Below are 115,343 nucleotides of genomic sequence, written 5' to 3'. Positions count from 1 at the left end.
GAATTTGGGCAGGTGGTGGTATCAATAGTAATAACGTCGCAATGACTGCTACTGAAACGATTACTACGAATGCTCGTATTTTGGGGATTGATCCATTAGTAAAAAGCGGAATTGGAGAGGCTGACATTCTGACAATTGTTTTACCTTATATTCATTCTGCTAAAGAAGGTGTAATTCGTTTAGGAGAATTATTAGAAAGATATGGAACATATGAGTCAAATGGTATTGCTTTTGCTGACAAAGATGAAATTTGGTATTTAGAAACAATTGGAGGACATCATTGGGCAGCAGTACGAATTCCAGATGACGCTTACGTTATTGCACCAAATCGTTTGAATATTGATCATTTTGACTTTGATTCTAAAGACACTCTATATTCAACCGATTTACCAGAACTTATTGAAAAATATCATTTAAATCCTGATTTTAATCAAGTAAATTTACGACATATTTTTGGTAGTGCTACAATTAAAGACACTCGATATAATAACCCTAGAGCTTGGTATATCCAAAAATACTTCAATCCAGAGATTGAGAAATCACCTTCAGACCATGACTTACCTTTTATTTGTCATGCGAACCGCAAAATTTCTGTAGAAGATATCAAGTGGACATTAAGTTCACATTTTCAAAACACTCAATTTGATCCTTATGGAAAAGGGAATGAAGCTGAAAAACACTTATTTCGTCCTATTGGAATCAATCGAAACCAAGGAACACATATTTTGCAAATTCGAAATGATGTGCCGGCAGAAATCGCAGGCGTTCATTGGCTAGCTTTTGGTCCTAATACGTTCAATGCTATGATTCCTTTTTATGCGAATGTTTCCACCACACCTGCTTGTTATCATAATACGACAGAAACTTTTGATCCTAATACGATCTATTGGTTAAGTAGAACAATTGCGCTTATCGGAGACGCTAATTATGACTTATACAGTGACCTTGAGGCTAGTTTTGAACAAAACACTGTTGCTGCTTGTCGTGCAATCCAGATAAGAACAGATCAAGAGGCTATCAATCGAAAAGATATCCTTACCTATTTAGAAGGCGCTAATGAACAAATGGCCGAGCTTTCTCTAAATAATACATTAAAGCTCTTAGGAAACATGGTAGGTTTAGGTTCTGCACAAATGAAATTGCGTTATTCATTAAATGACTAGAGAACAAAAGATATAACTAAAAGCCACAAGGAAAATTAATTACCTTGTGGCTTTCTATATTTTTATAGGGAAGATTGTACTAAAAAGTTTATTAATTTTTAGTAAAAAGGGGGTTTATCCGAAACACCCTTTTTAACTACTAAACTACTTAATTTCTTACATTATTACATTTTGATCGAAATAACGCTTGTGAAGTCGCCATAGATTTTCTTCGTTCCAACCATTTTGTAAGAACGGATTTTGTAGTAGTATGTTTTACCTTTACTTAATCCTTTGTTTGTATAATTCGTTGTTGTCACACTACCTAGGTGAGAGTATGTTCCTGTTTTTGAAGTTGCTCTTACAATTTCATACCCTGTTGCACCTGAAGCTTTTGACCATGTTAGTTTCACAGAGTCTTTTCCAGACTTCGTTAATTTCGCATTTGTTGGTTTAGCTGGAATAGCTATCCATTTAGCGTAAATTGTAGTGTTTGCTGTAACGTGATCCTTCGAAAAGTTCCAAGCTACTTTTCCTGTTGCATCTTTGTACCATCCAAGGAATACATATCCTTTTCTAGTCGGAGACTTTGGTTGGCTAATTGTTGCATTGTAAATTGCTGTTTTAGAAGCAACAGAACTTCCACCGTTACTGTTAAATTTAACAGTATACGTGCTAATGTTCCATTTTGCGTAAAGCGTAACGTTACCTGTTAGTGTAACAGAACTTCCTACTGCTGTTTTTAATGTAGCATCTTTATACCATCCAGCAAATGTATATCCTGTTTTTGTTGGTTTTGGTAAATTAATGACGCTATTGTAATTCGCTGTTTGAGCAGGAACTGTAGAACCTCCATTGCTTACAAAGCTTACTTTATACGAATTGATTTTCCACTTCGCATATAAAGTAGTGTTGTAAGTTACTCTATCTTTTGTAAAGTTCCAAGGTAGATCACCTGCAGCATCTTCGTACCATCCAACAAATGTGTAACCTGTTCTTGTCGTATTCGGTGCAGAGATAACAGTGTTATAATTTGCAGATTTGTCAGCTACTTGACTGCCACCATTGCTGTTAAAGTGAACCGTATAAGAGTTAACTTGCCACTTAGCGTATAGAACCATGTCATCAGTTACTTTGTCCGTTGCAAAGTTCCATGCTGTTTTTCCTTCTGCATCTTTATACCAACCAACAAATGTGTAACCAGTTCTTGTCGGTTTTGATTCATCTAGTAGTGACTTGTACTCAGCTTTCACAGAAACGACTAGTCCAGCATCTTGTGTGTCATAGATGACAGTATATTTTGCTGGTTTCCACTTTCCATAAATCGTTTTTGTAGAATAGATCGAATTTGTGAAATCCCAAGGGATTATACATGCTTCATCAGCAAACCAAGTTAGATCATATCCATGGGCTGCTGGTGCTGTGATTCTGCGAGCCACAATTTGATCTTTTGTTGCTTCCTTAACCTCCGCTGGAGCATCTTTTGAAACAACGAAATGTACATTATATCCATTTAATACTTTTTGTACTAAAGTCACATCAGCATACTCAGTAGCTTTTACAGTAATTATAAAATCTTTAGCTCTTGAGAAGAGACTCTTATCTAAAGTAATTGTACGATTTTCTTTATCAACAGTGTATTTCGATGCATCAATCGCAAGACCATTGATGTTAATGCCAGTAATTGCATTTGCCCATTCTTTGTCACTGTATTCCAATACAACATTGTTTCCTACTACATTATCAGTTGTATCTGCTGTCACAACTGAACCAGCTAATGCGTATTTTGCATAAAGTGTAGTTGGTTTTGTGACAATGTTATCAAAGTCATAAGCAGTTGTTAAATTTTGATCTGTATACCAACCATAGAACTTGTAGCCTACTTTAGTCGGATCAACTGGTTTAGTCGCATTTCTGTCAACGATTTGAGCAGGAACTGGATCTCCACCATTTGATTCAAACGTTACTGTATAACCGATAACTTGGTCAGTCACGACAACATCTTTATACCCTTCTGAAGCTATCGTCACATTTACTTTTTGACCAACTGTGTATAGAGCTGCTTTCAGGATAATGCTATTATTTGTGATCGTGTAATCATTGTTAAGCACTAAAGTTTTAGTACCAATGCTCACGGTTTTGATATTATTTTTCCATGTCCCATCATCCGTAAATGGTAGTGTGATGTCGCTTCCAACAATGTTTCCATTTACGTCTTTATTCACTGTTGGTGGAACTTTCATCCAACATAGATAGAAAGTAGAATTATCTGTTAGAACTTTAGGATTTGTTGTAATATCAGACTTCTTGTTACTTGAACCAGCTGCATCTAAATAAAGGTCTGTACTAATTGTTAAATTACCATTAATTACATGTGTTGAACCAGTAGACATATTTGGTGCAGTTGTTTTTCCATTTACCAATTGATCTGCGAAGAATAGGTCATTTGCAGTCTTTAACGTACCACCGTTTAAATCAATATGGCGTCTATAAGAAAGAAGGATACTTGGAATTGTAACCGTTTCTCCTGTTGTAGAAGTTATTGTTAACTTATATCCTTTAATCGCGCCAATATTCCCAAGAGTTGGCATTTCACTGAAGGCAAACTTTTCACCTAGTTTAGTTTGACCTGCTTGAACAGCTTGATCATGTGTAGCCGTTGTGAATGATAGAATTCCGTTACCTCCGTTAGACGATAAGTTATAAGTACTTGGGTCTAACGTATAGATTGTCGGGTCCGTATTTGTTGAGCCATCGCTCTTCATTCCATAGTATGTCGCTTCAATTTTTGCAATTTTATCTTTTCCTGTTAGCCAAGCAACATTTGTTAAATAATCTGGAATGTTAATTTTTAAATCGCCTTCACCAAGTACCCATCCAATTCCAGATACCCCCCCATTACTTCCATCGAATTTTAAGCCATTCGGATTCGATTTATCAACAGGAGAATAGTTTTGAGTCGTATTCATTTGCCATTTTGCGTACACTGTTTTGTCTGCTGTGAAAGGATTTGCTGTATCCCATATTGTTGTACCATCTGCCTCATACCAACCAAGGAACTTATAACCTTGTCTCGTTGGTGCAGGAGTCATATAACTTATCAAATCACTATTTGGACCATTCGATCTACTTGAGCCCGGTCTATATCCTAACGTCATTGGATTAATTGGCGTTCCTCCTTGGCTATCAAACGTAATCGAATATCCAACAGGTTGTTGGCCAGTGTAAACAGGATCATAACCAGCAATTACATCTGGATAAACAGTACCATCTGCACCTTGTGAACTGATCGTAAATCTGTAAAGTTGTGGCAGATATCTTGCTCCACCCGGATTTACAGTTGCTGTGCCATAAGTTAAACCATTTTTTTGATCAAGCGTAGAATCCGTCATAAATGTTTTCGCATTAAACGTAATTGTTCCAGGCTTACTAATGTCATAATACTTTTGATTCGTATCTGGATTAATCAAATTAGTGATATCCATACTCTTACCATTATTAGTTGACACAATCACTTTATTGATTCCATTTCTCCATTTCGCATCCTCTGTGAAGCTTAAAGTTAAATCTTTACCGATATGCGCCACTGTTGGATCAGTAATAATTGGAATCGATGGCGTTGGAATTGGCACCGTTGAGATTGTTAGAGATTTTGTTACATCCGGATATCCTGTCGCCTTCACTGTCATTGTGTAATTCGTTGCTGTTGGGAATAATGACCCAGGGAACGTAATTTTAGATGGCATTGTTGCCGTTTGGCCACTTGCATCCGTATACGTATATGCAGGATTGATCGTCACTAAATTTGTTACATCAGTTGAACCAAGCATAATTTTTGTAATTGCTTTTCTCCACACTACATCATCTACAAATACGGTATTTGTAGGAACAAGTGAAATCGATGCACCATTTTGTAAGTCTTGAAGCTTTGGTGTTGATTCGATTTTCATATCCGGAGCTGGGAAATTAAGTTTTTGTAGTACTTGCTGTAAAGTGTCACCAGCATTTAAAGTAATTGTTGGTAAGGCTCCTGCATAAGCAGTTTTAAAAGTCGTATCTTGATCTACCGTTAATTGCGCAGTTGGAACAGTTAATCCTGAATCAATCGCACTTTGATTTTTTACGCCAAAGTTTTTAAAGATGAAATAGAAGTCGTTATAATTAATCCCATAACCTGAACCGGTTGGTTTAACCCAGTAAATATCCGCATCACGGTTATCGTTTAAGAATGCTGTCTTTTTTGCAACTGTATTGTCTGGATTATCAACATAACCTAGATTTTTATATTGATAATAAACATCGATTTCCTTCAGCAAATCTTTCATATCGATGACGTTGTCACCATTTACATCTCCACCTAATAAGATTGGGAAAAGACCTGGAAGATCTTTTACAGTACCTGACTGATAACCGTATTTGTTTTGACCAATAACTGGTGTTTTTGCATATCCTTTAAAATGACCTGGTACACTTGCTTCGACAGAATATGGCTTGTCACTTACCCCCATTGTCACCGCATAATATGGGTTGATAAACGTATAAGCCATTGTATTATTAAATGATGTCGGTTGATCTGTTGTAAATTTTTGACCTTTATCATTTATAATCGTTACCTTCGCGCCTGAATCAACCGTGAATTGAGGGTAATTGTTGTTTACGTTATTTCTTGCAAAAGATTCTGCTGCTACACGTCCTCTAAGTACAGAAATGTTCTGTCTTACATAAGGAACATTCGTTGGGAACCATGCAACTTTAGTATCTTCACCAGACAAAGTTAAATTCGCTGATAGTAATTGATATGGGAATTGTCCTGTAATTGGATCAGGGCTATTATAGGTAACATCTGCTTCTAAGATCGGCATATCATGGTCTAATGCACCTGCTGCACCTATATTCGAAATTGTCACATCTGTTGTTTTACCAATTCCATAAATTGGATGTACATATGGTTGACCTATAGTAAGAACCTTCGTTGGATCAATTCCTTTACTGATCAGATAATTTTTATACTCGTCAGTTAAGCGAATATTACTGTATTCGTATACATTATTACTATTCAGTAAAAATTTACCGCCAGTCATTCCTTTTACATAATGTGTTGTGAAAGTCGCTTTGAATGGCTTATTCGCATCGACAACTACTTTATCTTCGTTACCTGGTCCCGCGTCTACTCCATTAGATGCAGTTAATGTAACATATGGATTTCCCTTTTTAATAAAATAATAGGTTTGTGAGTTTAAATCCATATCACTTTCACCAGAATAATCAACAGGGTCAATGATAAATTCACTACCCAACTTATTTGCAACGTCCTCAACCGTTACACCATAATGGAAACGACCTTTTGCATCGGTTTTGAAGTAAACTGTTGGGAACATGCTATCTTGATACCCTACAACACTGTTCAAGCCTTGATCAACAGGAACTGGTGTAACACCATCTTGAGGGCTTGGCACTGACGTTTCTCCATTATTTTTCATTACTTCTATGTTCGAGTCGTATACTTTACCAGAGAATCCTTTAATTTCTTGTCCAGGCAGATACCCTGTCGGATCAATTTCATAAATTCCACCTTTGGAATCTGAATCCATCGTCATTGTTGGTGGTGTACCATCAACATATACAGTATCTTCCGCTGTGTAACGTTTTCCATCTTTACCCGTTGCAATCATTTCAAGTGAGTAAGCACCTTCTTGTAGAACTTGTACTGCGCTTGAAATACCAGAAGCGTCATACGTTCCATCATAAGTCTTAGTAAATGGAAGATACCAACCATTAAAAAGTGTGATTCTAGGTCCATATTGGACACCTGGAATAATATTACTACCGTCTGACAACGTATTTGCAACACCTATATATTTTCCGTCTTTGTCTTTTACAAGAATATAGTAGTTTTCCATTGCATTATTTACAGATAAATAATAAGATGATAGATTTCCTACTGCCGCCGCTTTAATCCCGACTTGGAAAGTATTTATTCCTTTTTCAGCAACTGTGATTGTAAACGGAATTCGATAAGTCTCCGATGAGTCAGCTGAGTTTACTAGATTAATATAACCTTCGTAAGTGCCCTCAACTGAATTTGCCGGAACTGTAATTTTTGCCGTTGCTTTAACACTACTTCCTCCGCCAACGTTTAGTGATATAACACTCTTCCCATCGACAGAAAAATCAATTTTCACATCATTACCTGTGCCAGGACCTACTTTATTTGATCCAGCAAATTTCGTTGACATAAATTCAGTACTTACCTTAAATGTTTTACTGCTGTTTCCTTGGTTAGAAACGTTAAAATCTTTAGATGAAATGACATCATCTGATCCGTTTGTTGATCCTTCGCCTCTACCTTTAAAACCAAAGAACATGCTTCCTGTAAGATTATCTACTTCGTGAGCTGTTGATGAATCATTTGGATCATCAAGCGTAACAGCTTTATCTAATACTTGAATTTTCACATCTGTAGCAATAGCTCGAGCAGGATTAACACGTCCAGCACCTACCTGGTAGACACTATAATTCTTTGAATCTGTGTTAATACTTTTAGCTGTATTCATTAACACCGCTTTTACATCCGCAGGTGTATAATCCGGATGCGCAGCTTTAATTAAAGCTGAAATACCAGCAACGTGCGGAGTAGCCATTGATGTACCAGACATAATCTGATAAGCGTATTTATAGTCATGAGTTGTATTGTTTTGTGACTCCCAAATATCGTATGGAGCTGTTGAAGAAATATCAACACCAGGAGCTACAACATCAGGTTTAATCGTCCAATCTTTCACTGGACCTGTTGAACTAAAGCTTGCCAATTCATCTCCACTCTTACTAATTGAAGCATCTAGTGTAGAAGGGAAAGTTATGTTAGCAGACTTAGGGTCTTTTTTAATGGCATCAGAAAGAGCTTGTCCCTGTGCCTGAGTGAGTGATACTGAATAAACATTATCCATGCTGACACCTAAGAAAGTAGGTATAAAGCCTTGGCTATCTGTATCATCAGTATTATCCCAAATAACCATACCGGCAGCTCCAGCATTGTGAGCATTAGCCATTTTTGTTTGTAAGTAGTCAACGCCACGTTTTACTAGAACAAGTTTACCTTTCACATCAATTCCGCTATAATCAGCTACACTTCCTAATCCAACATCAACAATCGGAAGCGTCTGTCCTTTATATGCGTCGTCTGATTGCGAAAAGTTTTTACCAAATAAACGTGCTTTATAAGAAGATGTACCATTCTTGATGGTCATTGTTGCAATATCTTCAGGAATCGTACTTGCACCTACTGTGATTGCTAGTGGTGAAGCTCCCGGTGAACCTACCGTAGCTTGTCCAGGACCACTATTCCCTGCAGCAACATCACATACAACTCCAGCTAGAGTAGCATTGTTAATTGCAATACTTGTAGGATAAAGTGGGTCATTAATTGATGCACCTAAAGAAAGATTGATAACATCCATGTGATCCTTTACTGCTTGGTCAATACCATTTAGTACAGAATCCGACGTACCATGTCCTCCAGGTCCTAATACACGATAAGAATAAAGATCAACATCTGGCGCTACTCCATTTGCCGAATAAACGTCATTATTATTCGTTGTATTTGCCGCAATCGTCCCAGCAACATGAGTTCCATGCGATGTAATATACTGCTTATAATCTGATGGAGGAGGTCCCGCGATTGGATCAGGATTTCCCTTTGCAGCTACCCAATCATCATAAGTTGTTTCCATTGGATCATGGTCATCAACCCATTTTACGTTTCCATTAGCATCTAAACCTACGTTGTTAACAAAGTCATGTCCACCTTTATAAACAGCCTTTAAATCAGGATGGTTGTAGTCAATACCAGTATCTAGTACTCCAACCTTAACCTTTTGTCCCGCACGTGGACCTGATTTAATGATCCCTGTATTACCATCTGCTTGAAGTTTATCAATGCCTAAATAAGAAAGGGCTGATGTTGGCTTTCCAGCAGACTTACTAGCTGCCGAATTTGGAGAATCGCCTTCTTTAGGCACCGAGTATTCTTCTTGTGACCAAATAGCTGCAACATCTGGACTTTCTGCAAGTTTTTGAATTAAATTTGCAGGTAATGTTAAAGATACCCCATTAAATGCTTCTGTATATTCTCGTGTAATACTGATTTCCGTTTTAACAGTTTTCCCACCGACTATTTGTGTTTTAGGCTGTGTATTTAAAAAACTCTTAAAATTTGCATGTGAATTATTAACCTCTTTTATTGCACCTGAATATTCGCTATTAAATGCTTGAGCATTTGCAGTAGCTCCACCTTTAGCTAAAGATTGCTTAATAATTTGAATCTTAGCTGGGTCTTGTTTAAATTGAACAATCACATTAATCTTTTTGGAACCAGTTAAATCCTTTTTGTCCAAATGGATCTTTTCTGCATTATCTGCTCCAGTAAGCTTATTAATATTTGCTTTTTGTTCGGCAGTAAGACTATCAAGAATGCGGTTTACTTCTTTTGCATCAAAAGTATTACTCGATAAACCTTGTTCATTTAGTTTCGTTTCAGCTTTTACACTCGCGAAACTTTGAGGTATCACAACATTTAAAAACATTGTACTCAATGCAAAGATTGATAATATTTTTTTAGTTGGCCTCTTGTTTGATAATTTTTTCTTTTTCATGTTTTCCCCCCTATTTTCACAAACGAAATTTAGTAGTTTACGGAAAATTCAAATATATAAAATCTTCTCAATAATCAAACTAATTAAATTTTACTTGATGCAATACATGTCTTGTATTGGGGGAATTTAACGATTTTTGTTTGTTTATTTGTAGTAAAAGTGTCAAAAATTGTTATTTTTTTGTAAAAAATATATTTTTTAAATAGAAAACGCTTACAAAAACTTCAGATTTCAAAAAACAGAATCTTTTTGAAATTTTGGGGGAATTTGACATTTTATATAAAAAAAGGGTCCTAAAAAAATTTTTTTGGTTAAAAAATTCTTAATTTAGAAATGAACACTTTTAATAAAATAATGACGTATCATATTTTTTTACTGAAAAATAAGTAAGATGATGATAGGGACCTAGATTAACAGAAATAATATATTGCTTAACTATATTTAAATAAAATAGGAGTGGGAATACCCCTCCTATTTATCAATACCATTTCAGTCCAGATGAATACTAATATATTTTCAAATACCTCCGATAAAATATTTGAAGCATTTCTATACTACTATTATTAAGGAGGGATCTACATGATAGGGTTTACAGCAACACTGGATTTTGTTGAATTTTTACTAGTATATTTTTTTGTATTAATAATTTATTTTATAAATGTAATTATTAGAAAGAATTTTAATTTTATAAGATTATTTCATTTTTTTACTTGGTTGTTCTATTGGTTATCATTAATAAAAGTAGTTTTTTTCCCATTTTCCTATCGTTTTAAGCATAACCCTGAAATATTTAGAAAAGATTTATTGTATCAATTCGTACCTTTTCACACCGTTTTTAATTCAATCCAACATGGCTTATGGATTCAAATAATAGGTAACATTGTATTATTACTACCAATACCAATATTATTTGTAGTACTAAAGAGAAAAAAACTACCGTTTAATAAAAACTTTCTAATTGGACTTATCCTGACAATCTCAATCGAGTTGATTCAGCTATTAATCAACTACTCTACCAAATATCCTAATAAAGTTATGGATATCGATGATGTAATATTAAACATGATTGGTATTTTATTCGGTTGGATTATTTCGAAAGTATATTCGGAATGGTATCTAAACCATAAAGAAAACTCCTCTCAAAACTATTCCTTATAAACTAGAAAAGTATAATATAAAGTATTTGGATAATATTATTCTTTTATGTTTAAAGAAAATTTTAAAACACAATTTATTAAACTATAAAAATATAAACGGGGTTAAAATGACGTGGACATAAACTAACCCGAATAATAGACCCTTTTTTAAGAGACTATTATTCGGGTTACATTTCATGGATTCGACTTAAATCCTTTTTATTTAACTACTAACTTCTTACCTTCACTAAGTGAGTTAATTTGATCACAATCAAACTAAAAACAAAAAAAGCCACAAGGAAAGTTAATTACCTTGTGGTCTTCTATATTTTTTACGGGGAAGTTTGTAAAAAAAATCGTTTTTTAGTATAAAGGGTATTTATCCTAAACACCCTTTATACTTTTGAACTAACTGCTGTATTACTTAATTGAATTTCTTACTTTAATTACATTTTGATCGAAATAACGCTTGTGAAGTCGCCATAGATTTTCTTCGATCCAACGATCGTGTAAGAACGGATTTTGTAGTAGTAAGTTTTACCTTTACTTAATCCTTTGTTCGTGTAATTAGTTGTTGTTACGTTTGTTAGGTGAGAATATGTTCCTGTTTTAGATGTTGATTTAACAATCTCATATCCTGTTGCACCTGAGACTTTTGACCATGTTACTTTCACAGAGTCTTTTCCAGACTTCGTTAATTTCGCATTTGATGGTTTAGCCGGAATTGCTACCCATTTAGCGTAAATTGTAGTGTTTGCTGTAACGTGATCCTTTGCAAAGTTCCAAGCTACTTTACCAGAAGCATCTTTGTACCATCCCAGGAATACATAACCTTTTCTAGTTGGTGACGATGGTTGACTAATCGTTGTATTGTAATTCACTGTTTTAGCTGCAACTGTGCTTCCACCATTACTATTAAACTTAACAGTGTATTGATTAATGTTCCATTTTGCATACAGTGTGATATCGCCTTTTAAATTAATCGTTGTACCTGCAGCTGTTTTTAATGCTGCATCTGTATACCACCCAGCAAATGTGTAACCTGTTCTTGTTGGTTTTGGTAATGTAAGAACGCTATCGTAATTCGCTTTTTTGTCAGCAATTTGACTACCACCATTGCTAGTAAAGTGAACTGTATAAGTGTTTACGTTCCACTTAGCATATAGAACCATGTCATTAGAAACTTTGTCTGTTGCAAAGTTCCATGGTGTTTTTCCTTCTGCATCTTTATACCATCCAACAAATGTGTAACCTTGTCTTGTTGGAGCAGTAGGTGCTGTAATTGAATTATAATCTGTTGTAATAATAGAAACAGCAGATCCACCATTGCTATCAAATGTAACAGTGTAATTATTTGTTGTCCATACTGCATAAACCGTGATTGGCGCCGTTAACGCTGTCGTTTCCGTAAAATTCGCTACCGTTGCATTGCTCATCGTTGCCCAGCCAGCAAATGTATAGCCTGTTCTTGTTGGTGCTACTGGGAATTTTACTCCATAGCTACTACCTAATACGACATTATTATCACTTACATCCGAATCATTTTTGTCAAATGTCACAGAAATCGGTGACGCCCATACCGCATGAAGAATGGTATCTCCTGCAGCTCGATCAGTTGCAAAGTTCCATAGTGTTGGGTTCGTCGTGTCGACCGCCCATCCAGCAAGGACTTTATTTTGTTTCGTAAACGTTCCAGTTGGTGCAGGAATTAAGTTACCTGGTTTTACAGTAACAGTGAAACTTGATTGGTTTCCAGCTTTCGTATCAAAAATGATGTTGGATGCTAACGATTTTTGGCTCCATTTCGCATATAACGTAAGATCTCCACCCGTTACAACATCTTTTCTAAAATTCCAAGGAGTTGTCCCCTCTTTATCTTTATACCATCCAATAAACGTAAAACCTTTGCTTGTTGGATCATCAATCGGTTTTGCCAATATACTTCCGTCATTTACAACTATCGTTGTTGGTGCAGTATCTAACTGAGTATCATAAGTAACATTGCGATACTCAGGTCCATATATATCCGGGATTAATGGAACAAGTGGATCCATATCAAGAGAATTTTCGAACTCTACTAGTCCCATACCTGCGATATTAGGAATAATTTTTTGAGTAGGAATAGAATCATGATCACGATATAAGTAGCCTTCTTCAATGCAACGAACATCATATGCATTTATTTTGCCATCATTATTGACATCATATTTAGCAAGATCATTTCCATAATCATAATAATGCTCTACTAATAATTGAAGATCTAGGGCATCAATGATGTGATCACCATTAAGATCACCAGCATGGTTTGGATCAAATGATTCATAGAAAGTTCCGCCAATCACACTTCCAGCTACGTTTTTGCCAGCCTTCACTTTCACATTCACTGTTAAATGCTTTGGCATTGATAAATAAACAGTGTACTTTTCGAGTGAAGCTGGTAGATTATCGAATATTGCATATACAAAAGCAACACCAGTTGGAGAAACGTCTTTAAAAAATCTTCCAGTATAAGTTGTCTTTCCATCAGGTGATTCCGCCCAAGTCTTTGCGCCCATTGCAGCAAGATCAACTTTATTATCAATCAATCTTCCTGCTTTCATGAAAGCACTTGACTCCAACATTACCCATAAGTTAGATTTATTAGTCTCTATTTTGATATCATTTACACTAGTTGCTTTTGGTGGGAATTGATTATTAATAAGACCAGGTAATCCGTTCGCATCTGTCCACACTAGACTTGCAGAGTTTATCGGGAAATATTCAGCACCTGGACTTAAAGCTTCATCATTAATAACTTTAAAAGAGACATCATACATTGGAATATTGTTTATGTCATAAGTATTGCCGTTATAAGTAAAAGTACCACTAGCTGGAACTGCTACACTGAAAGTTGTAGGAGTAGAAGCATTATTATTAAAATCCTTAATACCAATTTTTAACGAACCACTACTTAAATTTACTTTATTCAATTTCGTACCTATTGTCGCAGTTGCACCTTTTGAATCAAGATACGCTTTAAATATAGGGTTGATTTGAATATCTTTGTACTCAAAATGCTTCGCATCATACCCTAAGGTCATCGTCATACCTTTAAAAGTTGACGTAAAGTTACCAGGACCAGGAATCTTATTATAGTTATTTGCGTTCATTGACACTGTAAGTGTATCGCCTAAAACCATTTGTTTTTTGTCATAGGTTAATGTAGTAATCGGTGCATCTGTCGTCATAAACTTGTAATTCATCACGGCATCACCGCAAGTTGCGTAATCGAGAGCAGCAAGATTTGCACTAAAAATGCCGCCTCTTAAATTTTGATCCGTCACCCACTTTTTGAAAATTGGGAATTTGAATTCACCATCTGGTGTAAGTTCTAAAAACCCTCCTTCATTAGGAGTACTAAAATAGGCAAAGTTATTTGCTTGTGTAGCCTCTGGATAGCCATATTTTTTTAGTTTATCGATAATTGGATCCGTCACCTTTCCATGAATCCAGATGGCAGGTTCAGACCCATCTTCCGACGTATATTCAGAATCAGATACTTGGTAGAAACCAGGTTTTCGATCCAACGTCACTTTTGGTGGTGTATTATCTACAAGCATTAATGTTTCTGCATCATACGTTTTACCATCAGCGTCTGTAGTAATTGCTACTAACTCATAGTCTCCCTCTGGAACATCTCTTTTAATATCAGCCCATGGGTGATAAGGATTACCAGTAAAGTAATGGACATTCCCCATAAAAAGTAATGGAAGATAATATTCGATATCCGTTAAGGCACCTTCAGCATCAAAACCATCAACATAACCAACATACTGACCAGTTTTAATATCTTTTAACATAACGTCAAGGTATTTTTGTGGAGATTGGAAACTAATGGAAGCATCCGCATAAGGAGATGCCATTGGATTTTCCCAATTCGTTGTGACTGCTAATGGATATGTTGCAAATTTACCGATTCCTTTTTCAGAGATTCGAATGGAAAAAGGAACTTGATAGTGCTCAGAAGGCTCTTGCTTATTCGTCATATTGATATAACCTTCAAATTGTCCAGGAGTGACTGCTCCAGGTATGTTAATAGTCGGCTTTATGTCAACTGTTTGTCCTGCACCCACGTTAACGGTTGTCGGAAGTGACATCGTCACGTTATTTAACGAAGCATCCAAGATACGCCCACCATTTGATGGGGTAAACTTCACACTCGTTGTAAACGTTTTGTTTTGACTTTGACTACGATTCTTGATTTGTACAGTTTCGCTTGCTGTAGTTGCTTCATCCGTTACATTGTGATTTTGAAACGATAATGATCCTGTTTGTTCATCAACCTGAACCAGTTTACCATCACTAACTTGGTCCGTCTTCGTTATAGCTCGGACCGAAACGTCAGCATGTACAGCATCATATACATCGACACGACCAGCACCTACTTCGTTAACTGAGTGAGTTTCTTTTAAATCTACTGCCGTATTCATTAAGGCTACTTTTACATCAAATGGTGTATAGTCCGGGTGAGCTTGTAAAATTAGAGCTGCAGCGCCCGCCACGTGTGGAGAAGCCATGGACGTTCCATCCATTCGACCATAGGCAAGGTCATAATTAGTACCATCACCTGGGTCGTTTACAAATTCTGGTAATGTAGAAAAAATACCAACTCCTGGCGCAACCACATCTGGTTTAATGTTAAAAGTTCCCTCAACAGGTCCTCTCGAACTAAAGTCAGCCAATTGATCCCCTTCCAGAACAACACTTCCCATTTTTCCAAACGTTAAAGAAGCTGTACCAAGAGCTTTTAAACGTTCACCATCTGCTTTGGTCATTGTGAAAGTTGGAATAAAGTTCGTTCCGTCACCAAAATTGTATGGGATCACGCCATCCACGTTATTGTAAAGAATAACAGCTTTTGCTCCTACTTTTTTGGCATTTTCAATCTTTTCATTCAATGTGATATCTCCACGTTGAATCAGTGCAATTTTCCCTGTCAAATCTTTACCAGTGAAGTTATCCGCTGAACCATTTCCACTATCTACTACAGGAAGTGTGAGATTTTTAAAATCTGCAAGATTGTCAGTGAAGTTTTTAGCTAACAATCTCATCCCTGTGAATTGGTCACTTCCTGCGTTACCATCAAAAGTTGTAATCGTTTGACTCACAGTACTTGCTCCCACTGTGATTGGCAATTCTGCTGCCCCAGGTGTTCCTAAAGTTTTCTCGTCTGGGCCTGCGTTACCAGCTGCAACAACTGTGACCACTCCAGATAACATTGCGTTGTTGACAGCAACCGCAACTGGGCTAAGTGGATCATTTACATCCATCCCTAAAGATAGATTGATGACATTCATCTTATCTGAAATCGCACGGTCAATTGCAGCAATAATATTGACATTGGACCCAGACCCACCTGGTCCCAATACTCGATATACATAAAGATCAGCTTCAGGTGCAACACCCTCTACGGCATAATCTACATTGTTTTTCTGACGAGCCAAAATCGAACCTGAAACATGCGTACCATGTTCAGTAATATAGCTCTCCCATGAAGGTGGTTTATTATTAGCGGGAGCTTTTTCCCAATCAGCAATTGTTGTTTCCATAGGATCATTATCATTATCGACAAAATCATATCCGCCTTTAAAAGCGTCTTTTAAGTCTGGGTGATTGTAATCTACACCTGTATCGATAACACCTACTTTAATGCCTTTACCCGTCACATGTTCATTGTGCAATTTATCCGCACCAATTTGCTTGATGTCATCGCCAGCCTTTGCCGCACTCCCTCCACTTGGAGCATCTTTCGGTTCGTTTGGAAGGTCAAGTTTCACAACCTCTGACTTAAAAATGCGTTCAACAACCCCTGTGTTGACTAAATTCTTCACTTGATTTGCCGGCAATCTCATGGACACACCATTCAGCGCATTTCGATATTCGCGTTTGATGGTCGCACCACTTAATTTTTTGGCTTTTTTCAGCTCAGCTACTTTATTTTTAAACGTTGAGTGATTCGCTTCCGCTTCTTTTGTTGCATCTAAGAGCGATAATTTTTTCCCTTTCACAGCCTGCTTAAGCACAGCAATTTTTGCTGGTGCTTGTTTAAACTGAACAATGACATCAATGAGTGCATTACTTTTCAGGTTAATACCCGGTGAAATCACGGGGAATTCCTGCAAATCCGACCCTTTTAAAGCGGCTCTTTGTTCAGGCGTTATGTTTTTTAGCAACTTGTTCAGTTCCGCATCATCCAACGTGACACCAGATTTAGTTGAAGTTGGAGTTGAACGAACTTGAGCTTTCGACACAATTGGACCTTGCATACTAAACAATAGTGAAGAAATGAGCATTGTGGATCCAGTCACCTTTATCAGGTGTTTACTTTTCTTTTTCCCCATCTTCCAAACCCCTTATAATAGTTTTTGATTTTTGAAATTAGCGTATTATCAAATAACACGTTTCAATTAAAGAAAGTAGATAGATTGAGTTTATAAAGTGGGATACGATTTTCAATATAGCTAACGTTGGTATCCTATCTTTAAATCTCCTATTTCCACCCTTTAATGATGTGGTACGCTATAAACTAACGATTATAATTTTGAAAGTTTATAATTTCCCCTATGTTTCTAGTAATTTACCCGAATGAATAAGAAAGGCGTTTTACCCAAACTAGAAAACAACCGTCTTACCCTAACCAGATCTTTACTTTCTTATGAGTACTGTGAACTCAATTGACGTTTCAGGTCTTACTTCAGACTTTATATTTGCTGGCGAACCTTTGGCCCATTAAATCTTAACCTCTCCTTCTTTTCTAGATGTTTAGTATATTTGTAAAAATGTGAAGATTTTGTTCTAATAACCAAAAATCACATTCAGTACACTGGTTTATTTTTCAAGATCGAGCAATTGAAAATATTTAACTAATCTAGCATCTGACTTGAAAGTTGATACAACAATTACTCTATTAAAAATCCATTTTCCACAATTTAGAATAAATAGTGTGGTAAAAAAATATAATTATTAATTTCAAATTAAGTATAAAGGCAGTTTGCAAAAAATCTCGGTTATAAATTTCTTGTCATTTTTTAATTTTTTTAATATTTTTAATATTTATTTAATTCAACTGTTGACGTCATAATATTTTGAATTTATATTTTTTATATCAAATAAGAAATTACTGGATATATCCTGACAATAATTAACGAGGTTCATATTAAGGACAAAAGAAAGAAGGCATAGAAAGTGAATACAACGTTATTAAATAGTCTCTTGCATCAGATACAAAAGAAAAATTGGAATAATTTAAAACTATCCCAAGTATCTGGTGTTTACAAAACTGATATAAGCAGAATTCTAAATAATAAAAAACCCATTTCTTTACTGAATTTAGATGCTTTTACCCGAGCTTTCGAATTGCCGGAAGACACTTTTTATTCTTATTACATTAAGGAATGTTTCCATGAGAATGGATATTTAAGCAAATCAAGAGGTAGGGACTTTTTGTATAAATGTGCTGAAAAAGAATATGAGGAGCCACTTCAGAAGCTTTTAAATACTTTATTACAAGAAAGATCGAAGCCAATTCTTACAAAAAATTTAAACTTTGTTTTTTCCGTTGCTGAATCACTTTTTTTTAATGGGAAAGAGAAACAATCATTGCCCCTATATGAAATCATCATTGAAAGTATGCCAAACCATTTTTCTGAACAAGTTGCCATTAGTTATTTTAGGAAGTTTTATTTGGTAAGAGGTACTGAAGAAGAACAACAAGCTATAGCACTTGTTTTAAAGCATATACCTTATATGCCAAACGAATTTCAACAATTGTCTTATGTATGGATCTCAGCAGTGTATCATCATCGTGAGCAATGGGACAAGTCATTGCATTATGCGAAAATTTTGGAGAAAACAGCAAAAGAAGGAACTTGGTATGCAGAGGCTCTAGTGCTCCAGGCGTTTGCATTAAGACGAGTGAATGGTACTTTAAATGAAGTATTAGAACTGATCGACCGTTCCGCTCAAGCTAGTGACTACCATGCGAAGCATGCCCTAGGTAACCGTTTAATCACCTATATGGAATTTGAACGCCTTGAGTATTTAGATCAATTCATCTCCTGGTATGAAGGGAGTCACTACATCTTTTTAGGTTTACCCTATATGCTAGAAGGATTATTAAAAACAGCTCGTATAGAGGATGCTCGTCATTTGTTAAATCGATTTCAACACATTATTAAAGAATTACCGAATAGCGATCAACCAAGTAGAATTAGAAGCTACTTGCATTTCCGCCATGCACATGCCTTATATCGTTGTGCTCGTAATGAATTGAATGAAGGACTACACGAACTATTAGATGTAGCAAATAAAGCTCTCGAATTAGGAAATTTAAGTAGATTTAAGAAGTGTCTCCAGAGTTACTGGAATTATAAAAATCATATTACTATTGAACATGAAAAAAAATTTACACAGTTACTAAGTTTATAATAAACAATGATTTTATCAGAACGATTTAATGAAAGCCTTTTTTCTACTTCAATGCTTTTTATTCAGCTAAAAATTTAGTTTATTCTGATAAATAAACCTGTTATCTTTAAAAATCTTTTAATTACACATAAAGACTACTTCAACTTCGATTATTGAAGTAGTCTTTATCTATGGGCGTTTTTATCTAAAACCATTCTGTTCAGCTTTTTGCAATGAATATTATTTATCACAAAAAATAGAATTCTATAAAAAAAGCCCAAACCTTATATACCTAGGTTTGAGCCTTCTCATCTTTATGATCCCAACTGGAAGCCAACAAGCGACCCCTACCCTGTCAAATACAGAGTACGAGTCTTATACAGTAATTATGAATATTTTAGTTCTATTAAGTCCAGTAAACCAAGCGGTCGCTGTAATTTTATTCATTGTAAGTCTTTTAATTCTATTGTTTCTAATTAGTCTGTACAATTTTTGTGCAATCGAAAAGTAACGCTATTATGAGGTAAGGTGAATTGCACAAATTTGAAATTGAAGAAGAAATCAAGAGTTTAACAATTACTTAAACGCTTTGATAACAAAATAAATAGATTAGTATATGGATAAATATTATTATCATTTAACATCTGCTTCGATTAAGCTAAGCGCTAGAAGATCTTAATAATTATAGAAGTTATGATCCTACATTTTAAAAATTGAAAAAACGTATTTCGATGAATGATATAAGCAAGTATAAATTTTTCAAACTACTTGTCATTCTTTTATCAAGGCTCTGCTAAAGTAAAATCTTGATATTTAATATTTGGAAAAGGACTGTCTAAATTTTGACAGTCCTTTCACAATTTTATTGAATTAATGCGTTATTCAATGTGGAATTTCAGTTTGTTAACTAAATGGTTAGCCTCTTTTTTTAAGTGCTATCAATAACATTATCATTGTTCTTATTTTGTTGTTATCATTGACATATGTTTTATATTACTAATTGGAGTTCAAAAATTGTGATAAGTAAACGCCAGGTGTTCATGCGTTTTTTTACATAGTACCCTTTACCATCTTATATTAAGCTTTTACTTTTGAAGAAAATTCATATAAATCTACCGCTTCATTTACTGTGAATCCTTTATGAACGATGGAATGTATCGCTTGGATCATTGCAAGAGGATGCTGAGATTGCCAAATATTTCTTCCCATATCTACCCCAGCTGCACCTTGCTCCATAGCATTATACGTAATTTCCAGTGCTTCACGAATTGTATTAAATTTTGGACCTCCTGCAATAACTATTGGAACCGGGCACTTACTCGTTACCTGTTCAAAGTCGTCGCAGTAATAAGTCTTTACAATATCGGTTCCCATTTCAGCAAGAACTCTTGAAGCTAATGCTAAAAACCTAGCATCCCGTTTTTCAAGCTCTTTTCCGACAGCAGTAATTCCAAGTACAGGTATACCGTAATCATGAGCATCAGTTACAACTTGAGCTAGATTTGTTACTGTTTGAGTTTCATAGTCAGATCCAATAAAAACCGAAACCCCTACACCAACAACATTATGGCGAATTGCTTCTTTTATTGAAGTAACGATCCTTTCATTCGCTAGATCCTTCCCTAACGTTGTAGGACCGCCCGAAACACGAAGAACCATTGGTTTTTCCGTATTTTTCGGAATACATGCTGCAAGTGTACCTCTTGTTAAATATAGCGAATCCGTGTATGGAAGTAAGTCTCTGACAGTTTCCTCAGGCTTTTCTAAGCCTCTTATTGGCCCTAAGAAGTAGCCATGATCGATTGCAAGCATTACTGCTCTCTTATTTGGTAATATTTTGTTTAATCGATTTTGAAATCCCCAGCTCACTATCTATTCACTCCTTAACTTGATTTCTGGATTCATTATATTCACAACATCTCTTTCTAAAATATGCGGAGATTTAATGAAGAGGGCTTTAAAGGTTTTGTCAGTTTGATTGATAAGGTAATGTGCATCGCCTGGGCGGCATTGAATCATATCTCCTGGTATTGTAGGAACCTTATTACCATTAATATAGAAATCTATCTGCCCTTCGAGGATATAGAAAATTTCTTCACAAACTGTATGATAATGGTTTTGAAAGTCTTGACCTGGTTTCAATACAACCACACCAATATCTACGTTCGGACCTTTTGTTAAATATTTCGGCCCATTGTCGCCAAACCGATAATCGAATTCATTTTCGTGAACTTTCTTCATCACTTCACCCCCTTTTCATATTATTCCAGACCAGGTGCCTTCCACATATGAGTCGTTAAACCACGATCAGCAAGTTGAAGCTGTTCTAGATATACAATTCTCCATTTTTCATAGATTTCTAGATATTGGTCATGGTTTTCAACGTTAGGTATATGTGTCCTCTCCCACTTTACAACTTGGTTAACTGCTTGATGGATATTCTTATAAATTCCTATGCCAATCCCCGCAAATAGTGAGGTACCTAATGCTGCTGCTTCTTTAACTACAGGTACTTTCACTGGCACTCCAAGAACATCTGCAAGGGTTTGACTCCAAAGTTTTCCTTTCGAAGCACCACCAGTAAAAATAACTTCACTTGGATAATAACCAGTTTCTTCTTCTATAATCTTTAAGTTTCCTAGTGTGATAAGCGCAGCATTTTCTTGAATCGATTTAAACATTTCTTTTTTACCAGTCTTTAGAGGATCTAGAGTGAGATTAATAAATGATGGAGATGCATGGCGCCAAGCGCTATAATTCATCGTATCTGAAAAGATAGGAATAATCCCATTTGCCCCGATTGGAACATTTTTTGACTTTTCTTCTAAAATTTCATACGGGTCTCTACCGGTCACTTTTGCTTCTATTTTTTCCAAATCACAAAATGCATCACGAAACCATCTCATTACAAGCCCAGGAAAAAAAGCAATGGTTTCTAGCTGCCATAATTCAGGCACTGCATGGCAGTTAACACGGATACGGCCACTTTTGTCAACTAAAGGCTGTCTCACATTGACTTCCTGCTGCCAAAATGATCCACCTGATACAACGGCTTGCCCCGCTTTTACCGCTCCGACGCCAACAGAAGCCATCTGAGCATCCCCGCCTCCACAAATAACCGGAGTTCCTGAATTCAAACCTGTATACGCTGCTACTTCATCCATCACGTAACCGATAACAGTACCAGCCTCATTTACATGCGGAAATAAATTATTTTTTAGTCCACACATTTTTACAACATCACTTTCCCAATTCCTCTTCTCAATATCAAATATCCCTGTAGTACACCCATTTGAAGGATCCACTTGTAGTTTCCCTGACAATTTATAAAGAATCCAATCATTAATCATAGTCATGTAAGTGGCTTTTTTATAAATCCCTGGTAAATGATTTTTTATCCACAAAAGTCTAGGTAGTGCCCCTAATGCAAACATTTGACCTGATAACCTATAAATCTTGTATTCTAATTCAGGATCTAATTCCTTTAATGCTTTGACCTCATCCGAAGCTCGAGCATCTACATTTGCACAAGCCCAAATCTCCTTACCCATTTCATCATAAAGGACAATTCCTTCCCTCATACTCGTAGCACTTATCGCTTTTATTTTTTTTGCGTCAACTCCTGTTTCTTCAATAACAGACTTTACACACTGAACGACTAACTTCCAGTTTGTTTCCCAATCGAAATCCATAGACCCTGGATACTTTTCATTTGATAAATGGTTCCATTCTATTTGTGAAAAACCAACTTGATTTCCTAATTGATCAAACAAAACAGCGCGAATACTACCTGTACCAGCATCAAATGCCAGAATGTACGCCATTAGTTTATTTCACCTCCAAATTGAGTAATGAAATAGCTGTAGCTTCATCTGTTATTAACGTCTTAATATAGTTACCTTTTAAAGCTCCGTAGATGGCATCAATTTTTTTCTCTCCACCGGCCTCGGCTATAAGTTGAAGCTAAAAATGGAGCAGGAATTACATGTATATCCTGGAGTTTTTCCAAACCGCCATCTTTTTGGGACGATAATGGAGATAGTAATGAATTATTACTAATGGTATGAATACAGTAGTTGGTTTGAAATTCTAAATGACTGATACAGATAGAAATTTTTCTCTTTAGTAAAGTCCTCTTTTTACTTTACTCTTATTGATATAATCATATTCTTGAAAATTAGCGAGAGACTCATTAGAGACAAAATATGTAGTTTTACCTTATCGTATAGTTGATACGAATAATTTAAATTACACTTTATAATGAATATGATGAAATAAGAAGGAATAAAGCAGTTTTTAAATCATTCATTAACAATTTGTTTGAACCAGATGAACGAAGGTTATCATTTATTTTTTGTGAAGAATAAAAAAAATCATAACCACCATTTTAACTGGTAGTTATGACTTAATAGAGTTATATCATTCAATTGTTCTGTTAGAAATTAGATATATTAGCTTATTTTACTTTCATCTAGTGCATGTTGCCAACTTGGGTAATAATGCAAAGCACTCCGCATTAAATCAGGGTAATGTTGTTTTACCTCTTTTTTACGTAGAGAATTCCCTTCGTTATGTAACTTTTTGATCTGAGTAATGACTTCCTTTGATGTTAATTTGACATCCATTCTTCATTCCTCCCTTTCAAAGTTATCAAGATTATTTTTCCCTTTGGCTCACAAAATGAAACTATTAACATAGGTGAAAATCATCACATCTATGTTTCCGAAAATTCTAACATATAGATTAGCTATTGTGAAGTAACTTACTCCTGTATGATATTAAATAAAACAAACTACCTATCTTAAACTCTTTATGATATTACTTCTGTCCTGTTAATTGACAAATAAACTCAGCATCATCGATATCTTCACAAATGAAACTGCGTTATTCATTAAATGACTAGATAAAGAAAACTCGCCGATTGGCGAGCCTTTAGGCGAAGACAGAGGGGTAGTTGCACTTATACTTATACCTAAAATTGGCATCTACGTCGACCGATCCTCACCGTTGCCAATTTATACTTTCTTAATGTGGAACAAAAGACCAATAGCGACATGCTATTGGTCTTTCTTTAATCAACATGACTTAAGTTTCTGCCCCAAACAACTGTTTCTTTATATATCTAGGACTGTTATAAAACAAAAAAACCTCTTGGTATACAAGAGGTTTAGGTATAATCCCAACTGGAAGCCAACCAGCGACCCCTACCCTGTCAAATACAGAGTACGAGTCTTATACAGTAATAATGAATATTTTCGGTCAATAGTGTCTACTAAATCAAGCGGTCGCTGCAATTTTATTCATTGTTATTCTTTTATTTCTTTGGCTTCTAAATAGTCTGTGCAATTAAAGTGATTTAAGTGTGGTAGGGTGTTTTATACTGTTTCAACTACTTGCATACGCGATTTCAATTATTCGCTCTTATACTGGACTATTTTCTTTAAATAAATATTGAGCCAACAGTGATTTTTGTTTATTTCACCTATTAACACGTCTATTAATTCAAAAGAAATGATGGGTATGATTGGTCCAAAAATCTCTACTTTCATTACAAGATTAACGAGCAAACAGTTGTGTCAAATTTTTTATTTTGTATCTTGAATTCTAGTAATTAATAGGAGCCTTAATCAAACAATATATTTCATTATTATTCTTCATCTCTCACTTAGGATCAGCAGAAAATTTGCAAGAATGGTTAAATTCTCAAGCTGATAAACAAATCAGTAAAGAGGAATTAATTGAAATTATGAAAGAAAGTTTAGAAAAGTAAAAATGGGATGTAATCTTGGGGGAATTTTACCACTCCCCTAATTGTATTAAACTGCCAAATAATGAAATAGAGGATGATCGATTAATGATCATCCTCTTTTAATTGTTTGCTATTGCTATTAAATTTATTTAACAAACGTATTTAACATGACGGAATCACAATGAAATTCATGCAAGTTTGTTGTTGTGAATTCAGCCAACTTCGCTTTAAATTATGAACGCGTTATTTTTTTATTATTTCTGTTTTTTCTTGTTTACTTTAGATAATCTTCCTAATGTAAAGGCACCGACCGCTAAGCCAATCATGGTGTTGTTTTTTTTATTAAAGACCTGTTTTGCTACAAGGTTTAAATTTTGTGGTCTTTCCGCAAGCCGACGCATAAAGTAACCGTACCAATCCTTTCCAAATGGCACATAAGTGCAGAAATTGCAGCCTTCACTTGCTAGTTTCAATTGAAGGTCTTTTCTGAAGCCGTACAGCATTTGGATTTCAAATTTATCGTTCGGAATATTATTTCTTTTTACAAAATCTTTAACATGTTGGATGATTTTGTGGTCATGTGTTGCAATAGAAGTGAATTTTCCATTTAACAAGTGCCATTCTATCAACTTAATAAAGTTTTTATCAATGTCTTTCTTGTCTTGGTACGCATATTCCTCAGGCTCTTTATATGCACCTTTTACAATACGAAGGCGAAAATCTTTATACTTTTCGAGATTTTCTTGTGACTGATAGAAATATGCCTGGATAACGGTTCCCACATTATCATACTCCAAAGAAAGCTCATCTAAAAGATCAAACGAAGGCTTTAAGTGTCCATAATCTTCCATATCAATATTAACAAAAATCCCATATTGATGTGCCTGGTGAACAATTTCCTTTAAATTACTCAAACAAAAAGAGTACTCAATGTCCAAGCCCAATTGAGTCGGTTTTAACGAGATATGTGCATCTACTTTATTCTTATGAATGGCTTCGATGACTTTCAGAATTTGTTCTCTAGCCTGGATTGCTTCTTCCTTTTTAAAGACAAATTCCCCTAAGTTATCGACCGTACATGAGATTTCATGTTTATTTAGCTCTTTAATGCTTTTAATTACTTCTTCAATATTTGTACCAGCTACAACACTTTGCGCCCCCATTTTTAAACCATACTTTTTAGCGGCACTGTTAAGAAATTGGTTTTGTGACAAGGCCATAAAAAAATCTTTCAATAACATATTGATTCCTCCCATATTTTCCTGCTACCTAAATCTAGTTAAAATATTTCTGATGTGTCCTCAAATCCTTTGTTGCTTTATTTAAATGCAATTTTTGTGCCAAATTAAAAAACTACTTTATACTTGATTTTTCGAAATTTGTGTAAACTATATGTATACAAAAGTGTAAACGAAGTGTAAAATATAAACACTTTTGTAAACCATTAAACAGTGATAAGGTGATTGGATATGTTAAAAGAAAAAGTTTCACTTCTGTCCATTTCCCTTCCTTTAGATGAAGAGATTCATACAGAAAAAATAAAACAATTCTCTGTCGACACCTTGCTTTCAGAGGTTGAAGAAATAGTTCTAGACCAAGATATTGTTCTTGTTGATGAAGCTGGAAGGCAAGTGCGCAGGGTCCCCTTCACTACATTAATAAATGCTATTTTTCAAGAGTGGCAAAAGCTTTCAGGTGTTTATCAGACCCTTCTGCGTGCCGTAGATAATGCCATTACAATAGTTGACAGTGATGGAAAAGTTGTTGCATGGAATCCTAAGGCAGAAGATTTGTACAAAACTTCTGCTGAAGAAATGATCGGCTCTAAAATTACGAATCGCTTTAAAGAGGATTCTGTAGTTTTAATGTCCACAATGAAGGAAGGAAAAGGGGTTATTCGGCATTATAGCCAGCCACAGGAAGATGTCCATGTATTAATTAACACCTTACCAATATTCATCAGGGATAAGGTGGTAGGGGGAATTTCCGTTGAAAGTGATATTACAGAAATTGTAAAACTAAATAATGAACTTACAACTACCACTGCGTATATTCAAGATTTGGAAAATCAGATTGGGAACAAGGATATTATCGATCCCTTCCACAAAATTAAAGGAAGAAGCCAGGCGATAAAAACTTCCATTTCTTTGTCCAAGAAGGTCGCCCATACAGATGCAACCGTCGTGATTACTGGTGAGAGCGGTGTTGGTAAAGAGTTGTTTGCACAGGCTATTCACAAAGCAAGTCCCCGTTCAAAAGGGCCATTTGTTGATCTTAACTGCGGGGCCATTCCCTCTGCGCTTTTTGAAAGTGAATTATTTGGTTATGAAAAAGGTGCATTTACAGGGGCAATAAAAGAAGGGAAGCTAGGAAAAATAGGGACAGCAAAGGGTGGAACATTATTTCTCGATGAAATTGGGGAAATGCCATTAGAGCTTCAAGTAAAATTGCTGCGTGTCTTGCAGGAGAAACAATACTATCGAGTTGGCGGAAACCAACCTATTCCTATAGATGTACGAATTCTTTCAGCAACTAACCGGGATTTGGAGAAAATGGTGGAAGAAGGATTATTTCGTGAAGATTTATATTATCGGTTAAATGTGGTTACGATCCCTATCCCACCCCTCAGAGACAGAAAGGAAGACCTTCCTGAACTTGTCCGATTATTTTTAAAAGAGTTTTCCATCAAATACCGGAAACCGGTTCCAGTCATTTCTCCGGAAGTGATGGTAACATTCATGCATTTTCCTTGGAACGGCAATATCAGGCAGCTAAGAAATATAATTGAGCGAGTAATGATATTTACAGATGATAATATAATCAAATCTGAACAATTGCCAAATGAATTTTTTAAAAGACACACAAAGTCTCAATCGCCTATTCTCGGAGAAGCAGAATTACTCGGAGGGGATGAAAAGTCACTAATAATACATGCCCTAAAAGTAACATATGGGAATAAATCAGCTGCTGCAAAAATGCTTGGTGTTTCCAGGGTGACACTTTATAACAAAATGAAGAAATATGGGCTTTTATAATGAGATGTAATTTTTAACCAAAAAAGTGATCGCCCAATAGAAATTTAGCGATCACTTTTTTCAAATAACATCTATTTATTTTGTAGGAAAGGTATTTAGCTCCTTAATTTTGGGAGTACCAGTGGTTGTCACCACCCGCATTAACATTCCTCTTCGGGATTTAGCTTGTAAATAAATTTTTTCAATACTTTAACAAAGATTTCCTAAGCGAGAGGAAAAAAACTGAGATTAAAGGGAAAATTCCAGTATCAAAATGGTTAAAGAAAATTTATGAAAATAGACATTATAATCGACTAAACAGCCGATCAAGTTGTTCAACTATTGCATGCGTTAGTTGCTTAAGTATTATGTATTAATTACTATCTGGATCATATTTTTCAAAATATCTTACCAAAATGAATGCACAAACTACTATTCCAATTATTACTCCTATAAATTCACTAATTCCCAATAATTTAGATATCAAACTAAATACTAAAATAGATAAACCATTAATTACAATTTTTAAAAGTATATATATTTTACGGTTCATTTTTATTCCTCTTGTTTTTATATTATTTATGAGAAAAGTTTGAAGGATAACCACCTGGTAATCTTCAACTAATGCATGCGTTAGTTGCATTAGTATGAGAAATTTATAAACTTATTGAATTGCTTTTCCTACTTGATCTACTTTCAAGCCAAGATGATTTCTAATTTCAAATGAAATATCTTCTACGCTTTTTTGATCCGCCACATAGTAATATACTCCATTAATTTTTTCATTTTCGCCATCGCACTTTAAAGGCTCAATATGAGTAGTAATATCTTTTGGTAAACTACTATATAAAGAAAGAGCATCTCTCATACCTATATTTGTACGAATATTTTTACTGAATTCTTTTGCATATGTATCAGTTTTTAAAATTGATTTCGGAGATTTGATTTCTTTTAAAATCGCAGTAAGAACCTGCCTTTGTCGCTCCTGACGTCCAAAGTCACCATTTTTTTTATCTCGTTTTCTCATACGAGAATATGCAAGTGCCTCTTGTCCATCAAAGTGTTGCTCCCCTTTAGTAAAATAGATTTTTTTCTTGGCTTAGTATACTGTTTCACTTATGATTAATTAATTTAATTGAAGAGGAAAAATGTACATTTTATTATCATGAATAAGCCATAACCCTAAATAGGTTATGGCTTTTATTTTTTTATAAAGGAGAGCTAAAAGATTGTTGAACAGATGCGCTTATTTATATAAGAAGTACAATCAGCAAAACGGATTAACATTGTTTCAATTAAACTAGTAAAGGAATCAAGCCTTCTTTACAAAGAAAGATTAGTAAAGTCACCAGAGGATGCTTATAAATTGCTGAAGTAGATCGTGAACATTTCCTAGTTGTGGTAATAGGATGGAGGCTCTTGAATGGGGATATTGAACGATATTCTTCGCAAATTTTCCCGTAAAACGTAGCCACTCCCTCACTGGTGGAATATTCACATGAAAAATTAAATTCTTCTGTTATGCCGTCTTTCATATCTAATCTTTCTGCTTCCTCTTCATAACTCATTAAATGGTTTTCTGGCAACATACTTGGTATGCAAACTATGATACATCAAATTTTAATTGATTGTTCTTCTTGATAGATAATTTCACCATCAATAATAGTTGTTTCTACTTTTAAATCTTTAATTTGGTTTGGGTTAACACTTAAAATGCTGTCATTTAATATAACTAAATCCGCCAACTTTCCGACCTCTATGCTCCCTTTTATCTCTTCTTCAAAACTCGCATATGCGCCATTCCAGGTGTATAGTTTAATAGCTTCCATTACTCTTATAGATTGATTAGCACCAAACTCCATTCCAGACTGGCTTTTTCTATTGACAGCAACATGAATCCCTAATAAAGGGTTATAGTCAGTAACTGGCGCGTCTGATCCACCTGCTGCTATTATGCCACGATCAATAAAATCACGAACAGCGTACATGTAATTAACACGATCACCATAGTGTTGGACATATATCTCTCCGAATTCATATGGAAATGGAGGATTTGGAATAGGAACCATCTCGAGTTTTTTCATTCTCTCTTGTAAATCTGGTGAAGAAATTCCCGCGTGCTCAATCCGGTGACGATGGTTTTTTCTTGGTGATTCCTCCAACGCCTTTTCTACACAATTTAAATACATTTCAATGGCTTTATCACCTTGTGCATGTACAGTGATTTGATAGCCTTTTTTATGTGCTTCACCTAAAACCTGGTAGATTTCTTCCTCACTATAATAAAGAATACCATAATTGTTAGAGTCACTGGAGTACGACTCACGGGTTGCAATTGTTGGTCCGGTGCTACTTCCATCTGTAAACAATTTAGCTGGTCCAACTTTGAATTTCTCATCTCCGGTACCAGTTACCACACCAGCTTCGAGCATTTTATAAACAAATTCATGGGAGTTATTTAACTGACATATCATTGCGTATATTCGGACACGAATATCCTTACTCTTCACAGCTTGTTGCAGTAAACGGTAACTCTCAGGGCCATTTCCACCTGCCTCATGTATACTTGTTATGCCCGCTGCAACGAAATGATCTGATGCAATTTTTACAGCCTTCATCAGTTCACTTTCTGTATAACTATTAACCTCGTTTATACCCATATTTGCTGCTTCAATTAATTTTCCTGTAAGCCTTCCTGCCTGATTCTTTTCAATAATTCCGCCATTAGGATCCGGTGTGTTCTCGTTAATTTGCGCAATTTCTAATGCTTTACTGTTCACCACACTTATGTGGCCGCAAGTACGGGATACAATAATGGGGTGTTCAATTGAAATTTCATCCAACTCATTGATTGTTGGATAACGCTTTTCCTTCACAGCGGTTTCATTGAAGCCCCAAGCACGTATCCATTCACCTTTAGGGGTTTCTATGGCTTTCTTTTTCAGGTCATCTAACAAGGCCTCGATAGAATCGATATGTTCAGCTTTACAACTTACCGCCAACTGATTCATCCCATAAGAAATGAGGTGAATATGAGAATCAATGAATCCAGGAAGAAGTGTTTTTCCTTGTAAGTCAATTACATCTGTTTTTTCTCCTATAAAACTCTTAACCTCCTGATTTGAACCAACAACTGCGATACGATTATCTTTTATTGCTACAGCTTCGACTACTGTATTCTTTTGGTCTACTGTAATAACTTCTCCATTTATCAATACAACATCAGCTTTCATAAACTCATCCCTTTCGAAATTACTCTTTTAGAGTTCAGTATCTAAAGCTATATCTCTCGATAGGCTATTCCACTTTTTAACGAGATTTATCAATAATTAGTTAAAGTTGAGATAAACATTTTTTTATTGTTTTAACAATGAAAGTAAAGTCTTCTTCTGTGATGCATAATGGAGGAGCAAGCTGCAAAATATTATTGTAACCTGCGACGGTGTCACCATTTTTACCAATAATTAAACCTTTTTCTTTACAAGCATTGATGACTTTGTTCACCTTTTCAATGGCAGCTGGTTCTTTTGTTTGCTTATCTTCCACTAGTTCAATACCTAAAAGAAGGCCTTTTCCGCGAACATCTCCTACGTTTGGATGCTCTTTTACATCCTCTAGTTCATATAACAGTCGTTTACCCAATTCTTTGGAGCGTTCAATGAGTTTCTCATTCTCTATAATTTCCAAATTCTTCAAAGCCAAGGCGCAAGCTGCAGGATTTCCTCCGAACGTATTCACATGGCGAAAGCGATCATAATCTTCACTGCCTATGTATGCCTCATAAACCTCTCGTCTGACTGCTGTTGCTGACAAAGGAAGATACGCACTTGTAATACCTTTTGCCATTGTAACGATATCTGGTTTGACTCCATAGTTCATAAATCCAAACGGCTTCCCTGTCCGGCCAAATCCACATATAACTTCATCACAAATTAGCAATGCACCGTGTTTCTCGCAAATTCCTTTTACTTTTGCCATATATCCATCAGGAGGCATTAAAATTCCTCCCCCGGTAATAATCGGCTCCATAATCACGCCAGCTACTGTTTGGCTTAACTCCCATGTCATGACACGATCGATTTCATCAGCACTTGCCAATGTATGAACATCGTCTGGATTGCGATACGTATCAGGCGGTGCTACATGCAGAAATCCTTGCCCCAAAGGTTCATATTTGTACTTTCGTTGTGCTTGACCTGTTGCTGCAAGAGCCCCCATAGAATTACCATGGTAAGCGCGATAGCGTGAAATAAACTTATAGCGTCCATGATCCCCTTTTTGCTGATGATATTGACGCGCAATTTTAAACGCTGTTTCATTCGCTTCCGATCCACTGTTAGAAAAGAAAATGACGTATTCGTCACCAAGCCATTCATTCAATTTTTCTGCTAATTTAATGGCAGGAACATGACTTTGTGTCAGAGGGAAGTACGGCATTTCTTCAAGCTGTTCAAAAGCCGCTCTTGCAAGCTCTTTTCTACCATAGCCAACATTCACGCACCAAAGACCGGACATACCGTCTAAATAACGGTTTCCATCAATATCTGTCACCCATGCCCCTTCTGCTTTTGTGATAATTAAATTCGTTGGATTAGGAGCTGCTCCTCTCATAGCATGCCAAAGATACTTTTCATCTACTTTTTGCAAAATGTGTGTTTGTTCCGTCGCTTGCACAATCACCAACCCCATTCTATCCTTTTATGATTTCATAACTCTTTTAATAACGAGCCGTAAGCATTTTCTTACGAGTATAGAATTCTACGCCATCTTTTCCATTTGCATGGAGATCGCCATAGAAGGATTTCTTATAACCTGAGAATGGGAAGAATGCCATTGGAGCAGGAACTCCAAGATTGACCCCAAGCATACCTGCATCAATTTCTTCACGAAACTCTCGAATGGCTTTAGCGCTATTGGTGTACAGGCATGCACCATTTGCGAATGGCGATGCATTAGCAACTTTAATCGCTTCCGACAAGTCTTTTACGCGTACAACAGAAAGAACCGGAGCGAAGATTTCATCCTGCCAGATTTTCATTTCCTGTGTCACATTGTCAAAAATCGTTGGGCCAACAAAATAACCTTCCCCGTTCGCTGCACCGTCTTCACGTCCGTCACGAATAAGTGTCGCTCCCTGCTCTACACCGGATTGAATGTAGCCGAGTGTCCGCTCTTTATGTCCTTCACGAATAACGGGACCAAGGAAAACACCTTCTTCCAAGCCATTGCCAATAGTAATAACATTAGCCTCTTGAAGCAGTCTATTAACGAGCTCATCTGCAACGTCTTCTTCCACGACAACAACAGCCGCCGCCATGCATCGTTCACCGGCTGAACCGAAGGCAGCATTTGTAATTTCTTTCGCTGTAGAACTAAGATCCGCATCTTTTAATACGATTGAATGATTTTTTGCCCCTGCAAGAGCTTGTACACGTTTGCCGTTAGCTGCTGCTGTTTTATATATATACTCAGCCACAGGTTGAGAACCAACGAAAGATACAGCCTTCACATCCTCATTATCAAGAATGCCATTAACAACGTCATGTGCACCATGCACAACATTTAATACTCCATGTGGAAGACCTGCTTCTTTAAACAGTTCAGCTAAGCGATTAGCCAGAAGCGGTGTTCTTTCAGATGGTTTTAATACAAACGTGTTTCCGCATGCAATCGCGAGTGGAAACATCCAGCATGGAACCATCATCGGAAAGTTGAATGGCGTTATTCCTGCAATTACTCCGATCGGGTAACGATACATCCCTGATTCAACACCAGTAGCAATATCGGGAAGTTGCTCTCCCATCATTAAAGTGGGTGCACCTGCGGCAAATTCAACACATTCAATCCCCCGCTGTACTTCACCGTAAGCTTCTTTATAACTTTTTCCGTTTTCCAGGGTAACTAGTTTAGCTAACTCTTCCCAGTTTTCAATCAATAGCTGTTGATAGCGAAATAGAATACGAGCACGCCGAGGCACAGCGACCCTTCTCCATGTTTTGAATGCTTCTTTAGCAGTTGTTACAGCTCTATCTAAATCTTCTTTAGTCGAAAGCGGCACACGAGCAATGATCTCCCCTGTTGCTGGATTTGGTACATCTGCAACCTGTTTACTTGTGGATTCAATCCATTTTCCGCCAATATAATTTTTCAAAGTTTGTTCATTTTTCGTTTCTACCATGGGGAAACCTCCTATTTTAAGATAACCGCCCTAAGTATTTATTACATCTGTAAAAGAAAGCACATTCATTAGACGGTATGTCAATTTATTCACTTAAATTTCAATACATTTCGCTTTACTATTCTGAATTTCTTATCCATTAAATACGCAGGAGCAGTCATCTGCTTAGCATTTGTCCACTTCACATTATTTCAGAATGATCTCATGGTTCATTTTATAATTTTTTTTCAAAAATACTGGACAATCCCATTCACAGACAAGATCCTTAGCCAAGTAAACGACCCAGTCCTTTGTAATATGATACTTTTCTCCATCAACAGTAATAAACACTTCACCATCTGTCACATAGAAAACTTCCTGTTCTTCTAGATGCCACGTTCCTTTAGCCGGTTCACCTACCCATGGTTCCCACGTGTCAACACCTAGTTGTTGCGCTTCTTCTGCTGTAAGTTTTTTCGCAAAAAACATGATGATCATCTCTCTTTCTTATAGGTAATTTTGAAGGAATATGTTCATTAAAGTACTGTCTTAACATTTGTATCTTTTAAACGTTTGAACTCTTTTTTCATAAAATATATGGCAATGAGAACGCCAGGAATTTCTGCAGCAGGACCTGCGTACCATATACCTTCTACACCCCAGAATTTCGGGAAAATAAATAGAAATGGGAACGAAAACAACAGTACTTTGCTAACACTAATAAAAGTAGCGGACCAGTTTCTCTCTTGCGATTCGAAATAACCGGAGACAAGCAAGCTGACTGCATTAAGCGTAAATAAAGAATTGAATACAACTGTCGTCCAAATGCCCAGTTTCTGCAATTCAGGATTACCACCGGAAAAAAATGATACAATTGGATCTGCAAAAATGATTAGTATAGCTGTCAAAATCACAAAGAAGGCAACCGTAAAAATGAGTCCCACCTTAATTGCTTGTTTAACACGAGCAAGGTTGCCCGCACCGTAGTTATAACTAATAATCGGTTGAAGTCCTGTCATCCCTCCGAGCGCTACTAAGGCGAGCAGATTTGTAATATAACCATTTTGAATCGTAAAAGCGGCAACATGCAGACCACCACCGTAGCTTTGCAGTAAGTTGTTGAAGAAAATAATTGCAATAAACATCATAAACTGACTCGAGAAAGATGCAAAACCCGTCCAAGCCACTTCGCCAATCGTCTTGAGATTAATCATCAAATCTTTCATTTTTGGCTTAAGTTTTGTTTTACCAAACCAGAAATAAAAGATTAGTAAAACAGGGATCGATTGCGAAATCGTATTGGCCCATGAGGAACCCATCATTCCCATGTCATACTTCGTTACCATAATCCATTCTGTAATCGCACCAACAGCTGCTGCGACTAACCAACTGTTCATTGATAATACAGGTTTTTCATCGATATTGGTTAAAATACTTAATACAACAGCCAATATCGTTAATGGCAATGAAATCCATAGCAGGCGGCTATATTGCACCGCATATGGAAGCACTTCATCACTTGCTCCGAATAAGATCATAATTTTATTTTCAAAGACTACTCCAAGTACAGCTAGTAAAATGGAGAAGAAAAGAGTAAAACATAAGGTTTGCCCCATAATACTTCTAGCTTCTTCGATTTTCCCTTTTCCAAGTCGAAGTGAAATGACCGCTCCCGCTCCAACACCCAAAAGAACGCCGAACATACGGGTAATAACCATGACCGTAAATCCAATTCCGATCCCTTCGATTTCCAGCTCCTGAAAGCCGCTAACGAAATAGCCATCGACAACCGCTACAACTCCTAGAATCGCGTTAGCCATGATTCCTGCTAAAGCAAACCGTAAATATAGTAACGGAATACTTTTGGTTCCCAGCACTGAGTCATACGCTGGCTTATTCATTTCTTCTAGTTGTTCTATCTTCGATGATAGACGGTTGGCTTCTATTTCCATGAGCATATCCCCCTAAAAATAATTTATGTAGCAAGTTAAGCCCAATTAATTCGCATACCAACCTACAGGCTTGGCACGCTGGTGGATATTGATTTGCTTCGTTTCCATAAAGTGCTCCAGCCCAACAGCCCCTAACGCTCTGCCGATTCCACTTTGCTTATACCCTCCCCAAGGACCTTCAACATAAGCAAGATGATAACTATTAATCCAAGTAATTCCCGCACGCAATTTACTAATAACACGTTTTGCTCGGTCCATATCTTCAGTAAATACAGCACCAGCTAATCCATAAATGGAATCATTCGCTTTTTTGATGGCATCTTCCTCATCTTTAAATTTCTGTACAACAAGGACTGGACCAAAAATCTCTTCCTTAACAATAGCCATATTCGCTTTTACATCAGCAAAGATTGTCGGCTCAATAAAAAATCCTCGATCAAGCCCACTTTCTGTTATGCGCTTACCACCACAAACTAATTTTGCACCTTCTTCGATTCCGCTCTTAATGTAATTTAAAACTTTATTCATATGAGACTCGTTTGTGAGAGCTCCCATTTCAACGTTCTCGCTTTCCCCGTTGCCAACTACAATTTTACTTGAACGCTCGGCTAATCTTTCAACAAACTTATCATAAATGGTCTCTTGTACAAGCAAACGAGATGCTGCTGAACAAACTTGCCCGGCATTGTGGAAAATACCAAACATCGCATTCTCGACTGCAGTTTCAAAATCTACATCGTCGAACACAATAAGTGGAGATTTACCACCCAGTTCAAGTGTGATTTTTTTCATATTGCCCGCAGCTGCGTGCATAATGCTTTGGCCTGTTTTTGTTCCACCAGTAAAAGCAATCTTGTCAACATCATTGCTCTCGGCAAGCTCATTCCCAACTTTTGATCCAGGTCCCAATACCAAGTTTGCTACTCCAGCCGGAAGTCCCACCTCTTCGATAACTTCAAACAATTTGAATGCGCTTACAGGAGTTTCCTCAGCAGGCTTAAGGACAACTGTATTCCCTGCGGCGAGTGCAGGAGCAATTTGCCAAACAGCTAACATAAGCGGGAAGTTCCAAGGTACAATAAGTCCGCAAACACCAATCGGTTCATGAATAATAATAGTTTCCGAAGAATCAGCACGAGTATAAGATTCCATTTTCATGCCTTTAATCAAGTCAGCATAATAGCGGAAGCATTGAATCGATACCGGAATATCTACATAGGTGGTTGCACGTATAACCTTACCGTTATTTGCAGTTTCCAAACTTGCAATTTCAGCTGCCTTCTCTTCAAGACGATCTGCAATCTTATAGAGATAGTCAGCTCTTTCATCAGCTGATAAATTCGACCAGACCCCGTTGTCAAACGCTTTACGAGCCGCCTTGATTGCTATCTTCGCATCATTTGCCGATCCATCAGCAGACGTTGCGATCACCTCTCCGGTCGCAGGATTAATAATGTTTCTTCTAACACCGGATAATGCTTCTACCCATTTCCCATCAATAAACATGTTAATATTCATAAACAACTCTCCTTTATGAAATAATATCGAAAAGTTTGAAACCGATATGTGCCAGATTTACCAGCATCGTTTTTTGATTATAGAACGGGAATGATTTGAGCCGTTCCTTTTCAAATCGATATCCACCTGCACTCCCCGTAACAATCCATTGTGCCAATAACTTACCGAACAATGTTGAGAGTGAAGCGCCATGGCCCGTATAACCCGTTGCGAAATATGCGCCTTCTTTAGATCTGCCGATAACCGGGAACGTATCGATTGTAACCCCGATGAATCCCCCCCACTGGAAATCAATCTTGCTTCCTGCCATTTTTGGCATTATTTTAACCATGGCATCGTAAACACTTTGATAAACGGCATCACCTAAGTTTGGACGAACATCACCACCGCCAAATACGATTCGATTATCTGGTGTACGTCTGAAATAGTAAAGGAAATTACTTGTATCAAAAACCATGCGATCTTTAGGAATAACAGTATTCACAAGTGATTCTGGAAGCTGCTCAGTAGCAATAATACGTGCCGAAAGTGGCAGTACGCCTTTGTTCAGTTCATTCATGATTTTTCCGGAGTAACCATCAGTAGCCACAATAATGTCTTTCCCAGTAACAACACCTTTTTCTGTTACAACTTTTACACTGTTTCGACCGTACTCAATAGATAGTGCTTTCGAATGCTCAAAGATTTTTGCACCGATCGATTTAGCTGCTTCTCCCAAACCAATTGCATAGTTCAGTGGCTGGAATGAGTAACTCGAGCTGTCGACTAAGCACCCATAATAAAGTGTGGAATCGATTTCTTGATGCAACTGACTTCGATCAAGCACGCTTGATTCGTATCCGAAATTTTTATTTAAGTATTCGCTTTCATGTTTCAATGCTTCAAAATGCTTGGCTTTGTAAGCCGCCACAATGTGACCTGTCTTTCTAAAGTCACAGTTGATTTGATGCTCGTCAATGATGTTTTTAACCAGTTCAACGCTAAGCAGGGAGAGATCATTGAGTTGTCTCGCCTCGTCGGCACCGTACTTTTTGGCAAGCTCCTGCATTGTTGGCTTATAGCCAGGCAATACCATCCCGCCATTACGACCGCTGGCACCATATCCGACCGTTTCTTGCTCAAGGACAATGACACTCTTCCCCAATTTTTGCAAATGATAAGCAGAAGAAAGACCTGTAAAACCTGCGCCAATAATGACCACATCCGCCTCTTCATTTCCTTCAAGAAAATTCCCTTTTTCATAGCTGTTTGCAGTCGCTGCCCACAGTGAGAGAGTATCCATTCGATCCATCTTATCCATAGCTTGTTCTTCTCCTTATGTGACATGTATGTTACAATACCGTCAAGATTATTCTGACTATTCGAACTTCGTGGGTCTATCATATAACTTGAAGCTTCCTCCAAGTCAATAGCCATTTGAGAGATTTTTGAATTCATTTTCGTAAAAAAGTGGAATAACTCCACTTTCTTCAATAGGAGGGCCTCTATGAAAATTGGTACATTTGCAAAGCTTTTTCATGTTACGACTGATACCGTTCGCTATTACATTGAACTGGGATTATTAATAGCAGACAAAAAAAACACCCAGTATCAAATGAACCAATTGTGTCTCGACGACATGGCTTTTATTACTGAGCTGAAAAAGTTTCATTTTTCACTGATAGAAATTCAACAAATTTTATCTTATCAACGTGTCACAAACTTCTTGGACCATGAGGATATCGACTACTACAACAATTTGCTCATGGATAAAAAGAACCAGCTGACCGAGAAAAAAGAAGACATATCAAAAGCTATCCAATTGATTGAAAAAGCAGTTCAAACTAGCTCACCTTCATTCAAAGAAGAGAATTATACAGGGGTCCCACTTTCCTTTGTAAATCTACTCTATTGTCCGAAGTGCCACATTCCACTTGAAATGGAAGACGTAACGATTAAAAAAATCTACATTCAAACGGGGAGTTTAACTTGTACCTGTGGATACGAGGCAGCTATCGAGGAAGGTATTATCATAACCTCGAACTTGTACGAGACGTCTCCTTATCCATCATATTTTTACGATAAAGAAACGATTAAAGAGATTAATCCCAAAATGATTAATTTATTTGAAAAAAGTAATTTTTGGTTTCAAAAAGTTCTGCAAAATATAGAATTGAAAAACAAATTAATTGTGGAAACAAATGTCGACGTTTTTGTGTCACTCCCCAAATATATCGATGTTCTCGAAACGAGTGCATCCTATGTATTCTGTGGTTATTCGCTTGCGATGCTCAAGAAGGTCAGAAAAAGAATTGAGCGTATAAATCCGAAGCTAAACGTCCTTTATATTCTTAATTCTGATTTAAATCTGCCATTGAAACCGCTTTGCATCGATGTTTTTGTAGATAGTTTTACAGTTGCTGATTTTTCACTGCTCAATCCGAAGTTCCCAATTCATGTTCTAAAAAACTGTTTCCATAGCAGTTCAACAATTGTTGGTGGGTACTCGTATTATGATAGCTCAGCTAAATCCTTGAAAAATATTTCAACTTTATATCCAAATTCCCACGATCGTATTTTGTATCCAAAATACTTGGAAGAAAATTTATCAGTCAACGAATTTCAAACCATGCATAGTGAAAATATCGGTTACTGTACAGATCCAGGTCCTTTTTTTGATTATCATAAAAAAGACGAAAAATTCCACATGTTAATGTATTTCGCTAGTAAAAAATAGAAAACAAAAAAGAGTCTGTATGAAAAATAGGCTAGTTCACTGATGAGACAGCTCCCCTTTTCTTGTCTAATCTAAAAAAATGGTAGCGCAGGATAAGCACCCGCGCTACCATTTTCAATTTAATCTATTTGCTATTACTTAAGTAAATTATAGGTAAGTGAAAACCACCGGCTTCTAACCCCACTTTCGATAACTATCCTGCTTGATAGACGATTTCACCATCAATGATCGTCATGTGCACGGAGAGATCGGCGATACTGACATGATCTGCTTACAGAATGCTTCATTCCATTTTTTGCCTTACAGTTTAATAGGTAGTTTTCTACTTCAATTTTTCTAGTAAATATGAAATTAAAACCATTGCAGAAGTGGATTCAGCAAAATAAAAAGCCAAAGTAATCAGAATTCATCACAGTGACCTTTCCCCATTTACGAAATACCTAATTTAAGCCTGTTATCTTGGTTGAGTCCCCACAATTCGATAATTGGAACCCCACTTTTTGAACGATTGTTCAACTCTTCCCCTTCAGCTCATAAATATGGATAAATTAATATACCTTTGTCTCCTGAAATAAGACTAACTTCTTCTTTCCAACTATTCCAGCGAAAACTCTCATAAAACCCCATTATATTTCCACTTAATGACCAGTTTATAAATTCTGCATAACCCATCCCTAAATCTTCCCATTCTAACGTGTCTGGAGCTAAATAAAAGATATTGCCTGTTTCACCATCAAATGCCCCACCATTTAGAGCAAAAAAACCGCCGACTGCATCATCAGCAACTAGTAGTGAATCTTTTAAATAAAACAAAAATTCATTTTTGTAAGACTATTATATCGTATATCATTAAAACATTGGTCTTTTTTACTATCAAATATAACTGTTTAAAAAGTGTAATATAAAAAAGACTAGTGGAATATCCTAGTCTTTTGCTCTTTAATCACGAATTCTTCAAACTACCTGTGTCCGGTGAGAAGCTAGAAAATCGTTCAAGAAATTTAAGTTGGAACAACTGGTACTTATAAATCTAGTAGATTAATATATAAGTTCGGTTTTATATCCAAACATATTTATTAAGGTTCGGTAGTTAAACCACAAAGGGATAATTTGCGCCACACTCATGCGACAATTTTAATGAGAATGGGAGAGAATCCTAAAATTGTGAGTGAAAGATTGGGACATTCAAGAGTTGAAACAACTCTTGGTATTTACTCTCATTCAAATGAAGAAATGCAGAAAATAACAGCTGATCGATTTGATGTGAAATTTTTAAATTAGTAAGTATGTGAAATGTCTGTGCAGTTTTGGTGCAATGAATAATATTCATTACAAAATTTGGAAGTAACTGAAAACAAAGAAAAAGTCCAAACCCTTGATACACCTAGGTTTGAGCCTTCTAATTCGTATGATCCCAACTGGACTTGAACCAGCGACCCCTACCCTGTCAAGGTAGTGCTCTCCCAGCTGAGCTATGGAATCGTAATATATAGTGAGATTAAATCACTATGTTAAACTCTATTATACTGTTTTACCTCGTTCACTTCAACCAATTTTTAACAATAAATTCTGAATATAAATGCTATTGAATAGATTTAATCAGCCATTCATCTATTCGATTTTGCTTCTAAGTTACTAATTGTGTGCATTAAATCTTTCCATCTCATATCGTGGTCACTTGGGATATTACTTAAGAGAATGCTACCAATTACAATTGTTAAGAATAATAGTAGGACACCAATTCCAAAGACAACTGTTTGCACATGATAGTTTTTAACGATTTTCATCATTCTGTTTTTCATAGGCCTCTCTCCTGTTAGTTAAATATTAATATTCCTTAGTGTTAGAATTAAACACTCTTTTACTATTAATATTTGCCAGTTTGCCTATTATGTAATCAAAATAATTTTGTAATCGTTAATTATTATCTATCTTAGTAGCTAATACAGTGATCATCTTCATTATTATAAAAACGTTTAATTCTTTTAATTTTAGAGTTTCCGTAGTACCTTTTTATTATCTCAAATCAATTCTATGTATCTAGAACTAACATTAACACGAACGCTTATTTTGTTAGCTCTTTTTCCTGAACACCGAGTAATCAGAAGTTGTATTTTTGTTTTCCTTTGATTCTGTTGGAGTTTCGGACATTTTTTTCTTACTATTTCTAGTTCTTTTAATATTCTTCTTACTTTCTAATGCCTGTTTTTCTTCCTCATTTTGTTCAGATTTCACTTTTAGTAACTCTTTTTGCTCAGAATAGACGGATATGATTGAACCGCCAGCTTGAATCCAGCTGCCGCTATACTTTAGTAGTAATGCTAGCTCTTCGTATTCCTTAACTAATGGATTTGTTTCAGTTTCTTCTTCATATTGTTGAAGTACATCAAAAATTACGCCATCTGCTAAATCACTGGGTACTTCCGGTTGACTTGAAATCGGTTCATCCGGTACTTCAATCGGTTCGTAATCTGGTATTCTACCAAAAAGCATTTCTATTTCACTTAAAATTTCTTCATTTGTTTTTACTATTGTTTTCTGATTATTATCAGCTTCTGATAATCTACCCTGATATTCTTGAACTTCATCAAATATAATTCCGTCGGAAAGTTCACTACCCTCGGGCTGGTGAGCACTTCCTGGATAATCATGAAGTACGTCAAATATGACTCCATCTGATAAATCGCTAGGTTCTTCTACTTGCCCAGTTTCTTCTAAATAGTCTTTTAAATCCTCTATTTCTAACTCTACTAATCCACCCAATACTTGTAATGTATTTCCGATTGCTTGTAAAAAGTTTCCCATGAAACCTGACACATCAAAATCTTCTTCACTTACTTCTTCTAGAGCTGCTATTAATCCACCAAATGCTTGTTGTGCATTCCCTGTTATATTTAATTTTATCGCTCGGTCTGGATTTTTTGCTTCTTCTTCTTTTTCTTCTTCTGCTTCTGCAGCTAATAAACTAAATAATACGGTGACATTACCTGAAGCTTGGATAATTTCCCCTGCATCTTCTAATACACTAGACTCACCTAAGAAAGCTTCTATGATATTTCCGATTGCTTGAAAGGTATTCCCACCAAAATCTAGATGAAAACTTATATCTTCCCATCTTTTTCGGTTTTCTCCTTTTAATCCTCTCATGGGTGTACTACTTATTGCTGAACTGATTGTTCCAATTGCATTCACCCATGAACCAATAACCTCCATCACTTGGCTCATTATAGAAACACCAATCCTTGATTAGTCATTTAGGATTAGTATATTCAGCTAAGGCGTTTAAACGTTCCAAATAGGTAAATATAATTAAGCCCGAAATGCATCTACCCAACTTTCTTCTTAAATAATTCAATTTTTGTCTTTTCTCCTACAATAAAAATTAAATCGCCAGTTTGAAAAACAACGTCACCGATTTGGGATACCATTGGCTCGCCATCACGGATGATTAGTACAACTGTTATACCATACTTCACAGAAAAGCTCATTTCTCTTAATGTTTTACCGACTAGTTTTTCTGGGATGACCGTTTCTACACCTGCAACATTTTTTGTAATTTCGATGTACTCAATGATTCCGCTCATCGCTTCCATTCGTGCTGCTTTATGCCCTGCTTCCTCTTCAGGATAAATGACTAAGTCCGCGCCAATGCTTTCTAAAATACCGCCAACTTCACGATTATTAGCTTTACAAATAATTCTTTTTACCTTCCTCTCTTTCAATCGTCTCGTGATTAAAATAGAGGCTAAGGAATCCGTTCCAATCGCAACAAATACTGCATCAAATTGACTTACACTTAAATCTTCTAGAATGGACTCCTCACGCAAGTCGCCGATTACTGCATATTCTGTATACTCCTCTAATTGATCTAATGTCTTTTTTTCTTTATCACATACCACAACTTCATGACCTAATCGATCTAATTCTTTTACAATCCCTCGACCAAATCGACCAGCACCAATTACTAAGTATTGCTTTGGCATTTAAACTCTCCTCCTTACCCAACTGCTAAATCTTTTTCAACATATCTTAACTTTTGGTTATCTACTCGAAGTACGAAATAAATCAGCGTGAAAATCCCAATTCTACCAATAAACATAAGTAGAATTAATATTATTTTCGATATGCTATGTATATTTGTTGTAATTCCTAATGATAGTCCGGTATTCGTAATTGCTGAAATTACTTCTAGTAAAATCAAATCTAATTGAAACGGTTCAAAAATAGAAATTATGATTGTTGCAACTGTGATCAAAATGATAAAACTCATCGCTATAACAAATGCACGGTCAACTACTTCTTTCTTTACACTTGTTCTAAATATAATCGTATCGTCTCGTGACTTAATGACCGCAAACATTTTTGCTGCTAACACCGAAACTGTTGTTAAGCGTATCCCTCCAGCTGCACTCGAGGAAGCTCCACCGATATACATAAGCACTAAAAGAATCAATATTGCAGGTAATGTCAATTCTGCAATATCAAGAGGTGCATACCCTCCATTACGACTTGTAACCGATAAAAACATTGAGTTTGTTAGTTGATCTAAAAAATTTAAATGTTTAAAAGCATGCCCTCTTTCTAAAAGCCAAAAAATAATCGTTCCTATAATCATAAACGAAAAATGTAGTCGCATATTGATTCTCGTAAATAAAGATTTTTTCTTATTATATTTATAGACGTATTCCATTATAGTTGGATAGCCTAATCCACCTATAAAAATTAGTGCCGCTGTTACAATTAAGACTAGATTATTTTTTTGAAATGAGATTAAACTATTGCCAAATAAATCAAAGCCCGTGTTTGTAAAGCTTGCAATTGAATGAAATGCTGTAACTAATAATGTTTCAAATACGGTGTCATATTTATCCCTAAATTGACTATAAAAAAATAAACCACCTATAAATTGAAAAATTAATGATGTAAATAAAACCGACAAACTTAATCGTCTAATTGACTTTATACTACTTTGATTTTGATCTTTTGATACGACTAATAAATTTGAAATTGTAATCCGAATACCAAGGATCATAAATCCATAGCTAATAAATACAACAATTCCGATCGCACCAATTTCCATTTGAATCATTAATAATATTTTGCCCCACACATTAAATGTCTCAACTAAGTTTACTGTTGTTAACCCAGTCACGCTAATCGCACTAGTTGAAACAAATAAACTGTCAATATAGCTAATTGTAGAAATTCTCGTAAATGGCAGATAGTATAAAAATGAAAATAAAAATGTAATTAATATATAGGAAATGAATATGTAATGGAGAGGATTTTTTGGTTTCTTCTTTTTTTTCATAAGTAGCTCTTTTTCTCCTTTAAGTTACGGGATAAAAGTTCATGGAATTTTTTACTAATTGTTATTATCTATTCTACCTATTTTTAGTAAAAAAACAAAAAAACTTTCAAATCAATAGAAAGATTTGAAAGTCATCTTAACGTTTTTATGCTGATGAAGAATTATCCGATTTCACTTGTATCGATGAAACTTCTTTTTGTTGTTGATATAAATACAGGAATACACTTACAATTACGATTGTGCCTCCGATTAACTGAAATGATGATAGCATTTCGTGAAGAAGAAATACAGCTAAAATAGATGCACCAACTGGTTCTCCAAGTATACTCATTGAGATCGTTGTAGCATTTACGTAATTTAATAAATAGTTATTAATAATATGAGCTAATGATGGAATAATGGCTGATGCAATAAAGATGATCCAATCTTTTGATTGGTAATCAAAGAAATTATCCATTGTTACAATATTATAAATTGTTAAAAATGCCGCTGAAAATGCGAATACCCAAAAACTATACACCCAATGCGACGTATTTTTTACGGTTGTTTGTCCAACCATTAAATAGAGCACTGCAGCAATTACACTTAAAAACGAAAGAATATCACCTTTAAAAGCTGACATACTTAAACCAATATCACCGAATCCTATTAGACATACACCAATAATCGCGATAATCATACATATTTTAGATTGCATGGAAGTTCGTTCTTTAAAGACAAAGTAACCAAGAATCATTGCTACAAGTGGCTGAAGAGCTAATATTATGGTTGAGCTTGCCACTGAGGTAAACACTAATGAACCGTACCATAAAATAAAATGAATCGCTAACATTAATCCACCTAAAGCGAATGACCTATAATGAGACTTTTTTAAGGCTTTTAACTCATTTTTTCGCTTCAGTACAAATGGTAGCATCCATATACATGTAAACCAGAGGCGATACATGCTTAAAACAGATGGCGAGGCATTCGTCCATTTAGCTAATATAGCTGAAGTTGAAATGGCAATAATGGACAATATTAATAATGGCATCATTGAATTAGGTTGTTTTTTACTCATGTTTCACCTCATTATGACTTAATTTGTAAGCGTTTAACACTTTTTACTTTTCTAATTTTTTTATATAAAGTAACATCTAATTATATCATCCTAGGGAAAAGAAGAGGAGACATTTATGATTCAAACAAATGGTACAAGAGAAGAACATACATTATATAGTGAACACATTCAAAAAGAAGTTACATTTACAATATACTATTCAAGCCAGTACACTCCGTTAATAAAACATCACTTATTAATTACACAAGATGGTCAAGATTATTTTAATCTAGGAAAAGTACATAGAGTTATCGAAAAATTAACGAAAGAAGGATCAATCCAACCTACAATTGTAGTTGGAATTCCATACTCTTCACCAGAAGAACGTTTTAAGCTATATCATCCATCTCAACCTGGCCAAAAAAATTATATACGCTTTTTAGCTGAAGAATTACTACCTTATTTAGATGATCACTTACCACTGCTTGGTTTAGCACATAGTAGAACGTTAATAGGCGATTCATTAGGTGCTACCGTTTCACTACAAGCAGCATTTACATATCCAAATACATTTGGACAAATTATTATGCAGTCTCCGTTTGTTAATGATGATGTAATCGAGTTTTTAAAGAATTCAAAATTAAACTCGATTCTTTCAATTATTCAAACTGTTGGACAACAAGAAGATAATGTTTTTACCCCAAGCAAGCAATGGGTTAATTTTGTCGAAGGTGGATTACAGTTAAAAGAATATTTAGCCAACTTCCAAGTGGAATTACATTATGCTGAATATGAAGGAGACCATACTTGGACTAATTGGGAAAAGCAGTTAGAAGAATTGTTAAAAATTAGTTTAGCGAAATAATGCGCGAAACTTATCGATTTTCAAAAAATTTGGTATAATTAAAATTAGTAGTTTTTAAAACCGTTAATTTTTTAAATTAAAATACAAAGTATCGAAAACAGGAGGTAATTTTTATGAAATGTGGCGTTGTTATTTTTCCATCTAATTTCGTTCAAGAAAAGGCAAATGAGTATAGAAAACGTTTTGATCCAGCTTATACGTTAATTTCTCCTCATGTTACCTTAAGAAGTGGATTTGAGATTAATGAAGATCAACTTCCAAATATTATTTCACAATTAAATGAAATTGCGACTCAAATTGAACCATTTGAATTGGAAATTAATAAAGTTAGTTCTTTTGCACCCGTTAATAATGTCATCTATTTAAAAGTTACACCTGTTGAAGCGTTAAAAGAGCTTCATGAAAAAATGTACACTGGTACGTTCCCTGAAACAAAAGAATATGCATTCGTACCGCATATTACAATTGGTCAGCAATTACAGGATGCTGAATTTGCAGATATTCTTGGCCAATTACGCATGATTCAATTTAGTTATAATGAAGTAGTAGATAGCTTTAAATTAGTTTACCAATTAGAAAACGGTGCTTGGGAAGTATATGAAACATTTAAATTAGGAGCAAATAAATGACAATCCGTACGATCGTTGCAGCAACAGAAAAGGAAATACAAGATGCCCTAAAGGTTCGAGTTGAAGTTTTTGTAGAAGAACAACAAATTTCAAAAGAACTAGAATTCGATGGACTAGACGCTGAATGTGTTCACTTCGTATCTTACGATGAAGAACAACCGATTGCTGCTGGTCGACTAAGATTAATCGAATCGACAGGAAAAGTGCAACGAATCTGTGTTCTAGAAAACTATCGAGGAAAAAAAATTGGAAATGAAATCATGTACTTAATCCATAAAACTGCAAAGGAAAAAGGCTTGAGCCAATTAGTTCTTCACGCACAAGAATCTGCAATTCCTTTTTATGAAAAATTAGGTTACGCGATCACTTCCGAAATATTTTTTGAAGCTGGTATTCCACACGTTGAAATGAATCTAAAATTATAAGCTGGTAAAAGATCGGAGTTCTTATAGAGCTTCGATCTTTTTTTTGGAAATAGCTGGAATAATGAACATTTATCGACATTAAAAGGATACGAAAAATAAGAAAAATAGTGGAAGGAAGTCTATTAATTTCTTTTCTTTGAACCTCTTCCCTACCTTCCATTAAGCCTGTCTTTCTGTTAACATATATGAGTCTGCATTAAATTTAAGGGGGAAAATAATGAAAATTGCAAACTATCAAAATCAAACAATCTATTTACCAGAATTCCCTCGTTCAAGATATGAGGAAATATATCAAGCCAGTATTCGCGGTGAAGTGAAATGTGCTAGTTGTCAGCAAAATTTAAGCTTCACATTAACTATTTATGATATTCCTCATTTTTATCATATAAGCAAAGAACAAAATCTAGCATGTAAAAACAAAACGATTGAATTAGAAGAAGCAATCATTGCTAGATTTGAAACAGCCGCTACAACTACTACTGAAAATTATCAAGATGGTACGATTAAATTACCTACTAATCGTTCAATCTCAAATACATCTACAATCGAAAAAACAGATGAAAATCAATTTATTAATCGACTACCCTTTTACCACATTCCTCCATATAAAAAAGTTGAGCAAAAAACGGATGACTATGTGATTAATCAAATTTCATTAGATGCACAACAATGGGATGCCGTTACACATACGGGTTCTCCATTACTTGTACTTGCCGGAGCAGGAAGTGGTAAAACCCGTGTAATAACAACTAGAGCAATGTACTTAATGAATAACGGTATACTCCCACACGAAATGATGCTAGTAACGTTTACATCAAAAGCATCAGCAGAAATGAAAGAACGCATGAAAAATCTTGGTTATTCTACGCAACAGATGGAAATTGGAACGTTTCATAGTATTTTCTATAAAATGCTTTTGCGCTTTGATCGTACAAAATGGGATTCTAGTCGATTAATTAAGTCAGATTTCCAAAAAGAAATTATGTTAAAGCAAATTGGACGACGACTTGAAATTGATGAAAAGTCATTTGCATATGACCAAGCTATTCAACAAATCGGCTTATGGAAAAACTCATGCGTTTATCCACATGAGATTAGATCAAAAGATACCTGGGAAAATCAGGTCGCTTCGCTTTATGAAGAATATGAATCATTAAAAAAGCTAAACGGACAATTTGATTTTGATGATATGTTACTTGGCTGCTTTGAAATGTTAAATGAAAATAATGAATTACTACTGCATTATCAGAATCGATTTAAATGTTTATTAGTCGATGAGTTTCAAGATATTAATAAGATTCAATTTAATATTCTAAAAGTTCTTTTTCAACATACAGAGAATATTACAGCAGTTGGAGACGATGACCAGTCGATCTATGCGTTTCGAGGAAGCGATCCTCGATTTATTTTAGACTTTAAGGAGCATTTTACAGGAGCTAAAATATATCATTTAAGTGAAAACTATCGTTCCACTCATGGTATTGTTTCTTTGGCTAACGAAGTTATTAAACCTAATAAAAATCGTTTTGTAAAATCAATGCATGCACAATATGACTACGATAATGTACCTTCTTTCTTCTTTCCGTATGATGAAGAAGAGGAAGCTACGATGATTATTAATGATATGAAAGAAAAAATTAATAATGGTGCAAATCCAGGACAGTTTGCAATCTTATATCGTACTAATACTGCCTCAAGGGCTGTTTTTGAGCGTTTAATTGGCACAAGTTTACCATTTACAATCGATCAAGACGGAGACTCGTTTTATGATCGACCGATTATTCGAAAAATGATCTCTTTCTTATTGTTAATTGAAGACGAGGATCATCAGTCCGCTTTAAAAGAAATATTGCCTGTCTTTTTTCTAAAACAGCAAGCATTTCAAGATGCAAAAATGAACAGTGTATTGCAAAATCTAACATTTTTAGAAGCATTTACGACGATAAAAAGTGCTGCACCATTTCAAATTAAAAAAATTGAAAACCTAATTAAAATATTGCGTTATTTAAAAATCGCTTCACCATTAGAAGCGATTGAACGAATTGAAGAAAGCCCTGCATTTACAGACTATATAAAAAAGCGCGGAAATGAATCTAATAAAATAGAACGCCCTTCAGATGATTTAAGAGATTTAAAAGTCGTCAGCAAAAACTTCAAATCAATTCGAGAGTTTGTAGAACACGCATTTCATATTTCAGCTAAGTTTAAAGAGTACAAGCAGAAAAAAAACCAGTCGTCACAAGGTAATATTTCGCTTTTAACGGCTCACCGCTCTAAAGGTTTAGAATATGATTATGTTTATATATTAGGAGTAGTAGACGGCGGCTTTCCACATGATTATGCTCTAGAGTCGTTAAAAAACGGAAACCTAGATCAATTAGAAGAAGAACGTCGACTTTTATATGTTGCTTGTACAAGAGCTAGAAAGCAATTATACTTATCGCTTCTTCAAAGAAGACGAGGAAAAAAAGCTAATCCTTCTCGACTGATTAAACGATTTATAAATAAAAAATAGGCATAACAAAAATAATAAAAAATTAAGGTGAGCAGACAATGCTCACCTTTTTGTATGGATTATCGTCTAGTCGTTCTACCACTACAGCCACAACCTGATTTTTTCACATAACCAGCTGGTACTCCTTGATAATACGGGTTATAGTTTTCTTGATTCGTTTGTTGTTGTTGCATTTGTTGTTGTTGCATTTGATACTGTTGCTGCTGTTGTAGTTGTTGCCATTGAAAAGGTGTCATTTGTCCTTGATTATACATAACTTCCCTCCTAAATAAGTCTATTCAATTTAGTATATGAAAGGAAATTTCAATCGTTCTACCTAAATTACGAATTCAATCTACTAACAATTGTTTCTATTACACCTGCTGCTCCAGCAATCGCTAATAAAATGATGATGAACTCTCCCACATGAGGAAAGAACATATATAATAATAGTAAAAACGCAGTACTCCAAATTCCACTACACCAAGTACAACTTAATAGTTCACCAAAAAAATATCGTAGTCCACTACCCTTGATCTTTGTATACGTAACCGGCATACCATTTTCCTCAAGCGTTATCTCATCAATAAAGGGTCTTCTTAAAAAAGACGTTATTTTATCATGAACAACTAAACGGGTTAATCGAAAACTTGCCAGAATTAATATGAACAATAGAAACCAGCTAATATCCATTAGTGATGCAGGGACATGGGATAAGGATACTAGGGAGACATAAAAACCACTCTTTTTTTCGCTTTTGCTTCCCTCCCCAGTATATTTTCTCTACCTATCCCTTCTACCCCGTCTCCTCCCTCTATTCATTTATACGCTACTGTCCTTACCATCCTTTAATTTCTCTACAATTCCCCTTGATTTATCCCCCTCGCCCATTTATCTAAAAAGCAACAATCTTCAGTAACCGTTTTTCGCCTGCTTAATATCATATTAATGTAATATCCATCATAAGTGATAAGGAGTGAAAAAGATGAGTTGCAAAGACAACCACGACAAAAAAAGAAACCACTGTGTTAGTGATGTTGTAAAATTCATAAATGATCTACAAGATTGCGCAACAAACACTTGCCCAACAGGTTGTGACGTTCCATTTTTAGGTGCTAACCCTAATGTACCACTTGCAAATACTCGCCCTTTCCTATTGTATTTAGCAAACGGTGAATTATTTAGAGTACCGGCATTTAATAATACTATGATGCCAATCATGGCTCAACAAGCTAATCAAGGCGGCGATCAAAACCAAAACCAAAACAAAAACGCACAAATCAACAATTGCCAAGATACAGTTGTTTTCCGTGTTGAAAGCGTTGATGAAGATAGCTGTGCAGTATTAAGAGCATTAGTTCCAGTTAACAACAATAACAACAATAACAAAAACAACAATAACAATAACAACAATAGTTTCTGTGATTTAGTAGAAGCTGATATGTTTGTAGCATCAAATACTTGTGTAACTGTTGACTTAGATTGCTTCTGTGCAATCCAATGCTTACGTGACGTACACGTTTCAAATCTGTAAGTTTAATGTAAACTAAAAAACTATGGGTGGTAGATCATGGATCTACCACCTTTTTAATAGGTCTAAATTCCAACCATTTGGATACTTAAGATGCTTGCAATATCCAGTTCAACATCGTTAATTTTTGATGAAACTTTAATTGAAACCTTCCCTTCGTTGTAACCCATAATATAACCAATAAATAAATCTTTTTCTGTTCTAATTCGGCATTCCACTTTTGGAATATAATGAGGCTTATTGATCATAAACAAAACCTTCTCTTCATTTGTCATCGCTTTGAATGGTTTTTTCATCCAAGCATTATCTACTTCAGATTGTTTTTCCAACTCAACTTCTTCTTCTTCTTCTTCTATAACAACTTCTTCTTCTAATTCCTCCACTTCTTCATATTTAGATTCTACATAATTTTCTTCCTTTGTTTTTTGATCCTGTTTATTTACTTTCACTACATAAGAGTGTTGTACATTTAACTTTGCTTCTTCAAAATCAGGCTGTGCAATATATAATAATGGCTTTACTCCCTCTTTAGACTCTTTACCTGCCATTGTTGTTCCTCCCTCGTAAGTGTGCCCCCATAAATTATATGAACGGACAATATGTATCATGTTAACTTTTTCTCAATTAATTAACCTAGAAAAGTACCTAAAATAGAAATAAATGCCTATCAACACTTGACCAATTTTGTACATAATCTTATAAATTGGACAAATATCCTAGTACAAACAATTGACAGGGCACATATAAATACATTGTAACCGCACAGAAAAAACAAGGAGCGATGAAAAAGTGAATAAAGAGTTATTCTCAGTATTCGTAGGTAAAGGAGTTAGAATTGGTCGAGGAGGTCATGAATCTAAAGAAGGTTTATTACTTGGTGCATTTGGAACACATATTGCTCTTTTTACAGAGACAGATGGTGTAATTTATTTCCCTTACTCTCATGTAAAAAGTTTAACTTCATTTGCAAAAGGTAAATTATCTTATGATGAAATGTTCAATACGATTGAATTATTACCTAACGAGAATTTTGTGGATTTATTAAATTCTCAATGCAGACAATGGGTAAAAATTAATCGTGGTGGCCACGACAAAATCGAAGGTATTCTTCTTGATGCAAATCATGAGTATGTAGAAATTTCTTTAAACGATGAACTAGTATATATTGCTACTTATCATATCAAAAGTGTAAGTTTCGGAGAAAAATTTGAAGTTTACGAAAGAAGTAATACGACAAGCCAAACATTAAGAAGAAGAAAATAATGTTTAGAAAGGTCGTTTTATTCAATAAAACGACCCTTTTTTTTTAAACGTTTACCTCGATGCCATTCTAATTATGTTTAAAACTAATAATGTAATTTGAAACTATACTTAATTTTGAGTGGTAATCAATAGATCATTGGAAGTATGTTTAATTAACTAATTCAACTATAAATTTTCAACCCTAATAATCTTTTTTCATTCATAATAGACAGGCACTAACAATCTTGCCATTCTTTTAATGAAATGATTGATTTTATTTAGACAAACTATCGTTCTAAGATATGCCCAATTAATCTAAAATGAAAATCCTTTTTCAGAAATGAACATGTCTGAATAATAATGATTTATCTTTTTAAGAAAGGAGAAAATCATGGCAAGTTTCAAAAATTTTCTCAACAAACAAGTTACAATTGAAATATCTGGTAACAGTAATGTTGATGGAATCTTAATTGAAGTTGGAAATGATTTATTAGTTGTTTTCAATGGTGAAAATTTTCTTTATATTCCACTTCTGCATATTCATAATCTTAGTGAAAGTTTAATCGAAGAATCCTACGGAGTTGTTCCTTCCTTACAGGAATTAGAACACGAAAAAGATGAGTTATCTTTACGTAAAGTATTAACTGCTGCTAAAGGAATTTTTGTTGAAATTAGTCTTTCAAACAATCATTCTTTTCATGGCTTTATTACAACAATCATGAATAATTACTTCGTTTTTTATTCCCCGATCTATAAAGTCATGTATATATCACTACAGCATTTAAAATGGTTAACCCCTTACCTCACTGATAAAACCCCTTATATGTTAAGTAATAATCTTTTACCTGTAAATCCTTCTAATATCCCTTTAGCACGTACTCTGGACGTTCAATTAAATAAGTTGATTGGTGAATTAGTCGTAATGAACAGTGGAGAACATTATGAATATATAGGTAAGTTGAGCTCGATTGACTCAAATTTCATAGAGTTAACGACATCAAGAGGAGAAAGCAAATTAGTAGGTCTTCGTCACTTAAAATCAATTTTTATTCCGTAAAAAACAATCGAGTGTTGCGGGTAACTAAAATTGGAAAGATTTTTGCTATTCCTAATCCCGCATTCCATTTTCTACCATAAAAAAATAGAAGCTCCTAGAGCTTCTATTTTTTTACTACCTTTATCCCATTATATGGTATCCTGAGTCAACGTGAATGTTTTCTCCAGTAATACCTCTTGCTAAGTCACTAAATAAGAATAGTGCAGAATCTCCGACTTCTTCTTGTGTTACATTTCTACGTAATGGAGCTTTTTCTTCAATCTCTTTTAAGATCGAATTAAAGTCACCTACTCCTTTTGCAGAAAGCGTACGGATTGGTCCTGCAGAAATTGAGTTTACACGAATGTTATATCGACCAAGGTCATTTGCTAAATAACGTACAGAAGCTTCTAAAGCTGCTTTAGAAACACCCATTAAGTTGTAGTTTTGCATTACGCGCTCTCCACCTAAGTAAGTTAACGTAACGATACTACCGCCTTCAGCCATTAATTCCTTAGCTTCACGAGCTACACCTACTAAAGAGTAAGCACTAATGTTTTGTGATAAAAGGTATCCGTCACGACTTGTATCTACGAAATCACCTTTTAAATCCTCTTTATTTGCAAATGCGATACAGTGTGCTACACCGTGAATTGCTCCAACTTTCTCTTTAATTGTAGCAAAGCTTTTTGCTAAATCTTCGTCGCTAGTTACATCACATTGAACAAGAATATTATTTGGATTTTCTAGTGACTCAGCTAGTTCACGTACCCCTTTTTCTAATCTTTCATTTGCGTATGTAAAAATTAAGTTTGCTCCAGCGCTATGTAATGATTGTGCAATTCCCCATGCGATACTACGGAAGTTTGCTACACCCATAACTACATATGTTTTACCTTTTAATGAAATCATATCAATAGTCTCCTTTATTATTAGTTATTAGTACTAGATACTAAAATAGTAGCACAAATACAATCAATTGAAAATAGTAAAGTTAAATATAGCTTTATCCACAAAAAACAGAAATATAATAGTTTATTAAAAAGAGTTTATCTTTTTTTAATTCCTTTAAAGACAAAAATAAATTATAATGATGAATGTCGTACATTTAAAATGCTTATTTCAAAGCATACTAATAAAATAATATATAGAGAGGTGAGGACATGAAGGAAGACCGTACATCTCCCTTTCAAATTGATTTTAAATTACTATTCATTCTATTTTGTATAGCAGTAGTAAGCTATCTTGCAATTACAAGTGCAATGCCAAGCCTTCCTGCAAATCTAAGAAACATCAATTTCGCTGCTCAACAAATTAAATGGTATATCATTGGATTAGTTGGTATTGCAGCTATTATGATAATTGATTTTGATCGATATAAAAATGTAATTTGGTATATGTATGGATTTGGTTTAATCCTACTTCTTGGATTAGAATTACATATCCCAGGTGCTCAAACGATTAAAGGTGCTACCGCATGGTACAAAATACCAGGTGTAGGTAACTTCCAACCATCTGAGTTAATGAAAATTTTTATGATCATCATTTTAGGAACAGTCATTTCAAGACATAATGAAACGTATGCAGTACGTGGAAAAAGAGAAGATATTTTACTTTTAGGTAAAATATTTGGTTTTGCTCTGCCACCATTACTTTTAATTGCTAAAGAGCCCGACTTAGGAAATACTATGGTTATGTGCGCAATTATAGCATCAATGATCTTAGTTTCTGGAATTCGTTGGCGCTATATCCTTGGACTAGTGGCTTTATCAGTCGGCCTTGGTGCTTTGTTGGTTTATCTATACTTTTACCATTTTGAGTTTTTCACATCTCACATACTAGAAGAATACCAGTTAAATCGTTTTTACGGCTGGTTAGCACCATATGAATACCCATCTCAAGGGTATCAGCTTACTCAAGCATTAATGGCAGCTGGTTCTGGTATGCTAACAGGAAAAGGTTTCCATAACGGTGAGGCATACTTCCCTGAGCCGCATACAGATTTTATCTTCACAGTAATTTGCGAACAATATGGTTTCATTGGAGCAAGTATAGTAATCTCATTATTCTTCTTATTAATTTATCGAATGATTCATATCGCGTTAGAAAGTAATGATAAATTTGGTAGTTATATTTGTGCTGGAGTAGTTGGTATGTTCACTTTCCAAGTATTCCAAAATATTGGTATGACGATTGGGTTACTACCAATTACAGGGATCACTCTACCATTCGTTAGCTATGGAGGAAGTTCACTAGCAACCAACCTGCTAGCAATAGGTTTCATCCTAAACGTAAGATCTCGAACAAATAAATACATGTTTGACTAAATATGGCTAAAGGAAAGCAGGGGCAAAGATTTTTTAAATCTTGCCCCTCTTTTTTATTTCTACCATTGAGAAACAATGGAAGACTTTTTAGAATTTTCTCTGCTACTACTAGGTTTTGAACGCCGCTATAACATTTAGATTTATTGTTTTTTCTATTATTTACTGTACATACTAATAGAAATTAATTGTTTCAATTTCCTAATAAGGATTGATAAGATGAAGTATGATGTAATAGGAGATATTCATGGTTGTTATGATGAGTTTGTGGCGTTAACTAAAAAGCTTGGCTATTTGTGGGAAAATAATATCCCTGTCCACCCTAATGATCGCCGGTTGGTTTTTGTTGGTGATTTAACGGATCGAGGACCAAATTCTTTAGCAGTTATAAAAGTAGTATATGAATTAGTGATGAAACATAAAAAAGCATATTATTCACCGGGCAATCATTGTAATAAGCTTTATCGTTATTTTCTTGGACGTAACGTGAAAATTCAACATGGTCTTGAAACAACTGTAGCTGAATTAGAAGCTCTAAACGGTAAAGAAAGAAGTCATTATGAAGAATCATTTAAAAAGCTTTATGAAGGCTCACCATTGTATCATGTTCTTGATCGTGGAAAGTTAGTTGTTAGTCACGCGGGTATACGTGAGGATATGATTGGTAAGCATTCCAATAATGTAAAAACATTCGTTTTATATGGTGATATTAATGGAGAGGTACTCCCTAATGGAATGCCTGTAAGAAAAGATTGGGCTAAAGATTATAAAGGTAAAGCCTTAATAATTTATGGTCATACTCCTATTAAGGAACCAAGGGAATTAAATAATACAATAAATATCGATACAGGTGCAGTTTTTGGAGGCAAACTTACTGCATTTTCATACCCGGAACGAAAAATTACACAGGTCCAGTCTTCAATGCCTTATATTGAGGAAAAATTTAGCTTTTATGAAGAGGTTAAAAGTATTTAAAAAATAATTAGATTACATATAAATTTTAGAGATAGAACAAAAAAAAAGTAGATTTCCAAGTGGAACCTACTTTTTTGCTGATTAAGCAGACGTCCACTTATCAGCGTTATATTTTAGTCTCTTCCATCCCCATGGTTGAAACACTACATAATTAAAAATAATCTATTATTCATATATTGTCAATAAATTCTACAAAATTTAGACAAATTTATCTCTTGACATTTTACGATTCCAAAAAGCCTATTAAATCAGGTGGTAAAGCGATTTCAAGATTTTTCCTAAAATGGTCAATTGGATGCATAAATGACAACTTATAGCTATGCAACGCCTGTCTCTTTAACGTATCATTTTTCCCTCCATATAAGTCATCCCCAATTAATGGATGTCCTAATGAAGACATATGAACACGAATTTGATGTGTTCGACCAGTTTCTAATTCTAGTTCTACGACTGAATATTTACGATTTGCCAACAGGACATTATAATGAGTAATTGCCTCTTGCCCGTTTTCAGAAACAACTCTTTTAATAATGCTATCAGATTTCCTAGCAATTTTTGCCCGTATAACCCCTATAGATTCATTCATATGCCCATGAACAATTGCTATATATTTTCTTTGAACACTTTTTAACTCATTTTTAGAAAATAAATAATGAATATAACGATTTTTAGCAACTAGCATTAATCCTGAAGTATCTTTGTCTAATCTAGTTACAATATGTATTGTAGATTGAAGTCCAATCGATTGATAATAATATAATATACCATTTGCTAGAGTACCCTTAGGATGCTCTCTAGAAGGTATACTCGGTATTCCAGAAGGTTTATTTATGACTAAAACTGCATCATCTTCATAAACAATCTCAAAAGGAATTTCTTCAGCTATTAGTTCTTCACTTGGCTTTTCGATTGGAAAATAGATTTGTACAAGATCTGATTCATTTAATATTGTACGGACAGTTTTTTCTTCATCATTTACTGTGATTTTTCCACCTTGAAATTTTATATCTGTTAACGCACGTTTAGAGAGCTCCTTTAATTTAAGAAACTCTCTAAGTAAAATGCCATTATGTTCTTTTTTTACTTCCCACTTTAAACTAAATTGCTTCATTTTCTTCACCATTATTCTTTAACAAAAGAATCCACAACACGCTTCCAAAATGGAAATGGTCTGAATCGTGCAAATCGTACTTTTTCATGAGCTACTCTACATTGAATCGATTTAACGTCTTGATGCACAATTGTTTTATGATCTAATGTAATTTGAAAGTTTGCGTTTCTTACTGGTTTAAGTAAACAAGTATGATGCTTAGGTAAAACAAGTGGTGAGCCAATCGTACGAAAAACTCTATTATTGATTGATGCCATCTCAGCAATTTGAATCGCCTCAATTGATGGATGAATAATCGCACCACCTAAAGCCTTATTATACGCAGTACTACCTGATGGAGTAGAAATGCAAAGCCCGTCACCTCTAAATGTTTCAAAATGCTGACCTTTTATTTCAACATCAATCACTAAAGTACCTTCAAGTCCTTTTATCGTACACTCATTTAAAGCTAGTGTTTGCATTTCTTTTCTTCCATCCTTGTAACGAATTATAACTTCCAATAAAGGATATTCAACTACTTGAAATGGAGTCTTCGCTATTGCAATAACAAGTTTTTCTACCTCGCTTGGTACCCAATCAGCGTAAAATCCCAAGTGTCCAGTATGAACCCCTACGAAAGATACTTTATCGAGAAGATGAGTGTAATGATGAAAAGCATGAAGTAAAGTCCCATCGCCACCTACTGAAATGACAATTTCAGGTTCTTCTTCATCAAATTTAAAATCAAAGCTCTCTAAATAATCTCTCATTCGTTTCATCAGCTCATTGGACTCTTGATCACCCTTAGACATAATTACAAAATTCATTTTCTTGTCCTTCCCTTATTGGTCGTTTTTTTTCGAAAATTCGGCTTGTGCTTCTTGAATCTCTCCTCTTATTAGAGACATTTCTTCATCAAGTAAAAACGCTGCTTCAGCTGCTCTTTGTAATCGTTCAAGAATGTTTTTAGGATATTGCCCTTTATATTTATAATTTAAAGAATGCTCTATTGTTGCCCAAAAATTCATCGCAAGTGTTCTAATTTGTATTTCCACAAGCACTTTACGTTCACCTTCAATAGTTTGCACTGGATATTCAACTACAACGTGGTATGAACGATAGCCGCTCTGCTTTTTATTCGTAATATAATCGCGCTCTTCTACAATTTTAAAATCCTTCCGTTTACGAAGAAGTTCCACGACATTTTTAATATCCTCAACAAATTGACACATCATTCTTAGACCAGCAATATCTTGTAGTTCAGTTTCCAAATTCGCTAATGGAATACCTTTTCTAATTGTCTTATTCACGATACTATGAATTGGTTTTACTCTCCCAGTAACGAATTCAATAGGGGAATGTTGGTGAGTTTCTTCAAACTGCTTTCTAATCCCTTTTAACTTAACTTTCAATTCATTTACTGCTTGCTCATATGGTGCTAAAAAACTTTCCCATTGACCATTCATATCCAATCACCCACTACCTTACTTCTCTTCTAAAAACACGCTTTGAATCTGCTTAACAAATTCTTCCCCATAGTTAAAATTACCTTCTACATTTTGAACTAAATAAGATAATTCATCATTCCAATTATTTAGTGCCAGGTTTTCTTCAGCGACTTTTAAAAATACATTTAAATTTTGATCACTTGCTTTTTTTAAATCCGACCAATATTCAAAAGGAACCGTAACATATACAAATTCTTCTTTTTCTTCTATTATATACAATAGTGAACTTTCATCTGAGTCTGCAATCATTGTCCCAACTTCACTACACTGTTCTAAATTCAATTTTGACTGATCAAGTAATAAAAATAAACCATCTTCATTTATAATTGTTCCATTTATTTCAAGCATTTTTCTCATCGTAAAACCTCAACCTTTTTAATGTATGTATTTTATTCTAATTTGACCATTTATATTGTAACATATCAAATAGAAAATAGACGACTAGCACAAACAATAACACAAATAATACAAAAAGAAGGAGCTCCTTATGGCTAAAGAAATTGAAATTGAATTTAAAAACTTACTAACTAAAGAAGAATTTGAAAACCTAAAAACCTTTTTTCAAATTAATGAATCTAGGTTCCAACCGCAAACTAATTTTTATTTTGAAACTCCCAATTTTTCAATTAAAGAACATGGTGGAGCTTTAAGAATTCGCAAAAAATCATCCACATCTTACACATTAACTTTAAAAATTAGACAAACTGTAGGTCATTTAGAAATTAATCAAAAAATTAGTGAATCTGAAGCATCAAACATGTTGGAAACATCCGTGTTACCAGATGGTGAAGTAAAAGAATATATCAACGAAGTAAAGTTAGACTTAAATGATTTAAAATTAATAGGTGAATTAACAACAAATCGAGTAGAATTCCCATATGAAGATGGACTCTTAGTCTTAGACCATAGTACATATTTAAATCATGAGGATTATGAACTAGAATTCGAAGTAACCGATGAAAACATTGGCAAACAGCAGTTCATCAACCTTCTAATGAATCATCAAATTCCAGAGCGTAAAACTCTTAATAAAATTAAACGCTTTTTTAATGTCAAAAATGAGCTTGATAAAAAGTGACATAATTGGTTTTATAAGCCTTTCAAAAGTCAGACTAACTGATGGATGAGAGGCTTTTTTTATAAGCTATACGAATGCAAGCTTTGTGCTTCTCCTAGTCAGCAGTGGGAAGAACATAGAGGGTATAATTCCAAGTTTTTTAATTCATAATCTATTTTAATGATTCTTCCAATCAAAATTTAACAGATTTTTATCATTTTTTTATATAATTAAAGTAATATTCCAAGTTAGGTATTTGGAAGTAACTGATTTCGGCCAATTTCAGGGAAAAATGCCCAAACGGGTATAGGTATTTCTTTTTCTTATTTGCGATTTTCAAAATTTATTTGCAGTATGTACTTTATTTACAACTCAGGCGAATTCTTTAAGATCGACTATACTTAGTTCACTACTTCCTTTCATCATACTCAACTTAATTAAAAAGATTTAATAGATTATGGAAAAAAAGTGCATCATATTTGAAATATTAACTCTCCGTTGCTACAATACGATTAGAGATGAAACGTGTTATATCTTACAAATTAATTTTCAAGTCTGTTATAGTACGGACATTTGAATTGCAATAAGGGTGAAATATATGAATGACAAACAATATAAAAAGGAATCAATCACGCTTCCCGAGAAGAACTGTACAAAAAAATCGATTGAATTGTATGTATTCATAGATCCACTATGTAGAAATTGTTGGGATTTTAGTACACTTTTAAAGAAGTTTCACTTAGAATATGGTCAATATTTTTCATCTACTTATATTCCAGTTAATCGATATTACACTACAAAAAAACTATTAGAAAAACGACCATCTCAGCTTTCTTTCGTTTGGGAAAAGACAGCTAGCAGGTCAGATATACTTTGTGATGATCACCTTTGGATTGATAATAAAGAGCTTTATCCTTATTACTCGGCAATTGCAATAAAAGCAGCTGAGCTTCAAGGTAGAGTAGCTGGCGTTAGTTATTTAAAAAAGCTACAAGAATATTATTTCTTAATGGACTTAGACATTACAGATCAAGAAGTTCTTATTCAATGTGCTAAAGATATAAATATTGATGTCAAAGAGTTTATGGAAGATTTACACAGTATCCACTCAATTAAAGCTTTACAATGCGATATTAAAGTTACAAAAGAAATGCATGTAACTGAAATACCGAGTGTTGTATTTTTTAATGAGAATATTGAAGAAGAAGGTTTGAAGGTATCTGGTTTTGAGAGCTATCAAACTTATGTAAAAATTTTAAAACTAATGACTAATACAGAGCTAGAAAAAAGAGAACTTCCTGATTTAGCCGAATTTATTAAATTTCAACCTTTTGTTACAATAAAAGAACTTTGTACGATCTATGAGAAATCTACTCAATGCATGGAGCTTGAATTAAAGAAACTAATTTTACGTAGAAAAGTTAAGAAAATTGTTCAAAAAGATAATACTTATTATCAATACGTTATTTAAACGACAAAAAAAGACCTAGCTTTCGCTAGGTCCTTTTTTTGATGTAAAATTACATCAAGGGGATGGGAGAAATTTTCACGTTCAACAAAGGGGTATTTGTGTTTGTGAAGTAATTCACACCCTTATAATACAATTTATTTTAGCGTTTGGCAACCACTTGAGAAATATTTCACATTTTAGACACAAATACAATTCTAGGATAATGCTTTATATTCAATCTAAGTAACCGGCAAATATACCGTAGGCTTAAAGATTCAATTGAGAGTATGAGCAAATGAGAGAATACAAAAAACCAAACACATATAAGATTTACTCTTACATATGTTTGGTTACTGAAAAATTTTAGTTAAATAGTAATTCTTCCATTTCGTTTAGCATTTCTTCAAAGACTTTTAATGCTTCTACGATTGGTTGTGAAGAAGTCATGTCTACTCCAGCTTTTTTCAATACTTCAATTGGATAATCAGAGCTTCCTGATTTTAAGAAGCCTAAATATCTCTCAACTGCTGGCTCGCCTTCTTCTAAAATTTGTTTAGAAAGAGCTGTAGCCGCACTGAATCCTGTTGCGTATTGGTACACATAGTAGTTGTAATAGAAATGCGGGATTCTGCTCCATTCTAACCCGATTAACTCATCAATTACGATATCCTCACCAAAATATTTTTGATTTAGTTCATAATATGTTTTTGTTAGTAAATCTGGCGTTAATGCTTCACCATTTTGAGCTAATTCATGAATCTTGTGCTCAAATTCTGCAAACATTGTTTGACGGAAAACAGTACCTCTAAACGTCTCTAAATAGTGATTTAATAAATATAATCTTTGTTTAGGGTCTTCTGTATTTTTTAGTAAATACTCATTTAATATCGCTTCATTACATGTAGAAGCAACTTCTGCTACGAAAATTGAATAGTCTCCGTAAACATATGGTTGATTTTTACGAGTATAATAACTATGCACTGAATGTCCAAATTCATGTGCTAAAGTAAATAAATTATTTACATTGTCTTGCCAGTTCATTAAGATATATGGATTCGTACCATATGCACCAGAAGAATATGCACCACTACGTTTTCCTTTGTTTTCTACAACGTCTACCCAGCGGTTTTCATATGCTTCTTTAAGAATTTCGATGTATTCCTCACCTAAAGGTTTTAATGCCTTTAATAATACTTCTTTTGCTTCATCATATTTAACTTCCATTTTTACTTCTTCAACTAAAGGAGTAAATAAGTCATACATGTGAATTTCGTCTAATTTTAATGCTTTCTTACGAATATCAATATAGCGATGTAATAAGCTTAAATGATCATTTACAGTAGAAACTAATTGATCATAAACAACTTCAGGAATAGCATTATTGCTTAATGCTGCATGGCGAGCGTTATCGTATTTTCTTACTTTAGCCTTGAAATTATCTTTCTTAACAGCTCCACTTAAAGTACTTGCAAAAGTGTTTTTATACGCATCATACGTATTGTAAACTGCTTCAAATGCATCTTTACGAACTCGACGATCTGCACTTTCTAAATAGTGAATATAACGACCGTGAGTAATTTCTACTTCTTCACCATTTTCATCTTCAATCGTTGGGAATTTTAAATCCGCATTATTTAACATTCCAAATGTATTACTAGAAGATGATAATACTTCAGATGCTTGAGCCATAATTTCTTCTTCAGCTGCTGAAAGAACATGCGGTTTTTGTTTTAAAACTTCTTCTAAAGAATGCTCGTACAATTTTAGGTCATTGTTTTCATCAATAAATTTTTCCAATGTATCATCTGAAATTGTTAGTAATTCAGGCACGAAATATGACATTGCACTTCCAGCCTTAGTATATAAGTTTTTAGCGCGATCATCTAACGCTTGATATGTTGAATTTGTTGTATCTTGATCGTAACGCATATGAGAATATGTATACAATTTACCTAATAAGAACGAAATCTCGTCCTGCTTTTTTAATGCATTTAAAAGCGTTTGAGAAGATTCGCCTAATTTGCCTTTAAATTCTGAAAATGATGGGATTAATTCAAGTACTTTCTTGTACTCTTCTTCCCATTTAGCATCAGTTGCATAAATATCTTCCAACTTCCAAGTTAATTCTTCTTGAACTTCATTTCTAGTCGGCAGTTTTTTTACAGCTTTTTGTTCTAGCATGTCTGATCCCCCTAAATTATTATTATTGTATTAATAACCTTCCAACGCCTGATATTAATAATCATTTGAATCGGTTTCTACGTTAAACAATAAATCAAATGCTGTATTAGCACTCAGACAGTCTTCATCCAATGCTTGTTCGAATGATGATGGAATAATAGCATTAGCTATCTTCATTATTTTACCATTTTTAATCCGTTTTACGATTCTAAATTTTACTAAAAAGTCAATATACTTTTCTACACATTTCTCCAAATTACCTATTTCGTTATCCTGAAACTGATTAATCCTCCAATGATTATTCTGTACTTCTAAATTTACATATTGCTTAATATTCTCGATATCAATCCGTTGTCCAATCTCCACATGATGAAAAAATTTAAAATATATTAGCCCTTGCCATAGGATACAATGTTCCTTAATAATACAGTTACTTTCTAATGGCACACCGATTAGAGCCGGAAAATAAACAATATTTGCTTTATACAAATATTGTTTTAAAATTTTAAGTTTACCTTTAGTATGCAGATGTTGATAAAGTCTATAATCTTTTTTTAAACGATTCCATCGATCAATGAATTCTTTTTTATCAATTTTATTTTGGGATAATAATTTCTTTAGATTAAAATGATTTATTGGATAAACTTGCTTTTGTCCAATATATTGGACTGGGGAGAATGCTATTAGTGAGGAAAGGACAATAAATGAATCCATCGTAGGATTATAATACAGAAGAGAATTTACGTTAACCTTAATAAGAGAATAAACGGAGAGTGAATTTAGAGAAAACGATGACCATCTTTTTTGTTTTAATAGCTTATCATTTAAGATCCACATTACTTTCATTCCACTATTCTTTAAGGAACTAGTTCTTTTTACCATTAGATCTAACGGTATAATAGAACATTGATACTCAATACATAATTGAAAACTTTTTAAACTAACATACAAATCTGGCCTTTGATTTAATTCTGGTAAAAATTTTTCAACTTCAACATTTAACGCTAATTTTTTAAAAAATTGATATAAAGCAAATTTTCCCTTTATGTGCTCAAGACTTTCTTTTCCTTCATTATCACATTCCGTCAAATCAATATGAGCAAAATGTGGAACATTCTTTAGACCAGCTTTGAGCCTCACCGGTTTTTTGCAATTAGGACAATAGTATGGCCCCACTTTTTTCAATCTGAGTAATTCCTCTGGAGTTTTCATTTCAAATAAATTAATAATATCTTTCTTCGAATTTAATGCAACGATCATGAAAAAAACTACCTCCTTTCCACACTACTTCACTATCCTCCTCAAAATATCCTTCAAAAAAATAAAAAACGATTTTTCAAATAAAGAAAACTCGCCGATTGGCGAGCCTTTAGGCGAAGACAGAGGGGTAGTTGCACTTATACTTATACCTAAAATTGGCATCTACGTCGACTGATCTTCACAGTTGCCAATTTATACTTTCTTAATGTGTAAAAAAGCCTACCAAAAATTGAATTTTCAATTCGGTAGGCTAATTTTGTCTATGCATTTATATAAAATTGTTCTTTATAATGAAGTTATTCATACAAATTTTCAATCTTTTCCAAGTAATTCTGCACTTAAAGTAGTGGTGCCATTAATCTTGATAATGATTCAAATATCCTTTTGTATATAGGTCTCTTTTTAAATTCATTAAATATAATTGCTTCTGATTCAAGGATATCATGTTTAAAATCATTAACTAAGTGATCAATACTTTCTTCTAAATATAAAAATGCAGTTACTTCAAAATTCAAACGAAAACTTCGCATGTCCATATTTGCTGTTCCGACAGAAGCGACTTCGCCATCTACAATTAATATTTTACTGTGTAAGAACCCTTGCTTATATTCATATATTTCTACTCCGGCCTCTAATAACTCTGGAAAATAAGAACGTGAGGCATAGAATACAATCTTTTTATCTGGACGATCTGGCATTAGAATTTTTACTTTTACCCCACCATTTGCTGCCACCTTAAGAGCAGTTAATATATCTTCATCCGGTACAAAATACGGTGAAGCAATATAAATACTTTCTCTTGCACTAGTAATCATGGCAAAAAATAACTCTTTAATGACTTCATGTTTCCGATCTGGTCCTCCAGAAACTAATTGAATTGCTCCTTTTGAGGAATAATCATTTGAATTAATATCAAAATATTCTTTTTCATCAATTAACTCATTCGTCATATAATACCAGTCTTGTAGAAATATGAATTGTAGTGTTCGCACACCTTCTCCATTAAGGTATAGATGTGTATCTCTCCATTTACCAAAATAAAGATCTTTGCCTAAATACTCGTCTCCAATGTTTAAACCGCCGACGAAACCGACATTTGAATCAATTACAATGATTTTACGATGATTCCGGTAATTGATGGTATCATTTAATACTGGAATTTTCACAGGGGAAAATGGTAGTATTTCTACTCCAGCTTTTCGTAAATCTTTTACAAAACTTCTTGATAACTTCCAGCTTCCTACAGCGTCATATAAAAATCGAACTTTTACTCCATTCATAGCCTTTTCAATTAGAATTTCTTTAAGCTGTTTACCAATTTCATCGTCTCTTACTATATAAAACTCAATATGAATATGATGTTTTGCTTTTTTTAATTCTTCAATGATTTTAGGAAATGTTTCACTTCCATTTGTTAAAACTTTCGTAAAAGTATTCATAGTGACTGGTGTATTACTCTGTTTTGCAGCGATATTAATTAAATATTCCAATCTTTTATTTTGATAAATAAAATCTTTCACTTCTTCGTCATCTGACCCATTGATTAACCCATTTGCATTCTGATCATTAATTGCTTTTTTTCGATAAACCATTTTCTTTTTGTAATTTTGTCCAAAAATTAAATAAAAAACAAAACCAAACAACGGAAATATGGCTAAGAGAATGATCCACGTTAAAGTTCTAGCAGGATTTCTATTTTCTAAGAAAATAATAATCGATACACCTATTGCCGTTATCGAAAACATAATACTTATTAATCTAAAAACAGTAGATTTCTCAAAAAAAGCAAAATTCATTAGCCAAATGAATTTAATAGTCGGAGAAGCAAAATATAAAATGCATACTACAATTGATAAAAATATTAAAATCTTTAATCGAAATTGCATCAATATTCTCCTTTATACAGAAAAGAAACCGATCCCTAAGGCATCGGCTATTACAGTAATGGAAAAATTGATTTAAAATGAGGTAATGCTGTTTTCTCATAAATCAATTTTCCGTATTCCTCTAAAACATGAATAGTTACCTTTGAACGATGGCCATATTCAAGTAACATTGATGATAGGTATTCAACTTGAACTTCATCAAGTAAATCTTCCTCAAATTTAACATAAAGATAGTAATAATCTTGGAAGGAATAAAGTGTACTTTCAAATGATTCTTGATTAACAGAATGAGATAAAGAAATGAGATCTTCAAGATTTTTAAAGGATAAAATAATTTCATTTTCCTCTTCATCCATCGATTCAAAAATGTCGTCATCATCATCTTCTTCTGAATCATCGTCATCATCTACAGAAATAAAAGGTATTTCTAAATTCTTTTCTCCTTCACCTAAGTTAACTTCTACTTTCTTACCATCTTTAGAAATTACAGCTTTTGTGACAACTACTTCTAAGCCTTTGTCTAGTGCCTGTACCTGAATCCATAGGGGGCCACCTGCAATGAATTCCTCAGTCAAATGCGCTTCATCAATTAATTCCCAGAAAAGCTCTTCACTTCTTTCTCGGTCTAACCATACTTCATCCTTCGAGAAACCTCTCTCTTCGATGTCTAAGTAGGATATGGAGAATTTAAACGTATTCTCATTAATTCTTTCTATTTCCATTGTTTTCCCCCTCCTTTAATGAACAACAAGTAATTGCGTTAGACGAAATAGAATAAATATAGTTAAAGAATTTTATATTAAATATAAAATTCTGAAATAGTAAATTAGAAAAATACTCTTAAAAATTTAGCTTTAATAAGTAAATTTTTATCTATCTTACCATGAAAAATTATTAAATGCGAATAGTAACTACACTTCTATTTTATGATACAAATTAAAATTTTGGAAATAAAATTCACCTATTTTTTAAAAATCATCATATACCTAGTATTATTAGGACAAACATAAAGCATTTGTAAGTGAGGTGAATTCATGATAGATCTTGAGTATATATGGTCCTTTTTAATGATTGTCATCATAGATATTGTTTTAGGTGGTGATAATGCTATTGTCATTGCATTAGCATGTAGAAAATTACCATATAAACAACGAAACATAGCGATCATATTCGGTAGTATAACCGCAATTGTTTTACGAATCATTTTAACAATTGGTGCAATTTATGTTTTAAAGGTTCCTTTTCTACATTTAATCGGCGGAATATTACTTTTGTACATAGCATGCAAACTAATTATCCAGGAAGAGGACAATCTTTCTTCCATAAAGGAAAACTATACCGTTTTCCATGCAATCCGTACAATTGTATTTGCTGACCTTGTAATGGGGATCGATAACGTATTAGCAATTGCAGGGGCATCGAATGGAAAGCCATCATTAGTAATTATAGGTCTTTCGATTTCGATTCCAATTATTATCTGGGGAAGTAAGGTCGTTTTATGGTTTTTAGAACGATATCCAATCCTTAGCTTTGTTGGTGCTTCCGTTCTTTCAATTACAGCAAGCAAAATGTTAATAGACGAACCAGCTATTAATGCGTATATTAACGGGAGAAACGATATGGAGTTAATTGTCAGTTCATCTTGTGTCATTTTCACGATTATTATAGGTTACTATTTTAATAATATTCGATATCGTAAGCGAACTTCTTAATTGTTAAAAAAAAGCTGTAAAAAGTATTCAATAAACTTTTTACAGCTTTTTATATATTATTCATAAGTATTTGTTCAATATGAATGAGAATGTTAATCAAGAATTGTAATATTTTTCACAATTCAAATCAAAAAATTACTCATTAACTAAACGTTGTGCTTCTCGTAATTGATATGTGCGAACTGAACGTGGTAAGAATCTTCTTATTTCATCTTCATTATAACCAACTTGTAAACGTTTCTCATCAATAATTATAGGTCTTCTTAATAAACCTGGATATTTTTGAATGATTTCGTATAAGTCTTGTAAAGGAAGACTTTCAAGGTCCACGTTTAATTCCTGGAATATTTTTGATCTTGTTGATATAATTTCATCAGTACCACTTTCAGTCATGCGTAATATTTGTTTAATCTCATTAATTGACAATGGTTCTGAAAAAATATTTCTTTCTTTATAAGGAATATTATTATCTTCTAGCCACATTTTTGCTTTTCTACAAGACGTACAACTTGGTGAATTATACAAAATTACCATTTTGCGCTCCCCCTAACTATTCTTTTAAAAAAAGTAATATAGTTATGTTTATTAATTTATAAGAATTGGTTAATTATAATAAGTTTAATCTACCACTATATGTTCACATTATACAGTATTGCTTAAGATAAATATAGACTAATTTGTAAAAAAATTTAAAAAAACCTATACAAAAGGTGTACAATTTTCAGTAAATTTAAAACCCAATAAATTCAAAATAATTATTTTGAAAATACCCAATTACGCTTTATATTTCACCACTTTTTTAATACAATAATAGTAACGCTTACATTCCTAGGAGGCTAATCTAATGGCAGCTTACATAACTGATTTATTGATTGTTGCAGTGTTAGTAATTGGAATTACTGCACTTAATGGTGTGTTTACAAACGCGATCGGCGAAAAAATATTCGGTAGAAGTAAAAAAAGTCAATTTGTTGAGATGTCTGACAGAATGTCTGCTAACTTCAAACAAGTTGGTGGCCAAGGCAAATTCCGTAAGAAAACTTATTAATAGTGCAGGTATTAGGTAGAACAAAGGTTTTAGGAAAAGGAAGGGCAAAAGCCCTTTCTTTTTTTTGCTTCAAAAAAGGTTGAGTCTTTAGGAGATGTTTAAGGTATAGTTGGTTCAGTATTCTAAGGAATATTAGATTCAGGGGCTTTGAAAATAAATTTATACCGCACCATTATACACTATTGTTCTTCCTTCTTCTCCACAGCTAGTCCACCCATTCTTCTACCTACCCTTGCCTGCATTGATAATTTTAGAACTTTCATCTTAATTTTCCCTTAATTTCATAATACCTTGTGATTCATTAGAGTTAGATTTTTTACTTTTTCTAATTGGTGAGCACCTTATGAGTTAAAAAATTAATGCTTCTTCAGTCTTTTTTAACTCATGGACCCTTTCTCACCTCTTTACCTTCCAACGATCTACTTCATGTATTAGAAAATTTCATTTAATTTTTATCTACACCTTAATTTAATTCCTCACGTCCTACTCCCTAACCCCAATAAAAAAATGCCTAGCGAATTATTCACTAGGCACTGTTTTTATTTATACATTTGTTGGTAATTTTTAAATTCTGCTTCAGAGCAAAGTACGAAATGTCCTGGACGAACTTCACGTAATTTTGGTTCTTCGTTAGAATAATCGTGTTGAGATGCATCATAAACGATACGTTTACGGTTGCGCTCATAAACTGGATCTGGAAGCGGGATTGCTGATAATAAAGATTTTGTATAAGGATGCATTGGATAATCATATAATTCATTACTATCTGCAAGCTCAACGATTTTACCGTGATACATTACACCGATACGGTCACTAATGTATTTAACCATTGATAAGTCATGGGCAATAAATAAATATGTTAAGCCTTTTTCCTTTTGAAGCTTTTTCATTAAGTTTACAACCTGAGCTTGAATCGATACGTCAAGAGCTGAAATTGGCTCATCGGCAATGATAAAGTCTGGTTGTACAGCAAGTGCTCTTGCAATACCGATACGTTGACGTTGTCCACCTGAGAATTCATGTGGGAAACGATTAGCATGCTCTTTATTTAAACCTACTGTGTCAAGTAAGTCATATACCATTTTTGTACGTTCTTGTCTGTTACGAGCTAAGCCGTGAATATCAATACCTTCAGCAATGATATCAGCAACTTTCATACGCGGGTTAAGTGAAGCGTATGGATCTTGGAATATCATTTGCATACGACGGTTAAATTTCTTTAATTCTTTACTGCTTTTCTTACCATGTACATCTTCACCATCGAAAATTACTTGTCCATCCGTTGCATTGTATAAACGAATGATTGCACGTCCAGTTGTAGATTTACCAGAACCTGATTCACCTACTAAACCGAATGTTTCTCCACGGAAGATGTCAAATGTAACATCATCAATTGCTTTAACAGTTGTTTTACCTGTATTAAAGTATTGTTTTAAATTTTTAACTTCAACTAATTTTTCTGCTGTTTTATTTGACATTTACTTCACCTTCCTTCATTCGTTGAATACGCTTCTTAACGGATTCAGGTGGTTCAACTTTAGGAGCATCCTCATGTAATAACCATGTTGCAGCGTAGTGTGTATCTGACACTTTGAACATAGGAGGTTCCATTTCATAGTCAATTTTTAAAGCATTTGGATTACGTGGTGCAAACGCATCACCTTTTGGAGGATTTAGTAAATCTGGCGGTGTACCAGGAATAGCTACTAATTCTGCTCCTTGTTCATTATCTAAGTCAGGCATTGAAGCTAAAAGTCCCCAAGTATAAGGATGTTTTGGATTGTAGAAAACATCGTCTACAGTTCCAATTTCAACTACTCGACCTGCATACATAACTGCTACTTTATCGGCAACATTCGCTACTACACCTAAATCATGTGTAATAAAGATAATTGCTGAATCAGTTTTTCTTTGAATATCTTTCATTAACTCAAGGATTTGAGCTTGAATTGTAACGTCAAGAGCTGTCGTTGGCTCATCGGCAATTAATAATTTTGGATTACAAGCAAGCGCCATTGCAATAACAACACGTTGTCTCATACCACCTGAAAATTGGTGCGGGTATTGTTTAAAACGATCTTCAGCCTGTGGAATACCAACAAGGTTGATTAATTCAATCGCAATTTTCTTTGCCTCAGTTTTGCTCATTTTTTGGTGCTTCATTAGACCTTCTGTAATTTGATATCCAATCGTTAATACTGGATTTAAAGAAGTCATAGGATCTTGGAAAATCATTGAAATATCTTTTCCACGAATAGCTTGCATTTCTTTTTCGCTTATTTTAGCTAAATCTTTTCCATCGAATAAAATTTCACCGCTTTTAATTTTTCCAGGAGGGTTTGGAATTAACCCCATTAATGCTTTAGATGTTACTGATTTACCTGAACCAGATTCACCTACAATTGCTAATGTCTCACCTTTTTTTAGGTCAAATGAAACTCCGCGTACTGCTTGAACTTCACCAGCATGAGTATAAAAGGAGACACACAGATCTTTTACTTCTAATAATTTACTCATTGTTCATTCTCCTTTCAAAATTACTTACTCGATTTTGGATCTAGAGCGTCGCGTAAGCCGTCAGCAATTAAGTTGAAACTTAAAATTAACAAACTGATTACAATCGCCGGAATAATCATCATATGAGGGAAAGTTTGTAATGACTTAAAGCCATCACTTACTAAAGAACCTAATGATGCTTTTGGTGGTGCAATACCTAAACCAATGAAACTTAAGAACGCTTCAGAGAAGATAGCACTTGGAATTGTAAACATCATCATTACGATAATTGGACCCATAATATTTGGAATTAAGTGTTTTGCAATTAATTGAGTATTAGTCGCACCTAATGTTCTTGAAGCTAAAACGAATTCTTGATTTTTTAATTTTAACATTTGACCACGTACGATACGTGACATACTTACCCAGCCTGTAATAACCATCGCTAAAGCGATTGAAAGAATACCTGGGTTTTTAAAGATCAGGATAAACAAGATTACTACGATTAAATATGGAATACCCATTAAAACTTCGGCGATACGCTGCATGATTGTATCCACTCGTCCACCAAAGAAGCCTGAGATACCACCAAATGTAACACCAATTATCATATCAATTACTGCTGCTAGTAAACCGATTAAGATTGATACACGAGCACCCGCCCATGTTCTTGTGAAAAGGTCACGTCCAAGATCGTCCGTACCAAACCAGTAATTTTCTTTGATTCCCTTTTCTTTATAAACGTCATTTCCATATTGATCATATCCATCAAATGGTAAGAATTTTACATTTGCTAATACACCAATTTTTGGTGGTAATTTTGATCTTTTTAAATCTTGATCTTTGTAAGAATGGCCACTAATCATTGGACCAAATAAAGTGAAGATTAATAAGATGCCTAGGATAATAAAACCTAACATCGCACCTTTATTTTTCATAAAACGTCTTCTTGCATCTTTCCAGAAAGAATCTGAAGGTCTTGAAATTTTATCTGCATTATTTAAATCTACGTTTGCAGGTTGAAATAAATCAGATGAAATTTTTTGAGCTGTATTATTGTTCATTCTTATTTACCTCCTGCTAAACGGATACGTGGATCAATTACACCGTATAAAATATCTACTACGAAAATTACAATTAATAATAATGCACTATAGAAAATTGTTGTACCCATAATTAATGAGTAATCATTTGTTTGGATTGATTGCACGAATTGAGAACCTAATCCAGGTACAGCAAACATATTTTCAATAACTAATGTACCAGTCATTAAGTTTACAGCCATAGGGCCTAAAATTGTAACAACCGGAATTAATGCATTTCTTAATGCGTGTTTAATAACTACGCCAACTTGAGAAATACCTTTTGCTTTTGCAGTTACGATATATTCAGAATTCATTACTTCGATTAATTCAGATCTTGAGAATCGAGCTACCGTTGCGATAACGAATACTGATAATGCAATAGTTGGTAAAATCGTGAATTTAAAGCTTTCCCAATATGCTACTGGGAACCACTTTAGTTGTACTGCTAAATAATATTGTAAGATGGCCCCGAATACGAATGAAGGTATCGAGATCCCTAGAACTGCTAGAACTGTAGCTCCGTAATCAAAAATTGTATTGTTTTTTAATGCTGAAATGATCCCTAAGATTAATCCTATAAATGCTCCTAATAATAAAGCTTGAGCACCTAATTGAGCTGATGGACCAATACGAGTTTTAATCATATCAGTTACTTTACGGTTATCGTATTTATATGAATCTCCTAAATCTCCTGTTGCTAGATTCTTCATGTACGTTGCGTACTGAACTGGTATAGGCTTATCTAACCCATACTTTGCAAAAATAATTTGTTTTTGTTCAGGCGTTAATTTCTCTGGGTTTTTTAATGGAGAACCTGGTAACAACTTCATTAAGAAAAATGTAACTGTACAAATCAAAAATAGTGTGACAAACATGTAAATAAATCTCTGTAGCACGTAACGTCCCACAACAGCACCCCCTTATTAATTTTAAAAATTTTTTTATATTTTTTTTGTTAAAAATGAGAGTAGTTAAAATACTCTTATTTTCATTTCTAGACTGTTTCGATCGCTTTTGCTTCTTGTCCATATTATTCTCAAACATGGATTCAATCATTTAGTCCATTTTTTTCTTTTAATGTAAATTGGTGTAAAAATTTGCTTAAGCTTTTTTCCCAATAATGTAAGCGTATTCGCAATGACGTTATTGGTCAATATTTTTTTTACTCGAAAATTCAAAATTATTATTCTAGACTGATAATTTTAATTAGAAATTCCTGTTCATTTAAAATTGGGATCCTTATTAAAATAGCTCATTCAGATATTTATTCATAAATTTTAGTAAAAAAATGAAAGTATACTTTGATTTCAAAATGCAATTTTAGTATAACAAACTATTTATCGTAACATATCTCACAATCCATGATGTATACCCCCTAAGATGCAATGCAATGTAGGTTAAAATGCAGAAAGTTAATATACAATTCTGAATTTTTATAGTAGAATTTTCGATAGTAATCGATTTTTTTCTACAAATTTTATTATACATTTTTATTAGAGTTTTACAACAATTTTGACAAAATTAAATTAATAAATTTGTTGAAATTAAGAGAATTCTCTTAAAAATGCTAAAAATTAAAATAAAATTGTAAATATTAGTTGAAACTGTTTACAATGTTATTATAGTATAGCAATAATAGGTCTACAATATATAATTCTTTCCAATAGGGGGATCTTAAACTAAATGGCAAAACACTATATTATTAGCGTATTTTCGGGGATATTACTTGCAGCAATCATTTCTCTCACCCAGGGAACATTACATTTTTTCCTTCATTTCACCAATGTTACTTTCTATATTGGACTAACATTATTTGTAATCGGCGGATTCTTATTAATCGTCCAAAGTGGATTCTTTAATATTACTCGTTTTGGAATGCGTAAAGTTTTTGGTACACGTGACAAGCAAATGGCCGAAATGACAGGTGATGAAACACTAACAGTCGATAAGGATATGATTTATAGAAGATATAATTTTTCAATAACAAAGCCTTTACTATGGACGTCCATCACTCTAGTGATCATCTCTTATCTGTTCAGTTTTATCATTATTTATTAAATGATGTATCAGCATCTTGAAAGTTGAATATAATTAAGATATTATCTATAGAAAGTATATAAAAGCTATGACGAAGAGTAGTACACAGAATTGGCATGTTAAGAGAGCTTGTGGATGGTGAAAACAAGTCATGCCTCCTGTCGAATGGGCTTCTGAGCTTCGAACCGAACAGTTTAGTAGGCTTCGACGTAACTCAAACGATAGATGAGGGCATGATTTCATGCATGAGTGATTCCTTAATGGAATAACTAGAGTGGTACCGCGGTTTAATCGTCTCTATGTAAATAGAGAGATTATGCCGCTTTTTTTATTTTAATTAGCTTTTAATTAGGAGGATTTTAAAATGCAAACTATATTTAGCGGAATTCAACCAACATCATCTGGAGGTATTACATTAGGTAACTATTTAGGTGCTGTAAAGCAATTCATTGAATTACAAAATGATTATAACTGTTATTTCTGTATCGTTGATCAACATGCAATTACAGTACCACAAGACAGACTAGCATTACGTAAAAACATTCAAAGTCTTTCTGCAATCTATGTTGCAGCTGGATTAGATCCAGAAAAATCGACAATTTTCATCCAATCAGAAGTTCCAGCGCATGCACAAGCTGGATGGATGATGCAATGTGTTTCGTATATCGGCGAGTTAGAGCGTATGACACAGTTTAAAGATAAATCATCTGGAAAAGATAGTGTATCGGCTGCATTATTAACTTACCCACCTTTAATGGCTGCAGATATCCTTTTATACGGTACTCACTTAGTTCCAGTAGGAGATGACCAAAAGCAGCATTTAGAACTAACACGCGACCTAGCAGAACGTTTCAATAAGAAATACAACGAGATCTTCACAGTACCAGAAGTTAGAATTAGTAAAGACGCTGCTAGAATAATGAGCTTGGCTGAGCCTACTAAAAAAATGAGTAAATCTGATGAAAATCAAAAAGCTACAATCTTTGTTTTAGATGAACCTAAAGTCATTGAAAAGAAAATTAAAAGTGCTGTAACTGACTCTGAAGGAATCGTTAAATATGACAAAGAAAATAAACCTGGTATTTCGAACCTACTAAGCATTTACTCAGCATTTACCGGCGAAACAATCCAAGAGCTAGAAAATAAATACGCTGGTAAAAATTATGGAGAATTTAAACAAGATGTTGCGGATGTAGTTGTAAATGGCTTACGACCATTACAAGAACGATATCAAGAAATCATCTCATCAACTGAATTAGATGATATTTTAGATGCTGGTGCTGCGAAAGCAAATGCAGTTGCAAATAAGATGATTAAAAAGATGGAAAATGCAATGGGATTAGGTCGCAAAAGAAAAAAATAATCACTAATTAAAAGAGTTATCTTAAAGTTACAGAACTTTAGATACTCTTTTTTCTTTGATAATCTAGTTGTAAACAAAGAAAACCCACAAGGAATTTTTATCTCCTTGTGGGTTTGTTCTTTGAGATCTTTTAAGGACCCCGCTTTAATTTACTTTTTGCTCGTGTTCCATTTCCCATAACTTTTCAAAGAAAGGTTGACCTTTAACGATTCTTCCACATAATTGCTCATGACGATCGGACCATCCACTTTTTATTTCATCATATAATTGAGACCAAATATCCTCAAATGTCAAATCCTGTATTTGTTGATACGATGTTGGATTCCACTCAGTGTACCAATATCGGATTTCCGAAGGATTTTTTGACGAATGCAGTTGATCTAATGCCATAAATAATAACTGCTTCAGTTGTCTTTCTTTTCTTGTTAGTCCGCTCATAATAATTGGCGACGGTGACAGTATATGATGTTCTTTATTTTCTTCTGTCATTAAACTATGAAGACTATAGTGACTTTCCTCAAGCTCAGCTGTCATATCATATACCATTTGTTCTTGCCTTGGAATTAAACGGCTTTTTCTAATTGGAATATTATATCCAATTGTGTCCACCGCAATAATTCCATTACCATCTGTTACTACAAAGCAATAATCTAACTGAATACGTTCATGGTTCTTTCTTACATAGGACTTTTGAAACACTTCTGTTAATAGACCGGATGGAAGCTCTAATAGTTCATTTTCAATATACTGATAGATCTCTGGAGTAACTTTAATGACTGGAACTTGGTCTAATAATTCAACACTATCATCTTTTCTCCATTCAAAAAAATGACAGACATTGTAACCATTTTCTTCACCTTCAAACCAATTGACCCATACATCATGTAAATACAACATTTACTACCCCTCACTTCACAACTGTATGTAACTTTCAGTATGGTCAGTGATTCACTAAATTATTCCATTTATCCACTGAATTACAAAAAGTGTTTTAACAAACTGAATAAATAATGGCCAAAAAAGCATTAAAATATCAATGTTCTAGATATTTTTGATGATTTTTACATGTCCATTCATTACAACTAATTTGGAATCGTTTGCACTCAAAGTGTAATATATTGAATCGCATTTTCCTTAATCTTTTTACTTGGCGTTCGTAAAAGAATTTCAGTTGACCATTCTGTTTGTTCTGTACAACTTTTAACAATGTCATATCCAACACTGTAACCCAATAATTTTGGAATTCCGTTCCCACCATACAAGTATTTTGAAAAGTCATCATCATTACTTGTTAAATTAAGTTTATCAATTAAATATCTTTTATAATAAATTTCACATTGCGCAGAAGAATACTGATTTGTCCATGGCGCTTGTACCGCTTCACCGTACTTATCTAAAACTGCAGTTTCTGCTAACCCTTCTAAAATCATTGCATCTAGTAATGTGACTTTTTTGTTTTTATATAACTTAGTCAATCTTACAATATGATGATACTCATGTAATAATACTGCTTTATGTTGCAAAATTCCTTCTAATGGAGATAAAAATAAACAAATACAATTTTTATATGCTATTCCACCTCTATGATAAGTCTTGTTTTTAAACATACTTCTCGTTTGGTGACAAGGTAAAATAAATATAGGTAAGTCAGGTCCATTAAATTCTTTTTTTAATTTCTCAAACTCATCCGATAGGCTTTTCCATATATTTTTTTCATACAAACTAGTCAGATCATCCTTACTTTCTATTGTCAACTTTGATAAACCATGGGAAAGAAGATACTTATACAAACTATCCTCATCGTATTTTGGGAAATAAGGTAGTAGTTTTTTCATAACTTCTTGTTTACTTCCAATAAAATCAATCCATTTATACGTTGGCATTATCCCAAGTTAATCACCTCAATTTATATAAAGTATGATATTTACCCACTAAAAGTTACAAAAACAAGAGCATGAAAATAAATATTGAACGAATTTACCATTCCCCTTATTTTTTATCCAAATAAAAAAAGCTCAGGTAAAAACCTAAGCTTTTTTAAATGATTGATTAATTTATTTAGTAAACTCTTTAAATGCTAATGTTACGTTATGTCCACCAAACCCTAGTGAGTTTGAGATAGCCGCTTTTACATCAAATGGTCTAGAAACATTTGGTACATAATCTAAATCGCATTCGCTATCAGTTTCTTGGTGGTTAATTGTTGGAGCAATTACTTTATTGTGAATTGTTAACGCCGTAATGATTGCTTCAATACCACCAGCTGCTCCAAGCATATGACCAGTCATAGATTTTGTTGAACTGATCGGTACATTGTACGCATGTTCTCCAAATACTTCTTTAATCGCCATTGTTTCAAATTTATCGTTTAATTCAGTACTTGTTCCGTGTGCATTGATATAATGTACGTCTTCAACTGATAAACCTGCATCATCTAATGCCATTCTCATTGCGCGTGCTCCACCTTCTCCGCCTGGAGCTGGTGCTGTAATGTGGTGTGCATCACCAGTTGTTCCATATCCAACGATTTCAGCATAAATTTTCGCACCACGAGCTAATGCATGTTCTAATTCTTCAAGGAATACAATACCTGCACCCTCACCAATAATAAAGCCATCACGAGCATTGTCAAATGGACGACATGCTGAAACTGGATCTGGATTTAATGATAGAGCTCTAGCAGCACAGAAACCTGCAAGACCCATATCAGTAATCGGTGCTTCTGCACCACCAGTAATCATTCCAACTGCATCGCCACGTTGAATAATTTTAAATGCATCACCAATCGAACTTGCACCAGAAGCACAAGCTGTAACTGTACATCCGTTTGGACCTTTAGCTCCTGTTAAGATTGAGACTTGTCCAGATGCCATGTCTGGGATTAGCATTGGGATGAAGAATGGACTTACACGACGTGCACCTTTTGATTTGAAAGTATTAAACTGTTCTTCATAAGTTTCCATTCCACCGATTCCAGAACCGATCCACACACCAACTTTAGGAGCGCTCTCTTCATTGATTATAAAGTTAGCATCCTCTAACGCCATTTTCGAAGCCGCGATTGCGTAGTGAGTAAAACGGTCCATACGTTTTACTTCTTTTTTATCAATATATTTTTCAGGATCAAAGTCTTTTACTTCTCCTGCAACTTTTACTGGAAAATCATCTGGATTTTTTCGAGTTAAAGGTCCAATTCCACTCTTTCCATTCATTAAACTTTCCCATATTGTATCTATATCATTACCGATAGGCGATACCGCACCTATACCAGTGATAACAACTCGTTTATTCATATCAAAAAATCTCCCTTCGAACTAGATTATCTTCCGAATCGAAGTGCAATTGCACCCCATGTTAATCCGCCGCCAAATCCAACCAATACTAATACATCGTCTTCTTTAATATTACCATTTTTATACTCTTCTACCAATGCAATCGGAATTGAAGATGAAGAAGTATTACCATGGCGATCTATAATCACACTCATTTTTTCCTTAGGAAGCTGTAATCTTTCTCTTGCTGCATCCATAATACGTGTATTTGCCTGATGAGGAATTAAGAAGTCTACTTCTTCTTTTGTTAATCCAGCTAACTTTAATACACTCTCACAAGAATCTCCCATTTGACGAACTGCAAATTTAAAGACTTCTCGTCCATTCATTATTAAGTGGTCCCCACCTTTATAAAGGTGTTTTCCACCTGTTCCATCTGCACCTAGTTCATAAGAAAGAATTCCTCTTCCATCACTTACTGGTCCGATAATCGCTGCACCTGCACCGTCACCAAATAAAACTGCCGTATTTCGATCTTCCCAGTTAACAATTTTAGTTAACTTTTCAGCTCCGATTACAAGAATTCTACTATATGTACCAGTATTTACAAACTGAGCTGCAGTAACAACTCCATAAATAAACCCAGCACAAGCAGCGCTAATATCCATTGCGGCAGCATTTTTCGCTCCAAGTTTTTCTTGAATTACACATGCAACAGATGGAAACGACTTATCTGGTGTAACAGTACCAACTAAAATTAAGTCAAGTTCTTCAGCTTTAACATCCGCATCTTTCAATGCCGCTACTGCAGCTTCATATGCTAAATCAGAAGTATCTTGTTCGTCACTAGCAATTCTTCTTTCCTTAATACCCGTACGACTAACAATCCACTCATCTGAAGTATCCATCATTTGTTCTAAATCATAATTTGTTAATTTTTTTTCGGGTACGTATGAGCCAATACCTAAAATTCCAGCATTCATAATAATATCCCGCCTTAGTTTTTTATTTTTTTATGTCTTATTATTATTACCTGGTACTAATTTTATGAAATAAAAAGTACTTTGTCTACATTTTTATCTCTTAAAAGCTAGAGTAAGTTAAAAAGAGTGATCTTTCATATAAAAACACGGCATATAGTACAGTTTACATACTTTGCACTATATAAAATTCATCGATTAGCAAGCCTTTAGATGAAATTTGACGTGTAATTGCAATTATACTTATACCTAAAATTGGAAAGTACGTCAATTTTTCTTCATAATCTATAAAGAAAACTCACTGATTTGATTGGCGAACCGACAGGCGTAGACAGAGGCGCATTTGCACTTATACTTATACCTAAAATTGGCATCTACATCGACTTTTCTTCACCGTTGCCAATTTATACTTTCTTAATATGCAAAAAAGGAAACAGTTCAAAAAGAACCATTTCCTTCGATTCAGCCTTTTGAATTTATCACAATTCATTTTAATTAGTAAAGATGAAAATGTTGTTGAATTTGCTGCTTTTGTTTTTGTATACCTTCTTCTAGTGAAGTAGTATTAATAATTACAAAAGGAGTTGCACCTTTATAATTTCTCATCTGTGAGAACTTTATTCCATCAATCATATTTTGTATTCCAGTGAAATTACCCTCTTCTGGTAAGTACATACATTGTTTCGCCGTAATAAAATATTTACTTTCCTTTAATTCTTTCTCAGAAATAATTCTTATTGCTTTTCCTACATCTTCTACAAATAGAATTTCATTCGATCCGTATACATTTTTCTTTGAATCATTTCTTTTGCCTAAGTCTTGAACGATTAATTCATGTACTAAACCGGAAGATGGCTCCCAAGGTCCATATAAAGATGGAATTTCAATAAACGTAATATTACTATTCAAATTCTCACTTAAATCATTTATATTTCTTTCAAATGTTGATAATTCATTATTTGCAGATAATAAGATTATTAGGTCTTTGCATTTTGTACTAATATTGTTAAAGATTGAATCTTTTAACTCCATATCTTTTGTCGTACCTTTTAACTTTAATTCATCATAATAATGGCAAATAAAAACGGTATCATATCGCTCATTCTCTGACAAAAATTGTTCCTCATCTAAAAAAACAACTCTTGCGTTTCTACCAATGGAGAAAATCTTCTCTTCACTAATTAATTCACTTTCATTCCCTCTATCCACCATTACTGCTGTTACATCAGTATACTCCATTAATTGACAGACCAGCTCATATCCTATAAACCCACTAGAACCAATAACCGCACACCTTTTCATTATTAACCTCCTTCTTTTCAGAAATTTACATCAAATAAAATTAGCTTATAATATAGTCTGATGTTTCTTCAAAAACCTAATTAAGTTCTTTCCACAGTCATATTTCTTCTCTTCTAACGAAATCAAAATTGAAATAGGTAAATTATTTTTATTCCGCTCTTCTTCTAGTAGTCGAATATCTCGTTTCCATTTAAAATGATTTCTTGTAGTTGAATAGATTTTAATTGGTGAGATGGTTTCGTAGAAAAAACATTCTCTATCTATAACCATATAGAGGTCTGAGACTTTATATGCTTTTAAAATTTCATGAACTGTTCTCTTATAGAAAAATTTATTTTCTAGTTCTAAATCTAATTCATTTTTTAAATTTAATGATGGATTTAATAATGAAATACTTCTAACTTTACCTTTTAAATAACCAAGTAATTTACATACGACTAATGCGCCTGTACCTTCCCCAATTATATGAATAAATGGATTCAATATTTCTTTTCTTAAAACTGAATGGTATAAGCTTTCGGCTAATGCGACAGCATCATCAGAACCCCAATTTTTTCCATATAAATTTGAAGTGAACACTGTATACCCTTCATCTGTTAATGTTGATAATAACTTCTTTTTATCAAAATGCTGCAATAAGCAACTGTGACTACTATCCACATAGTGCGTATTCCCACCGATATAGAGAACTCCGAAACCATTCGGTCTAATAGGTAGATGAATAACTGCATATTGATCTTCTTGTTTAAAAAATCTCTCAGTTACAGGCATTCCTATCACCTTATTATTAATGTATTATTTTTGGGGAATTATAAAATAGGCATAAAAATATCCCTAAGTTATTTTTTTAATTAAAACTTTTTAATTATAACTTCAATTATCAATTTTCTAGGTATATAATATGATAAGAACCAACTAGATAGGAGTGATTAAAGTGCGTTTTATTATGACATTGTTCTGGAGCTTTATTTTATGCCAAATGGGAGCTTATGTTTTAAGTTCAATGACTGGCGGAGAATATAATTTCACTACTGCTTCAATTATGGCTGTTGTATTATCAGTAGCGATTTCAGTTATTAGCGAAGCATTAATTCCAAATGAACCTGTTGCAAAACACCACTAAAATCTATATATAACATATGTTGTAGCACCCAAAAATGTTCAACTTGGTACATACATATGCCACCATTTATGGTTATAGATTATTAATAGAATCCAAAAATCCCGACTTCTTTTTTGAAATTTTGGATGTTGTGAACTAAAAAAAGCGCATCGATCAAATAATCGAAAGCGCTTTTTTATTACCTTTTTTTTAAAACATTACTTAATAAATTATTTAAACTTTGATTTGTATGACCATTTTCTATTATGGTTTTGTGTTTCAGGAAAAACTTCTCCGGCTTGAAGTTTAATTTGTTTTGGTCGATTTACATTACTTCCTGTTTCACCGATTTCTACGTATATCCCATTATTCGGTGCTTTATCACCTGGTCGAAATTGATGTGCTTGTCCCATGGTCCATTCCTCCTTTTATTTAGGTTCTTATTGTTCCTCTAAAATAAAAGTTATTTCTTTTAAAAAGATGGTATTATTAGTAATTATTGGCGTAAAATCCAATAATATTTTTTCTTTAATAGATGAAAATTAAAACATAAAAAGGTGATGAATATGAAAACAAAACACTTAATTGCACTCGACTTAGACGGCACCTTACTCACGGATGAAAAAACAATATCCGAACGAACTTTAAAAGCGATTCAAAAGTTGAAAAATGCAGGTCATGAAGTATGCATTTCAACAGGAAGACCTTATAGAGCAAGTAAAATGTATTACGAACAATTGAATCTTACAACTCCAATTGTAAATTTTAACGGTGCTTATGTTCATCACCCATTAGATAATTCATGGGGAGTTTTTCACGAATCTCTACCATTAGACGTTGCAAAAGAAGTCATAAGTTCTTGTAAAGAATATGAATTAAAAAATATGTACGCTGAAGTAATGGATGATGTTTATGCACATAAACATGAAGAGGAAATTATCCCACTTTTCCATTATTTAAAAGAAGATATTATTCACGGCGATTTAGTTAATAATCTTAAACAAGCACCAACTTGCCTTTTAATTGATAGTGAAGAGCATCATGTCGCAAGCATTCGTAACCATTTATCGGATGTACATGCTGAAGTAATTGATCATCGTCGTTGGGCTGCACCACATCATATTATAGAAATTGTTAAAGCTGGTATGAATAAAGCGATTGGCTTGCAAAAGGTAGCCTCATACTACAATATTCCCCGAAAAAATATTATTGCTTTTGGCGATGAAGATAACGATTTAGAAATGATTGAATATGCTGGACATGGGGTCGCTATGGAAAATGCTATACAACAATTAAAAAACTTAGCAAAACACACAACCCTCTCTAATCAAAATGATGGAATTGCTATTTTCTTGGAAGATTTTTTTAATTTAAAATCATAACTAAACTAAATATATGTAATTAATAACAATCTCAGTAATAATAACCAATCATAATAATTTATTATTTGTGCAATCTATAAAGGACTTCAACAAAAGGATTATCTAATTTTTGATATCGATCAATTACTATTGGAAGTTCTTAATGAAGTCAACAAAAAAAGCTTTCCTATTTTGGAGGGATTTCTCATGGGCAAAAGTAATAAGTCTAAGCGCTTTATTCAACAAAGTTCTGATTCTGTTACAAAATACTCTGAAAAGTTCCCTTATCACTTCACATTAGCTGAAGCTGAAGAGCGAAAAGCGAATAATAGTCAAAGCTTCAATGCGTAAGCATTAAAATAGAAACAACCGTGGATTATTCCATGGTTGTTTTCTATTTTTTCGTACATACCCGCTGCTCTATTTAAATTGTTGCAATGTAATTGACATTGATTTTAAAATTTGATCATCATTGCCTTTTTCGTAAATCTCAAGTGTAACAGTACCATTAGAAGGTAAAACCTCTTTTGGAATATTTACATTAAAATCAATTAAATTGACTGTACCAGATTTCATTTTAATTGGTAGCTTTGTTTCATCAATTAAATTATTATGTCCATCCTCAACTGAGTAATAAATTGTATCCTTGTCTGATATATACATCCCTTTAACTGCGTATTGACCATTTTCGCCACTTACAATAATCTTCGAGTCCTCTTCGTTCACAGCTGAACTTTGATGATAAGAAAAAGGTTGTGAAACAAGTTTAATCCCACCATTCAGATCCTCATCATTAACTTTTGTTGAAACAAAATTTGCAGTGATCTCGTAATTACCATACGGAAGTTTTTTATTAACGAAATTTACTTTCTCTTCCCAAACCTGTGTCTTACCTTCTGGAATAGTTATATTAGTAAGCACTTGAGCATACATCATATCTTTTGAAGATTGATAAACAACTTGCCCACTTTCATCTTTAATTGTAAAATCGACTATTTGTGATGATGAGAATGAAAAATTTGCAGGGATTGTATTCCCATTGTGAAGTGAATATTTCATTGTAACTTGGCCATTCGCTTCAGTAACTTCTAGCTTTGGTGAAAATTTTTCCACATCTATACTATTATTTTGAGTTACTGTTTCTTTAGTACTTGATGCTGGTTTTACTTCCTTTTCACTATTTGCACCACATGCCGAAAGAAGCAGTGTACAAGCTAACAAGAGAATCGCTCCCTTTTTCAAAATAATCCCCACCTTTTTAAGATCCTTTTGCTAAATTATACCAAAGAAACTAGAAATTATTTTCAACAATTAAGTGAAATATTTTATTTTATCTCGTTCATCCACAAAAATAAAACTCCTACTATCGCCTCTTAAAGTATTTCCAATCATATTCCATGTCTTACTACCATCTCCTCTATAAAAACTATTCTTATTAGATTAATGTAGATTAGGGAGTAAAAATAAAAAAATGGGTTATGTAATCCATTTTCTAGGAGGAATAAAATGAATAAAGAAGTCATTCCAGTTAATGAAATCACAAATTTCAAATCACGTTCAGACGAATTTTTTCCAATTGAATGGTATAAAGATATGTTGAAACATCATCCTATTTATTATCATGAAAATACAAATACATGGAATTTATTTAAGTATGAGCATGTAAAACAAGTGTTAAGTAACTATGAATACTTTTCAAGCGAAGGTACTAGAACGACTATTTTTGTTGGAGCTAAAAACAAACAAGAACAATCTTCTATAACTAACATTACAAATATAGATCCTCCAAATCATAGAAAGAGCCGCTCTTTATTAGCAGCAGCTTTCACTCCTCGCAGTTTAATAAACTGGGAACCGCGTATTCAACAAATTGCAACCGAACTTGTAAATGACATTCAAGAAAACTCTATTGTAAATATTGTTGAAGCACTTGCATCCCCTCTGCCAAGTTTAGTTATCGCTGATTTATTTGGGGTACCAATTCAAGATCGATATCAATTTAAAAAATGGGTAGATATCCTTTTCCAACCTTATGACCAAGAAAGACTTGATGAAATTGAGTTACAAAAACAACAGGCTGCAAAAGAATACTTCCAATTCTTATACCCAATTGTCGTTCAAAAAAGATCGAATCTTTCCGATGATATTATCTCAGACTTACTCCAAGCTGAGGTAGATGGTGAAAAATTTACAGATGACGAAATTGTCCAAGTTACAATGTTACTCTTAGGTGTGGTGTTGAAACAACAAGCCATGCGATAGCGAATACTTTTTATTCATTGCTTTATGATGATGAGTTATTATACGGAGAGCTAAGAAGTAATATGGAATTAGTACCAAACGCAGTCGAAGAAATGCTACGATATCGCTTCCATATGTCTAGAAGAGATCGCACAGTCAAACAAGACAATAATTTACTAGGTATAGATTTAAAAAAAGGAGATGTTGTTATAGCTTGGATGAGTGCATGCAACATGGACGAAAGTATGTTTGAAGACCCATTCTCTATACATATTCATCGTTCTAACAATAAAAAACATTTAACTTTCGGAAATGGTCCTCATTTCTGTTTAGGGGCACCTCTTGCGCGATTGGAAATGAAAATTGCATTAGAGGCCTTCTTAACAAAGTTTTCTTCTATTGCACTGGTGGAAGGATTTGAATTGGAAAAAAATTTAACAGCTTCAGCTACTGGACAGTCTTTAACTTCCTTGCCAATGAAAGTTTATAAATAAGAAATTAAAAAAGAATATAGAAATGAAAAATGACTAGCAATTTTAACTTTTGCTAGTCATAACATTTTTTTAAATCTTTCTAAATTCCCCTAGCACATCAACTGTTTGTACTACGTTTGTAAAAGCTTTTGGGTCTACCTTTTTTATAATACGTTCTAAATCGTATAATTCGTAACGAGATAAAACAATCATTAATATATCTTTATCTTGTTTCGTAAACGCCCCAGTAGCGTTCATTTGCGTAATTCCACGAACAAGCTTCGCATGAATTTCTTTTCTTAGTTCTTCACCTTTAGTTGTAATAATCATTGCTGTTAGCTTAACATGACTTGTATGAACACTATCTATTACACGAGTAGTAACATATAAGTTGATTAAAGTATAAAGAGCTTTTTCCATTCCATATAGCTGACCAGCAGTAATAATAATGATTGCATTAAACAAGAAGAAATACGTTCCTACTGGTTTACCTTTTGATTTCGAAAGAACTAAGGCAATGATATCTAATCCACCAGTAGAGCCACCAAATTTTAATGTCATACCGATTCCAATCGCAGCAATTAAACCACCGAACACGGCATTAAGTAGAATATCACTAGAAAAAAGATGTTTAACAGGTAATATTTCTAAAAATAATGTCATTACACCTACACTAAAGAAACTGAAAAAAGTAAATGAACGACCAACTTTTTTCCAAGCTAAAACGATAACTGGAATGTTTAATAACGCCAATAAAATCCCCGTTGTTACTGTAAACGGCGTGTAGTCAGTAATAATATTTGAAAGTAATTGCGCAAGTCCCGCAAAACCACTTGAATAAACATTAGCAGGGATTAAAAAACAATTCATTGCAAATGCATTTAAGAAACCACCGACTATTACTACGACTAACTTAAATAAAAGCTCTTTATTTCTTTCCACCAACTCAGATCCTCCTAAAAACAAAATAACCAATCTCTCTATATAAAAAAGTTGAAACCATAAAATAAAACCTTACTTACACTCACATTGTCAGACAGTTAAAAACGTACGATCATACATATTTCAAATGATATGGGCAAACCTAACATTATCATTTATAAAAGGAGACTCGATATGCCACATACTAGTGATAATGACAAAAAAGCAAAAGATAATAACGCAATAAGAGAAAAGAAAAATGCTCAAGAAAGAAAAAATGCACAAGCTGGTAAGAAATCTTTTTCTAAAAGTGTCGATCATCTTTAATTTTAATTCCTAATTTAAACAGTTTAAAAAACATCATTTTCAACGTAGAATTTCATCCAATAATTTAAGTATATTTATTTATTTCTGAAAGACAATAAGAACTTTAAAAACTAGAAAAAGCCTTATTATTGATAAGATTCAAAAAATAAAACTGTTCAACCTTACGAGTCAATTTTGTAAGGTTGAACAGTTTTTTTTAACTATTTATTCCAAGAATTTAGACAACTTTTCAACTCTTACTTCTCACCTCTAAAATTTCCTAAATTCTCCAAACACATCAATCGTTTGAACAATATTTGTAAACGCCTTTTCATCAACTGACTTAATAACTTTTGATAAATGATAGAGTTCATATCGTGATAATACCATCATTAATATTTGTTTATCTTGATTCGTAAATGCACCTTTTGCATTAATCGCCGTAATCCCACGAACTAGCTTTGAATGAATCACTTTACGCAATTCATCACCTTTCGTGGTAACAATAAAAGCAGTCACCTTAATATGACTAGTGTGAATCGCATCAATGAACCTAGAAGTTACATATAAATTTATAAGTGTATATAGAGCCTTTTCCATCCCATAAATATAACCGGCCGTTAAAATAATTAACGCATTAAACAAAAAGAAATATGTGCCAACTGGTTTTCCTTTAGAACGCGATAACACTAGCGCAACAATATCTAAACCACCTGTTGATGCACCAAATTTTAATGTATATCCAATCCCAACAGCAACGATTAGACCTCCAAAAACTGAGTTTAGTAAAATGTCTTTTGAAAATAAAGGTGTCACTGGTATAATCTCTAAAAATAAAGTTGTAATACCAACGCTTAAAATCGTGAAGTACGTAAAAGATGGACCTATTTTTTTCCATGCTAAAATGATTACAGGAATATTTAATAGCGCAAGTAATATACCAGTAGAAGCCGATAAAGAAGTAAAGTCATTCAATAAATTTGAAAGTAATTGAGCAAGCCCCGAAAAACCACTTGAATAAACACTTACAGGGATTAAAAAACAATTCATAGCAAATGCATTCATTAATGCCCCAAATATTACAACAAGAACTTTTATAAACAATTCCTTTTTGTCACTCACTTATAAGTTTCCTCCTAATTATTCATAAACTTAGTATGCCTGTAAGTTGTAAAATAATAGCAAAAAACAACTTCATTTAATGAGTTGGGTATACAAGATAGTATTTGGATGCTGCTTTCTTTGTTTATTAAGCCACTTTCCCTATTATTCAAGCTATTCACTGTCTGTTCGTGTTTACATAACAAAAAACCACTTCTCTTATTGAAGTGGTTTCAAAACTTAATTATTGCTCTTTTTTCTCAAAAAGTTCTTTTGCGTATGTCCAGCCGTCTTCTTGATAGATTTTATTTTCTTTTAATAATCTACCCATTGCTCGTTTAAATGCAGCTTTGCTAAGTTTAAATCGCGCTTTAATATCCTCTGCATCACTTTTATCCCAGTACGGCATTGCCCCACCGCGACTCATCATATATTCATAAACTTCATTTGCCTCAAGATCTAAACCTTCATGAGCCCTAGGTAATAGCGAAACGTTAGTGCTACCATCTTCTTTGACATCGATAATGCGTCCGCTAACTCTTTCACCAATACGTGGCTCAGTTTTTCTTTGAGATTCATGAATAAAACCGATAAATCGCTCATCCGTTAAAATATATGACCCTACTCGTAATGTACGATAGATTATACCTGAAACATTTTTATTAAGCATACTAGGCTCAGCTTGCACTGAGAACTCTTTCATAACAGGTTCAGTTGCAAGTTTAATTAATAATCTACCTTGATTTGTTTGCTTTAACGTACAAAAAATTTCATCACCTTCTTCAGGCCATACTTCTTGAAGAGGTGGAAGGTCACCTTTTTCTAAAAGGATATCTTTTGAAATACCGATGTTTACAAAAACACCTACTCCATCAAGTTTATCTACTACTTTAGCAAATCCATAACCTTCAGTCGTAATAAAAGGCATTTCCATTGTTGCAGATAATCTTCCTTTAGAATCATGATATAAGAAAACAGTTACTTCTTGATCTATTTCAATTTCACCTGATGCTTCGTTATTATGTAAAAACACTTCTTCTTGACCTTGGGCAAGCATATACCCTATTTCAGTTACTCGACTGCACTCTAAAGTGACAATCTCTCCTGCTTGTAAACTCATTCTTTGTTACATCCTCTCTAAACTTCCAAACTAAAAATTATTATATCATGCATAATGAAAGTTTGTTACTTCGTCTATCATACACTATAATACAAGTATTAACGAATTGGAGGGATTCTATCTATGTCAAAGGAAAGTTCATTTGATATTGTTTCAAAAGTAGACTTACCAGAAGTCTCAAATGCGATTCAACTCGCTAATAAGGAAATCGCAACTCGCTATGATTTCAAAGGAAGCAAGAGCTCAATTTCATTAGAAAAAGAAGAACTAGTTTTAATTTCTGATGATGATTATAAATTAGAGCAATTAAAAGATGTATTAATTAGCAAATTAATTAAACGTAATGTTCCTATCAAAAACCTAGATTATAGTAAAGTTGAAGGTGCTTCAGGCGGTACTGTTAGACAAAGAGCTAAATTAGTTCAAGGTATTGATAAAGAAAACGCTAAAAAAATTAATACAATTATTAAAAATAGTGGATTAAAAGTTAAATCACAAATTCAAGATGATCAAGTCCGTGTAACTGCAAAAAGTAGAGATGATTTACAATCAATCATCGCAGCTGTAAAATCTGCAGACTTATCAGTTGATGTTCAATTCTTGAACTACCGATAATGAATACATAAAAAAAGAGGATGAAATTGATCATCCTCTTTTTCATGCGAGTTAAAATTTCTTCTTTTCCCCTTAACTACTCACCAATGTTAATCGTTCATTCTTTGCACAAGTATCTCGGATGATTAGTTTATAAGGAACGATAATACTTTTTTCAGTACCGTCTGGTTCTTCAATCTTTGAGATTACATTTTTGGCCGCTTCGTTACCAAGTTGATAAATGTTAATATCAACAGATGTTAAAGGTGGGCTTGCTAATTCTGCAAAGATGGCATTATTAAAACTAATCATTGATATATTATTCGGAACTGAAATATTATATTCATTTAGTACACTTATAATCCCTAATGCTAATACATCGTCTGTGACTACTATTGCAGTAGGAAGTTCTTGGAGGTCTAGTAATTGATTTACTGCTTTTCTTCCACCATCTCTTGTAAATGAAGTAAAGATTATTGCTTTATCATTTACTGGTAGCGCATTTAATTTCATTGAATCTTGGAAGCCACGCAAACGATTTTGAGTTACTAATAGGCTACTTTCTCCTCCAATAAAAGCAATTTGTCGATGTCCAAGATCAATTAGGTAATTGGTGACATCTCTAGCAGCTGAGTAGTTATCATTATCAATATACGTAATATCATCCATTGAATGATCTGGCTTACCAACTAATACGAAAGGAAAGTTATTTTCGCTTAAATAATCAATGATTTTATCATTTTCCTTAGAATACAGCAGAATAATGGCATCAACTCTTCTACCTCTAATCGTTTTTATCACAGTTTGTTCGACTTCCTCATCATTGTTCCCTGTAATAAAGTAAAGAGAATATTCTTTTTGGTTTGAGTAAGCAGTCACACCTCTAATTACTTCTGCAAAAAATGGATTATGAAATGATGTATCAAGTGCAGGTGGTAAAACTAAACCGATTGATTTCGTAGATCGATTAGCCAATGACCTAGCGTTTAAATTCGGATGATAATTTAGCTCGTCCATCACTTTTCTAACTTTTCTTTTTGTCTTTTCACTAATTCTTGGGCTGTTTGAGATAACTCGAGACACCGTTGAAGGTGCTACATTCGCTTTCTTCGCAACATCCTTAATTGTTATAGTCATTTTAATTCCCCTTATTCACGAATGAATGTAAACGTTATCATTTTTTCTTTAGATGCTATTTAATAAAATCCACGTTTTGCCAACTAAACCTCGATGCCTCGTTCATATCCAGGTGATGGATTATCAAAATTGTTTGATGATTAGAATACTTCACATAACCGTTTCAAGTATTCTAATCACATCAAACTATTTTCTATGCTTATTGTTTATTACGTCTTCTTGCAAACCACAAAAAGATGATAAATGCTACAAAAATCGATGGAATTGCTATGATTACACCCATGTTTAAGCCCGTTTTTGGTGCAACTGCGTAAACATTTGATGATTCCCTTTTCAGAACAATATCAAACCCTTTTTTATTCGGGCGAACTAAATCATCAGCTAAAAGACCTCGTAATTCATCTGATTTCTTAACAACGTCAAAATCCAAATGAACCTTTTGATCAAGTGAAGTATTATTAATAGCAATGATAGTCGTTTCATCTTTATCATGTCGCTTAAATAAAGTCATACCTTTCGAATCATAAAGAACTTCAAAATTCCCATTAGTAAGTGAAGGTAAAGTTCTTCTTAATTCAGTCAGTTTTTTTATATAATCCGAAAAATCTTGATCCGTACGGAAGTCCATTCCTTTTCGGTTATCCGGTATATTTCCACCATTTAATGCAATTTCAGTACCATAATAAGTTAATGGGATACCTGGTGATGTAAATAAATAAGTAAGTGCTAACTTTAATCTTGACGGTGGGTACTGATTCTTTGATAGTGCAATTGAAACAAAACGCTTAGTCATTTCATCATCTACATAGTTAATCATTAAAGTAGATCCAAGCTGTTTAGTTAAATCTTTTTGCTGCTTCATTACTTCTGTTAATGATTGATTTTGTGAAGAAAAAGTATTAGCTAAATCGCCTACTAAATCAACGTTATAAATTCCATTAAAGTCTAAATTCTCGTATTTACTATAATTCATTTCACTTGATTCATTTAAATCAGCAAGTAAAATAAAATTGGGATTTTTCTTTTTTAATTCTTGATTAAATGTTTTCCAAAAAGAAACAGGTACATTATTTACTTCCTGTAAATTATAACCATCAAAGCTAGCCTGATCCATCCAGTACTTACCAGCATCAATTAAGTAATTCGCTACTTCAGCATTTTCTTGATTGAAGTCAGGAAGTCCTTTTATCCATTTCTTTTCTGAACTTGTACTGTTTTCTGGATTGAACCAATTCGCATTTTTAGCTAATTCACTATTAGGTGAAACATTATTTGCAACAAAATCAATAAAAACTTTAATTTTACGTTTATGCGCTTCTTTTACTAACTTTTTTAAGTCTTCGATTGTTCCAAACCTTGGGTCCATCTTTTTAAAATCTATTACTGAATATCCATCGTATGAATTTTCATCGCTTTTAAAAATAGGTGATATTGAAATAGCTGTATAGCCAAAATCCTTTAGATAATCTAATTTTTGTGTAATTCCTTCTAAATCACCACCCTGTGATTTTGTTAAATCTTTCGGGTCAGTATTTTTATTATTTCTAGGATTCCCATCAAAAAAACGATCAATTAAAATACGGTAAATCATTTCTTTTTTTAGATCTGTAGTATTTTTCTCTGCAAAACTAATACTTGGTAATGTACTTAAAAATAATACAGACACAAGTATTATAAAACCAAATCGCCTCATTTTTTCTCCCCCTGCAAGTCAATCGCATGTACAAAATTCACTCTCTAACTATTGTGCAAAATATTAAAATGAAATTCAAATATTATATTGATTTCATAAAACGGAAGCGATTGCACACACTATTTAATTATACTGTTAGCAAATTAGATAGCAAGTTAATCCTTTCATTAATTCCTTTTAGTTAAACCATAAATAAAATTTAAAGGGGAGAATCATGCAAATTGAATCAATCTATCATCAACCGTATGATCAATATGCTTTTTCAATTGATGATAAAACCTATCGTATAAGAATTCGAACAAAAAAAGGAGATTGCAAAGAAGTTAGTTTCTATTACGGAGATCCTTTCAAATTTAATGATTCGGGCTGGCAAATAGAATCGGTTCTCTCGATGTATCTTGCTTTTTCTACTGAATTTTTTGATTACTGGGAAATAAACGTTATGCCTCCAAATAAAAGAATGAAATATATTTTTCATTTAAGAAACGAACAAAATTCTATTTATTATGGCGAAAGTGGATTTTCTAATCAATTTAATCAAAATGATCAATCGAATTGTTTTACTTTAGCATTTCTACATAAAAATTATTTAATTTCTCCCCCAAAATGGGTAAATAAAACAATTTGGTATCAGATTTTCCCTGATCGATTCGCTAGTGGTAATAATAAGAATAATCCAAGCGATTCAATTCCATGGGGCTCTACTTTACCGACAAGTTTAAGTTATTTCGGAGGGGACCTGGAAGGTATAATCCAAAAAATCCATTATCTTAAAAATTTAGGAATAAGCGGCATTTATTTAACACCTATCTTTGAGGCAAATTCAAATCATAAATATAATACGATTAATTACTTTCGAGTGGACCCTACATTCGGAGATGAAAAAATCTTAAAATTATTAATTAAAAAATGCCATGAAAATAATATAAGAGTTATGCTTGATGCAGTTTTTAATCATACAAGCGCATCATTCCCCCCTTTTCAAGATGCATTACAAAACGGAAAAAACTCTGCATTTTATGATTGGTTTCACTTCTATTCCGAAAACAATCAACTCACTTATGAAACCTTTTCTTTTGTTAAGGAAATGCCAAAGCTAAATACAGAAAATAAAGAAGTTCAAAATTTCTTAATCGAAATCGGTTCTTATTGGATTAAGGAATTTAATATAGACGGCTGGCGTTTAGATGTAGCTAACGAGATTGATCATTATTTTTGGAAGCATTTTAATAAAAAAATGAAAGAAATGAAAAATGATTTGTTTATAGTAGGAGAGATTTGGCACCATGCTATGCCATGGCTAAGGGGTGATGAGTTCGATTCTGTTATGAATTACCCACTAATGAAATCATTACTTGCTTATTTTGGATATCAAACAATCTCAACCACTAATTATCAAAATTCAATCAATGATTTAATTGCCACATATCCATTAACTGTTATCAAAACTTTATTCAATGTAATAGGTTCGCACGATACACCAAGAATACTGACACAATGTAATCAAAACGAAAAAAGGGTTATTTTATTATATGTTTTTTTGTTTACATTCTTTGGAACGCCATGTATATATTATGGTGATGAAATTGGCCTACAAGGTGGCAATGACCCAGAATGTAGAAGTTGTATGCTTTGGGACCAATCACAATACAATTTAACAATATTTGATTCATTAAAAAAATTAATTGCCTTACGAAATAAGTTCTCAGTATTAGCAAACGATGGGGAATTTAATTGGGTACAAACTGATCATAACTATATTCTTATGTATGAGCGGAAAAATGATCGATTTCATTTTTTAATCATAGCTAATAACTCGCTTGAAAAACAGTCAGTTTCATTACCAATAAATTTGAAGGGGAAAAGAATAACAAATTTATGGAATGGTCAACAATTTGCTACTGATTCTGATTCAATTGCGATCGACATTGCTGAAACTGATTTTTTAATTTTGCAATTTGAAGAAATAGGCTCATTCATTTAATTAACACAGACTCATTCACTTGGGTCTGTATTTTTATTCATCATTTTACTAAATGTTAGATTTTCTTACATTTCTTATATATGTTAGCGTTTTCATTATTTTTCAGATTATTTTTTTTGTTATTTTTATGAAATTATTATTGAATTTTGCATATATTCTGAATATGATATCTTATATAACACTTAATGTTATAAAATCTAACATTACAGAAATGGGGAATGAAAATGAACAGTATTCAAGCTGCAGATAGTGTATTTCTTTTTATTTCAACTGTTTTAGTAATGATCATGACGCCTGGTCTAGCACTCTTTTATGGCGGAATGGTCAAAAGCAAAAATGTTTTAAGTACGACAATGCATAGCTATGCTGCTATGGCAATCGTATCAATCCAATGGGTAATAATAGGCTATTCTTTAGCATTCGGCCCAGATGTAAATCACTTTATCGGTAACTTTTCATGGGCAGCCTTAAAGGATGTTGGTTTTACTCCAAATGATAATTACAGCGCAACAGTCCCTCATAATCTTTTCATGATGTTCCAACTAATGTTTGCAATTTTAACTCCCGCTCTAATATCAGGCGCATTTGCTGAGCGAATGAAATTTTCAGCATTTCTATTATTTACCCTTTTATGGACAACATTCGTATATGACCCATTAGCTCACTGGGTTTGGGGTGTAGATGGTTGGCTTCGTAATTTAGGTGCTTTAGACTTCGCTGGTGGTACAGTTGTCCATATTTCCTCCGGTGTTTCAGGCTTAGTCCTAGCGCTCCTTCTAGGTAAACGAAAAGATTTCGGTTCAACTTCTCCTCATCACTTACCATTAACTGTGTTAGGCGCAGGTCTCTTATGGTTTGGTTGGTTTGGATTTAACGTAGGTAGCGCTCTAACTTTAAACGATGTTGCATTAACAGCATTTATTAATACAAATACTGCAGCAGCTGCCGCATCAGTCGCTTGGGTGCTTGTTGAATGGTATGTAAATAAAAAACCTACAATGTTAGGCGGAGTCAGCGGGGCTGTAGCTGGTCTTGTCGCAATTACTCCCGCTTGCGGCTTTGTTACTCCCCTCTCATCGATCGTGATTGGCTTTTTAGGTGGAGTCATATGCTTTTTAGCAGTAACATACTTAAAATACAAATTCGGATACGACGATGCGTTAGACGCATTCGGCTGCCACGGAATCGGTGGAACATGGGGCGCAATCGCCACAGGATTATTTGCTACAAAATCAGTAAATAGCGCAGGAGCAAACGGAGTCTTTTACGGTGATTTATCATTACTTTGGAAACAACTACTCGCAATCGGAGCAACTTATCTATTTGCAGGAGTGATCACCTTTATCATCGTAAAAGTAATAAGCAAATTCATCCGTATTCGCGTCGACCAGGAAGAAGAAAACCTCGGTCTAGACTTATCTATACATGGCGAAAAAGCATATCATGACGCAAGCTTATAAGGAGGTATTAAAGTGACTGCTAAACTAACAAAAATCGAAATCATTACTCGACCAGATAGATTTGATGTTTTAAAAGATGCCCTCTCAAAAGTTGGGATTACAGGAATGACCGTTACAAACGTATTAGGATGTGGAATGCAATCAGGCTACACAGAAGTATATCGAGGCAAAAAACGAACAATAAATTTACACGAAAAAATTAAAGTCGAAATTGTTGTATGTGACGTACCCGTTCAAGCTGTAATCGATGAGGCGAAAAGAGTGTTAAAAACAGGAAAACCTGGTGATGGAAAAATATTTGTATACCCGATTGAAAATGCGATTAAAATTCGCACGGGGGAAGAAGGTAGAGACGCTTTACAGAATGATTATTAATTTTAAAACCTAGCCGTTTTGAATGGCTAGGTTTTTATTGGCTTAATTTACGTTTGAGTTGAATATGTAGCTGCTACATTCGTTCATCTACGGACGTTTTAATGCCACCAGCTTAGTTTTTGATGAAAATTAGTAATTATCCTAAGAAAGTAACTGTTTTATATACATACGCTTTATTTCGGTTGATTTTTTTATAGAAAATCATCAAATTTTGAATGAATTAGGATTTTATTTGCGATTCTGGAAATTTATTTGCGATTTTCAATTTTTAATTGCGATTCTGAAATTTTATTTGCGATTACGCTTTTTTATTTGCGATTACGCTTTTTTATTTGCGATTCTGGAATTTTATTTGCGATTCCGCATTTTTAATTGCGATCCCTCGTTTTTATTTGCGATTCCGCATTTTTAATTGCGATTCTCCTTTTTTTAATTGCGACCCCACTTTTTCATTACGTTTTCCCATCTTTACTAAAAATCCTACGATCTAATTTGCGATTCCACTTCTTCTCTAATTAAGCCCTTCCCCACCTAAAAAAAGAGGTGAAAATCACCTCTTTTTACGCCTTTACATTAATATTGAATTTTTTAAACCAAACATGAATTTGATACAAATGAGCTAATAACTGCGGTCCAGACATTAATTGCCCATACCACGGAACTTGGAATGCTCTTCCTTCACTTTGAACTAGGCTATTTAATTGCTCCTTATCTAGAAATTCATAAAGAGCTGAGCTTTTGTCTTTTAATGCTTCTTTTAATTTTTGAACAACTAATTTTGTATAGACTGGATTGTGAGTTTTTGGATATGGACTTTTTTTACGGTATAAAATTTCATCTGGTAACAGACCTTCAAGCGACTTCCTTAAGATTCCTTTTTCACGATCTCCATACATTTTAAGCTCCCAAGGGATGTTCCAAACATATTCAACAAGTCGATGATCAGCAAATGGAACACGTACTTCAAGACTCGCTCCCATACTCATTCGATCTTTGCGATCTAATAGTTGAGCCATAAACCATTGACGGTTTAAATAAAATAATTGTCTTCTTTTAGCTTCTAAAGGACTCTCTCCTTCAAGGATTGGCGTTTCTCTTACAGTCTCATTGTAGCGATCTTGAACGTAGCTTGCTAAATTCAGTTTCTTACTCCATTCGTCTTTTAATAGATTTTGACGAAGCTCTGTAGATCTCATCCACGGAAACGCTGGTCGATTTAAATCATCTTCTCGATGAAACCAAGGATAACCACCAAATATTTCGTCAGCACATTCTCCTGATAAACCTACTACAAAATTGTTTTTAATTTTTTGGCAAAACCATAGTAATGAAGAGTCGACATCTGCCATTCCCGGAAGATCACGACATTCTGTAGCTTCTTCTAAATATTGCACTAGTTCTTCGTTTGAAATGACGCATCTTTGATGATTTGTATTAAATGTTGAAGACATTAACTCAATCCATGGTGCATCTGAATTCGGTTGGAATACACTTGATGTAAAGTATTTGTCATTTTCTTCGTAATCAATTGAATAGGTCGTTAATTGGCCTTTTCCTTCTTTAGCGTAATGATTCGCAGCAATCGCTGTAATTGCACTTGAATCTACTCCTCCTGAGAGAAAAGTGCATAACGGGACATCAGAAACTAGTTGTCTTACGATTGCATCTTCTACGTAAAAACGCACTTTCTCAATCGTTTCATCAACAGAATCTGTATGAATATCACTTTTAACATCCCAATATTTCCATACTTTAAGTCCATTTCTAGAGAACGTCATTGCATGGCCACCACGAAGCTCTTTTATGCCATCAAAAACACCATTTCCAGGGGTACGAGATGGTCCAAGACCAAAAACCTCTGAAAGCCCTTCTTCAGTTAATTCCGCTTTTACTTCTGGATTTGCTAATATCGCCTTTACTTCTGAAGCAAATAATAATCTTTTGTAATCTTCTTTATAAAATAGCGGTTTTACGCCTAAACGGTCTCTTGCAATGAATAAACTTTCTTTTTCTTCATCCCAGATCGCAAATGCAAATATTCCATTAAATTTGTCTACACAAGCTTCCTTCCACTCTATATAGCTAGTAAGAAGGACTTCAGTATCTGAATGACCTTGAAATGTATAACCCCTCTTTAAGAGTTCCTTTCTTAGATCCTCAGTGTTATACAGCTCACCATTGTAGCAAAGTGTATACGTAACATTTCCTCTTGCTTTACGCATCGGTTGTTTCCCACCAACAGGATCTACTACTACTAATCTTTTGTGGCCAAAGCTACAATGATTTGTGGACCAAATATTCGTATCATCTGGACCTCGTTTCGATAATGTTTCAGCCATCTTTTTTGTAGTATTGGCTACCTTTGATAAATCTTTTTGAAAATCTGCCCACCCAGTTATACCGCACATGCTTTTTTCTCCTTTCTGGGCTATTTCCCTATAAAACTAAAGTTAATTCTATATCGTATTAATGCTTTTAAAAATAGGTGCGTCAATCTATAAAAAAAGTTGATAACTTATCAATATTTGTCCATACGTTTTTTCAATTTTTGCATAGTTATAAAATAGTTAAGTTATGTCAATAAATGAAAAAAGTAGCAGCTTTATTAAAATTGAAATAAACGCAGCTATTATTGTTAATAAATCCCAATATCGGTCGGAAAATAGAGTTAACTTTTATCCATTTAAAACAATATTCGAGATTTTAAAAAAGGTTCGAATGAAAAAAAGGATCCTATTATTAATACTTTATTTTATGTATCAATAAAATGTCCGAATCACTACTTCTCATCGAACTTATGTAAATTAATAAATGAACAGCAGAACGCTTGTAACTGGAGGTTACTTAATGCAATTTAAGCAACGATCTCAATTATTTCAAAAGCAACCTCGCGCTTTCACTATTGGAGCAATTGAAGAAATAAATGATGAATGGGTCTTTTTCGATGATGAAACTGATGAGGCGTTTTTACTTGAGGATCTCATCGATGAAGAGTTCGAAGTTTCTATAAATGAAGAATGGATTCCTGCTTCTTTAAGGAACGGAAATTTTCTAATTCAATATCCCAAAAAGAAAAAATTACAAAATGGTGATATCCTACGTATTCAACGAAAACTTTTATATAGCTTCGATACACTATTAAAAAATTTGAGTGATGAATCGTTTTATACTTTAGCTTACTTGCTAAATACTCATCATTTTTCTTTATACGATTGTCTATACTGTCATAATTTCCTTTCATTCCAACCAGAAAATTCCCCTTCTGATGGAGTAAATTTCATTGTGTTTGATAATGGAGAATTAGTTTGTTCAGTATATCACCAATTCAGGATATCATCTGAAGAACAAAACCATAGATTTGAATTGACTAAAGCAACAGGAAACCGTTATCTATTAACACAGCTTTCTTAAAAAATAAAAAAACTGCCACAATTAATATTGTGACAGTTTTTTATTATGCAAAGAAGTGAAAACCTTGAGGTAATCTAAATCCTAAATATAATAAAGCTAAAATAATTACTGTAAAAATAGTTGCAGGAACAACCATTTTACGATGTTTCTTAGAAGACACAGTGAAGTATTCAAATACTCCTAACATAATAATGCCAAGTGTCATTTTGATGTTGTAAAGCATCATCATATCTGACGGCATATTTCCTTTATTAGGAATATGAATAAATAAATACAGTCCAGTTCCTAAAATAACGAAATATAAAAGACGTAAAATCATGTGAGCAACTTTAACATTCCAACCATTTTTGTAACCGTGCCCAACAATTAAAGCTAAAATAATAGCGACTACCCACGATGTAATATGTAAGTGAATCATTTCATTTCCTCCCAAATATATATTCTAAATAATCATAACATAAGACTATAAATAAGGAAAAATTAAGATGAATCGGAAAGTGTAAAGATTTAAAAAAATTCACAAATTGTTCAAAATATATGGTGTGATTTTCTACCCATCAACCGTTAAAACCCACAGGACAAAATACTCATTTTTAAATTTTATAAATTATATTAATCTAGGATTGTAATCTACTGTCGAAAATAAATTCAATATTTTCTATAGGACCTTACGTTTCGACAGTCCGTATAGTTTATCCTACAAAAACCTTTTAATTTCCACTATCCATTGATTGAATGTAGATGAATATTGTTGTATTTTGTAAGTTTTACACTTCTTTTAGCGAATGCCTTCTCATATGGAAATGATTTTGTATAATAGCATTACATACATCGTGAGACCTAGACATAATTCCCTATTCTTGAACAAAGTTGGTGACTAAATTGCTGCTTCATGTTATAGAGAAAAAACGGGCCCGAATGGTATATTATGCGGGACGATATGGCTTTACGAACAAGAAAACAGTTTTATGTAGCCAAGAGTTGGACAGGCTCATGAATATGATATCGACCTTTTCCTCTTCAAAAAAGAGAGCTTAATAACTAGTTGCGATTAGTTCATTCTAATTGCGACTAGTATTTTTTTTATCTCCATTTAATAAGATCTTTCTATTTTACTATTCTTCACTTTCCTTCATTTAAAATTAATACTTCTTAACAATAAGTAGTCTACAATCACGTTTTAGGTTAAATGGCCATATAATACATAATCATAAAAAGAACAAAGGGTGTACAGTCATGCCTGCTTATGTTGGAGTAATAAATATTGTCAGTATCGGTAGTAGTGGCGTAGTTAACATAGGTGACGCGTATAATATAACACCTAAAAGTAATGCACAAACATATGCCGGTGCTGGTTCGTTTAATACGGGTGATAATGTAACAGTTTATAATAATAGAAGCATTTCGAACGTATATGATCAAGATCAAGTGGATCAGCCAATGGTTGGCAACATGTAAAGGAGGATGTCGTTTGAATATATATATACATCAAACAATTATTATTAATCAGCTAAAAACCGGTGGGATTGTAAACTCATCTGTTTTTCAAATTGGTACAACAGGAAATATAAATGCAAAAACAATAACGAATAATACTGGAGATTATTTAGAACCAGCACCACCAATTACTGAACCAGGTCAAATCGTTCAAACTTCGCAAGAGACATAATTTTATTCCTGTAGCAAATTGAAAGCGAGGGAATTCTATGAATCAACTAGAATTAAGGCAGACTCAGATTGAGCAACTACTATATGAACAGTCTCAAATGATTGAACAATTAAAAAGTAGAATCGCTCAACTTGAAGCCACTGTTGTTGAACTTTCTCAAAGACCTGAGACAAAAATTGATAAAATTGAATATAAATTCGACCAGTTAAAAGTAGAGAATTTAAATGGTACATTAACAATTGGACTGAATCCACTTCAAGCTCCAACATTCGATGATTTAACAGTGGAGAACCAACAAATAGATATTAAACCAGACAACAATATAAAAGCATTAAAATCATATATTGCAGACCGAATTCATTTCCATTTGAAGGAAGAAGCATTAGAAACAATTCTTCAATTAGAATCCGAACTAAGAGTTGCAGTAGATGATTATTATCGTCAAATGATGATCGATGATATTCGAAATCAAATGGATATTCGAATTCCTTATTATATCGACTTATATAAAAATAAACCTGAATTCAATGATAATCCGCTTCGTTATTCCGAAGAGGTCGTATTACACATGTTAAGAGATATCCGAACAGCATACAGTGCTTTTCTTCAAAACTTACCACATAATATTGGAAAGGAGAATAAAGGATGATTTTAAATGTAACAAATTGCAATTTACAAGTAGAAGATATTAAGTTTACAGCCATATCTTCATCTTCATTATTTTTGATTGGAGATGCTCATAATATTTCACTATCTTCTATATTTGACACGCCACCAGAATCGTTAATTGTAGGGCCATTTGTACCTTTATCTGTAAGCTAATGTTTAATATTGATCCAAGATTTCGTCTAGCCGCTGTAGAAACGTATGATGTAAATACAGTTCTATTTTCAAGTGTTTTACAGTTTGGGGATGTATTTTCTATAAACGCAGAGTCAAATGCTCTCGCACTACAAGAAGAGGGAAACATATTAGCTGATCCAAACAAAGATATTTTTGAAATTTATCCTATTTTTAAAGTAATTCCAAAACATCTTCCATATGTTCCTAATGTAAAATTAAATCGAGTAAATCTTAACCCTACTATACAGGTTGGTTCAATTAATTATAATGGTATAAGCTCCTCCAGCGCTTCCGTTGTTGGTTCAGTTCATAACGCTACAATGTTAGCCCGTGTTCATCAAATACGGCATTTTACATCGGCACCTACTATACATTATCAAACTCCTGGCCAACATCATGCTCAACCTACATTTTCTCAACTTTTCCAACCACTAATGACACAACAAATGCAACCATTTCAATCAGATGTTCTTGTTCAACCAACAACACCAGTTTCACCAGTAGTAACAGCACACGCTGTAATACCTGTAGCACCTGTAGTTCCGGTACACGTAGCAGTACCAACCGTACCTGCAGTTCCTGCAGTAGCAGGACGATCAACTGATCCAACAGATTCAACACTAACAGATTAAGAAAGGAGAATACTTTATGCCAACATTTCTTGGTGCAATTGTTATCAATAGCAATGAAGGGAATATAAATACGGGAGATCTTAATAATATCTCACCAAAAACACAAACAAAATCATATTTCGGCTCGGGTTCAGGTAATACTGGATTTATACCAGCAACAATTAGCGGTGCAAGTGCCACTAATACTTTAGATGCTGATTTAGTCGATCAAAATGAAGTAGCAACTTTATAATGTCTTCTTCGATAAAAGGCGATGCGAATTAGCATCGCTTTTTCATTGTGTTGAAATGACCTCTTTTGAGTTAAGAATTCTCTTTAGCTCTCTTTTTTTAACTCATGAACCCCTTTTGAGTTAAGAATTCTCTCAAACTCTCTCTTTTTTTAACTCATGGACCCCTTTTGAGTTAAGTATTCTCTCAAACCCTCTCTTTTTTTAACTCATGAACACCTTATGAGTTAAGAATTCTCCTATTCACTCTCTTTTTTTAACTCATGGACCCCTTATGAGTTAAGAATTCTCTCAAACCCTCTCTTTTTTTAACTCATAGACCCCTTATGAGTTAAGAATTCTCTCAACCACTCTCTTTTTTTAACTCATGAACACCCTATGAGTTAAGAATTCTCCTATTCACTCTCTTTTTTTAACTCATGAACCTCTTATGAGTTAAGTATTCTCCTATTCACTCTCTTTTTTTAACTCATGAACACCTCTTGAGTTAAGAATTCTCTTTACCACTCTCTTTTTTTAACTCATGGACCCTTTATGAGTTAAGTATTCTCTCCCCCCTCTGTGAACCCTTTACGAGTGTGTTATGACCAGCTTCATGTTTATTTGCATACCATGATCCAAACTTGAGTATTTAATTTTCATATTTACGGTATTCTACGATCGCACGTACTTTCCATGAGTATCTTAATTTATCTTTCAATATTATCTAATTTTTATTTCACCACGATAAAAAAAGCGATGCAAACTAGCATCGCTTTTTTCTATAATTCTACAATATGACCGCCATCGAAAAAGTATAGATATTTCGCTTTAACCTTTTTATCCATTCCAGCTTCGATTGCTTTTGAATAAAGATCAAGTTGAATACCGTATCTTTTTATTGCTTCTTTTTTCAATGCTTCATCAGTGGTAAATGCTTCAGTTCGATCTGTTTTATAATCAATTAGGATCGCTTCTTCACCATCGATTAAAAGTAAATCAATAATCCCTTGAATTAATACCACTTCTTCTTCATCTTGCCAATCTTTATAAATTTCATTTGTTGAAACACCATAACTAAAAGGTACTTCACGTAACTTTTGATGAGCGTTTTTCACTAATTGACCAAGTTCTGATTGACAGAAATCAAAGATTTCCATGCTATTGACGGCTTCTCCTTGTTCATGTGTAATTAGTTCTTTCAAAACCATACTACTAATTTGATTCATAATTTCTTCATGAGAAGAAATAAATTGATAATCTAAATTTTGCATTACAGCATGGGTCGCAGTTCCTTTTTCAGCCTGGTTCATCTTTTGTTCTGAGATAAATTTTGGTCGCTCAAGAGGAAAGCCTTTTGATGTAGATCCTGTAAAACTTTGATGATACGGCTCTTCTTCTTGCATTTTTCTTTTTAATTCTGTTACAGATTGCTTTGGTCGATATAGCGTTGCTTGATTATGACTATATTGCCAATTTAATTGATTTTCAATTTCTTCATAAAGCTCGTCATTTTTGATATTGATTGGCTCTTTTAGCTGAAAAGCTTGAAATATTTCAGTTTTATTATTTTCTACTTCTTCGGTTTCCGTTAGTTGAATAGTAGAAGCATCAACAATCGAATAATTCCAACGACATGGATAAAACTGAATTTCATTTTTGGTTTGCCATAGATCATCCTGAAGTCTAATTGCGCTACTAGAATCATGACGAATGATCGATGGTCCAATCCAATCAAGATAGTTTTTTGCACCACTAATTATATTTAATGGTAAAAGCCACTCTTTATGATTTTCAATTTCTTTCCAGCTTTCGATTATTTTTTGTGCGTCCTTCACCTTACCTACAAGTATTAGTTTTTCCCTTGCACGGGTTAATGCAACATAAAGAATACGTAACTCCTCAGATATTAATTCTCGTTGTTCCTTACGCTTGATTGTTTCCTTTAATAGCGTTGAATTTGTAGTGCGATACGTCGGATGAACATAATTCATTCCTAATCCTAGCTCTTTTTGTAATATAAATTTTGCATTTAAATCTTGCATATTAAATTGCTTAGATGTATTCACAACAAACACGACAGGAAACTCTAGGCCTTTACTTTTATGGATTGTCATCATCTGTACGATATTTTCTTGATCACTTACTATACGAACTTCATCTAGTTTTTCGTCTCTTTCCTGCATACGATCTAAAAATCTTAAAAATTGGAATAGACTTCTATAGTTCGATTCTTCTAACGCTTTTGCGCGATCAAATATTGTGATTAAATTTGCCTGTCTTTGTTTCCCTCCAGGTAAACCTCCGACAAAGTCATAATAAGTCGACTCATTTAATACCTTCCAGATAAAGATTGAAAGTGTTTCTCTTTTTACAAGTCGCTTCCATTCCTTTATTTGTTGAAAGAAATTTGCTAATTTAATTGATAATTGCTTATGACGATTTTCAAAATTATTTGTATACGCTTGACATGCCTCATAAAAAGAACCCTTTTTATGGTCAAGTCTGATCACCGTTAATTCTGGTTCTGTTAGCCCTACAATTGGAGAGCGTAGGACAGATGCAAGTGGGATATCTTGAATCGTATTATCGATTAGCTTTAATAGATTTAAGAACACAGCTACTTCAATTGTTTGAAATAAGTCCTTCGATTTTTCAGCATATAAAGGGATTCCAAGAGCTTTACATTCCTCAATATATAAATCCGCATTCGATAATGAACGTCCTAATATCGCGATATCACTGTATTTAACTGGTCTCATTTCTCCAGTTTTTTCGGTAACCAAATATTCACTTTCAATTAAGTCCTTGATTCTCCTTGCAACGTATCTAGCTTCAATTTGTTCCAGTTTTTCTTCAACAAGTTCATCATCTTCTTGTTCGCTAATTTCAGGAACGTCATCTTCTTCAGCAGAGTTTGTTAATAAAATCAATTCTGAAGTGCATTCAGAGTATTCTGGATAGCTAGCCCCTAGCTTCAACATAGCATCTTCATCATATTCAATTCCACCAATTTCTCTTCCCATGATTTGTTGAAAGATAAAATTGGTTGCATCTAATACTTCCGCTCTACTTCTAAAGTTTTTAGATAAATCAATCCTCAAACCTGTTCGATCATTTAACTCTTTTTCATATAGATTATATTTATCGATAAATAACTGTGGTTCTGCTAAACGAAAACGATAGATTGATTGTTTAACATCGCCAACCATAAATAGATTTCCATCCGAGCCTGTACCTTTTGTAATTAATCTTAAAATCGATTCTTGAACATAATTCGTATCTTGGTATTCATCGACTAATACTTCACTAAATTTTTCTTGATAAACCCTAGCAACCGAAGAAGGCAACAATTGATCTGTTTCTTCTTTTTCCTTTAAAATTTCAAGTGCATAATGCTCTAAATCATTGAAATCTAAAATACCATTTTCTAACTTTGCTTGTTTAAATAGCACGATAAAGTTATTAACAAGCCCGATTAATTTTTCAACTAGAGGCTTTAATTCAATTATTTGTTTTAACTGATGATTAATGTTTCGACTAAAATACTTTTCTTTCAAATCATCAATTTTCTTTTTAACATCTTTACGGAAATTAGCTGCTAATTCTTTTTTCTGTTGATCCCCTTCTGTCTTTTTAATAATAGGCAGACGAGTAAACGCTATTTTTTGTAGACCGATATTGATTTCTTCCCATGTTTTTTCTGAAACATGATATAAACACTCTAAATTGCTAAATTCTTCTTTAAATACATCGAAATACTTTATTGGACCATCGGGACTTTCAATTAAATTTAAAGCTTGTTTATAAGCGTTTATACAAGCAATGATGTCTTCTTGAATAAATCTCTTTAGTTCTTGAATAAAAGGAATATCGTCAACTAATTTATCCTTTACGTCATATTGATGAATGAACGTATTTAAAAACTCGCTTGGATTTGGATTAGAAATTGCATGACGATACAGCTTTAAAATTAATTTTGGTAAATCATTATCATCGCGATCGCTTGTATAACGATTAACTAAATCAAAGAAGACTAAATTAGAATCATCACTGTACTCTGCTTCCATTAATTCTTCTAACACTTCATCCATCAGTAGTTGTATCTCTACTTCTTCTGCTGTACGGAAATTCGGATCTAACTCAACCATATAGTAATTTGATCGAATGACTTCCGTACAAAAAGAATGGATTGTTGAGATTGATGCTTTATTTAACAAAGAAGCTTGTTTTCGTAAATGATCCGATTCAGGATTATTTACAAGTTGCTTCTCTAATGCGACTCCAATTCTTTCTTTCATTTCCTGGGCACTTGCTTTAGTAAAGGTAACGACAAGTAATTCATCAACATTAATCGGATTTTCTTCACGAATAATCTTTTGAATGATTCGCTCAACAAGAACAGCAGTCTTTCCGGAACCAGCGGCAGCGGCAACTAGAATGTCTGATCCTTCGAGATCTATCGCCTTTTGCTGGTCGACCGTCCATTTTGTTTTACTGGCATTATTTTCTTCCTTACTCATCATGCTTCACCGCCTCGATCATTTTTTGTATTGCTTCACCATCTTCTAAAGGAGGTAAAATACGATACTCATTCCCTTTTACATTTGCATCAAATTGACATACTGATTGATATGAGCAATATGTACATGGGATTTTATCCTTTTGTTGGTATGGGTTCGCTTCAACGAATCCGTTATAGATTTGCTGACCAGCTTCAGTAAATTTTTGCTTTATATAGTTCGTCATCATTGGATATTGTTCAGGCTTTACTGTTTTAGAATATTTTGCAATGTACTCTCCATTTTTTTTAAGCTTAATTGGTACGATTTTCGAAGAACCCCCATCTTCAATTAAAGCTTCATCCATTAACGAATTACTTTCACGATCTTCCAACAGTAATCCATTCATTTTAAACTTCTTAAAGATTTCGTCCTGAATTTCATCGAACTCAATTTCATTTTTAATTTTTACAATTGGATTTTGAACATGGAAATAAAGTATTCCAGCAGGGTCTGCAGGTTTACCCAGTAATGAAGTTGAATTCGCTACAGCTATATCTAAATAAGTTAGTAATTGTAATGCCAGACCATAATAAACATCAGATAATTTTAATTCCTTTTTAGTTGATTTATAGTCCAAAATTCGTAAATATTCGCCTTTTTCACTCGACGCTTTATCAATCCGGTCAATTCGACCATTTAATACCATTCTTTTCTTTCCATCAATAGGTAGTTCATATGAATTTAATTGTTTACCAATACCAAATGGAACTTCTAAAGCAACTGGAATAAATTTACCTGCATGCTCTTGTTGACTTAAGATTGATGATACTTTTGAAATTACGTCTTTCATTTTTTTCTTTAAGAACATATATCGGTTTGTGCTTAGTAAAATTTCACGTTGAAACTTAGGTGATATTTCATCTACTACTCTCGCTGCTAATTCATCACACTCTGCATTCGTTAAATTACTCCAACTTTTTCCTGCCTGCAATAGATTTTCTCCAATTATTGTTAAAGCACTATGGAAAAGTTGTCCCATATCGAATGATTCAAATTTATAAATTTCACGTTCTTGTAGCTTTAATCCGTATCGTGCAAAATGAGCATAAGCACATTGATGGAAAAGCTCAATTCTTGATACCGAACCACTTAATTCTTCCCCATATAATTCTGTACTTAACTCTTCTCCAAGGTCTTTTGCAATATTGTTATACATTACACTACTAATAACTTTATATAGTTTATCTTTAGAATCTGAATCTTCGCGTAAAAAGTTATATAGCATCCACCATAAATCCATATTAGACTCAGTCTCTTGAGTTGACCAAGCTTGAAGCTGGGTAACTAAACTCGATAGCGCAGTCCCATTATTCGTAATAAATGAAAGCTGTTCTTCTACTGAACTAAATAATAAATCTCCACTTTCAAAGCTTTGCTGGACATTTGGGAATATCGATTTAATCCTTTGAATTAGACTTGAAGGCGCAAGTCCTTTTCCGTCATCACTTGCCAAAGGATAACTGAATATTAACTCATGACTTGCCCGATTAATCCCAGTATATATATTAAAATTTTCTACGAACAATTGATGCTTACTAGTTGGCGCAACCTCAACGCCGAATGATTGTAAATACTCTCTTGCAGTATCACCTAACAATCCATCCTCATTAGCTTTCCTTGGGATAATCCCTTCATTTACACCAATGATGTATGCGCACTTTACATTTTGTAATCGTGAATGATCAAAATTAGCAATATTTACTTGATCTAATGAAGCAGGTACGTTAGCAAATTGAAGCGATTGAAAACCAGTTTGAAGAATTTCAAAAAAAGTTTTACGTGACAGTTTCTCCGTTCCAATTAATTCGACACACTCATCTAAAAGATTAATAAATCCTTTCCATACTTGTTCGTGATCTTTACTTTCGATTAAATTTGATCGATTTTCAGCTTCATCTTTTAAGCGTTGAAGTTTTCTAGAAATATCTAGTGATTCAACAAATTCGTATAATGCTACACACATTTCTCTTACATTTTTTGCATTTTTTAAATTGCTTTGAAATGATCGAACTGGCCCCACTAATAAATTTCTTACTGAATTTATTAAAGCCTCAAATTCTAGTTCTTCATTTGTTACCCCTTTTTCGATTCCATCAGTAGAACGATATTTACGATACTTCCACGGCTCATCAATCGTCCACCTTTTCCCTTGTTTTCCATATGCAATGCAATAGTTTTCAAATAACTCTAGCTGCTCACGATTTTTATCGCTATTGCTTTCAAACGGGTAAACTAATTCTGTCTTATATGCATTAAAAACTGATTCATATCGCCAATTTTTTTGAATGATATCAAAAGTAGCCTGTAAAAATGTAAACAATGGATGAGTTAACATGGAACGCTTTTCTTCTATAAAAATCGGTATTTGATAAGCATGAAAAATAGTAGAGATTAAATGTGAATAAGTCTCACTGTTTCTCAAAAAAATCGCCATATCACGATATCGATAGCCTTTATCTCGTACTTTATGAAGTATATCTTTTGCAATCGCGTGAATCTCTGATCTACGATTTGATGCCGAAATAATTTTAATCCCCTCTGACTCAAAAGAAGGCCTTACTGGTCTACTATCAAAATTCTTTTCAAAATAGCTCAAGCCATTCGATATATTCCTTAAATTTTCGTGGCAAATTATTGACTCGTCAATAGATTGCTTCGTGTTTAAAGCAATCTCCTTAATTTGTTGATATAAAATTGCAGGCTTGTGAAATAAATTTAATTCATGCGGTAATAAATCATCGTATGGACGGTCAATCGTTAATGAGAACTTAACTTCACTACAATATTTCATTAACTCCTCTACAACATTACGCTCTTGTGGCGCTAAATCATAATAACCATCAATATAAATAATGCTATTTTTTATATACTCACTTTTAGGTAGCTCTTGAATTAATAAATTTAAATAGTCTTCCGAATCAAGATATTTATCTTTCATATATGTATTAAAAGCATCAAATACAATTTGAATATCATTTATCTTTTGTTGAATAAAGAGATGATCTTTTGAGGAATTTTGTTCCATTTGCAAAATCACTGAAGATAATTCATCTGAAGAAACTTGGAATCCTTTAAACTCAGAAATAAGAGAAGTTAATTCCTTGTAGAACCCTTGTCGATCAGCGACGTGATGAAATACCTTTAATTCCTCTTTCTTTTCCTCAATAATCTTTCGAAGAATCATTGAAATACCAATTTCTCCGATATGAATCCGACTAATTCCACCAGTTTCCTGTAAAACCTTCCAAGCTAGTCTTGTAAAACTAAAAACTTGTGAATTAATAATAGCCTTCTTCTCTTGCCTTCTGACTAATTCATATTCCATCTGAAATGTCATTTGGTCAGGTACAATAAATATGATATTTTTTGTTTCTTGTTTTAATCTATCTGTAATTTCATTTAAAATATAATGTGTTTTTCCACTGCCTGCACGTCCTAAAATAAATTGAAACGACATTAAATCCACTCCTTTGAAGCAGGCTCATAGTAATTTTGGTACGTAGGTAAAGTCCTAAAGACCTTGCCACCAATTTTCCCTGCTTTTTTCGTTTTACGTGCTCTTCCTGTCTTTTCTGCCCCTAATAATAAAAGCCCCTATAAGGAGCTTACTTGTTAAAATTCGTATTCAAGTTTGAAAGCGGCCAATATAGTAAATCGACCTTCCCTACAATTTTATCAATTTTTACAAATCCAAACAAACGACTATCATAACTTTTTGGTCGATTGTCTCCTTCTACAAACACATAACCAGATGGAACTTTAGCTTTACCCGTAATTTCGTTTAAATTAAAGTCACCAGTAAAAGGTGTTCCCTTTAGAGTACTTTTGTAATCATTTAAAAATGGTTCACTCCATTTTTTATCGTTAATATAAAGTTGATCATCCTTATATTCGATTGAATCTCCGGGTAAACCAATAACTCGTTTAACATAATCCTCTTGTTTATTTGCATGAAAGACTATTACATCAAATCTTTTTATATCACTTAATTCATATCCAAATTTATTTATTACTAGTAAATTTCCATTCTTTAAAGTTGGCATCATAGACTCTCCATCAACTACATAAG

The 115,343-nt window shown here is 33.8% G+C and carries 94 protein-coding genes, 1 tRNA gene, 3 pseudogenes and 1 other annotated feature (2 of these 99 only partly in view); of the genes and pseudogenes, 39 read left to right on the top strand and 59 right to left on the bottom strand.

Annotation, left to right across the window (positions count from 1 at the left end):
- A protein-coding gene (locus CN692_RS01780; protein WP_098117285.1) for a C69 family dipeptidase crosses the window boundary here: on the top strand, positions 1–1,163 show its 3' portion. It extends 244 nt beyond the left edge of the window; the window shows 1,163 of its 1,407 coding nt (coding positions 245–1,407); its start codon lies beyond the left edge, outside the window; it ends in the stop codon at positions 1,161–1,163.
- A 164-nt stretch (positions 1,164–1,327) separates the two neighbouring features.
- Here CN692_RS01780 and CN692_RS26985 read toward each other — a convergent pair whose 3' ends face one another.
- Positions 1,328–9,793 carry an InlB B-repeat-containing protein gene (locus tag CN692_RS26985; protein ID WP_098117284.1) on the bottom strand — a complete coding sequence of 2,822 codons (8,466 nt, stop codon included), beginning with the start codon at positions 9,791–9,793 and terminating at the stop codon, positions 1,328–1,330.
- 579 nt (positions 9,794–10,372) lie between these two features.
- Here CN692_RS26985 and CN692_RS01770 point away from each other — a divergent pair.
- Positions 10,373–10,951 carry a VanZ family protein gene (locus CN692_RS01770; RefSeq protein WP_098117283.1) on the top strand — a complete coding sequence of 193 codons (579 nt, stop codon included), beginning with the start codon at positions 10,373–10,375 and terminating at the stop codon, positions 10,949–10,951.
- A 424-nt stretch (positions 10,952–11,375) separates the two neighbouring features.
- On the opposite strand, the gene CN692_RS01765 is transcribed toward CN692_RS01770, so the two are convergent.
- Positions 11,376–17,309, bottom strand: a complete 5,934-nt coding sequence (locus CN692_RS01765; protein WP_098117282.1) for an InlB B-repeat-containing protein — start codon at positions 17,307–17,309, stop codon at positions 11,376–11,378.
- Between the two features lie 844 nt (positions 17,310–18,153).
- Here CN692_RS01765 and CN692_RS01760 point away from each other — a divergent pair.
- A complete protein-coding gene (locus CN692_RS01760; protein ID WP_142317479.1) occupies positions 18,154–19,395 on the top strand; it encodes a hypothetical protein in 1,242 nt (413 codons plus the stop codon).
- Between the two features lie 1,056 nt (positions 19,396–20,451).
- Here CN692_RS01760 and lsrF read toward each other — a convergent pair.
- The 6 genes and pseudogenes from lsrF to CN692_RS01735 all read right to left on the bottom strand — a co-directional run bounded on the left by lsrF (position 20,452) and on the right by CN692_RS01735 (position 26,364).
- The gene (gene lsrF, locus CN692_RS01755) at positions 20,452–21,243 is read right to left on the bottom strand and encodes a 3-hydroxy-5-phosphonooxypentane-2,4-dione thiolase (RefSeq protein WP_098117280.1); all 792 of its coding nucleotides are present in this window, start codon (positions 21,241–21,243) and stop codon (positions 20,452–20,454) included.
- Positions 21,244–21,246: 3 nt separating this feature from the next.
- Entirely contained in the window at positions 21,247–21,615 is a 369-nt protein-coding gene (locus CN692_RS01750) for a cupin domain-containing protein (RefSeq protein ID WP_098117279.1), read from the bottom strand.
- Positions 21,616–21,635: 20 nt separating this feature from the next.
- Complete coding sequence (lsrK, locus tag CN692_RS01745; RefSeq protein ID WP_098117278.1) at positions 21,636–23,198, bottom strand: autoinducer-2 kinase; 1,563 nt, start codon at positions 23,196–23,198, stop codon at positions 21,636–21,638.
- A gap of 4 nt (positions 23,199–23,202) precedes the next feature.
- Positions 23,203–23,331 (bottom strand): annotated as a pseudogene (locus CN692_RS01740) (sugar-binding domain-containing protein); the annotation flags it as partial.
- Between the two features lie 494 nt (positions 23,332–23,825).
- Positions 23,826–23,999, bottom strand: coding sequence for a hypothetical protein (locus CN692_RS25960; protein ID WP_179865677.1), 174 nt, complete (start codon positions 23,997–23,999; stop codon positions 23,826–23,828).
- 1,378 nt (positions 24,000–25,377) lie between these two features.
- Positions 25,378–26,364 carry a proline dehydrogenase family protein gene (locus CN692_RS01735; protein WP_098117277.1) on the bottom strand — a complete coding sequence of 329 codons (987 nt, stop codon included), beginning with the start codon at positions 26,362–26,364 and terminating at the stop codon, positions 25,378–25,380.
- A gap of 228 nt (positions 26,365–26,592) precedes the next feature.
- Here CN692_RS01735 and CN692_RS01730 point away from each other — a divergent pair, with 228 nt between their 5' ends.
- On the top strand, positions 26,593–28,158 hold the full coding sequence (locus CN692_RS01730) for a sigma-54 interaction domain-containing protein (RefSeq protein WP_098117276.1): 1,566 nt from the start codon (positions 26,593–26,595) through the stop codon (positions 28,156–28,158).
- Positions 28,159–28,510: 352 nt separating this feature from the next.
- On the opposite strand, the gene CN692_RS01725 is transcribed toward CN692_RS01730, so the two are convergent.
- Positions 28,511–28,690, bottom strand: a complete 180-nt coding sequence (locus CN692_RS01725) for a hypothetical protein (RefSeq protein ID WP_098117275.1) — start codon at positions 28,688–28,690, stop codon at positions 28,511–28,513.
- A gap of 111 nt (positions 28,691–28,801) precedes the next feature.
- Positions 28,802–29,224 (bottom strand): LCP family protein, encoded by a 423-nt coding sequence (locus CN692_RS01720; RefSeq protein WP_098117274.1) that lies wholly within the window; start codon positions 29,222–29,224, stop codon positions 28,802–28,804.
- Between the two features lie 192 nt (positions 29,225–29,416).
- On the opposite strand from CN692_RS01720, the pseudogene CN692_RS26520 reads away from it, so the two are divergent.
- Positions 29,417–29,512, top strand: a pseudogene (locus tag CN692_RS26520) (DNA repair protein RadC); the annotation flags it as partial.
- Between the two features lie 238 nt (positions 29,513–29,750).
- Here the strand turns inward: CN692_RS26520 and CN692_RS01710 are convergent.
- The 7 genes from CN692_RS01710 to CN692_RS01680 all read right to left on the bottom strand — a co-directional run bounded on the left by CN692_RS01710 (position 29,751) and on the right by CN692_RS01680 (position 39,064).
- Positions 29,751–31,370 (bottom strand): amidohydrolase, encoded by a 1,620-nt coding sequence (locus CN692_RS01710; protein ID WP_098117273.1) that lies wholly within the window; start codon positions 31,368–31,370, stop codon positions 29,751–29,753.
- A 100-nt stretch (positions 31,371–31,470) separates the two neighbouring features.
- Positions 31,471–32,826, bottom strand: a complete 1,356-nt coding sequence (locus CN692_RS01705; protein ID WP_179874353.1) for an aspartate aminotransferase family protein — start codon at positions 32,824–32,826, stop codon at positions 31,471–31,473.
- Positions 32,827–32,854: 28 nt separating this feature from the next.
- Complete coding sequence (locus CN692_RS01700) at positions 32,855–34,315, bottom strand: CoA-acylating methylmalonate-semialdehyde dehydrogenase (RefSeq protein ID WP_098117271.1); 1,461 nt, start codon at positions 34,313–34,315, stop codon at positions 32,855–32,857.
- A gap of 186 nt (positions 34,316–34,501) precedes the next feature.
- Positions 34,502–34,783: a cupin domain-containing protein gene (locus CN692_RS01695; protein ID WP_098117270.1), complete on the bottom strand. Its 282-nt coding sequence runs from the start codon at positions 34,781–34,783 to the stop codon at positions 34,502–34,504.
- Between the two features lie 47 nt (positions 34,784–34,830).
- Positions 34,831–36,246 carry an MATE family efflux transporter gene (locus CN692_RS01690; protein ID WP_098117269.1) on the bottom strand — a complete coding sequence of 472 codons (1,416 nt, stop codon included), beginning with the start codon at positions 36,244–36,246 and terminating at the stop codon, positions 34,831–34,833.
- Between the two features lie 45 nt (positions 36,247–36,291).
- Complete coding sequence (locus tag CN692_RS01685) at positions 36,292–37,764, bottom strand: aldehyde dehydrogenase family protein (RefSeq protein ID WP_098117268.1); 1,473 nt, start codon at positions 37,762–37,764, stop codon at positions 36,292–36,294.
- Positions 37,765–37,777: 13 nt separating this feature from the next.
- Positions 37,778–39,064, bottom strand: a complete 1,287-nt coding sequence (locus CN692_RS01680; RefSeq protein WP_098117267.1) for an NAD(P)/FAD-dependent oxidoreductase — start codon at positions 39,062–39,064, stop codon at positions 37,778–37,780.
- Between the two features lie 186 nt (positions 39,065–39,250).
- On the opposite strand from CN692_RS01680, the gene CN692_RS01675 reads away from it, so the two are divergent.
- Entirely contained in the window at positions 39,251–40,480 is a 1,230-nt protein-coding gene (locus CN692_RS01675; protein WP_098117266.1) for a MerR family transcriptional regulator, read from the top strand.
- Between the two features lie 531 nt (positions 40,481–41,011).
- On the opposite strand, the gene CN692_RS01670 is transcribed toward CN692_RS01675, so the two are convergent.
- The gene (locus tag CN692_RS01670; protein WP_098117265.1) at positions 41,012–41,293 is read right to left on the bottom strand and encodes a DUF2625 family protein; all 282 of its coding nucleotides are present in this window, start codon (positions 41,291–41,293) and stop codon (positions 41,012–41,014) included.
- Positions 41,294–41,590: 297 nt separating this feature from the next.
- Between CN692_RS01670 and CN692_RS01665 the strand changes: the two genes are divergently transcribed.
- On the top strand, positions 41,591–41,761 hold the full coding sequence (locus CN692_RS01665; RefSeq protein WP_257143952.1) for a tyrosine-type recombinase/integrase: 171 nt from the start codon (positions 41,591–41,593) through the stop codon (positions 41,759–41,761).
- A 128-nt stretch (positions 41,762–41,889) separates the two neighbouring features.
- Here the strand turns inward: CN692_RS01665 and CN692_RS01660 are convergent.
- From CN692_RS01660 to CN692_RS01635, 6 genes are all read right to left on the bottom strand, one after another.
- Positions 41,890–41,962: transfer RNA gene (locus tag CN692_RS01660), tRNA-Val, on the bottom strand.
- A 125-nt stretch (positions 41,963–42,087) separates the two neighbouring features.
- Entirely contained in the window at positions 42,088–42,282 is a 195-nt protein-coding gene (locus tag CN692_RS01655; protein WP_098117264.1) for a hypothetical protein, read from the bottom strand.
- 271 nt (positions 42,283–42,553) lie between these two features.
- The gene (locus CN692_RS01650; protein WP_098117263.1) at positions 42,554–43,705 is read right to left on the bottom strand and encodes a DUF6944 family repetitive protein; all 1,152 of its coding nucleotides are present in this window, start codon (positions 43,703–43,705) and stop codon (positions 42,554–42,556) included.
- Positions 43,706–43,806: 101 nt separating this feature from the next.
- Complete coding sequence (locus CN692_RS01645; protein WP_098117262.1) at positions 43,807–44,463, bottom strand: potassium channel family protein; 657 nt, start codon at positions 44,461–44,463, stop codon at positions 43,807–43,809.
- 14 nt (positions 44,464–44,477) lie between these two features.
- Entirely contained in the window at positions 44,478–45,791 is a 1,314-nt protein-coding gene (locus CN692_RS01640) for a TrkH family potassium uptake protein (protein ID WP_098117261.1), read from the bottom strand.
- Positions 45,792–45,936: 145 nt separating this feature from the next.
- Positions 45,937–46,851, bottom strand: coding sequence for a DMT family transporter (locus CN692_RS01635; protein WP_098117260.1), 915 nt, complete (start codon positions 46,849–46,851; stop codon positions 45,937–45,939).
- A gap of 115 nt (positions 46,852–46,966) precedes the next feature.
- Here CN692_RS01635 and CN692_RS01630 point away from each other — a divergent pair, with 115 nt between their 5' ends.
- The 4 genes from CN692_RS01630 (at position 46,967) to CN692_RS01615 (ending at position 51,264) form a co-directional block, all read left to right on the top strand.
- Positions 46,967–47,695, top strand: a complete 729-nt coding sequence (locus tag CN692_RS01630) for an alpha/beta hydrolase (protein WP_098117259.1) — start codon at positions 46,967–46,969, stop codon at positions 47,693–47,695.
- Positions 47,696–47,808: 113 nt separating this feature from the next.
- A complete protein-coding gene (locus CN692_RS01625; protein WP_098117258.1) occupies positions 47,809–48,324 on the top strand; it encodes a YjcG family protein in 516 nt (171 codons plus the stop codon).
- Positions 48,321–48,749 carry a GNAT family N-acetyltransferase gene (locus tag CN692_RS01620; RefSeq protein ID WP_098117257.1) on the top strand — a complete coding sequence of 143 codons (429 nt, stop codon included), beginning with the start codon at positions 48,321–48,323 and terminating at the stop codon, positions 48,747–48,749. The genes CN692_RS01625 and CN692_RS01620 overlap by 4 nt, the downstream gene beginning before the upstream one ends.
- Positions 48,750–48,966: 217 nt before the next feature.
- Positions 48,967–51,264 (top strand): ATP-dependent helicase, encoded by a 2,298-nt coding sequence (locus tag CN692_RS01615; protein WP_098117256.1) that lies wholly within the window; start codon positions 48,967–48,969, stop codon positions 51,262–51,264.
- Between the two features lie 59 nt (positions 51,265–51,323).
- Here CN692_RS01615 and CN692_RS01610 read toward each other — a convergent pair whose 3' ends face one another.
- A complete protein-coding gene (locus CN692_RS01610; RefSeq protein ID WP_098117255.1) occupies positions 51,324–51,518 on the bottom strand; it encodes a hypothetical protein in 195 nt (64 codons plus the stop codon).
- Positions 51,519–51,585: 67 nt separating this feature from the next.
- Entirely contained in the window at positions 51,586–51,936 is a 351-nt protein-coding gene (locus tag CN692_RS01605; protein WP_098117254.1) for a DUF1360 domain-containing protein, read from the bottom strand.
- A 292-nt stretch (positions 51,937–52,228) separates the two neighbouring features.
- On the opposite strand from CN692_RS01605, the gene CN692_RS01600 reads away from it, so the two are divergent.
- Positions 52,229–52,777: a CotY/CotZ family spore coat protein gene (locus CN692_RS01600; RefSeq protein WP_098117253.1), complete on the top strand. Its 549-nt coding sequence runs from the start codon at positions 52,229–52,231 to the stop codon at positions 52,775–52,777.
- A 62-nt stretch (positions 52,778–52,839) separates the two neighbouring features.
- Here CN692_RS01600 and CN692_RS01595 read toward each other — a convergent pair whose 3' ends face one another.
- Positions 52,840–53,322 carry a CotO family spore coat protein gene (locus tag CN692_RS01595; RefSeq protein WP_179874352.1) on the bottom strand — a complete coding sequence of 161 codons (483 nt, stop codon included), beginning with the start codon at positions 53,320–53,322 and terminating at the stop codon, positions 52,840–52,842.
- 241 nt (positions 53,323–53,563) lie between these two features.
- Here CN692_RS01595 and CN692_RS01590 point away from each other — a divergent pair, with 241 nt between their 5' ends.
- Positions 53,564–54,037, top strand: a complete 474-nt coding sequence (locus CN692_RS01590) for a hypothetical protein (RefSeq protein ID WP_098117251.1) — start codon at positions 53,564–53,566, stop codon at positions 54,035–54,037.
- Between the two features lie 370 nt (positions 54,038–54,407).
- Complete coding sequence (locus CN692_RS01585; RefSeq protein ID WP_098117250.1) at positions 54,408–55,073, top strand: DUF2642 domain-containing protein; 666 nt, start codon at positions 54,408–54,410, stop codon at positions 55,071–55,073.
- A 120-nt stretch (positions 55,074–55,193) separates the two neighbouring features.
- Here CN692_RS01585 and fabI read toward each other — a convergent pair whose 3' ends face one another.
- Positions 55,194–55,964: an enoyl-ACP reductase FabI gene (gene fabI, locus CN692_RS01580; RefSeq protein WP_098117249.1), complete on the bottom strand. Its 771-nt coding sequence runs from the start codon at positions 55,962–55,964 to the stop codon at positions 55,194–55,196.
- A gap of 251 nt (positions 55,965–56,215) precedes the next feature.
- On the opposite strand from fabI, the gene CN692_RS01575 reads away from it, so the two are divergent.
- Both CN692_RS01575 and prpE read left to right on the top strand, forming a co-directional pair.
- Positions 56,216–57,379, top strand: a complete 1,164-nt coding sequence (locus tag CN692_RS01575) for an FtsW/RodA/SpoVE family cell cycle protein (RefSeq protein WP_098117248.1) — start codon at positions 56,216–56,218, stop codon at positions 57,377–57,379.
- Positions 57,380–57,595: 216 nt separating this feature from the next.
- Entirely contained in the window at positions 57,596–58,351 is a 756-nt protein-coding gene (gene prpE / locus CN692_RS01570) for a bis(5'-nucleosyl)-tetraphosphatase PrpE (RefSeq protein ID WP_098117247.1), read from the top strand.
- 223 nt (positions 58,352–58,574) lie between these two features.
- Here the strand turns inward: prpE and CN692_RS01565 are convergent, their stop codons facing one another.
- Genes CN692_RS01565 through CN692_RS01550 form a run of 4 tightly spaced genes read right to left on the bottom strand, consistent with a single transcriptional unit; the run spans position 58,575 to position 61,306 of the window.
- On the bottom strand, positions 58,575–59,462 hold the full coding sequence (locus tag CN692_RS01565; RefSeq protein ID WP_179874351.1) for an RluA family pseudouridine synthase: 888 nt from the start codon (positions 59,460–59,462) through the stop codon (positions 58,575–58,577).
- An 11-nt stretch (positions 59,463–59,473) separates the two neighbouring features.
- On the bottom strand, positions 59,474–60,268 hold the full coding sequence (locus tag CN692_RS01560) for an NAD kinase (RefSeq protein WP_098117245.1): 795 nt from the start codon (positions 60,266–60,268) through the stop codon (positions 59,474–59,476).
- A 15-nt stretch (positions 60,269–60,283) separates the two neighbouring features.
- Positions 60,284–60,907 (bottom strand): GTP pyrophosphokinase, encoded by a 624-nt coding sequence (locus tag CN692_RS01555; RefSeq protein WP_098117244.1) that lies wholly within the window; start codon positions 60,905–60,907, stop codon positions 60,284–60,286.
- Between the two features lie 18 nt (positions 60,908–60,925).
- Entirely contained in the window at positions 60,926–61,306 is a 381-nt protein-coding gene (locus tag CN692_RS01550) for a hypothetical protein (protein WP_098117243.1), read from the bottom strand.
- 130 nt (positions 61,307–61,436) lie between these two features.
- Between CN692_RS01550 and CN692_RS01545 the strand changes: the two genes are divergently transcribed.
- The gene (locus tag CN692_RS01545) at positions 61,437–62,027 is read left to right on the top strand and encodes a CYTH domain-containing protein (RefSeq protein WP_098117242.1); all 591 of its coding nucleotides are present in this window, start codon (positions 61,437–61,439) and stop codon (positions 62,025–62,027) included.
- A gap of 577 nt (positions 62,028–62,604) precedes the next feature.
- Entirely contained in the window at positions 62,605–63,477 is an 873-nt protein-coding gene (locus tag CN692_RS01540) for a DsbA family protein (protein WP_098117241.1), read from the top strand.
- 342 nt (positions 63,478–63,819) lie between these two features.
- On the opposite strand, the gene pepF is transcribed toward CN692_RS01540, so the two are convergent.
- From pepF to mecA, 4 genes are all read right to left on the bottom strand, one after another.
- Positions 63,820–65,637, bottom strand: coding sequence for an oligoendopeptidase F (pepF, locus tag CN692_RS01535; RefSeq protein ID WP_098117240.1), 1,818 nt, complete (start codon positions 65,635–65,637; stop codon positions 63,820–63,822).
- Between the two features lie 54 nt (positions 65,638–65,691).
- Positions 65,692–66,897 carry a competence protein CoiA gene (locus CN692_RS01530; RefSeq protein ID WP_098117239.1) on the bottom strand — a complete coding sequence of 402 codons (1,206 nt, stop codon included), beginning with the start codon at positions 66,895–66,897 and terminating at the stop codon, positions 65,692–65,694.
- A gap of 338 nt (positions 66,898–67,235) precedes the next feature.
- Positions 67,236–68,783 (bottom strand): cardiolipin synthase, encoded by a 1,548-nt coding sequence (gene cls / locus CN692_RS01525; RefSeq protein ID WP_098117238.1) that lies wholly within the window; start codon positions 68,781–68,783, stop codon positions 67,236–67,238.
- A 50-nt stretch (positions 68,784–68,833) separates the two neighbouring features.
- Positions 68,834–69,505: an adaptor protein MecA gene (gene mecA, locus CN692_RS01520; protein WP_098117237.1), complete on the bottom strand. Its 672-nt coding sequence runs from the start codon at positions 69,503–69,505 to the stop codon at positions 68,834–68,836.
- 315 nt (positions 69,506–69,820) lie between these two features.
- On the opposite strand from mecA, the gene CN692_RS01515 reads away from it, so the two are divergent.
- Positions 69,821–70,495: a TerC family protein gene (locus tag CN692_RS01515; protein WP_098117344.1), complete on the top strand. Its 675-nt coding sequence runs from the start codon at positions 69,821–69,823 to the stop codon at positions 70,493–70,495.
- Positions 70,496–70,630: 135 nt separating this feature from the next.
- Here CN692_RS01515 and spxA read toward each other — a convergent pair whose 3' ends face one another.
- The gene (gene spxA / locus CN692_RS01510) at positions 70,631–71,029 is read right to left on the bottom strand and encodes a transcriptional regulator SpxA (RefSeq protein ID WP_056473638.1); all 399 of its coding nucleotides are present in this window, start codon (positions 71,027–71,029) and stop codon (positions 70,631–70,633) included.
- A gap of 310 nt (positions 71,030–71,339) precedes the next feature.
- Here spxA and CN692_RS01505 point away from each other — a divergent pair, with 310 nt between their 5' ends.
- Positions 71,340–71,543: a hypothetical protein gene (locus tag CN692_RS01505; protein WP_056473635.1), complete on the top strand. Its 204-nt coding sequence runs from the start codon at positions 71,340–71,342 to the stop codon at positions 71,541–71,543.
- A gap of 539 nt (positions 71,544–72,082) precedes the next feature.
- Here the strand turns inward: CN692_RS01505 and CN692_RS01500 are convergent.
- From CN692_RS01500 to opp3b, 4 genes are read right to left on the bottom strand one after another with little or no spacing between them, the layout of a single operon-like run.
- Positions 72,083–73,021 (bottom strand): ABC transporter ATP-binding protein, encoded by a 939-nt coding sequence (locus tag CN692_RS01500; protein WP_098117236.1) that lies wholly within the window; start codon positions 73,019–73,021, stop codon positions 72,083–72,085.
- A complete protein-coding gene (locus CN692_RS01495; RefSeq protein ID WP_098117235.1) occupies positions 73,011–74,060 on the bottom strand; it encodes an ABC transporter ATP-binding protein in 1,050 nt (349 codons plus the stop codon). The genes CN692_RS01500 and CN692_RS01495 overlap by 11 nt, the downstream gene beginning before the upstream one ends.
- Before the next feature lie 20 nt (positions 74,061–74,080).
- Positions 74,081–75,103 (bottom strand): oligopeptide ABC transporter permease, encoded by a 1,023-nt coding sequence (gene opp3C / locus CN692_RS01490; protein WP_098117234.1) that lies wholly within the window; start codon positions 75,101–75,103, stop codon positions 74,081–74,083.
- 2 nt (positions 75,104–75,105) lie between these two features.
- Positions 75,106–76,032, bottom strand: coding sequence for an oligopeptide ABC transporter permease (gene opp3b / locus CN692_RS01485; RefSeq protein WP_098117233.1), 927 nt, complete (start codon positions 76,030–76,032; stop codon positions 75,106–75,108).
- A 775-nt stretch (positions 76,033–76,807) separates the two neighbouring features.
- Here opp3b and CN692_RS01480 point away from each other — a divergent pair.
- On the top strand, positions 76,808–77,182 hold the full coding sequence (locus CN692_RS01480) for a DUF3899 domain-containing protein (RefSeq protein WP_098117232.1): 375 nt from the start codon (positions 76,808–76,810) through the stop codon (positions 77,180–77,182).
- Between the two features lie 58 nt (positions 77,183–77,240).
- Positions 77,241–77,463: a binding site (T-box leader), on the top strand.
- Between the two features lie 62 nt (positions 77,464–77,525).
- The gene (trpS, locus tag CN692_RS01475) at positions 77,526–78,524 is read left to right on the top strand and encodes a tryptophan--tRNA ligase (RefSeq protein ID WP_098117231.1); all 999 of its coding nucleotides are present in this window, start codon (positions 77,526–77,528) and stop codon (positions 78,522–78,524) included.
- 144 nt (positions 78,525–78,668) lie between these two features.
- On the opposite strand, the gene CN692_RS01470 is transcribed toward trpS, so the two are convergent.
- The 6 genes from CN692_RS01470 to CN692_RS01445 all read right to left on the bottom strand — a co-directional run bounded on the left by CN692_RS01470 (position 78,669) and on the right by CN692_RS01445 (position 84,849).
- Positions 78,669–79,421, bottom strand: coding sequence for a YjbA family protein (locus CN692_RS01470; RefSeq protein WP_098117230.1), 753 nt, complete (start codon positions 79,419–79,421; stop codon positions 78,669–78,671).
- Positions 79,422–79,627: 206 nt separating this feature from the next.
- Entirely contained in the window at positions 79,628–80,407 is a 780-nt protein-coding gene (locus CN692_RS01465) for a DUF2268 domain-containing protein (RefSeq protein ID WP_098117229.1), read from the bottom strand.
- 171 nt (positions 80,408–80,578) lie between these two features.
- Entirely contained in the window at positions 80,579–81,817 is a 1,239-nt protein-coding gene (gene fabF, locus CN692_RS01460; protein WP_098117228.1) for a beta-ketoacyl-ACP synthase II, read from the bottom strand.
- Between the two features lie 26 nt (positions 81,818–81,843).
- Positions 81,844–82,779, bottom strand: a complete 936-nt coding sequence (locus tag CN692_RS01455) for a beta-ketoacyl-ACP synthase III (RefSeq protein WP_098117227.1) — start codon at positions 82,777–82,779, stop codon at positions 81,844–81,846.
- Positions 82,780–83,271: 492 nt separating this feature from the next.
- Entirely contained in the window at positions 83,272–84,078 is an 807-nt protein-coding gene (locus tag CN692_RS01450; RefSeq protein ID WP_098117226.1) for a hypothetical protein, read from the bottom strand.
- 45 nt (positions 84,079–84,123) lie between these two features.
- Positions 84,124–84,849, bottom strand: coding sequence for an alpha/beta hydrolase (locus CN692_RS01445; protein ID WP_098117225.1), 726 nt, complete (start codon positions 84,847–84,849; stop codon positions 84,124–84,126).
- A 163-nt stretch (positions 84,850–85,012) separates the two neighbouring features.
- Between CN692_RS01445 and CN692_RS01440 the strand changes: the two genes are divergently transcribed.
- Complete coding sequence (locus CN692_RS01440) at positions 85,013–85,201, top strand: YjzD family protein (protein WP_098117224.1); 189 nt, start codon at positions 85,013–85,015, stop codon at positions 85,199–85,201.
- A gap of 209 nt (positions 85,202–85,410) precedes the next feature.
- On the opposite strand, the gene CN692_RS01435 is transcribed toward CN692_RS01440, so the two are convergent.
- Complete coding sequence (locus CN692_RS01435; protein WP_098117223.1) at positions 85,411–85,593, bottom strand: YjzC family protein; 183 nt, start codon at positions 85,591–85,593, stop codon at positions 85,411–85,413.
- A gap of 153 nt (positions 85,594–85,746) precedes the next feature.
- Here CN692_RS01435 and CN692_RS01430 point away from each other — a divergent pair, with 153 nt between their 5' ends.
- Both CN692_RS01430 and CN692_RS25955 read left to right on the top strand, forming a co-directional pair.
- On the top strand, positions 85,747–86,562 hold the full coding sequence (locus CN692_RS01430; protein ID WP_098117222.1) for a Cof-type HAD-IIB family hydrolase: 816 nt from the start codon (positions 85,747–85,749) through the stop codon (positions 86,560–86,562).
- A gap of 186 nt (positions 86,563–86,748) precedes the next feature.
- Positions 86,749–86,892, top strand: a complete 144-nt coding sequence (locus tag CN692_RS25955; protein ID WP_172445653.1) for a hypothetical protein — start codon at positions 86,749–86,751, stop codon at positions 86,890–86,892.
- A 69-nt stretch (positions 86,893–86,961) separates the two neighbouring features.
- Here CN692_RS25955 and CN692_RS01425 read toward each other — a convergent pair whose 3' ends face one another.
- Positions 86,962–87,783: a BsuPI-related putative proteinase inhibitor gene (locus CN692_RS01425; RefSeq protein WP_098117221.1), complete on the bottom strand. Its 822-nt coding sequence runs from the start codon at positions 87,781–87,783 to the stop codon at positions 86,962–86,964.
- 264 nt (positions 87,784–88,047) lie between these two features.
- Between CN692_RS01425 and CN692_RS01420 the strand changes: the two are divergent.
- Positions 88,048–89,276 (top strand): annotated as a pseudogene (locus tag CN692_RS01420) (cytochrome P450).
- A 69-nt stretch (positions 89,277–89,345) separates the two neighbouring features.
- Here the strand turns inward: CN692_RS01420 and CN692_RS01415 are convergent.
- Positions 89,346–90,197 carry a YitT family protein gene (locus tag CN692_RS01415; protein WP_373605003.1) on the bottom strand — a complete coding sequence of 284 codons (852 nt, stop codon included), beginning with the start codon at positions 90,195–90,197 and terminating at the stop codon, positions 89,346–89,348.
- Between the two features lie 174 nt (positions 90,198–90,371).
- Here CN692_RS01415 and CN692_RS01410 point away from each other — a divergent pair, with 174 nt between their 5' ends.
- Positions 90,372–90,503: a DUF3941 domain-containing protein gene (locus tag CN692_RS01410; RefSeq protein ID WP_098117220.1), complete on the top strand. Its 132-nt coding sequence runs from the start codon at positions 90,372–90,374 to the stop codon at positions 90,501–90,503.
- A gap of 249 nt (positions 90,504–90,752) precedes the next feature.
- Here CN692_RS01410 and CN692_RS01405 read toward each other — a convergent pair whose 3' ends face one another.
- Positions 90,753–91,604 carry a YitT family protein gene (locus tag CN692_RS01405; protein ID WP_257143951.1) on the bottom strand — a complete coding sequence of 284 codons (852 nt, stop codon included), beginning with the start codon at positions 91,602–91,604 and terminating at the stop codon, positions 90,753–90,755.
- A 223-nt stretch (positions 91,605–91,827) separates the two neighbouring features.
- A complete protein-coding gene (locus CN692_RS01400; protein ID WP_098117219.1) occupies positions 91,828–92,703 on the bottom strand; it encodes a CvfB family protein in 876 nt (291 codons plus the stop codon).
- Between the two features lie 123 nt (positions 92,704–92,826).
- On the opposite strand from CN692_RS01400, the gene CN692_RS01395 reads away from it, so the two are divergent.
- Complete coding sequence (locus CN692_RS01395; protein WP_098117218.1) at positions 92,827–93,318, top strand: YajQ family cyclic di-GMP-binding protein; 492 nt, start codon at positions 92,827–92,829, stop codon at positions 93,316–93,318.
- Positions 93,319–93,390: 72 nt separating this feature from the next.
- On the opposite strand, the gene CN692_RS01390 is transcribed toward CN692_RS01395, so the two are convergent.
- Together CN692_RS01390 and CN692_RS01385 are read right to left on the bottom strand one after the other, a co-directional pair.
- A complete protein-coding gene (locus CN692_RS01390; protein ID WP_098117217.1) occupies positions 93,391–94,434 on the bottom strand; it encodes a LacI family DNA-binding transcriptional regulator in 1,044 nt (347 codons plus the stop codon).
- 199 nt (positions 94,435–94,633) lie between these two features.
- Positions 94,634–96,127 carry an alpha-amylase family glycosyl hydrolase gene (locus CN692_RS01385; protein ID WP_098117216.1) on the bottom strand — a complete coding sequence of 498 codons (1,494 nt, stop codon included), beginning with the start codon at positions 96,125–96,127 and terminating at the stop codon, positions 94,634–94,636.
- Positions 96,128–96,341: 214 nt separating this feature from the next.
- On the opposite strand from CN692_RS01385, the gene CN692_RS01380 reads away from it, so the two are divergent.
- The 3 genes from CN692_RS01380 to CN692_RS01370 all read left to right on the top strand — a co-directional run bounded on the left by CN692_RS01380 (position 96,342) and on the right by CN692_RS01370 (position 99,946).
- The gene (locus tag CN692_RS01380) at positions 96,342–98,111 is read left to right on the top strand and encodes an alpha-glycosidase (RefSeq protein ID WP_098117215.1); all 1,770 of its coding nucleotides are present in this window, start codon (positions 96,342–96,344) and stop codon (positions 98,109–98,111) included.
- Between the two features lie 233 nt (positions 98,112–98,344).
- Complete coding sequence (locus CN692_RS01375) at positions 98,345–99,571, top strand: ammonium transporter (protein ID WP_098117341.1); 1,227 nt, start codon at positions 98,345–98,347, stop codon at positions 99,569–99,571.
- Positions 99,572–99,583: 12 nt separating this feature from the next.
- Positions 99,584–99,946, top strand: coding sequence for a P-II family nitrogen regulator (locus tag CN692_RS01370; RefSeq protein ID WP_098117214.1), 363 nt, complete (start codon positions 99,584–99,586; stop codon positions 99,944–99,946).
- Positions 99,947–100,506: 560 nt separating this feature from the next.
- On the opposite strand, the gene asnB is transcribed toward CN692_RS01370, so the two are convergent.
- Complete coding sequence (gene asnB, locus CN692_RS01365; protein WP_098117213.1) at positions 100,507–102,354, bottom strand: asparagine synthase (glutamine-hydrolyzing); 1,848 nt, start codon at positions 102,352–102,354, stop codon at positions 100,507–100,509.
- A gap of 439 nt (positions 102,355–102,793) precedes the next feature.
- On the opposite strand from asnB, the gene CN692_RS01360 reads away from it, so the two are divergent.
- On the top strand, positions 102,794–103,357 hold the full coding sequence (locus tag CN692_RS01360) for a DUF2777 family protein (RefSeq protein ID WP_179865556.1): 564 nt from the start codon (positions 102,794–102,796) through the stop codon (positions 103,355–103,357).
- Positions 103,358–103,400: 43 nt separating this feature from the next.
- Here CN692_RS01360 and CN692_RS01355 read toward each other — a convergent pair whose 3' ends face one another.
- On the bottom strand, positions 103,401–103,775 hold the full coding sequence (locus CN692_RS01355; RefSeq protein ID WP_098117211.1) for a DUF1516 family protein: 375 nt from the start codon (positions 103,773–103,775) through the stop codon (positions 103,401–103,403).
- 464 nt (positions 103,776–104,239) lie between these two features.
- Between CN692_RS01355 and CN692_RS01350 the strand changes: the two genes are divergently transcribed.
- The 7 genes from CN692_RS01350 to CN692_RS01320 all read left to right on the top strand — a co-directional run bounded on the left by CN692_RS01350 (position 104,240) and on the right by CN692_RS01320 (position 106,733).
- Positions 104,240–104,395, top strand: coding sequence for an aspartyl-phosphate phosphatase Spo0E family protein (locus CN692_RS01350; RefSeq protein ID WP_098117210.1), 156 nt, complete (start codon positions 104,240–104,242; stop codon positions 104,393–104,395).
- Between the two features lie 198 nt (positions 104,396–104,593).
- Positions 104,594–104,815 (top strand): spore germination protein, encoded by a 222-nt coding sequence (locus CN692_RS01345; RefSeq protein ID WP_098117209.1) that lies wholly within the window; start codon positions 104,594–104,596, stop codon positions 104,813–104,815.
- Positions 104,816–104,828: 13 nt separating this feature from the next.
- On the top strand, positions 104,829–105,026 hold the full coding sequence (locus CN692_RS01340) for a spore germination protein GerPB (RefSeq protein WP_098117208.1): 198 nt from the start codon (positions 104,829–104,831) through the stop codon (positions 105,024–105,026).
- A 37-nt stretch (positions 105,027–105,063) separates the two neighbouring features.
- Entirely contained in the window at positions 105,064–105,675 is a 612-nt protein-coding gene (gene gerPC, locus CN692_RS01335) for a spore germination protein GerPC (RefSeq protein WP_098117207.1), read from the top strand.
- Complete coding sequence (locus CN692_RS01330) at positions 105,672–105,848, top strand: spore gernimation protein GerPD (protein ID WP_098117206.1); 177 nt, start codon at positions 105,672–105,674, stop codon at positions 105,846–105,848. The genes gerPC and CN692_RS01330 overlap by 4 nt, the downstream gene beginning before the upstream one ends.
- Positions 105,848–106,501, top strand: a complete 654-nt coding sequence (locus CN692_RS01325; protein WP_098117205.1) for a spore germination protein GerPE — start codon at positions 105,848–105,850, stop codon at positions 106,499–106,501. The genes CN692_RS01330 and CN692_RS01325 overlap by 1 nt, the downstream gene beginning before the upstream one ends.
- Positions 106,502–106,517: 16 nt before the next feature.
- On the top strand, positions 106,518–106,733 hold the full coding sequence (locus tag CN692_RS01320; RefSeq protein ID WP_098117204.1) for a spore germination protein: 216 nt from the start codon (positions 106,518–106,520) through the stop codon (positions 106,731–106,733).
- Positions 106,734–107,491: 758 nt separating this feature from the next.
- On the opposite strand, the gene addA is transcribed toward CN692_RS01320, so the two are convergent.
- The 3 genes from addA to lepB all read right to left on the bottom strand — a co-directional run.
- Positions 107,492–111,232: a helicase-exonuclease AddAB subunit AddA gene (gene addA / locus CN692_RS01315; protein ID WP_179874350.1), complete on the bottom strand. Its 3,741-nt coding sequence runs from the start codon at positions 111,230–111,232 to the stop codon at positions 107,492–107,494.
- Entirely contained in the window at positions 111,225–114,731 is a 3,507-nt protein-coding gene (gene addB / locus CN692_RS01310; RefSeq protein WP_098117202.1) for a helicase-exonuclease AddAB subunit AddB, read from the bottom strand. Before addB ends, addA begins: the two co-directional genes overlap by 8 nt.
- Before the next feature lie 148 nt (positions 114,732–114,879).
- Positions 114,880–115,343: the 3' portion of a signal peptidase I gene (gene lepB / locus CN692_RS01305; RefSeq protein WP_098117201.1), read on the bottom strand. Its footprint extends 88 nt past the window's final position; the window shows 464 of its 552 coding nt (coding positions 89–552); its start codon lies off the right edge, out of view; its stop codon occupies positions 114,880–114,882.

It is taken from the genome of Bacillus sp. AFS002410 (assembly GCF_002556365.1).
Classification (GTDB): Bacteria; Bacillota; Bacilli; order Bacillales; family Bacillaceae_G; genus Gottfriedia.
This window is presented reverse-complemented; position numbering and strand designations above follow the sequence as displayed.

Excerpts from the sequence above, each read along its gene's own strand:
- CN692_RS01445 (WP_098117225.1), bottom strand. The coding sequence starts at position 84,849 with ATGCCTGTAACTGAGAGATTTTTTAAACAAGAAGATCAATATGCAGTT.
- addB (WP_098117202.1), bottom strand. The coding sequence starts at position 114,731 with ATGTCGTTTCAATTTATTTTAGGACGTGCAGGCAGTGGAAAAACACAT.
- CN692_RS01430 (WP_098117222.1), top strand. The coding sequence starts at position 85,747 with ATGAAAACAAAACACTTAATTGCACTCGACTTAGACGGCACCTTACTC.
- CN692_RS01675 (WP_098117266.1), top strand. The coding sequence starts at position 39,251 with ATGAAAATTGGTACATTTGCAAAGCTTTTTCATGTTACGACTGATACC.
- CN692_RS01700 (WP_098117271.1), bottom strand. The coding sequence starts at position 34,315 with ATGGTAGAAACGAAAAATGAACAAACTTTGAAAAATTATATTGGCGGA.
- CN692_RS25960 (WP_179865677.1), bottom strand. The coding sequence starts at position 23,999 with ATGGATGTCAAATTAACATCAAAGGAAGTCATTACTCAGATCAAAAAG.
- spxA (WP_056473638.1), bottom strand. The coding sequence starts at position 71,029 with ATGGTAATTTTGTATAATTCACCAAGTTGTACGTCTTGTAGAAAAGCA.
- CN692_RS01320 (WP_098117204.1), top strand. The coding sequence starts at position 106,518 with ATGCCAACATTTCTTGGTGCAATTGTTATCAATAGCAATGAAGGGAAT.
- CN692_RS01610 (WP_098117255.1), bottom strand. The coding sequence starts at position 51,518 with ATGTATAATCAAGGACAAATGACACCTTTTCAATGGCAACAACTACAA.
- CN692_RS01560 (WP_098117245.1), bottom strand. The coding sequence starts at position 60,268 with ATGAATTTTGTAATTATGTCTAAGGGTGATCAAGAGTCCAATGAGCTG.
- CN692_RS01680 (WP_098117267.1), bottom strand. The coding sequence starts at position 39,064 with ATGGATAAGATGGATCGAATGGATACTCTCTCACTGTGGGCAGCGACT.
- CN692_RS01765 (WP_098117282.1), bottom strand. The coding sequence starts at position 17,309 with ATGGGGAAAAAGAAAAGTAAACACCTGATAAAGGTGACTGGATCCACA.
- CN692_RS26985 (WP_098117284.1), bottom strand. The coding sequence starts at position 9,793 with ATGAAAAAGAAAAAATTATCAAACAAGAGGCCAACTAAAAAAATATTA.
- CN692_RS01395 (WP_098117218.1), top strand. The coding sequence starts at position 92,827 with ATGTCAAAGGAAAGTTCATTTGATATTGTTTCAAAAGTAGACTTACCA.
- CN692_RS01385 (WP_098117216.1), bottom strand. The coding sequence starts at position 96,127 with ATGAGGCGATTTGGTTTTATAATACTTGTGTCTGTATTATTTTTAAGT.
- CN692_RS01750 (WP_098117279.1), bottom strand. The coding sequence starts at position 21,615 with ATGAAGAAAGTTCACGAAAATGAATTCGATTATCGGTTTGGCGACAAT.
- CN692_RS01685 (WP_098117268.1), bottom strand. The coding sequence starts at position 37,764 with ATGAATATTAACATGTTTATTGATGGGAAATGGGTAGAAGCATTATCC.
- CN692_RS01500 (WP_098117236.1), bottom strand. The coding sequence starts at position 73,021 with ATGTCAAATAAAACAGCAGAAAAATTAGTTGAAGTTAAAAATTTAAAA.
- CN692_RS01330 (WP_098117206.1), top strand. The coding sequence starts at position 105,672 with ATGATTTTAAATGTAACAAATTGCAATTTACAAGTAGAAGATATTAAG.
- CN692_RS01390 (WP_098117217.1), bottom strand. The coding sequence starts at position 94,434 with ATGACTATAACAATTAAGGATGTTGCGAAGAAAGCGAATGTAGCACCT.
- opp3C (WP_098117234.1), bottom strand. The coding sequence starts at position 75,103 with ATGAACAATAATACAGCTCAAAAAATTTCATCTGATTTATTTCAACCT.
- CN692_RS01635 (WP_098117260.1), bottom strand. The coding sequence starts at position 46,851 with ATGAGTAAAAAACAACCTAATTCAATGATGCCATTATTAATATTGTCC.
- CN692_RS01530 (WP_098117239.1), bottom strand. The coding sequence starts at position 66,897 with ATGATCGTTGCATTAAATTCGAAGAAAGATATTATTAATTTATTTGAA.
- CN692_RS01410 (WP_098117220.1), top strand. The coding sequence starts at position 90,372 with ATGCCACATACTAGTGATAATGACAAAAAAGCAAAAGATAATAACGCA.
- CN692_RS01710 (WP_098117273.1), bottom strand. The coding sequence starts at position 31,370 with ATGAAAGCTGATGTTGTATTGATAAATGGAGAAGTTATTACAGTAGAC.
- CN692_RS01480 (WP_098117232.1), top strand. The coding sequence starts at position 76,808 with ATGGCAAAACACTATATTATTAGCGTATTTTCGGGGATATTACTTGCA.
- CN692_RS01645 (WP_098117262.1), bottom strand. The coding sequence starts at position 44,463 with ATGCCAAAGCAATACTTAGTAATTGGTGCTGGTCGATTTGGTCGAGGG.
- CN692_RS01595 (WP_179874352.1), bottom strand. The coding sequence starts at position 53,322 with ATGGCAGGTAAAGAGTCTAAAGAGGGAGTAAAGCCATTATTATATATT.
- CN692_RS01400 (WP_098117219.1), bottom strand. The coding sequence starts at position 92,703 with ATGAGTTTACAAGCAGGAGAGATTGTCACTTTAGAGTGCAGTCGAGTA.
- CN692_RS01575 (WP_098117248.1), top strand. The coding sequence starts at position 56,216 with ATGAAGGAAGACCGTACATCTCCCTTTCAAATTGATTTTAAATTACTA.
- CN692_RS01505 (WP_056473635.1), top strand. The coding sequence starts at position 71,340 with ATGGCAGCTTACATAACTGATTTATTGATTGTTGCAGTGTTAGTAATT.
- pepF (WP_098117240.1), bottom strand. The coding sequence starts at position 65,637 with ATGCTAGAACAAAAAGCTGTAAAAAAACTGCCGACTAGAAATGAAGTT.
- CN692_RS01655 (WP_098117264.1), bottom strand. The coding sequence starts at position 42,282 with ATGAAAAACAGAATGATGAAAATCGTTAAAAACTATCATGTGCAAACA.
- cls (WP_098117238.1), bottom strand. The coding sequence starts at position 68,783 with ATGCAATTTCGATTAAAGATTTTAATATTTTTATCAATTGTAGTATGC.
- CN692_RS01640 (WP_098117261.1), bottom strand. The coding sequence starts at position 45,791 with ATGAAAAAAAAGAAGAAACCAAAAAATCCTCTCCATTACATATTCATT.
- CN692_RS01770 (WP_098117283.1), top strand. The coding sequence starts at position 10,373 with ATGATAGGGTTTACAGCAACACTGGATTTTGTTGAATTTTTACTAGTA.
- CN692_RS01360 (WP_179865556.1), top strand. The coding sequence starts at position 102,794 with ATGCAATTTAAGCAACGATCTCAATTATTTCAAAAGCAACCTCGCGCT.
- CN692_RS01725 (WP_098117275.1), bottom strand. The coding sequence starts at position 28,690 with ATGAACCGTAAAATATATATACTTTTAAAAATTGTAATTAATGGTTTA.
- CN692_RS01450 (WP_098117226.1), bottom strand. The coding sequence starts at position 84,078 with ATGAAAAGGTGTGCGGTTATTGGTTCTAGTGGGTTTATAGGATATGAG.
- CN692_RS01585 (WP_098117250.1), top strand. The coding sequence starts at position 54,408 with ATGGCAAGTTTCAAAAATTTTCTCAACAAACAAGTTACAATTGAAATA.
- CN692_RS01620 (WP_098117257.1), top strand. The coding sequence starts at position 48,321 with ATGACAATCCGTACGATCGTTGCAGCAACAGAAAAGGAAATACAAGAT.
- CN692_RS01550 (WP_098117243.1), bottom strand. The coding sequence starts at position 61,306 with ATGAGAAAAATGCTTGAAATAAATGGAACAATTATAAATGAAGATGGT.
- CN692_RS01565 (WP_179874351.1), bottom strand. The coding sequence starts at position 59,462 with ATGAAGCAATTTAGTTTAAAGTGGGAAGTAAAAAAAGAACATAATGGC.
- asnB (WP_098117213.1), bottom strand. The coding sequence starts at position 102,354 with ATGTGCGGTATAACTGGGTGGGCAGATTTTCAAAAAGATTTATCAAAG.
- CN692_RS01650 (WP_098117263.1), bottom strand. The coding sequence starts at position 43,705 with ATGAGCCAAGTGATGGAGGTTATTGGTTCATGGGTGAATGCAATTGGA.
- CN692_RS01695 (WP_098117270.1), bottom strand. The coding sequence starts at position 34,783 with ATGTTTTTTGCGAAAAAACTTACAGCAGAAGAAGCGCAACAACTAGGT.
- trpS (WP_098117231.1), top strand. The coding sequence starts at position 77,526 with ATGCAAACTATATTTAGCGGAATTCAACCAACATCATCTGGAGGTATT.
- CN692_RS01735 (WP_098117277.1), bottom strand. The coding sequence starts at position 26,364 with ATGTTATTGAAAGATTTTTTTATGGCCTTGTCACAAAACCAATTTCTT.
- CN692_RS01325 (WP_098117205.1), top strand. The coding sequence starts at position 105,848 with ATGTTTAATATTGATCCAAGATTTCGTCTAGCCGCTGTAGAAACGTAT.
- CN692_RS01625 (WP_098117258.1), top strand. The coding sequence starts at position 47,809 with ATGAAATGTGGCGTTGTTATTTTTCCATCTAATTTCGTTCAAGAAAAG.
- CN692_RS01545 (WP_098117242.1), top strand. The coding sequence starts at position 61,437 with ATGGCTAAAGAAATTGAAATTGAATTTAAAAACTTACTAACTAAAGAA.
- CN692_RS01380 (WP_098117215.1), top strand. The coding sequence starts at position 96,342 with ATGCAAATTGAATCAATCTATCATCAACCGTATGATCAATATGCTTTT.
- CN692_RS01605 (WP_098117254.1), bottom strand. The coding sequence starts at position 51,936 with ATGGATATTAGCTGGTTTCTATTGTTCATATTAATTCTGGCAAGTTTT.
- prpE (WP_098117247.1), top strand. The coding sequence starts at position 57,596 with ATGAAGTATGATGTAATAGGAGATATTCATGGTTGTTATGATGAGTTT.
- CN692_RS01555 (WP_098117244.1), bottom strand. The coding sequence starts at position 60,907 with ATGAATGGTCAATGGGAAAGTTTTTTAGCACCATATGAGCAAGCAGTA.
- lsrK (WP_098117278.1), bottom strand. The coding sequence starts at position 23,198 with ATGGCGTACATTCTGGCATTTGATGCTGGTACAGGTAGTATTCGCGCT.
- CN692_RS01470 (WP_098117230.1), bottom strand. The coding sequence starts at position 79,421 with ATGTTGTATTTACATGATGTATGGGTCAATTGGTTTGAAGGTGAAGAA.
- CN692_RS01435 (WP_098117223.1), bottom strand. The coding sequence starts at position 85,593 with ATGGGACAAGCACATCAATTTCGACCAGGTGATAAAGCACCGAATAAT.
- mecA (WP_098117237.1), bottom strand. The coding sequence starts at position 69,505 with ATGGAAATAGAAAGAATTAATGAGAATACGTTTAAATTCTCCATATCC.
- CN692_RS01600 (WP_098117253.1), top strand. The coding sequence starts at position 52,229 with ATGAGTTGCAAAGACAACCACGACAAAAAAAGAAACCACTGTGTTAGT.
- CN692_RS01355 (WP_098117211.1), bottom strand. The coding sequence starts at position 103,775 with ATGATTCACTTACATATTACATCGTGGGTAGTCGCTATTATTTTAGCT.
- CN692_RS01540 (WP_098117241.1), top strand. The coding sequence starts at position 62,605 with ATGAATGACAAACAATATAAAAAGGAATCAATCACGCTTCCCGAGAAG.
- CN692_RS01465 (WP_098117229.1), bottom strand. The coding sequence starts at position 80,407 with ATGCCAACGTATAAATGGATTGATTTTATTGGAAGTAAACAAGAAGTT.
- CN692_RS01730 (WP_098117276.1), top strand. The coding sequence starts at position 26,593 with ATGTTAAAAGAAAAAGTTTCACTTCTGTCCATTTCCCTTCCTTTAGAT.
- CN692_RS01455 (WP_098117227.1), bottom strand. The coding sequence starts at position 82,779 with ATGAATGCTGGAATTTTAGGTATTGGCTCATACGTACCCGAAAAAAAA.
- CN692_RS01345 (WP_098117209.1), top strand. The coding sequence starts at position 104,594 with ATGCCTGCTTATGTTGGAGTAATAAATATTGTCAGTATCGGTAGTAGT.
- CN692_RS01630 (WP_098117259.1), top strand. The coding sequence starts at position 46,967 with ATGATTCAAACAAATGGTACAAGAGAAGAACATACATTATATAGTGAA.
- CN692_RS01690 (WP_098117269.1), bottom strand. The coding sequence starts at position 36,246 with ATGGAAATAGAAGCCAACCGTCTATCATCGAAGATAGAACAACTAGAA.
- CN692_RS01615 (WP_098117256.1), top strand. The coding sequence starts at position 48,967 with ATGAAAATTGCAAACTATCAAAATCAAACAATCTATTTACCAGAATTC.
- fabI (WP_098117249.1), bottom strand. The coding sequence starts at position 55,964 with ATGATTTCATTAAAAGGTAAAACATATGTAGTTATGGGTGTAGCAAAC.
- CN692_RS25955 (WP_172445653.1), top strand. The coding sequence starts at position 86,749 with ATGGGCAAAAGTAATAAGTCTAAGCGCTTTATTCAACAAAGTTCTGAT.
- addA (WP_179874350.1), bottom strand. The coding sequence starts at position 111,232 with ATGAGTAAGGAAGAAAATAATGCCAGTAAAACAAAATGGACGGTCGAC.
- gerPC (WP_098117207.1), top strand. The coding sequence starts at position 105,064 with ATGAATCAACTAGAATTAAGGCAGACTCAGATTGAGCAACTACTATAT.
- CN692_RS01705 (WP_179874353.1), bottom strand. The coding sequence starts at position 32,826 with ATGGGGTTGGTGATTGTGCAAGCGACGGAACAAACACACATTTTGCAA.
- fabF (WP_098117228.1), bottom strand. The coding sequence starts at position 81,817 with ATGAATAAACGAGTTGTTATCACTGGTATAGGTGCGGTATCGCCTATC.
- CN692_RS01495 (WP_098117235.1), bottom strand. The coding sequence starts at position 74,060 with ATGAGTAAATTATTAGAAGTAAAAGATCTGTGTGTCTCCTTTTATACT.